A 115,343-nucleotide genomic window follows, 5' to 3' on the forward strand; every position below is an offset into this window, starting at 1 on the left:
CAGTGGTAATGGGCGCCAACGGAGCGCAGCGTAGTTGGCGTCCCGTTGACCACATTGTTATGTGTTTTTAACCCATCCAATGCTGAGCACATAACGACTCCCCTGCTTGACTGGCGTCACTGAGTGCTCAGAAATATCAGACCGGAAAAGTTTGATCCTTGAGCTCTCAAAAATCGGGTTGCTGCACCGAAAGTGGCCACCAGACTTTGGCTGCTTGAGCACCAGGTTAAACCGGTAATGCTCTCCGCTATTAACTTGATCGACATGGGGCGGTATACCCTGACCCTCTCGGAATCGGAGCAGGTACACGTCAAAAGGATTTGGCCAAAAACCGGCCCCGACGAGCATCTTATCGTATCCTGTGTTTTGCCGGCCTTTCTCCCAGCGGAAAAGACGGGAAAGAAATCTCTTGATACTCAACTCCATGATTCCTAATTACACATAACGCCCGCCATAAGCGGCGCCCTGACAAGGGCGTCCGGTGGAGGGCCATCGGCCCGGAACAGACTTAATGGCATTGTTATACATTTTCACCAGATTGCCCCATGACGCCTTACAGCTGGTCTTTATGCTGAGACTCTGAGTTCGAAAGCACGCAGTACTCACTGCCATCATCAAAACCTTTCTCTACAAGGCTTATACAGTGATGGGTATCTCCATCATCAAGTGACAACCTGACCTCTAGGTCCTGATTCTCAAAGCTCTCCAACTCACTGATTAATTGCCGTATTGTTTTTCCTCGAGTTACCCACTCTGGAACTGGATGCTTCAATTTCTTCACCATGTATAACGCTGATGGTAACCGGCACCGTAGCGCAGCGAAGGGAACCAAAGCCCGCCAGGGGTTTGGTGTCCGGTTGACCGTATGGTTAGCTGCTGATGCCGTTCACTCTCTGACAATTTTGATATCCCCAATCTCTGTAGCTCGCAGAGGCCTTGTTGCACCTTTGATAAGGACAGACTTAGGCCCAAGCCACTCAACCTCAATACCGGAGTTTTTAGGATGGCCTGTTTCGATGTAGAAGTTCCCGGCATCATCCGAGTGAAGCTCCTCCCCAGAAGCCAAGATCGATAGCTGAGTTGAGAAACCAGTGGTTGCGCCGCAGTCCCGCTGAAAGACGACAACTTTGTGCGCGCGATCCGGTGCCCATATTTCTGACTCAACTTGATTCCCGCACATATCATCAAGCGAAAGCCAAACAGCTGCCATGCCGCCAACTGCAATTACCACCAGTACTAGCAAGACCCCGAAAACAGCTTTGATAACTCTGCTCATCCTTTACAGCTAACGCCCTGGGTAAGCCGCCGGGACGGAGCGCAGCGTAGTACCGGTCGGCTTCACCCACTGGTTAAACATGACGGCCTTCGAAAAGGGGCTTTAGATGGAACTGGACGAGCGCTTCTAACAAGTTCAAGGCGAATCCGTCGCCCTGGTCTTCTATCAAAAATTCCATCCTAGACATGTTCTCTTTTATCCATTGTTGGATATTTTCTTTGTTTAACTCATCTATCTCGCGGTGTTTGCCCTCGGGGAAGCACCGCTTAAACCGCCCCTTGTACTTAAAGATCGACTTGGGCAGTGTGCTGGGCGTCGTTTCATCCAAGTTGTAGTGATGTGAATTCCAGCGTGCTTTGCTTTTCGGCCCAGCCTTTCCCACCTTGAAACAATGCTCGCCAGCCACGAAAGCATAGACACCACACATGCCGGTTTGCAGAGAAGTGGGGTTATGGGTAGGACCGCTGTCCATGAATTCTTGGAACACCTCTATCCCAGTGATTCCTTTGAATTCCTCAGCGATTCTATCTGCAAGTGCCTGATTCATTGTTCGTACTTCATAATGTTTAACGCCAGCAGCAGGGGCGCGACTTCAGGAGCGTCCCTTGCCTGCGTTTGTTAACTGTTTTTGAGTGGGTTAAAGCTTTCGAAATACCGTTGAATCTCATCCCTAATCTCATGAGCTGCCTCTTCAATTTGAGAGACACCGAGTCCTTGCTCATACATTCGGTCGTTAATTTTATTGTGGAACCAGTGATGATTAGTCTCAAGTGTATCCCAGTACTTACCTTCTTTAAGGCCACTCTTGTACTCTTCTAGCTCTTCGATAAATGCTTTGAACATTTCATCGGACCTTTTCTGAAGTAGATCGACCACCTTACTCCTAATAGGTTTTGGAACGAATGGGTCAGATTTTATTCTATCCAGAAAAACTCTCAGCTCTTCGAATTTTGAAGGAAGTCTGACACCAGGTGGCATTTCTTTGCTGGTAATAATTTCATGTTTGTATGGAATTATCTTATCATGAAGGTCATCCAATACCTCTTTAGCTTGATCCTCTCTAGCCCAATATTTTTCCGAAGTTGGATCAAACTCTTCGTATATCTCATTAGAAAGTTGGGCCAACCGTTCCATAACCTTTTTTTGATATTCGGTGTTTACAGAATTCAATAGCCCATTCTTGGCTTTTATGTAAGTCAGCACTGCAACTATTGAGGCTGTTAAATAAAATATAATTTGAAATACCTTTAGCGCTATATCCAAAATTTCTCCTCGACAGTTAACGCCGCTCAGCACGCGCGGTTACGGAATGGAGGCGCAGCCGCAATGCAGTAACCGTCGCCGTGACTGGCCTTGTATGGATAATTTCTGCCGTGTTTGGGTAAATTGAGGCCCACCCCCAGTGGCCGCTGGGGGCCTTCATGCAGCAGCTCGATGTTGGCAGGCTCCTCATTCGAGAGACCGGTAACAAGTGCGTAGCGCTGCATGACTCTCAAGCGATAACTCGTACAGTCATCGGGGCCTCGAGCCCGTATAGCAAGGCAGAGTCAGCTTATTATGAACACCACAGAAATCCAAACTTCACTGAATATCGGTGTCGACGTTGGTAAAGCCAACCTTGATATCGCTCTCCATCCTTCCGGACAGTTTTATTCAATTCCCAATAGCGAAGCCCACATTCGTCGGTTCGTGAAGATCCTCAAGGACTACGATATTGAACGAATCGTGGTGGAGGCCACAGGGCGCCATGAGCATGCCCTGGTTCAGGCCTGCAATCAGGCAGGCTTACCGATCATAGTCGTCAATCCCACCAGTGTCAGACGTTACGCTCAGGCCATCGGCGTGCTCGCCAAAACTGACCGTATTGATGCCCAGGTGATTGCCAAATATGCTGCCACACTCAAGCCGGAATTCAGACCTATCCCGGACAAAACATCACAAAAGATCAGAGACTTATTGGCCAGGCGGGCTCAGCTTATGGAGATGTCCACCATGGAGAAAAGCCGTCTCCAGATCATGCCAAAACCCCTTCACCGATCCATTAAAAGCTTACTCAGGATGCTGCAGAGCCAGATTGAAACGATCACCCGACAAATCGAGCAGGAAGTGGCCAAAGTGGATCACTGGCGTACCAAAATGGACATCATGACCAGTGTGCCCGGTGTCGGAAAAGTGCTCGCCTACACCTTCCTGAGTGAGCTGCCGGAACTCGGCTCTCTGAACCGAAAGGAGATCGCCGCACTGGTCGGTGTCGCACCCATCAATCGAGACAGCGGCAAGCTCAATGGCAAACGGAGGATACGAGGTGGGCGCCCCAGAGTCCGAACCGTGATGTTCATGGCCATGCTCTCATCCATTCAGTGCAATCCCGTTTTCAAACGCTTTTACGAACGCTTGAAGGCCCAGGGGAAGATTCCAAAAGTGGCCGTCGTTGCCTGCATGCGAAAGATGATTGTGGTGCTCAATACCATGGTCAAAAATCAGGAACCGTGGCGTGAAAAAGTGGCTTAATATATGCGATTGACACCACAGTCACTTGTTAGGAAGGCCTCTTCCAATGTAGCTCCAGTGCCTTTTGGATGGCTCCGTAATCATAACTGTACTCATCTCGTGTAAGGCACCAAGTGAGATATTCTGAAACAGCTCTTTTCTGGCCTTCACTCAGCGTAGCGAACTTGCTGTGAAAATGACGCCCTAAATCAAAAGTGAGGTGAAATAGTGGGTCACCAACTTCGCCCGTGATGCTGGCGACAATGAATGCAGGCAAATGAAATTTCATCCCCTCAGCATCGAAAAATGAAAGACTGCTGTGGCAGCCTTCGAGCAGTTCATGAGATATCGATTCCCAGTGAAACTTCTCGTCTTTCTTTCGCCACTTTGTCTGCACCTCGTCAGGTTCTCGGTTATCGATAGCCTGCGCTTGCAAAAGTCCAATGCCGTTTCCAAGTTCCACCCCGCAGAATGCATCTTTGACCATCTCAATAATCTGATCTTGGGTACGGGCGTGATAGTTCGCCACTTCTTGAAGGTCGCCACAATTCATACACACGAAGTACGCTGTGCCATCGACCATATCTGGCTTTGGGTATTCGTCACTGCAGGCTTTGCACTTCATCTGATATTCACAGCCGTCCTAACGCTTGCATAAGCGGCGCCCGAATAGGGCGTCCGGTGGAGGCCCGTCGGGCCGGAACAGACTTAATGCACTTGTTACAAGCTTACTCAAAAACCGGCCTCATAAAACTGCGTTCACAGCTTAGTACACAACGAGTTTCTTCAGCGTATTTGAAGGCGGCTTGGCAATCCGAGTCTTTGAACGAGGCCTCACGGTACTTTTCATAGGCTGCCAGAGATTCGAACGTGAATAGTGCGATGGCGATATTGTTGGCACCCTCGGAAGGCAAGAAATACCCATGGTGCTGACCGCCGAACCTCTGAACCAAAGGTATCCACATCTTGGAATAGCGCTCGAACTCGGCGGCTTTGTAGGGATCTATAACGTACTTTAGGTAGCAGGTAACCACTTGAACTCCCTTTCAGTTGGCCTTGTAACGCCGCTCAGCACGCGCGGCTTTGTAGTGAAGGCGAAGCCGTAACGGAAAAGCCGTCGCCGTGCCTGCTATTGTTATGTGCTGCAACATATTCTCCGGTGCTGAGTTTATTCTTGTTTTAGCGCATATTCTTGGAGAAGCTCCGGAAACTTTTCCTCCGGTGGAAACTTACAGAAACTACGCATTGCGCCGGTAAAAGCCCACTCCAGCTTTTCATCTGTGTAAGTTTCAATGAATGGTTTATAGGTTCGAGAGCCCTCTAGCATCGTTGAGCGTACATTTACAAAATCATCCATACCTTCGGGCCGTGTGAATAGCCAGCTCATACAATGCCCGCAGAAAAAGTGGCGCGTGCTCCCATGCAGTCCACCGATAACAGGTTCCCCTGATGTAATTGAGAATGCAGCGCTCGGGAATAGCGAGCTCAAGCTAAATGCGCTAGACGTCATTTGCTGACACCCTGTGCAGTGACAAGCCATTGTGATCATTGGCTTTGCGCTAACTTCAAATTCCACCTGCCCGCAACGGCAATGACCTTTTACCTTATGTAATGGACTGTTCACTATACTCTACCTCCAAGTTCAATATGGTTAGCGCTTCCCACTCATTCCGAGTTCAGGACTTGCCAGCAGGCCACTGTAGGACACATAACGCATAGCTTTGCGGCAATTTTGGAACCGCGAAGCGGTGGAAAAATTGTCCGGCAACAGCGTATTGTTATGCATTGCCGACTTTAAAAATTGTTGCATGAAAACCCATGTGGGCGTGATTACCCAATAGCCAATTTTTTTGATCTTCACTCAGTTTGTCGTTCTTTGACTTAACTTCGACGAATCGAATCTCATCGTCATTGTGAACCAACAAATCTGGCCATCCGCAAAAATTGCCCCAATAATCCATAGACAAGTAATGAAGCACCTTCTTTAAGCGTTTCAACCCAAGCACACACATTACTTCTTTCGCTTTCAAAACGTCGCTGTCACGGTGCGCCCAAAGATATTGTCTAAAGTCAGAACTATGACCAAGCCAATAATCGAAAAGCCATTCAAGATCGTCTAATTCACCTATGTGCCAATTTATCAATTCTTTTTGTCTTTCGTAGTACGACTTGCTTCCAAAATCCTCTGGAAGGATGGTAGATATAGGACCTTCGTCTGACCTACCGTTGTCAAAATCCTTTCTACTTCCAAACTGGACGAGGCGACCTTTATCATCCCCAAAATCTTGGATTACGAGAAACATGAATACACCGAACAAAACGTGAAATGGCACGCTCTCGACATGCATCACTCTGTATCCGAGACGCTTAAAATAACGAGAGGCAAATTCCTCTACAGAGACAATTTCTTTATCGTCTCGAATACCGACTTTTCTCCCTTCAGTTTTAACGTGCTCGGCATTGACGAGAACAACTTCGGTGTTCGTTTGAGATATAACTTCAGACTGAGATAGCTCGTTGTATTGATACTTAGGTGAAGTTTCATGAAGCCGTTTTATCTCTTCAATAACCTGCTTCTCAATAATCTTCCGTTCATCCGGAAAACTAAACTCATATAAGCTAGAGTCGTTCGGGTCAATCTCTGGATGTGAATCGTAGAATCTTTTAGTGGTCTCAAAAAAAATCTCACGCCAGTAGTACCTGGCTATCTTTGATGTTGCACCATGCATTGGAGCTTTTGGAGCAGCTTCGGGCTTTTCTCCTCTGCACTCCGGACAAGTGTTCTCTTGGAATCCAAGTGTGACGGGCACCCTCTCTCTAGAACCATACCAAGAGCCAAATTTAAGCTGGTGAGGCAAGAACCGCTCGCCGTGCTCCCTATCACAGGTGCACATCATTATCTCTTTACAAAACTCGCACTGGTATTTGCGAATCAAGTCGTATTGATTTAGGCATTTCAGCGATCGATGCGTGCAATTCGTATTCATAATTTATGCATAACATTTGTATATGAGTCTGAATGATCACTTTTCCACTGACTCATATCTCAATTCAACAATCCCTCAAAACTAGGCAGAAAATCCAGTCCCGTCAATCAGTTCCGTGCATTAAGCCCTTAAAACCACAATGCAAAAACGATCATTACGCCTACTATCCCAAATTTCGGAACCATCTGTAAGCACATGAATTCATGAGTTAATTTACTCATAAACAAAGTTGTGCCCAGTTCATGGTCGCAATGACCGTTTTTCCATTCAATTTCCCGCGCGATCTACCACTCCAACTGCGCCCCGGTCTGGTACTCAATCACCCGCGTTTCAAAGAAGTTCTTCTCCTTGCGCATGGTGGCCTGCTCATCGAGCCAGGGCGAGACGTTCTTCGCCCCCGGGAACGGTTCTTCCAGGCCCACGGTTCTGGCCCTGCGGTTAGCCACGAAGCGGAACTGTTCGCTGTGGTACTCGGCGGAGTAGCCCAGAATCGGGTCCCGCAGAATGTAGTCGGCGTAGGCGGTTTCTGCGGCTTCGGATTCGTCCCACATGTCTCTGACGGCTTTCGGGTCCAGGGTGATGTTTTCTTCTTCCAGGATCTGGTTGACCACTTTCAGGCCGAAGGAGAAATGCATGGCTTCGTCCCGAAGGATGTATTGCAGCTGTTCGCCGGTGCCGCGCATCAGGCCGCGGCGCTGCAGGGCGAAGATGGGGCTGAAGCCGTTGTAGAACCAGGCGCCTTCGAACACCGCTGCGAAGAACAGGTAAGACATGATGAACTCCTGCAGGTCGTCCTTGTTGCGCAGGTTCATGTCGGAGCGCATGGCAGCGTCCAGGCGACGGTTGGCCATCTGGATCTTGCCGTTGATGGCGGGGACCACGCGGTAGCGGTTGTAGATTTCACTCTGGTCCAGGTTGAGTGTTTCGATGCAGTGCTGGTAGGCCCAGGTGTGCATGGCCTCTTCGTACACCTGGCGGGCCTGGTAGATCTGCAGTTCCGGGGCGCTCATTTTCTCCATCACCGCCAGGCCGATGTTGCGCATGGCGAGGATGTCGGAGGTGGTGAGGTAAGCCAGCACGTTTTCGTACACGTGCTTCTCCGGTGCAGTCAGGCGGTGGTGGTAGTCGTGGACGTCCTGGGCCATGTTGACGTCCAGCGGGGTCCAGTGGTTTTTGTTGGCGTTCATGAAGTACTCCCAGGCCCAGGGGTACTTGAACGGCGCCAGCTGGTTGATGTCGGTTTCGCCGTTGATGACGCGTTTGTCGTCGACGTTGACGGGGGCCGGGCCTTCGGGGGTTGCCGGTTTGGTTTGGTTATTTGGTTCGTCGTCCCAGTTGAGCATGGTTATGCCTCGTACAAATTCATTGGGAAGTCGGATTACGCTTTGCTAATCCGACCTACGGTTTATTGGCAGGCTTCGCAGTCGGGCTCGTCGATGCTGCATACCTGGGGTTGCGGCGCGGCGACCGGGGCGGATTTCTCGGCGCCGGTAGCGCCCAGCGAGCGCAGGTAGTAGGTGGTTTTCAGACCGCGTTCCCAGGCCAGTTGGTACAGGGCGTCCAGTTTCTTGCCGCTGGGTTCGGCCATGTAGAGATTCAGGCTCTGGGCCTGGTCGAGCCATTTCTGGCGGCGCGAGGCGGCTTCCACCAGCCATCGGGGGTCGATCTCGAACGCGGTGGCGTAGCGGGCCTTGAGTTCATTCGGAATGCGGTCAATCTGTTGCACGCTGCCGTCGAAGTATTTCAGGTCGTTGACCATCACGTTGTCCCACAGGCCTTCGGCCTTGAGGTCCCGCACCAATGACGGGTTGACCACGGTAAACTCGCCGGAGAGGTTCGATTTCACGAACAGGTTCTGATACGCCGGTTCGATGGACTGGGACACACCCACGATGTTGGAAATGGTCGCTGTGGGGGCAATCGCCATGACGTTGCTGTTGCGCATGCCGTTCTTCGCGATCAGCTCCCGCACCGGGGTCCAGTCCAGCCGGACGTTGGTGTTCACAGACAGGTCGCCTTCGCGCCGGGCTTCCTTCAGCAGCTTGATGGAGTCGATGGGCAGGGTGCCCTGATGCCACAGGGAGCCTTCGTAGGTTTCATAGGCACCCCGTTCGCCGGCCAGGGTGGCCGAGGCGCGGATGGCGAAGTAGCTGAGCTGTTCCATGGCGACATCGGCAAATTCCACCGCCTCCGGGCTGGTGTACGGCAGACCGAGTTGATACAGCGCGTCCTGAAAGCCCATCAGGCCCAGGCCGACCGGGCGATGCTTCAGATTGGAGTTTCTGGCCTGGGGTACAGCGTAGTAGTTGATGTCGATGACGTTATCGAGCATGCGCACGGCGGTGGCTACGGTACGCTCCAAACGTTGTACGTCCAGCTCACCATCGCGGATATGGGCCGCCAGGTTCACCGAGCCCAGGTTGCACACGGCGATTTCGTCGGCGCTGGTGTTGAGGGTGATTTCAGTGCACAGATTGGAGCTGTGCACCACGCCCTGGTGCTGTTGCGGAGAACGCAGGTTGCACGGGTCCTTGAAAGTGATCCACGGGTGGCCGGTCTCGAACAGCACGGTGAGCATCTTGCGCCAGAGCTGTTTGGCAGGGATTTTCTTGGACAGTTTGATCTTGCCCTGCTCCGCCAGCGCCTCGTAATGCTCGTAGCGTTCACGGAAGGCGTTGCCATACAGGTCGTGCAGGTCCGGCACGTCGCTGGGGGAGAACAGGGTCCAGTCGCGGTCTTCGCGCATGCGTTCGATCAGCAGGTCCGGCACCCAGTTGGCGGTGTTCATGTCGTGGGTGCGGCGGCGTTCATCGCCGGTGTTCTTGCGCAGCTCCAGGAATTCCTCGATGTCCAGGTGCCAGCTTTCCAGGTAGGCGCACACCGCGCCCTTGCGCTTGCCGCCCTGGTTCACCGCCACGGCGGTGTCATTCACCACTTTCAGAAACGGCACCACGCCCTGGCTCTGGCCGTTGGTGCCCTTGATGTGGGAGCCCAGCGCGCGCACCGGCGTCCAGTCGTTGCCCAGACCGCCGGCCCATTTGGACAGCATGGCGTTGTCGCGGATGGCGCCGTAGATGCCTTCCAGGTCGTCACCTACGGTGGTGAGGTAGCAGGAGGACAGCTGGGAATGGCGGGTACCGCTGTTGAACAGCGTCGGTGTGGACGCCATGTAGTCGAAGGACGACAACAGGTTATAGAACTCGATGGCCCGTTCGTTGGGGTTGTCTTCCCGCAGCGCCAGGCCCATGGCCACGCGCATGAAGAACACCTGGGGCAGCTCCAGGCGGGCACCGTTCCAGTGCAGGAAGTAGCGATCGTACAGGGTCTGCAGGCCGAGGAAACCGAATTGCAGGTCCTGTTCCGGCTTGATGGCCGCGCCCAGGCGCTCCAGGTCGAACGTGGCCAGGGCCTCGTCCAGCAATTCGTACTGAATGCCGGCTTCGATAAAAGCACTCAGGGCCTGGGGATAAATCTCCGCCAGCGGCAGGCTGCGGGGCAGGTCCAACGCCGTGGCGGTTTCCATGCGTAGTTGTTCCAGCAGGAGGCGGGCGGTGACCGCGCTGTAGTCCGGCTCCTGTTCGATGCGACCACGGGCGGTCATCACCAGTGCCGACAGCACGTCTTCCTCGCCGATGCCGTCATAGAGATTGCGCAGGGCGTCTTCCACCAGGGATTCGCCATCAATGCCTTCCAGCCCGGCTGCGGCCTGCTCTACCTGAAGCTTCATCAGGCCCAGGTCCAGCGGCACGGTGTCGCCATTGGCCTGTTTGACGGTCAGGTGCGGGTGGGCTTCCATCGGTGAATGAAGAGCCCGTTCGCGGGCGTGTTCTTCCCGGTACAGCACGTAGGCGCGGGCAACCTTTTGCTCTTCGGCCCGCATCAACGCCAGTTCCACCTGGTCCTGGATGTCTTCGATATGCACCTTGCCACCGGCTTTCAGGCGCCGGCTGATGGCGTGTATGACCTGCTCGGTGACCCGCTGGACGGCATCATGGATGTGGGCGGAGCCGGCGGCTTTATCGCCTTCCACCGCCAGGAATGCCTTGGTGACGGCCACGCTGATTTTCGCTGGATTGAATCCAACGAGGGTGCCGTTGCGTTTAATTACCTGAAGGGAAGCGGTATCGTCTGGTTGGGAAGCATCGGCCGGGGGGTGGGCCGCAGTGGCGGTGGACATGTCGGTTCTCCTGAGTACGCGTTGGTTTGCTTGTCCTTCGCGTAGGCAGAGAATCGGGGAGGCGGCAGCCAATGATGTCGGATTACGCTGTGCTAATCCGACCTAAGGGGCCACGGGTATGTACCTGATCCGGTCCTGCTCACCTTGAACGCGAAGGTGCAGTTGTTTTCCCTGGCAGGTCTTCGGACTCAGGGGCGTGAACCGTGTGGTTCGGCCTTGCGTGGCGACTTCCCGGCGGTTGCCAGTGTCATGGTGCCACGCTTGTTCCCCAATACCGCTGCGCGTCAGTTCCGGAGTCTCACCGGATTCCCGATACCGTCGAAGTGTTTAGAAAATAAACACTATATCTGGTATATGACCAAGGATAGGGACACTATATACACGAAATGCCACGGCAACAAGGCACTTTTTATGACGGTCGCGGTCAACCACACAGTCATCGGATTCATCAATGGACGCTACTATGAAAAAACCGGATTCACTGAAGTCGCTGTTTCTGGGCACGGCACTACTGGTCGCCAGCGGGGTCGTGGTTGCGGGCACCACCATCAAGCCGTTTTCGCAAATGGATCAGCTGGACGATGGCTGGGAGCCACTGGAATTCCCGAAAATCGATCGCCACACCACCTACCGACTGATTGAGGAAGACGGCACCCAGGTGATCGAGGCCCAAACCCGTAACAGTGCCTCAGGCCTGATTGCCCGCCTGGATGTCGACCCCGGGGATTCGCTGGTTCTGCGTTGGCGGTGGAAGGTATCCAACACCTTTGAAAAAGGGGATGCCCGCAAGAAGTCCGGGGACGACTACCCTGCCCGCATCTATGTGGCGTTCGAGTTCGAACCGGACAAGGCCGGCTGGTTCGAGCGTGCCAAACGCAAGACCGTGGAAGCCCTGTTTGGCGAAGAGCTACCGGGCAATGCCATCAACTACATCTGGGCCAACCAGCTTGCAAAGGGGGAAACCGTAGCCAACCCTTACGCCGAGGAAACCATGATGATTGCGGTCACCTCCGGTGAGGAGAAGGCCGGCGAATGGGTAACCGTGGAGCGGGATATCGTGGCGGATTACCGGGCAGCGTTCGGTGACGAGCCCCCGCGTCTGAGGGGCGTGGCCATCATGTCGGATTCCGACAACACCGGGGAATCGGCTACCGCCTGGTATGGCGACCTGAAATTAAGTCAGTGAGTTACTGCAGCAGATCTTCCGGGTAACCGGGTATGAAAAAGCCCTTGTTCAGCTCTCGCGCCGGTGGAACTTCACCCCGCTCCACCAGCCGCAGGTAGGCATCGTCGAATTCCTCACGCAGGATGGCAGCCCTCGGGTTGGCCAGGGAGAAGATCCAGGCGCCGTTGCGGGTTCTGACTTCGGAATCCCTGAGCATCCGATCCGAAGGATGCGTGAGAATTTCCCGCACGGGCTGCCGGTAGTCGAGCAGATAGTCGCCGCGGTTACGCTTTAACATATCGATACCTGAGCGGTGGTTGGGCGCTTCGGTTATCTCTATGTTATCGAAGGCTTCCAGCCTGCCCAGCAGGCCGCCATAGGTGTAGCCGCCAATCACAATCAGTGTCTTGCCGTTAAGGTCGTCCAGGTGGGTCAGCGGTGGCGTGCCCTCCACGTACCAGGCGCTGAGTTGCACCGGAATCGGACTGACCCAGGTTTCCAGCACCGCATCCTTGAGGGACGGAATACCGGTCATGCCGGGCCAGACATCGATGTTTCCGTTTTGCATGTAAAGATAGATCCGGCTCACCGGCAGATAGATAAAATCCGGCGTGTAACCGGCTTCCTCCGCCACTTTGCGGGTCAGATCAATGAACAGGCCATCCGCTTCGCCATCGGCATTACGGTATTCAATGGGCGGGAATTCAGCGTAGGCAATTCTCAGCACCGGGCGGTCGCCATCGGCCTGGGCAGGCCCCACTACCATCAGCCCTGCAGCGGCCAGCATGGTAGCCAGTGCCCACGCCCTGTAAAACCGAAAACACCGTCTGCCCATAGCCTTCATCGTTTTGTTGCGGTCTCATTAAAGACTAACAGAGCGCAGCGATTATGCACGTCGCTCTCACCCACCCCTAGCGCAGGATAACCAGGGGCTTCTCGGCGGTCTTGAGCATGTTGGTGGTGGTACTGCCCACCAGGAACTGACGAATGCGGGAATGGCCATAGGCGCCCATGACCAGCAGGTCGATATCGTGCTCATCCTGATAGGCGTGCAGGGTTTTCTCCACATCGCCGGCACGAATGGCCAGATGCACTTCACACCCCAGGTCCGCCAGCATACGCTCGGCTTTCTTGAGCTGTTCCCAGCGATCGTTGGTGTCCGGGCCGATCATCACCAGGTGCAGGGGAAAGCCCCTGAACACCGGGCTGTTGGCCAGCAGTTCGATACCCTTGAACGCGGTCGCGGAACCGTCGAACGCCAGCATCGCGCTGCGCGGCTCGGAGAAATTATCGGGCACCAGCATAATCGGACGGTGTACGCTGCGGATCACGGTTTCCAGCTGGCTGCCGATGTGTACATCACGTTCGGTACTGGTTTCGCCGTGCAGGCCCATCACCAGCAGGCGGGTCTCGTTTTCAATCGCCAGCAGGGAGTCCGTCAGGTCACCGTGGCGCTGGCGCTTGATCACATCCTGGACGCCGCGGGATTTCACCCGTTCTTCGGCAGCATTAAGCATGTGATGGCCCTGCTCCAGTGCCAGCTTGCTGCGCTTCTCGTCCAGTTCCGCCAGTTCCTCCATCAGGTGTTCCCGGCTACCCAGGCCAATGCTGCCCGCCAGGTCAGTCTCTGCCGGGTAGCGCTCCTCATCCAACACGTGAAACAGCGTCAGCGGTGTTTCCATACGCTGGCTGGCCCACGCCGCATAATCACACACGGCCAGTGCCGCCCTGGAACCATCAATACAACCTACGATCCGGGTCATCGTTACCTCGCTACCTTGGTTCGACTCTTTATTGTCATTATGCGGATTTGCATCAGCGCGGCCTTGAGTATGATCAGTAGTCATATCAGTGCCCCATCAGCTGGTCAACCGCATCCGGTTTGTCGTGCACGCCGAAACGATCAACGATGGTGGCGCTGGCTTCGTTGAGGCCGATAATCTCAACATCCGCACCTTCACGCCGGAACTTGATCACCACCTTGTCGAGGGCGCCTACAGCGGTAATATCCCAGAAGTGGGCACGGCTGAGGTCGATCACCACCTTATCCACCGCTTCCTTGAAGTCGAATGAGGCGGTGAATTTCTCGGAGGAGCTGAAGAACACCTGGCCAACGACACGGTAGGTGCGGGTTTCACTGGCTTCGTCCAGATCGGAACTGACAATCATGAAGTGGCCAATCTTGTTGGCGAAGAACAGCGCCGCAAGCAAGACACCAGCCAGCACACCGAACGCCAGGTTGTGGGTGGCGACCACGACAATCACCGTCACCACCATGACGATGTTGGTGGACAGCGGGTGCTCTTTGAGGTTGCGAATCGAATCCCAGGAGAAGGTACCGATAGACACCATGATCATCACGGCCACCAGCGCGGCCATGGGGATCTGGACCAGCCAGACGTCAAGCACCAGCACCATTACCAGCAGGAAAACACCGGCGGTCAGCGTGGACAGGCGGGTACGGCCACCGGACTTGATGTTGATGATGGACTGACCAATCATCGCGCAGCCCGCCATACCGCCGAGCAGGCCGGAACCGATGTTGGCGATGCCCTGGCCCTTGCACTCGCGGTTGCGATCGCTGCTGGTATCGGTGAGATCGTCCACGATGGTGGCGGTCATCATTGATTCCAGCAGACCGACCACGGCCAGCGCCACGGAATACGGCAGAATAATCATCAGGGTTTCCAGGTTCAGTGGCACATCCGGCCACAGGAAGATCGGCAGGGTGTCCGGCAGCTCGCCCATATCGCCGACGGTGCGGATATCCAGGTCAAGGACCATCGCTACGGCGGTCAGGCCGACAATACAGATCAGCGGAGACGGCAGGATTCTGCCAACCTTCGGAATCAACGGGAACAGGTAGATAATGCCCAGGCCAGCGGCGGTCATGGCGTACACGTGCCAGGTCACGTTGGTCAGCTCCGGCAACTGGGCCATGAAGATCAGGATCGCCAGAGCGTTGACGAAACCGGTCACCACCGAGCGGGACACAAACCGCATCAGTCCACCCAGTTTGAGGTAACCAGCGCCGATCTGAAACACACCGGTCAGCAGGGTGGCGGCCAACAGGTATTCCAGGCCGTGTTCTTTCACCAGGGTGACCATCAGCAGCGCCATGGCGCCGGTAGCGGCGGAGATCATGCCCGGGCGGCCGCCCACGAAGGCGATGATGACCGCAATACAGAAGGAGGCGTATAGCCCGACCTTGGGGTCCACCTCCGCAATGATGGAGAAGGCGATGGCCTCGGGAATCAGCGCCAGCGCCACCACGATGCCTGCCAGCAGGTCACCGCGAACGTTAGAGAGCCAATTGTCTTTTAACGATTTGATCATAAACGTTTCCGGTTAATTCAAGACTGCAGAACGACAGCATCCCCGCCCGGCCAAAAGCCCGACGGGGAGTGTAAAGCCGCAATGTTCAGATGTGATTAATGACCATGTACAGGCCGACGGTGCCCATCACAATCATGTAGGGGAACGCCATCACCACCATGCGACCGTAGGAAAGCCGCACCAATGGTGAAATGGCGGAAGTCAGCAGGAACAGGAACGCGGCCTGTCCATTGGGGGTTGCCACACTCGGCAGGTTGGTACCGGTGTTGATGGCAATGGCCAGGGTCTGGAAGTGGTCGTAGCTGATGCTACCCGCATCCAGTGCCTGCTTGATCTCGCTGATGTACACGGTGGCAACGAAGACGTTGTCACTGATCATTGAGAGCAGGCCGTTGGCGATAAAGAACATGCCCGGCTGCTGCTCTATCGGCAGTGACAGGACATACTCGATAATGGGTTTGAACAGGTGCTGTTCGTGGATCACCGCGACGATGGCAAAGAACACCACCAGCAGCGAGGTGAACGGCAGGGACTCCTGGAATGCCTTGCCGATCTGGTGTTCATCGGTAATGCCGGTGAACGAGGTGATCAGGATGATCACCAGCAGGCCGATCAGCCCCACTTCCGCCAGATGGAACGCCAGCCCTACCACCAGAACCAGCGCCGCGAAAGCCTGAATCCACAGGGCGGCCTGATCGGCCTTGGTGCGCTTGTTGCGCTCGTTATCGGCAAACTCTTCCAGTACACGGCGCACCGGCTTCGGCAGGCGACCGCCGTAACCGAACCAGCGCAGTTTCTCCAGCAGCCAACAGGTGGTCAGGCCAGCAAACAGCACCGGGATACTGACCGGCGCCATGTGCAGGAAAAAGCTGGCAAAATCCCAGCCCACCACCTTGGCGATCAGCAGGTTCTGGGGCTCACCCACCATGGTGGCCACGCCACCCAGCGCGGTACCGATGGCACCGTGCATCAACAGGCTACGCAGGAACGCCCGGAAATTCTCCAGGTCTTCCCTGTGCAGTTCGATGACGTCGTCATCGCTGTTGGCGTTGTGATCCTTGTGCTGGTAGCCCTTGCCCGACGCCACCTTGTGGTACACCGAGAAAAAACCCACCGCCACGCTGATAATCACCGCCGTCACGGTCAGCGCATCCAGGAAGGCCGACAGCAGCGCGGCGGCGGCACAGAACAGCAGCGACAGCGCCGATTTGGAACGCACACCCACCAGGATCTGGGTGAAGGTCACCAGCAGCAACTCCTTCATGAAGTAGATGCCGGCCACCATGAACATCAGCAGCAGGATGACGGGGAAGTTAGTGAGTACTTCCATATACACTGCATCAGGCGTGGTAAGGCCGATCAGCAGAGCTTCCACCGCCAGCAGGCCACCGGGCAGCAGCGGGTAACACTTCAGCGCCATGGCCAGGGTAAAGATGAACTCACCGATCAGCAGCCAGCCTGTGACGCCGGGACCAAACACATACAACACGATGGGGTTGATGATCAGGAACAGCAGAATGACCTGCTTGTACCAGACAGGCGCCTTGCCGAGAAAGTTGTGGGTAAAACCTGAGATGACCGAGTTGGGCATTACAAAATCTTCTGAGTGATCGGGCGATAACAATAATGCGACAGGCAAGTCGCATCTTCCTTGATATTTGTGTACCGGTCAGTCAGCCACAGGTGGTAAAAATCCCCACCATTGGTCGTAGTTAACCAGCAGCACAGGTCAGCCGAATGCTAGGGCGGAGTGATCATCAGAAAGCGTTTGTCGGGGGCGGGCATGGAACAGGTTTCCGGGTGCGCGTGTTTTAGGGGCGCGAATGGTACCAGAAAAATGAACAGATGGTAAGAAAATGAGCCACCATTGTCGCTTACCCCATGCCGCTCCTCGGTCAGGATCAGGCTGAAGACGCCGCCTCAACGGAATCCGCCAGCATCTCGGCGGTAATCGCCGACAGGGTCCAGCCCAGATGGCCATGGCCGGTGTTGTAGAACACCGTGGGAAGGCGCCCCGCCCCGACTCGCGGCATCATGTTGGGCAGCATGGGACGCAGCCCCGCCCACGGCACCACACGTCGGGTACAGACCCCCGGGAAACACTGCTCCACCCAGCGGGTAAGCGGCTGAATCCGGTCATCGCGGATATCGCGATTGTAGCCACTGAATTCCGCGGTACCCGCAACACGAAAGCGGCCGTCGCCGAGCCGGCTGGTGACGATCTTGGTGGCATCGTCCAGCAGGCTGACGGTCGGCGCTGATTTCCGGGAGTCCTCGTCATCGAGCTCAACGGTGATGGAGTAGCCTTTGACCGGATAGATGTTGACCCGGTCGCCCAGCTTTGCCGCCAGCGCCCGGCTGCCAACGCCGGCACAAATCACCACGCCATCAAAGGTGTCACGGTGTTGCTGTTCGCCATCGTAGGCCGTCACCCAGGCGTGGTTCTGGTCCGCGCTGAGCTCGGTAACGGTGTGTTCGTAGCAGGTCCTGACCCCAAGGCGCAGGATCGCTTCGGCCAGGCCGTTGGTGAACTTGTGGATATCACCGGTGGAGTCGCTTTCGGTATAGAAACCGCCGTAGTAGCTTCCCGCCAGCGTCGGCTCAATCGCACGCATTTCGTCCGGCGTCACCGCCCGACGCTCCAGACCACCGGCGGCCAGCAGTTTCGAGACATTCGCCGCGTGATCGAAGCCGGCCTTGTCCCGATAGATGTGTAGGATGCCCTGTTTCTTCAGGTCGAAATCGATGCCTTCTTCCTGAGCCCAGTTAAACAGATGCTCACGGGCGGCGATCGCCAGACGGGCGGTTTCGGTGGTGTTCTTTTCGTACTGGGGAATCGCCGCGATGAACTCGGCAAACCAGCTCAGCTTGTGCCAGGACGGTTTGGGATTAACCAGCAGCGGCGCATCCCGGCGGGACATCCACTTGATGCCCTTGATCACCGTCTGCCAGTTATTCCAGACCTCCGCATTGGAGGCTGACAGCTGGCCACCGTTGGCAAAGGAGGTTTCCATCGCCGCGTAACGGTGCTTTTCGTAAACGGTCACATCCAGGCCGCGCTTGGCCAGCGTGTAAGCCGTGGTAATACCGGTGATACCACCGCCAATAACCGCAATTCTCTTCATGGCATTCTTCATGGAGCTCTCCAGGGCATTTTCCACGAGGCGTCAAGGGATTCCTTCCTACCCAGAGGGTAGCAAGCACCCCTTCCGTCTCGGAACCTGAGAGATTCACACGCCGTTTCAGCGAAACCGGCGGCTTGCTCCTTCGGTGTGCCGACTGACGCGGTCGTCGACAGCTCTTCGGAAAGTCATCATGTCAGCGGTCCTTTTGCCTGAGAGTTTCCGGGGCAGTTGCTCCTTCGGCGCCGGGCGCATCGGTTGTGCGATTCGGTCTCTCCCGCTGACATGTCTGGTCTACTGTTTACACCAGTCTGCCTCGCACCATAGCAAATAACTCCTTTTCGTGACACTGACCCCGGTCACAACCGTTTGGCTTCGCCACCCGCCGCTGCCTGGCATTACCGCGGAAACGATGAAATGACGTCAGAAAGTGTAGCGGGCGGAAAGGGTAACCTTCAGCGGATTGCCGGGGTATACGCGGCCAGGGTAGTACCCACCCGTCCAGTGCTCTTCGTCTGTCAGGTTTTTGCCCAGCAGGGAAACGTCCAGATCGCCCGCCCGGTAGAAGGCGCCAGCGTTAAAAAGCGTGTAGTCGGGCAGAGTAAAGCCGTCCTCGAATGTTTTCCGTTCACCAACGTACTCCGCGCCGGCGCCAACGGCAAAGCCGCTACCCAACCGGTACTTGCCCCACAGGGTGGCTGCGTGACGTGGCGCCCCTTCCTTGGTCTTGCCGACATTTTCGGAGACCTCGTCTTCGGTGATTTCAGCGTCGTTATAGGCATAGTTGGCAATGACAGACAGGCGCTCGCTGACGTTGCCTACCACTTCCAGCTCCAGGCCACTGGCCTGCTCCTGGCCGCGCTGGCGCATCAGTTCGATATTGCCGGTTATGTCAGCCGGGGTCACGATGTCGTCGTTGATGATGTGATACAGCGCTGCGGTGAACAGCAGATCACCACCGAATGCCAGCTGCTTGGCGCCAATCTCGTACAAGCGGCTGGTGGTCGGATCGAAAGGACCGCCCTCCTGTTTGGTATAGCCGAAATTAGGCTCGAAGCCCTCAGCGTAGGTGCCGTAGAAGCTCAGACTTTCAGTATGGCGGTATACCACCCCGAGCCGGGGGGCCAGATCACTGTCTGAATTCCTGTCACCACCCACGGGCTCGGTGCTGAAACTGGAATAGCGAAGGCCGGCCAGCAAGTCCCAGTCGCCCAGGGTAATCTGATCCTGCAGGAAAATGCCGGTACGCCAGTTGTCTGCCCCCCAGGGACTTCCCGAAGACTCGGTCAGGGTGTAGCTGTCCACCGGCCGGCGGATATTCCTGGGATTGAGAACGTCGAAAACGAATACGTCGCTGGCACTCCGGTGCCGGGACTCATCCTCCTGACTCAGCGCGTCGGCGCCAACCACGAGCCTGTGGGATACGTTGCCCGTGTTGAACCTGCCAGTGGCATAGACAGTACCGCTGAGGGTCTCTGCTTCGGTGTCACGATCACCGTACTTGACGTTGTATTCGCTGCCGGACGGCAAACTGTTGCCCGTGCGGTGCTCGCTGAGATCCTCATCATAATGATGGTATTGGAACGCCGCCGCCAGGCGCCAATTGTCCGACAGCGCCTGGTCCAGTGACACCGCAGCCGTATAGTCCCGGAAGTCGAGCCCGTCCCCGGGCTGGGTCACCGACACGTCAATCGGCACCGCGCCCAGGGAGTCAGAGTCGGCGAGATTCGGCTGGCCGCGGTCCAGCACTGTCTCGCGGTTGGTGTAACTCAGTTCCAGGTTTACCCGGGTGTCTTCGCTGGGAACCCATGACAGCGAGGGCGAGACGCTGTAACCCTTGTCAAAGACAGCCGTTCTGAATGAATCGTTGTCCCATGTCGACGTATTGAAGCGGTACAGGAAGGAGCCACTTTCGTTAACGGGGCCTGTCGTGTCGAAGGCAACAAGGCCTTGGTTGTCACCCGATCCGAACGTTCCCAGGTCTGCCCGCAGTTCATGACGGCTCTCTGCCAGCGGCTTCTTGGTGACAATGTTGATCACACCGCCAGGGCTGGCCTGGCCGTAGAGCACGGCCGACGGCCCCTTGATCACCTCCACCCGCTCGACATTGGCAATGTAGGGCTGAGACCAGAAATTATTGTAGACCCGAAGACCGTTAACCCGCCGGTCGTCCTGGTTACGAAACCCCCGAATGGTTATATCGTCGTAGACCGAGAACTCATTAACCCCGGCCACATAGGGCGCCACGTCGTTGAGCTGCACCAGGTTCTGTTCCTCGATGACTTCCTTGGTCGTTATGCCGACCGACTGTGGAATGTCCAGGACATGGGTTTCCGTCTTGGTGGCAGAAAAGGTGGTTTCCGCAAAGTCGGTCCTGCCCTCTCTGCCAGTGACCTCAATCGCCTGGAGCATGACCGGGTCATCGAAAGCGTCGGGCTGCCCGGGGTCCGCCTGCGCAGTTACCGGCAGTGTTGGCATCAGTGCCAGGGCAGCGAGAGCGACGGTCCGGGGCGTGAACAGGGCGTGAGGGTTATGTTTCTGAGGCATCATATCAACCAGTCCTTTTGGTAAATGATAATCTTTTATATTCGCATTTACGCCTAAAACATAAAAGCCCTGTTTTTTCAGGTGATACCCCGTTGCGTCGATAATTCTCGTGTGGTGAGGAAGGAAGGGGCGCTCATCCATGAACGCCCTGGACATCTCAGCGATTTCGCTGACGTCCGTTCGGTGTGATCAGAACCGGTAGGAGACGGACGCCGTTACATTACGCTCGGCGCCGAAGTAGCAGAACTCCAAGCTGTTGTAACAGGAGGCCACGTATTCCTTGTCCAGCAGGTTGTGCACATTGAGCTGGGTACTGACACCTTCCAGGCCCAGCTTGCCGAGGTCATACCCCAACGCCAGGTCCACCAGGGTGTAGTCCGGCACTTTTTCGGTGTTGGCGTCGTCGGCGTAGATATCCGCTGCATAACGAATACCCAGCCCCGCATTGGCGCCATCAAGCACACCGTCGTTAAAGCGATAGCCAGTCCACAGGGTCAGCTGGTGCTCAGGTACCTGGCTGGCGGTGTTGCCCTGGCGATAGGCTTCCGATTTCTCAAAGGTGACATCGGTGTAGGCATAGCCCGCCTGTACGTTCAGGTTGTTGGTGATCTGGGCCTTGGCTTCCAGTTCCACACCCTGGGACTGGATTTCACCTATACCGCGATAGAAAGTGTCCTGGGGCAGCTTGGTGGCCAGGTTTTCCTGTTTGATGCGGAACAGAGACAGGGTGTACTGGTCTAGCGTGCCCGCAGGCTGGTACTTCAGCCCGGTCTCGATCTGCTTGCCTTCGCTGGGATCCAGCAGATCACCGTTTTCATCCGTGAAGGCACTGGGTGAGAACGACGTCGAGTAGGACACGTAGGGAGCAATGCCATTATCGAACAGGTAGAGCAGTCCCGCACGACCGCTGAACTGGGTGTCATCCAGTGTGGCAACAACGCCGGAATCCCGGTTGGTGTTGTCTATTTCCACCCAGTCGTGGCGACCGCCCAGGGTCAGGCGCCAGCCGCCCATGGCCAGTTGATCCTGCAGATACACGCCGGTCTGTTTCTGTTCCCGGAGGTTACGTACCGGCGGGTACATGGCAGTCGGTTCGGCACCGTATTCAGGGTTGAATGCATCAATGTTCGGGAACGCGCCTGACGGCCAGACCACGTCATTTTCACGCTGCTGGTAGTCAACGCCAATCAGCACGGTGTGGTCAACCGGCCCGCTGATCAGCTCGGCCTGCAGCTGGTTATCCACCGTGAGCGCTTCCAGGTCCTCGTCACCGCCCGAGTAAAAGCGGGCCAGCTCGGTATCGTTGGCCCAGCCAAAGGCATACACCTGTTGCAGCTCCACGTCGGATTCCAGATAGCGAACGTTCTGCCGACCGGTCCAGGCGTTGTTGAATTGGTGCTCCAGCTCGTAACCGAGCATGTACATGTCACGGCGGAAACGGTCGTAATCGGGTTCACCCTCGAAGAAGGTATTATCGATTTTCTGGCCGTTGCGGGATTCGACCGTGCCCTCATACGGCAGGCCGCTGTGGTATCCGCCCTCGGGATCTTTCTGGAGATAGGCCAGCAGGGTCAGGCTGGTGTCGTCGGTCATGTCCCAGGTCAGCGACGGGGCGATGGCGCGACGCTCCTCTTCCACATGATCGAACTGAGTATCGGATGCGGACATAATGCCTGTCAGGCGGTAGGCCACCCGCTTTTCTTCATCCATGGGGCCGGTGACATCAAAAGCGATGCTGCGCTGGGCGTTATTGCCAACACTGGCCCGTACTTCTCCACCCTGCTGAAATTCGGGCCGCTTGCTGGTCATGGCGACCAGACCACCCGGTGAGCCCTGACCATAGAGCACCGACGTTGGTCCCTTGACGATTTCGATGCGCTCCAGGAACCAGGGATCAATGGCGAACGAGCTATAGGCGCCGGCATCACTCATAACCTTGAGGCCATCAAGGTAGGTGTTATTGATGCTGCCGTCAGAAAAACCGCGAAGAATCAGGTAGTCATAGCGATTGGAGGCGCCCACCTGGTTCGTGGACACGCCCGGGGTATAATCTGCCGCCCGCTGGACCGTCTTTGCGCCTTTGCGCTCCCATTCCTCGCGATCGATCACGGAAATGGCCTGGGGCGTTTCAACATAGGGTGTTTCGGTTTTGGTTGCACCGCGAGTCGCAATAACGTCCAGCCCTTCCAGTACCGTCGTGTCATTCTGTTGGTCGGTTTCCGAGGCGGATACGGGTGATGTCAGGCCAGCAATAGTCAGGGCCACCGCCAATGGCAGCCTGGAGCGTTGGAACATGGATGAAACCTCAATCGTACATCTGAATTTGGGAATGAGAATTATTCTACTTTAACCTGCACTACAGGTATGGGAAGTGCCGGAACCTGTATGCGGAATGCCAAACAGGTGATTCAGGAGGAACTTAAATCGCTGGGTGAAACACCGAACTGTTTACGGAAGGCTGTCGCAAAGTTGGTGGCATGGCGGTAACCGGCCCGGTGCGCCGACTGCTGTACGGTGTACCCCTCTTCCAGGCAACGCTTGGCGAGTTCCAGGCGACAGCTCCGGAGGTGCTCAAACACCGTCTGGCCATAAACCCGCCGGAACTTATAACGCAGGCTACTGGTGCTCATGGCGGCCCGGTGAGCAAGATCGCCCAGGGAATAGTCCTCGGCTGGCGCATATTCAAGCAGGCTACGTATCGATTCCAGGCGCCGGATATCCTGTCGGGATACCCCGGCGTGCCTCGGCTCCCGGATATCATGACCAGGCAAACCCAGCGCCATCAGCTGCAGGGCAATGCCCTCCAGCAGAAGTTTTCTCTGCAAGTCAGGCAATGAGGTTTCAATATGTTGTTTCAGCACATTGAGCAGGCTTGACGGTACCCGCCAGGAGTAAACCGGTTGCTGCGAGGTGTCCAGCAGCTCGGTCAGGAGCGCATTGTGGGGGCTGGGGCCCGCAAGATGGCGCGAGTCCAGTGCCAGGGTGACGGTTTTCAGGCGCTGGCCCGGCAACTGCACGGCATGGAGCGGGTGGTTCGGACCAAGCTGAAGGCTCAGCGCCATGCCGGGATGCAACTCACTTTGCCAGCCCCCCGCTTCGAGACTGATACGCCCCTGTAATACCACGACGATCAACAGCGGCGAATGCCCCAGCGACAGCGACTCGTAAGGCTGTAACACGTCCAGATCGGAATTGGTCAGCCGGAACCCGGATGGCAGCACGATTTCGTTAACCAGCCCTTTGGCGACTGGCTGGTTAAGCGACCGAGCGCCCAGACCCAACAAGTTGGGAAACTGGTAATCAATGCCGTAATCCCGGCCAAAACTCAGGAAATCATGGGCGGAAAACGGACGATGTGGGGAAGAGCCGTGAAGTTCCGGCAAGGAAATCTGGCCTCCGTTATTAGCGGGTCTTAACGAAGGCCAGAATATCAGGCGCTTTGGACAGCCTCAACAATAATGAGAGCTATTATCATTGTGGGATCATAAAAAGTTGGTAACTATACTTCTCTTCAGCCCCTGTTTTTGAGGACTTGGGTAACCACAAAATGGACTTACCCCGGTCCACAACACGACAGATACTATTTTTGTGCGTCATTCGACCTGCATCACGTCCATAAACGAGAGCCTTTGCATTACGAGATCAAGGTAGTCCGCTTTCATGCCCTCTGGCATGTATGAGGCGTTAATTATCCCGCTCGCCTCTTTACGAACCTTATTTGTCAGCGCGTGAAGTCGTTTCTTAACCGCTTTTTCAGGCATGCCGGCTTTGATTCCGAGCTCCAGGAAATCCGAACCAGCGTAAAAGCCGTTGCCCATGGTTCGGTAATACTTCCGCTCTCCCTCATCAAGCATAGGAAGCGCTAACGGGCTCTCTATGCTTGAGGCCCCGTATAGCGTAGAGGCCAACACATCATAGCAAGGTGTCATTTTGAAGACTGGATCAAACAGGAAGCTGATATTTTTCAGATGATGGTCGTCGTTGCCTACTAAATAGCTGAAGGCAATGCGTTCGAGCAGTTCCGCTGCCACAGCCACACCCGCATGCTCAACGACCAGTTCTACTACCCTCTGATAGCTAGCGGCAGTGTATTTCTGCGACGAATCGGAATTTGTTATGCCCAACGCCTGCATCGCATCTTCCTGATGGATTTTCTCGCCAGTCTCGAAGTCCCGGTCATAGCGCCGGATGACAAAGACCAGGTGCTCGTCTTTTAGTTTCAGCAGGCCGCAAGGAGGTACTGGGAAGCCGACTTTTCTCATCAGGATGAGCGTGGCGTGCTCATTCTCGGCAACGTTCGGGTATTCTTCCGGCGCGGGCTTCATGATGAACTGCCCTTCATGGTCGACAAGCTTCAACTCGCCCTTCTCAATTTTCAGTTGCGCTTTCATCTGCACGCCACTGATGGAGAAACCATGTGTTTTCTTCGGCATTGAGGTCACCAGGTCGCTACGGCTTTCCGCCAGCTCAAGACTCAGCTTATGGCTTCCGAACATTCGATCCAAGCAGTAACCATGGTATGACGATGTAGCTGTCTCTGGCAGAGTTTTAAGGCATATCAAGCAGTTCAATGGTCACGGCTCCAGGGAGATCTTCGCCGTTGTGTACCAGCAGCGAAAAGTTGTCTTCAGGGTCTATGCGTTGTTCTCTGGCCTGTACCCGCTTCAACCAGCCTTCACTTACCAGTCCGCTGAAGAAGGCTGGAAGTCCCTCAGATACAAAAGGTTCTTTTCGCAATGGTAGGCTTAGACTCAACGGAGGCTGACGGAGTTGCAGGTAGCGTTTGTCATACTGGAAAGTAACGGTGCTTCCGCTGCGTTCCAGTATGCCTGCCAGTACTCCATACATCTTCACTTGTGCTCGCATCACACTTCAATCCAAAGCTTGAAATTAAGTACCTTCCCAACGGCCTGAAGGCTCTTAATTGTTGGGTTTCCACCTTTCTCCATAGCTCTAACTGTTGTGCCCGAAACACCAGAGAGGTCGCCCACTTCTCCTGAGCTTAACGTAAGCGAATCCCTGCGAGACTTCATGATGTCTGCCAGTTCAGATACTGGCCTTAAATCCGGTTCATCAGAAGACTCAATTTGTTTCGCCAATGCCTGCAATCGCTGGATTTCTTCATTCAAGGCTTCCAGAAGACCCTGCTTTGATTTCATAACCGGCCCTACTCACTTTACTGATTAAAAACCAATTAATTAACACATTAAAAACAGTATAGTGCTCAGATCCGCCACTGTCATTGTTAAAGTGGTTTTTAGTGGTTAAAAGTGGCTTTTTTTGCACTTTAGTGTGCAGGCGTGTGAAAGTTCGCCGCACTCGACATTCTAGAAGCTCTCCGGGGTTCTACCCTCTTAGTCTGGCTCTTTGTGACCCGGAAACTCGCTTGATCCCCATACGGCCCCGGGTTGATGTGAGGTTCTTTTTCTCCTGAGTTCAAACAGCTGACCGAGGAGCGTGAGGGTGTCACCCCGAAGGGTAAGGCTTTAACCCCGGAGCAGCGCCGGATTCAGGAGTTGGAAGCCCGCTGCAAGGTTCGACGCTTAATGAGCGAGCTTGGGCTGATCTGCAAGCAGCCAGGCCCTCACGCTTACAAGCAGGCCAGCGGTGGAGTTATCTGGCTGTCGTGCTGGATCTGTATGCTTGCCGCGTTGCTGGTTGGGCGATGTCATCCAGTCCGGATGCAGATCTGGTGGTCAAGGCTCTGGCGCTATCGAATGACACAAAGCATGAGCCGGCGAGGGAACTGCTGGGACAACGCACCGATGGAGAGACTGTTCCGGAGTCTGAAATCTGAGTGGATACCGGCCTTGGGATATCGGAACCTGCCCGAGGCCAAGAAAGATGTGGGTGGTTATCTAATGGACTACTACGACCGGCAACGACCTCATGCATGCAATGGCGGTATTTCGCCCGTTGCGGCTGAGGAAAACCTTCAAATACTGTCCGGGATTAGTTGACCACTACCCCCTTCGAGGATAGATCTCGTACCGTGAGCCAAGGACGGTAATCTTCACCGCTACCTTTGCCGCGCCCTTCTTTGATCCATTTTTCGGTTTTCTTGTCGAGCTTGTAGCTGGCCATTCCCTATTAATCCCGAGGAAATAGCCTGACTCTGACACATCGGTCATCAGTTACCAGCTTTATTATGAACCCACAATCATCCTTTGGCGGTTACGGTTGTCATTCCACCGTCACACTCTTCGCCAGGTTCCGTGGTTGATCCACATCGGTGCCCTTCAGTACCGCCACATGATAGGACAGCAACTGGAGCGGAATGGTGTAGACGATCGGGGCGGTGATCGGGTGAACCGAGGGCAACTCCATTACATGGATGCCGTCCTGGGGCTTCACGTCGGCGGCCCTGTCAGCGAATACAAACAGTTCACCACCGCGGGCGCGGACTTCTTCCAGGTTGGACTTCAGTTTCTCAACCAGGTCGTTGTTGGGCGCCACTGTAACCACCGGCATTTCACTGTCCACCAACGCCAGCGGGCCGTGCTTGAGCTCACCGGCCGGGTAGGCTTCGGCGTGGATATAGGAGATTTCCTTCAGCTTCAGCGCACCCTCCAGGGCCACCGGGAACTGTGAGCCACGGCCGAGGAACAGGCTGTGGTTCTTGTCCATGAACGCCCGCGACATCTCCGCAATTTCGGCATCCAGCGCCAGTACCTGATCAGCCTGGCCCGGCAACAGGTGAATGGCTTCCACGATCTCTGCTTCGGCGTCTTCAGACAAGCCATTGTGACGCGCCAGTGCCAGGGTAAAGATCAGCAATGCCGTCAACTGGGTGGTGAACGCCTTGGTGGAGGCGACACCAATCTCCGGGCCCGCCTGGGTCATGATCACCAGGTCGGATTCCCGTACCAGGGAACTGCCCGGCACGTTGCAAATGGCCAGCGCGGCGCGGAATCCCGCTTGCTTGGCCTGGCGCAGGGCGGCCAGGGTATCCGCGGTTTCACCGGACTGGGATATGCACAGGAACAGGGTGTCGGGCTGAATCACGTGTTTGCGGTAACGGAACTCGGACGCCACCTCAACGGAACAGGGTACGCCGGCCAGTTCCTCGATCCAGTACCGCGCCACCATACCGGCGTGGTAGCTGGTGCCACAGGCAATGATCTGGACATGGCCCACGTTTTCAAGCAGCTTGCCTGCGGAGGTACCCAGGGCCTGCTCGAGAACGTTCGTATTGGTCAGACGGCCTTCCATGGTGGCCTTGATCACCCGCGGCTGCTCATGGATTTCCTTGAGCATGAAGTGGCGGTATTCGCCCTTGTCGGCGGAATCCGCACCATGCTCGAAGCGGGTAACCGGGCGCTCAACGAGGCTGCCGTCGCGGTCATGAATCTCGACCCGGTCACGGCGGATGTCGGCGATATCGCCCTCTTCCAGGAACATGAAACGGTCGGTGACCGGTAGCAACGCGAGCTGGTCGGAGGCAATGAAGTTCTCGCCAATACCCACACCAATGACCAACGGGCTGCCTTCACGACAGACCACCAGGTGGTCGGGCTCATCGGCATGGACCACGGCCAGGGCATAGGCGCCACGAAGGCGACCAATGGCAGATTTAACCGCGTCCTGCAAATTACGCTGCTCACGGTAGTGCTTTTCGATCAGGTGGGCGACCACTTCGGTATCGGTCTGGGAGGTGAACTCGAAACCCTCGGCCCTGAGCTCATCCCGCAGGTCCTGATAGTTCTCGATAATGCCATTATGGACTATGGCCAGCCGGTCACCGGACATGTGGGGGTGGGCATTGAGGCGGGACGGTTCACCGTGGGTTGCCCAACGGGTATGGGCAATACCAACGGTGCCTTCCAGGGCATTTGTACCAATGGCGTCCGCCAAAGCAGCGACCTTGCCCACTTCCCGGGCACGCTGCACGGTATTGCCACCATCCATGACCGCCATGCCGGCGGAGTCATATCCCCGGTACTCGAGCCGGCGCAGGCCTTCCAGAAGAATGCCCTGAACCTCACGTTCCGATACCGCACCTACAATGCCACACATGTGTTACTCACCTGTCAGAAAATTCGCTGTGTTACCGGACCGGTCAGGACTTTTTGACCGGCCGGTCCCAGTCTGCAATGTTGCGCTGACGACCACGGGCCACCGCCAGTTCGCGATCAGACACATCACGGGTAATGGTGGAGCCCGCGCCGATGGTGGCGCCTTCGGCAACCGTTACCGGCGCCACCAGGGAGGTATTGGAGCCCACAAAGACACCGTCCCCGATCACCGTCTGATGTTTATTCACACCATCATAATTGCAGGTGATGGTTCCTGCACCCACATTCACATTACGACCCAGTGAGGCATCGCCCACATAACTGAGGTGGTTGATCTTGCTGCCCTCGCCGACAACCGCCTTCTTGGTCTCAACGAAGTTGCCCACCTTGGTGTCGTCGGCCAGGCGGGTGCCTGGGCGCAGGCGGGCAAACGGACCAATCTGCGCATTGGCGCCAATCTCGGCGCCTTCAATCACCGAATGGGCGTTGATCTGTGCGCCGGCGGCAATTTTCGCATCGCGGATAACGCAGCCCGGACCAATGGAGACACCGTCCGCCAGTTCGACATCACCTTCAAACACCACGTTGACGTCGATCAGGATGTCGTTGCCAATCGTCAGATTGCCACGAACGTCTACCCGGGCGGGATCGGCGAGCGTGGCGCCTTCTGTCATCAGACGCTCAGCTTCCCGACGCTGAAACCAGCGTTCCAGTTCCGCCAGTTGCAGGCGGTTATTCACCCCCTGCACTTCGAAGGCGTCCTCAGGCTGTGAAACCGTGACCTGCATGCCGTGCTCCACCGCCATGGCGATGATATCGGTCAGGTAGTACTCGCCCTGGGCGTTGCGGTTGGAGAGCTGGGGCAGCCAGTCCTTCAGGCGCCGGGCCGATACCGCCAGGATGCCGGTGTTAACTTCACGGATCTGCTGCTGGGCGTCACTGGCGTCTTTTTGTTCGACGATGGACGTCACCTTGCCCTCGTCGTCGCGGATAATCCGGCCATACCCCTGGGGATTCTCCAGAGTCACCGTCAGCAGGCCCAGGGTGTCGTTATCGATCTGCGACACCAGTGCCTCCAGCGTACCGGCGCCGGTCAACGGTACATCACCGTAGAGCACCAGTACCCTGGCATCATCCGGCAGGTCCGGTAATGCCTGGGCCACCGCGTGGCCGGTTCCCAGCTGTTCCTGCTGCAGCACCCAGTTCACCGGTTGTTCCGTGGTGGCCGCCCTGACCTGATCCGCACCATGGCCGATCACCGCATGAATCTGCTCGGCCTCAAGCTGACGCGCGGTCGCGATGACATGATGGAGCATGGGGCGACCCGCCACGGCGTGAAGGACCTTGGGCAGTGCGGATTTCATTCTCGAACCCTGGCCGGCAGCCAGGATAACGACGTGTAGCGGACTCATAACAACGGAACCCCCGGTCAATGGTCGGGTTGTTTATATAAACGAAAAAACCGCATCCCTGACAGATGGCGGATTTCCCTCCGAATCGGACGATTCGGAAAGAAACCGGCTATCCGCTTCGGGATGCGGCTTCAGATCAGGCGATACCAGACTGACAATCGCTATTAACGAATGTGATTGCGCAGTTTCTGGATGGTGCGCAGCTGGGCGGCGGCTTCCGCCAACTCTGCTGCGGCACGGGAATACTCGAACTCGCCTGTTTTGTTTGCCAGTGCCTTCTCGGCTTCGCGCTGGGCTTCCAGTGCCGCTGCCTCGTCCACATCCTTCGCGCGAACGGCGGTATCGGCCATCAGGGTCACCAGGTTGGGCTGTACTTCCAGGTAACCCCCGGAAACGTACAGCACTTCCTCGGCGCCACCCTGCTTGACGATCCTGACTGCACCGGGCTTCAGGGCCGTTAGCAGCGGAGCGTGGCCGTACTGGATACCCAGTTCACCTTCGGTACCAGTAGCGGTCAGCATCTCCACCAGGCCGGAGAAGATTTTCTCCTCGGCACTAACGACGTCACAATGTACGGTCATAGCCATTTCTTACGCCTCTTGGGTCAGAAAGTGAAGAAAGGAATTACTTACCTTCCTTCGCCTTCATTGCCTTAGCCTTCTCAATCGCTTCTTCGATACCGCCGCACATGTAAAACGCCTGCTCCGGCATATCGTCGTATTCACCATTGAGGATACCCTCGAAGCTGGCGATAGTCTCTTTCAGAGATACGTACTTACCGGGAGAACCGGTGAATACTTCAGCAACGTGGAACGGCTGGGACAGGAAACGCTCGATTTTACGGGCGCGGGATACGATCAGCTTGTCGTCTTCAGACAGCTCGTCCATACCCAGAATCGCAATGATGTCCTTCAGTTCCTTGTAGCGCTGCAGAACGTTCTGCACGCCGCGGGCAACATCGTAGTGCTGATCGCCGATCACCAGCGGATCCAGCTGACGGGAGGTGGAGTCGAGCGGATCGATCGCCGGGTAGATACCCTTTGAGGCGATGTCACGGCTCAGTACCACGGTCGCGTCCAAGTGCGAGAAGGTGGTTGCCGGAGACGGGTCAGTCAGGTCATCCGCCGGTACGTAGACCGCCTGGATGGACGTGATGGAACCGGCCTTGGTGGAGGTGATACGCTCCTGCAGCTCACCCATTTCCTGGGCCAGCGTCGGCTGGTAACCTACCGCGGACGGCATACGGCCCAGCAGTGCGGATACCTCGGTACCGGCCAGGGTGTAACGGTAGATGTTGTCCACGAACAACAGTACGTCACGACCTTCGTCCCGGAACTTCTCGGCCATGGTCAGGCCGGTCAGGGCAACACGCAGACGGTTTCCGGGAGGCTCGTTCATCTGCCCGTAAACCATGGCTACCTTGTCCAGTACGTTGGAGTCCTTCATTTCGTAGTAGAAGTCGTTACCTTCACGGGTACGCTCACCTACGCCGGCGAATACGGACAGACCGGAGTGCTCTTTGGCGATGTTGTTGATAAGTTCCATCATGTTAACGGTCTTACCAACACCGGCGCCGCCGAACAGGCCAACTTTACCACCCTTGGCGAACGGGCAGATCAGGTCGATAACCTTGATGCCGGTTTCCAGCAGGTCGGCAGACGCTGCCTGGTCGGCATAGCCCGGGGCCTTGCGGTGAATCGCCCAACGCTCTTCTTCGCCGATCTCGCCCTGTTCGTCGATGGGACGACCCAGAACGTCCATGATACGGCCGAGAGTCTTGGTACCAACAGGCACGGAAATCGGCTTGCCGGTGTTTTCTGCTTTCAGGCCACGCTTGAGGCCTTCGGTGCTGCCCATCGCGATGGTACGTACAATGCCGTCACCCAGCTGCTGCTGGACTTCCAGAGTTGTCTCACCACCTTCAAGCAGCAGTGCGTCATAAACGCCTGGCACGGAGTCACGTGGGAATTCCACGTCGATAACCGCGCCAATGATCTGAACGATGTGTCCGCTACTCATGCTCGGTTCCTCGTTATCTTGATAGTCATTAAAACCAGTAGGATTGTGGGCCGGGTCAGACCGAAGCCGCGCCGCTCACAATCTCCGATATCTCTTGCGTAATGGCTGCCTGACGGGCCTTGTTATAAGCCAGTTGAAGCTCGTCAATGATGCTGCCAGCGTTATCAGTCGCGCTCTTCATGGCAATCATCCGAGCAGCCTGCTCGCAAGCCAGATTCTCTACCACTCCCTGATACACCTGGGATTCGATATAACGTGGTAGCAGCCCATCCAGGATGGGGCGTGCATCGGGCTCGTAGATGTAATCCCACTGGTGACCGACTTCTTCATCTTCGCCTTCAGGCAACGGCAGAAGCTGTTCCGCTTTCGGCTGTTGCGTCATGGTGTTCACGAACTCGTTGCTCACCAGGTACAGGCGGTCAATCTTGCCTGATTCGAATGAGTCGAGCATAACCTTGACGTTACCGATCAGCTGTTCTGCACTGGGGTTGTCGCCCAGATGGGTCAGAGCGGCAACCACGTTTCCGCCATAATTGCGGAAGAATGATGCACCTTTCTGCCCGATGGCACAGAGGTCGGTCTCAACACCTTTGCCTTTCCATTCACGCATTTCACGAACGAGAAGCTTGAACGTGTTGCCGTTCAGGCCACCACAGAGTCCCCGATCGGAGGAAACCACGATGTAACCCACGCGTTTGACGTCACGATCCTGCATGAACGGGTGTCGGTAATCCTGGTTTGCCTTGGCAATGTGCCCGATTACCTGACGCATCTTTTGCGCATACGGGCGAGTCGCCTGCATGCGTTCCTGAGCTTTACGCATTTTACTTGCCGCCACCATTTCCATGGCGGAAGTGATCTTCTGCGTGCTCTTGATGCTTCCGATCTGGTTACGTATTTCTTTTCCGACGGCCATAAGTCACTGCCTTTTCAAGTTAGACACTCATGTAGACCAACGGGCCCGCCGCAGCGGGCCTCGGGCTTACCAGCTTTGAGTGGTCTTGAATTTTTCCAGAGCAGCTTTCAGGCCGGCAGTAATTTCGTCATTGAAATTACCGTCTTCACCGATCTTGTCGAGCAGTTCTTTCTGTTCGGAACGCATCCAGTCCAGCAGTTGCGCTTCGAACTTAACCACACTGTTAACCTCGACATCGTCCAGGAAACCTTCGTTAGCTGCGAACAGTACGGTACCCATTTCCGCGACGGACATCGGGCTGTACTGGTTCTGCTTCATCAGCTCGGTAACGCGCTGACCGTGCTCAAGCTGCTTCCGGGTGGCTTCGTCCAGGTCAGAGGCGAACTGGGCGAACGCCGCCAGTTCACGGTACTGGGCGAGGGCCAGACGGATGTTACCGCCAAGCTTCTTCATGATCTTGGTCTGGGCTGAACCACCTACCCGGGATACGGAGATACCGGCGTTCATCGCCGGACGGATACCGGAGTTGAACAGGTTGGTTTCCAGGAAGATCTGACCGTCAGTAATGGAGATCACGTTGGTCGGTACGAACGCGGATACGTCACCGGCCTGGGTCTCGATGATTGGCAGGGCGGTCAGGGAACCGGTCTTGCCTTTCACTTCACCATTGGTCAGCTGCTCTACGTAGTCAGCGTTCACGCGGGATGCGCGCTCCAGCAGACGTGAGTGCAGGTAGAATACGTCACCCGGGAAGGCTTCACGGCCCGGCGGACGACGCAGCAGCAGGGAGATCTGACGGTAAGCGACGGCCTGCTTGGACAGGTCATCGTAAATGATCAGGGCGTCTTCACCACGGTCACGGAAGTACTCACCCATGGAGGTACCGGAGTACGGGGCGAGGAACTGCATAGAGGCCGGGTCAGCGGCACCGGCAGCAACCACGATGGTGTGGTCCATGGCGCCGTGCTCTTCCAGCTTGCGGACAACCGCGGCGATGGAAGACTGCTTCTGGCCAACGGCAACGTAGATACACTTGATGCCGGTGTTCTTCTGGTTGATGATCGCATCGATCGCAACCGCGGTCTTACCGATCTGACGGTCACCGATGATCAGCTCACGCTGACCACGACCGATCGGAACCATGGTATCGATCGCTTTCAGACCGGTCTGTACCGGCTCATCAACGGATTGACGGGCGATAACGCCCGGTGCAACCTTCTCGACCGGAGAGGTCTGGGAAGTGCCCAGCTCGCCCTTGCCGTCAATCGGGTTACCCAGACCGTCGACTACACGACCCATCAGCTCCGGACCAACCGGAACTTCCAGGATACGACCGGTACAACGAACTTTCTGGCCTTCAGCCAGATCTTCGTAGTCACCCAGTACAACCGCACCAACAGAATCGCGCTCCAGGTTCAGCGCCATGCCGTAAGTGCCGTTGGCAAATTCAATCATCTCACCGTACATAACGTCGGCAAGACCGTGGATCAGTACGATACCGTCGGAAACGGAAAGAATCGTACCTTCGTTCTTAGCATCGGAAGAGATATCGAGCTTTTCGATTCTCTTCTTGATGATGTCACTGATCTCGGATGGATTCAGTTGCTGCATGCCTTTGTCCTCAAACCTTGTGCTGAAATCAGGAGCCCAGAGACTTGGCCATCTTGGCCAGCTTGCCTCGGACTGAAGCGTCGATAACCAGGTCACCCGTGTTTACTACTGCACCGCCGATCAGGGACTGATCCACTGCGGTTTCCAGGGTCACCTTGCGCTCCAGCTTTTTGGACAGCGCGTCGATTAGCTGCTGCTGTTGTTCCGCGGTCATTTCAAACGCCGTGCTCACCTGAAGGTTTACAGTGCGTTCAAGATCCGCACGGTACAGGTTGAACAGGGCTGAAACTTCCGGCAGCAGGACCAGACGCTTGCTTTCAGCAAGAATCAACAGGAAGTTTCTGAGTGCTTCAGGCAGCGGCTCTTCAAAACAGTCAGCGAAGAGTTCCGCCTTGCGTTGCTCAGACAGGCCGGGATTGGCCAGGATGTTCTTTACCTCTTGGTCAGCCGCAACCTGAGCGGCGAAAGCCAGAGCCTGATCCCAGAGATCAACGGCGTTCTGGTCTTGCGCGGCACCAAAAACGGCTTTCGCGTAGGGTCGGGCTAACGTTGTCAGTTCTGCCATGATGACCCTCTTTTAGAGTTCTGCGGCCAGCTTTTCCAGCATCTCGCTGTGAGCTTTGGCGTCTACAGAGGTTTCCAGAATCTTCTCGGCACCGGCAACGGCAAGTGCTGCCACTTCTGCTCTCAGTGCGTCGCGAGCCTGAATACGCTCCTGTTGAATTTCCGCCCTGGCCTGCTCAATAAGCCGATCGCCTTCCTTGCGGGCATCGTCTTTGGACGCCTCGACAATCTGGGCGGCACGCTTGTTGGCCTGGTCAATCAGGGCTGCAGCTTCTTCTTTCGCCTTGTGCAGTTCCTTGGAGGCTTTCTCCTGCGCAAGTTCCAGATCGAGGGATGCCCGATCTGCGGCAGAAAGGCCGTCGGCAATTTTCTTCTGGCGCGCTTCCATGGCCGCGGTAATCGGCGGCCATACATATTTGACGCAGAACCAGACGAAAATAGCGAAGGCAATCGATTGCCCTATCAACGTAAGGTTTATATTCACGGCAATATACCTCTTGCTATTCGTTGCGTCCTGGTGTCCGGAAAACCGGGCGCGACCTCAATTCAATGAAGCGGCGCCCGCATCTTACGGCTGATTAACCAGCAACAACGAAGATCAGGTACATCGCGATACCAACGCCGATCATCGGAACCGCGTCAAGCAGACCAGCCATGATGAATGTCTTGGTTTGCAGCTGGTTAGCCATTTCCGGCTGACGAGCAGTGGACTCGAGCAGTTTGCCGCCCAGCAGGCCGAAGCCGATACCGGTGGCCAGAGCGCCCAGACCGATGATGATCGCAGCTGCAATAAATACCATTTCCATTGAAGACTCCTCAGTTTTCTCAGATAGTTAAGGGTTTGTGTTTTAAAGCGTTTTAATCAGTGATCTTCGTGCGCCGCGCTGAGGTATACCACAGTCAGCGTTGTAAAGATAAAGGCCTGCAATACCACCACCAGGATGTGGAAGATGGCCCAGGGCACGTTCAGTGTCCATTGGGCCCACAGCGGCAGCAGGGCAATCAGGATGAACACCACTTCACCGGCGTACATGTTACCGAACAGACGCAATGCCAGACTGATCGGTTTAACGATAAGTACCAATATTTCCAGGAACAGGTTGAACGGTATCAGCAGCCAGTGGTTAAAGGGCTGCATGGACAGTTCCTTGGCGAAGCCGCCGATGCCTTTCACTTTCAGGCTGTAGAAGATAATCAGCAGGAATACGCCGATGGAAATACCGAAGGTACCGTTGGGATCGGTGGTTGGTACGATCTTGAAGTATTCCAGCCCCATCGCGTGGGCGATTGAGGGGATGTAGTCAACCGGGATCAGCTTCAGGGTGTTCATCAGCAGAATCCAGACAAAAACCGTCAGCGCCAGCGGCGCGATCAACGGATTGCGCGAGTGGAAACTGTCTCTGACCAGGTTCTGTATAAATTCAACGGTCATCTCCACCACGTTCTGCAGGCCACTCGGTACGCCGGTGGTTGCACGCTTGGCCGCAAAGCGGAACAAGCCGAGGAAGAGAATCCCCATGAACAGGGACCAGCCCAGGGTGTCTACGTGAAACGCCATGAAGCCCATGTCTGAAGCTTCCTGGGCCGTTCGTGCGAACGTCCAGGTGGCTTCATCGACAAGGGTACCGTCCGCGCGCTCGTAGCCTTCCGGGAGTTTGCCGTAGGTGAGGTTCGTTAGGTGGTGCTTTATATACTCTACTGGGGTATCAGCTGCCATACTGCTCTCGTCCAGTCATCGCTGTGGTTGCGGCCGGATGAGGAAGCGCAACACTGCACTCATCACAACCATCACAGCAAAAGTGAATAACAGAGCCGGTACATGTACTGGCTCCATTAAGATGAAAACGGCCGCAAAAAAAACTGCGGTAAGGGCGATCTTGATGCTTTCCGCCCGGAACATGTTTCCCACCATCAGGTGCGCCTGTCGGGCGCCTTCAAACCGGTACATCCGGTGGGCAAAATACGCGTTTGGTATGACAAATATAAGACCGCCTACGAAAGCGGAATACCCGGCCAAACGACTTTCTATAGTCCACAACAGGCTCAGAATGACGATAACGGTAAACTCAATGGCCAACCATCGGGCCAGAGGTAAGCGGGTGATTCGTGATCGGTTATTGCTCATACCACCTGCTGTCATTCCAAGCGCGCGAAATTATATGTGTTAACCGAGAGGTGTTCAACAGAACCGATGGGAAAATTTGGTGGAAAAATAACCAGAACTCTCGCCAGATCACAGCAACTTCACACAAGTTGTGCTTTCTAACCATCACAATCACGACATGTGGTGGTTTAAGGCTCAGACGGTACTTTGGGATGAAATGTCACAAACCTTAACGGATGTGGCCCAAAATCCCATCCAGTTCGTCCAGGGAGCTGTATTCGATCACCAGTTTGCCCTTGCCTCTCTGGCCATGATCAATAGATACCCGGGCACCCAGGCGCTCGGCAAGATCGTCCTGCAGCGCGCGGATGTTCGGATCCACTTCGCCCCGGGGCTTCTTGCGATCCGGCGTTTCCTGCTGCACGCGGCGAACCAGCGCCTCAGTCTGACGAACCGACAGCGATTTGGCCACCACCTGTTTCGCCACCTGCATCTGCTGTTCCGGCTGCAGTGTCAGCATGGCGCGGCCATGGCCCATCTCCAGATCACCGTGCTCCAGCATCAGGCGGACGTCTTCGGTCAGACCGATCAGGCGCAACAGGTTGGTGATGGTGGTGCGGCTTTTACCCACCGCTTCCGCCACCTGGGCCTGGGTCAGGCCGAATTCGTCCTGCAGCCGCTGCAGGGCAAACGCTTCTTCAACGGGGTTGAGGTTTTCGCGCTGGATGTTCTCGATCAGCGCCATGGCAATGGCGGCTTCGTCCGGCACATCACGGATGATGGCGGGAATGCTGTCCAACTCGGCCATCTGGGTGGCCCGCCAGCGACGCTCACCAGCGATCAGCTCGTAGCGGCCCTCGGCAATCGGGCGGATAACGACCGGCTGCATGACACCCTGCTGACGTATGGAATCGGCCAGTTCCTGCAGGGCGGCCGGATCCATATCACGGCGGGGCTGGAAACGGCCACGCTGAATCAGGTCGATCGGCACTTCACGGAGTTCACCGTCGTGGTCATGGAGCTCCTGATCCAGATTGACCCTGGAACCCTGTAGCAGGGCGCCCAGCCCGCGCTCACCCAGTCCTCGTTTCTTCGCCGCCATGGTGTCTGTCATTCTTCCCGGTGAAAATCAGTGTGCAAAGGAGAGGTAGTCTACACGGCAACGGCCGTGGATGTCTTTTGCGCTTTGTGGCGACGGACCATTTCTCCGGCCAATGCCAGATACGCCACAGCCCCTTTGGAGGCACGATCATATTTCAGCGCCGGCACGCCATAACTGGGCGCTTCCGCCAGCCGCACATTGCGGGGAATCACCGCCCGGTAGACCTTGTCACCGAAATACTCGCTGAGCTGACCAGACACATCCAGGGTCAGGCTGTTGCGGGGATCGTACATGGTACGCAGGATACCCTCGATCTGCAGATTGGGATTCACTGTTTCCTGAATCTGCTCGACGGTGTTCATCAATGCCGCCAGGCCCTCCAGGGCGTAGTACTCACACTGCATGGGAATCAACACGGTGTCCGCAGCGGACAGGGCGTTGACGGTCAGCAGACTGAGGGACGGCGGGCAGTCGATCAGGATGTAATCGTAGTTGTCACGAACGGTATTGAGGGCCAGGCGCAGGCGGTGTTCGCGACCGATCTCGTTCATCAGTTCCACTTCCGCGGCGGTCAGGTCGCCATTGGCGGGCAACAGATCAAAACCGGAGGCTTCGGCCAGGAAGGTCACTTCGGCGGCAGTGGCACGCTTGGTCAGCATGTCATAGCCCGACAGTTCGAGGGCATTTTTATCCACACCACTGCCCATGGTGGCGTTGCCCTGGGGATCCATATCCACCAGCAATACCCGGCGCTTGGTCGCAGCCAGGGAGGCGGCAAGGTTCACGCAGGTGGTGGTTTTACCCACACCGCCCTTCTGATTGGTCACTGCAATCACGCGCGCCATGTCTTGCCTCCTTGATACTGGATTACTGGGGTTGCCCCGCCCGGTCGATCACCAGCAGGTGCCGTTCGCCGTCTGAGGCGGGTACGTGCAACGGATGGCGGGATTTTACCTGCCATCCTGCCGGAAGCGCAGCTACTTCATCATCCGGAAACTGGCCTTTCATGGCAAGGAACTCACCATCATCTGCCAATAAATCCCCGCACCAGGTCACCAGGTTCTCCAGCGCGGTAAAGGCCCGGCTGCTGACCTGGCTGAACCGGAGGTCGGGATCGCAGCTTTCGGCGCGACCGTGAATGATCTCGACATTCTCCAGACCCAGTTCCAGCACGCACTGGGTCAGGAACCGGGTTTTCTTGCTGTTGCTGTCAAGCAGGGTAAACCGCTTGTCCGGCAGGGCAATGGCCAGGGGAATACCAGGCAGGCCACCGCCGGCGCCCACGTCCAGCAGATGCTCCGCGGTCACAAATGACAGGATGCTGAGGCTGTCCAGCAGCTGGCGTGACACCATGTCCCGGGGATCACGCACCGCCGTGAGATTGTAGGCGCGGTTCCACTTGTTCAACAACGCCAGAAAGGCCAGCAGTTGTTGTTGCTGGTGTGCGTTGAGGGCAAGCCCCATGTCCGCCAGCCCGTCCTCGAGCTGGCGCTGCCAGAGTGCGTCACTCATAAGCGCGGATCAGGCCGTCTGCTTGCGCAACAGGTCGCGCTTTTTCAGGTGCACCAGCAACTGGGATACCGCCGCCGGCGTCACGCCCTGGATGCGCGAGGCCTGGGCCACGGTTTCCGGCCGTACGGTCTTGAGCTTCTGCTTGATCTCGTTGGACAGGCCGCCAATAGCATCGTAGTCCAGATCCACCGGCAACGCAGTGTTCTCGTTGCGGCGCAGGCGCTCGATCTCGTCGGTCTGACGGGAAATATACCCTTCGTACTTGATCTCGATTTCCACCTGATCGGCCACCACTGGATCGTCCGCCTGCGCCGCGCCAATCTCGGCCACGTGCTTGTAGGCAATCTCGGGACGACGCAGCAGTTCCGCCAGCGACTGGTCGCGGCTCATCGGCTGTTTAAGGAACCCGTTGGCGCGTTCGCCGGCGTCCGTATTCGGGTGAATGCGGGTGGATTCCAGGCGGCTGCGCTCGGTGGCAATGGCTTCACGCTTGTCGTTGAACTTCTGCCAGCGGTCGTCATCCACCAGACCCAGCTTGCGGCCGGTTTCGGTCAGGCGCAGGTCGGCGTTATCTTCCCGCAGGATCAGCCGGTATTCGGCACGGCTGGTGAACATGCGGTAGGGCTCGGAGGTACCCATGGTAATCAGGTCGTCCACCAGTACACCCAGATAGGCCTCATCGCGGCGCGGATACCATTCGTCCTTGTCCTGGGCTTTCAGCGCGGCGTTGATGCCCGCCAGCAGGCCCTGGGCGCCGGCCTCTTCATAGCCGGTGGTGCCATTGATCTGGCCGGCAAAATACAGGCCCTGGATAAACTTGGTTTCCAGGGTATGACGCAAATCCTGGGGGTTCAGGAAGTCATACTCGATGGCGTAACCGGGCCGGGTAATATGGGCATTCTCGAACCCCGGGATGGAACGCACCGCCGCCAGCTGGATATCAAACGGCAGGCTGGTGGAAATACCATTGGGGTAGAGCTCGTTGGTGGTCAGCCCTTCCGGCTCCACAAAGATCTGGTGGGAGTCCTTGTCGGCAAAACGGTTGACCTTGTCCTCGATGGACGGGCAGTAACGTGGACCAATACCCTCGATATTGCCGGCAAACATCGGCGAACGGTCAAAGCCGCTGCGGATGATGTCGTGAGTCTGTTCGGTGGTACGGGTGACGTAACAGCACACCTGCTCGGGATGCTGGGCACGGCTGCCGATGAACGACATGACCGGGGTGGGATCATCACCCCACTGTTCCTGCATCACCGAGAAATCCACAGAGCGGGCGTCGATCCGTGGCGGGGTGCCGGTCTTCAGGCGACCAACGTTGAACGGCAGCTCCCGCAGGCGCTTGGCCAGGGCGTTGGCCGGTGCATCGCCGGCACGACCACCGGAATGCTGCTGCATGCCGATGTGGATAACCCCACCCAGGAACGTGCCAGTGGTCAGCACCACTGTCCGGGCATTAAAGCGGATACCGGTCTGGGTGACCACTCCGGTGACCTGATCGTTTTCCACAATCAGGTCGTCCGCCGCCTGCTGAAACAGCGTCAGGTTGGGCTGGTTTTCCAAGGTATGACGGATGGCCGCCTTGTACAGCACCCGATCCGCCTGGGCACGGGTCGCACGAACCGCAGGCCCTTTGCGGCTGTTCAGCACGCGGAACTGGATACCGGCCTGATCCGTGGCCTCGGCCATGGCGCCGCCCAGGGCGTCGATTTCCTTGACCAGATGACTCTTGCCAATGCCACCAATGGCCGGATTGCAGGACATCTGCCCCAGGGTCTCAATGTTGTGAGTCAGCAGCAGGGTTTGCGAACCCATGCGTGCGGCCGCCAGCGCGGCCTCGGTACCGGCATGGCCACCACCAATGACAATGACATCGAAACGGCTCGGAAAATCCACAGTTCACCTCGGAAATCGGGGGATAAAAACAGGGCGGGGAGTATAACGCCTTGCCCCGGAAAATGCAGTCAGAATGTGCAAATTTTAACCAGAGCGGCTAACAATGAAAACCAACGCCCCGGGGCAACCATGCCGAAGAGGCCACGCGGCATGCCCTGTGGGACAACAACGAGACAGAAATCGTTATATTTTCAGTGGCTTGGAAAACTGTTCTCAGAAAAGTTTTCAAGAAAGTTATCCACATGCAAGAACACTTATTATACAGCCAAAAATGCACAATAACTTATTGTTTTTATTGAATTCAATTATATTCATCCAACGCTTGTCCGTAGCTTATTCAAACCTTTATCCACAGCTGACAGACAGGGAACGGGCAAAAGCCGGTCAGAAATCATCTGCCCGCTTTTGTGGCGCAGTTGCCAGCCCCTGGCCGCCACCGGACTGGCTGGCCTGCTTCTCCAACTCCACCGCCACCGCGTTGGTGGACTTGGCAAAGCGTGCCAGCAGGTTGTACAGCACCGGGATGATGAACAGGGTCAGGGTGGTGGCGAATACCAGCCCGCCCAGGATCACCACACCGATGGAAGCGCGGCTTTCAGCTCCGGCACCGGTAGCGATCACCAGCGGTATGGCGCCAAACACCGTCGAAATGGTGGTCATCAGTACCGGCCGGAAGCGCAGGATAGCCCCTTCAAGGATGGCATCCCGGACTTCATAGCCCTTGTCCCGGAGCTGATTGGCGAACTCCACGATCAGGATGCCGTTCTTGGCCATCAGCCCCAGCAGCATGACGATACCGATCTGGCTGTATATGTTCAGGCTGATGCCAGCCCAATACAGCGCAAACAGCGCCCCGGTCACCGCCAGCGGGACCGACAGCATGATGATCAGTGGGTGTATCCAGCTTTCGAACTGCGCCGCCAGCACCAGGAAGACGATGACGAAGGCCAGCCCGAATGTCAGGTAAATGGCCGCCGAGGAGTCCTGAAATTCACGGCTGAGCCCCTTGTAGCTGATGCGGGCCTCCGGGGGAAGATTATCCACCGCCAGGTTATTCAGGTACGTCAGGGCCGAGCCCAGATCGTAACCGTCGGCGAGCGAGCCGCTGATAACCACTGCCGGCAAGCGATCAATGCGCCGCAGGTCGGGATTGGCGCCGATTTCACGCACCGACACCAGGGCTTCCATGGGAATCAGCGCACCGCCCTCACGGGGGCGGAGGAAGACCTGGCCAAGGTCCTCAGGCGTGGCGCGATCGGCATCCGCCGCCTGCACAATAACGTCGTATTCCCGACCGCGATCGACATAGGTGGTCACCTGGCGGGACGCCAGCATGGTCTGCAGGGTCAGCCCCACATCCTCCACCGTGATGTCCAGGTCCGCCGCCCGTTCGCGGTCGATATTCACCCGCAACTCCGGCCGGGTCAGCTCGAAATCGGTCTCAAGATTCAGCAGGTCCGGATTCTCCTTGGCCCGTTCCAGCAGTTCCTCACTCCAGGCCTGGACCGATTCATAGTCCGGACCACCAACCACGATTTCCACCGGCTGGTTGAACCCCCGCTGCCCCAGCCCCGGCGGATTCACCGCCACGGCGCGGATGCCGGGAATACCGGCAAGCTGGCCCCGGAGTTCGCTGGTGACCTGTTGTTGCTTGATATCCCGCTGTTCCCAAGGGGTGAGCCCCATGATCAAGAAGGCATTGTCGGCCTCATTACGGAACCCGACGATAGAGAGCAGACGATCGGCAATTCCCTCCTCCAGGTAGGGTAGCAACTGTTCTTCGGCCTTTTTCACGTGATGATCGGTGTATTCCACCGTCGATCCCCGGGGTGCGCTGACCGGCATGATTATCACGCCACGGTCTTCAATCGGCGCCAGTTCCTGGGGCAACTTGGGAAACACCACCGCGATCAGCACCATACCCACCAGCCCGAGACCAAGCAGCAAACCCGGCTGGCGCAGGGAGAACCGCAACATGCGCTCATAGCCCCGGGTGAGGCCATTCAACACTTTCTCAATGGCGCTCCAGAGCCGGTGACCCTCCTCGGTTTCCGGGCTGTGTTTCAGCCATTTCGAGCACAGCATCGGGGCCAGGGTCAGCGCCACCAGACTGGACACCACCACAGCGGCCGCCAGGGTAAAGCCGAATTCCGCAAACAGCCGGCCAATGTTCCCGCCCATAAACGAGATGGGAACAAACACCGCGACAAGCGTGAGAGTGGTGGCTATAACCGCAAACGCCACCTGCTTGGCGCCACGGTAGGAAGCCAGCAACGGCGGCTCGCCGTCATCAATACGGCGCTGGATGTTCTCTAGCATGACGATGGCATCGTCCACCACCAGACCGATGGCGAGGATCACCGCCAGCAATGTCAGCACGTTGATGGAAAAGCCCAGGGCGCCCAGACCGATGAAGGCGCCGATCACTGCCACCGGGATGGTTACGGCGGGGATCAGTGTTGCCCGCCAGGATCGCAGGAACACGAAAATTACCAGGATCACCAGCGACACCGCGATGGCCAGGGTGATCATCACTTCCTTGATGGAGGCACGGATGAAAATGGATTCGTCGTAGCTTTCGGCAATGGTGATTTCCGGCGGCAGGGTCTCGCGGATCTTCTCCAGTTCCTGCTGCACCAGGTCCGACACCGCCACGGTGTTGGCCTTGGACTGCCGGATCACCCCCATGCCAATGGCGGTCTGGCCATTGGCCCGCAGGCGGCTGGTGTCCGATTCCACCCCCATCTGGACGTTCGCCACTTCACCAAGACGCAGGAGGTCATTGCCATCGCGGCGGATCACCAGTTCGCGAAACTCTTCCACTGTGGATAACCGGCCTTCGGCGCGCACGGTGAAGTCGCGGGTGGCGGACTCCACCGAGCCCGCCGGCAGTTCCACATTGTTCGCCCGCAACGCGCGCTCCACTTCCGCCACGGTAATATCGCGGGCCGCCAGCCGCTCCCGGTCCAGCCAGACACGAATGGCGTAGCGGCGTTCGCCGCCAATACGCACATCCGCCACACCGTCCAGTACCGAGAGCCGGTCCGCCAGCACACGATCGGCAAAATCGCTCAGTTCGGCGCTGTCCCAGATGTCACTGCGAAGCGTTATCCACATCATCGGGCGGGCATCGGAATCGGCCTTGCTCACCACAGGGGGATCGGCTTCTTCCGGGAGCTCGTTACTGACCCGGGAGACGGCATCACGGACATCATTGGCGGCAATATCGACGTTGCGGGAGGTGTTGAATTCAATGCTGGTGCGGGATTCACCCTGCTCGGTGCTGGACTCAATGGAACGGATGCCCTCGATACCACTGATTGCGCCTTCGATAACCTGGGTAATCTGGGTATCCACCACTTCGGCGGCCGCGCCGATATAGTCAGTGGATATCGACACCACCGGCGGATCGATATCGGGATACTCCCGCACCGGCAGACCCAGCAGGGCGGCCAGGCCGAAAACCAGAATCAACAGGCTCAGGACGGTGGCAAAGACCGGGCGTTTGATCGATACATCGGACAGGATCATGGATTACGACTCCAGCGATGTGGCAAAGCGGTTGTCCGGAATCGCCTTGTCGTCTTCCACCACCTCGATGCGATCGCCGCTGCTGAGCCGGTCCTGGCCGGTGATGATGACCGGATCATCCGCCGCCAGCCCGTCCGACACTTCCACCCATCCCGGCTGACGTGAACCGAGGGTCACGGATACCCGGCGCGCCTTGCCATCTTCGGCAATGAACACATACTTGTCGGCGCCGCGCATCAGCACCGCCTGTTCCGGAATCACCAGGGCCTGGCGCTCACGCAGGGTCAGGCTGGCTGACATGAACTGGCCGGGACGGAGTTTGCCGTCAGGGTTATCGATCAACGCCCTCACCGGCAGGGTGCGGCTCAATTCGCTGATGCGGGTACCCAGCTCCACCAGTTCACCACCGAAGTTTTCATCCGGGAAGGCAGGGGAACCGCCCACTACCGCCTGACCGAGGTTGATCTGCCCCAGAAACCGTTCGGGAATGGCAAAACCCAGCTCCATACGATCAGTGGAGTCCAGGGTCGCAACGGCAGTGCCGGATTCCAGGTAAGCCCCCAGGCTGATATCACTCAGCCCCACGACACCGCTGAACGGAGCCGTGATGCGATGGTTATCCAGACGGGTTCGCGCCGCTTCCAGTTGGGCCTGCGCCACGTCCAGGGTGGTTCGCAGTTCATCCACCTGGGACTGGGAAATGCTGTTGTTTGAACGCAGGCTGCGGGCCCGGTCATATTGGCGCCGCGCATCCGCCACCTGGGCTTCGGACACCCGCACGTCCGCCCGCGCCTGGCGATCGTCCAGGCGAAGTAACAGATCGCCCCGGTCTACCCGCTGGCCGCTGCGCAGGTTCAGCTCCACCACGCGGCCACTGACCTCGGTGGTCAGTTCAACGGCTTCCAGCGCTTTCAGGCTGCCCACTGCATTAACCCGGTCCCGAACGGTTTCCAGACTCGGTGTGGCGATATTGACCACGCTTGCCGGGCGGACCCGTTGATCGCCGCTGTCCGGGCCCTGATCCATATAACGGTAGGCAAAGACCCCACCGACTGCTACAGCCACCAGAACCAGCGCGATCAGCCATTGCTTCAGCATAAGTGTCTCAATCAGTCTTTATCGTTTTTGGTGATCACCAACACCACTTCCCCTACATCCATCCCCCACTTACTCATGGTGGTCTGGTTGATGAGCGTGTCCGGTGTCACCAGGTACATCCAGTCGTCCATGCGGACGTCGATGGTGCCATCGCCGTAGGACACCCGTAATACATAGTTCATGTGAATGGCGTTACCCCGCCACCGCATAGTGCCAGGCTCCACCACGTCACCGGCATCGGCATGGTAGCCGTCGTTGGACGGCGTCAGTATCCAGGTCCGGGTCTGTACCTCGCCATCGTCAAAGCGGAATACTTCATCCAGCGTGCCAACGCCCTCGGCATCCCAGTTGGCATCAATATCCGCGTCAAAGGTACGGATGACGGCGCCCGACCAATCCTTGACCACACCCCGTGCAGAAAGTTCGCCATTGAAAAAGGCCTCGGGGACCAGTTGAGGTTCGCGACCGCTGTATTCGTCCAGCGATGGTCCGGCACAGCCGGCCAGAACCAGTACCGACAACAATAACCACAAGGACACCCGCGGGCCAGCCTGTTCAGCCGAAGGTCTGGGTATTTGCATGACTTTTACACTCCCGAAACAGAATTCATTCGCACGTTATCTTCCTGAAAATACGCCCATAGCCAGGTTTTCGATCAACCCTTCATGAAGCCCGGCACCGGCATCGTCATTTCAGCCAATTGTCCTTTCTGACAGTCGGGCAGGCGGTTTTCGTCAATGGAACACCCGTTTGAATGCCGTAAAACATTTCCTATCGGAGAGCCTGTTGCCCTCCACCCGATTCCCTTACAGGACAGAGGTATTGTTATGCCGGTTTACAAGGCGCCCCTGCGCGACATGAAATTTCTGCTCAACGACGTGTTTGACTACCCGGGCCATTACGCCTCACTGAAGAGCGGTGAAAACGCCACCCCGGACATTGTTGAGGCGATTCTCAGCGAGTGCGGCAAGTTCTGCGAGGAAGTCCTCAGCCCACTGTACCAGCCCGGCGACGAAGAGGGCTGCAAGCTGGAAGACGGTGTGGTCACCACGCCAAAAGGCTACAAGGAAGCCTACGAACAGTACGCCATGGGCGGCTGGCAGGGCCTCTCCGCGCCGGAAGAGTACGGCGGTCAGGGCCTGCCGGCTTCCATGGGTCTGCTGAAGCAGGAAATGATGGGCACCGCCAACTGGCCGTTCTCAATGTATCCGGGCCTGTCCCTGGGCGCCATGAACACCATTTACCTGCATGGCTCCGAGGACCAGAAACAGACCTACCTGACGCCGCTGACGGAAGGCCGCTGGGGTGGCACCATGTGCCTGACCGAACCCCAGTGCGGTACCGACCTGGGCCAGGTGAAAACCAAGGCCGAACCCCAGGCCGATGGCAGCTACAAACTCACCGGCACCAAGATCTTCATTTCCTCCGGTGACCATGACCTGACCGAAAACATTGTCCACATCGTGCTGGCCCGGCTGCCGGATGCGCCCAAGGGCACCAAGGGCATCAGCCTGTTCATCGTTCCCAAGTTCCTGCCGGACGGCAACGGTGGTGTCGGCGAGCGCAACGGCGTGACCTGTGGCAGCCTGGAAAAGAAAATGGGCATCAAGGCGTCCGCGACCTGCGTGATGAACTTTGATGACGCCTCCGCTTTCCTGATCGGGCCCGAGAACGAAGGCCTGAACTGTATGTTCACCTTCATGAACTCCGCCCGTATTGGTACCGCCATCCAGGGCGTTGGCCCAGCGGAATTGTCGTACCAGTGGGCACTGGACTATGCCAAGGAGCGTCGCTCGATGCGTGCGCTGTCCGGCAAGAAAGATCCTGAACATGTCGCTGATGCGCTGATTCACCACGCCGATGTGCGCCGCATGCTGCTGACCCAGAAAGCCATCGCCGAAGGCGGACGCGGGATGCTGTACTACGCGGCCCGGGTGGCGGATCACATGGTGGAAGGTTATGCGGAAGGCGATGAGAAAAAAGCCGACAAATACGACGACAAGCTCGGCTTCCTGACCCCGATCCTCAAGGGCTTCCTCACCGAACTGGGTAACGAGGCAGCGAATATTGGCATGCAGGTCTTCGGCGGCCACGGCTACATCCGTGAACACGGTATGGAACAGATTGCCCGCGATACCCGGATTGCCACGCTGTACGAAGGCACCACCGGCATCCAGGCACTGGACCTGCTGGGCCGTAAGGTGTTGCTGATGACCCAGGGCGGGGCGGTACGCGAGTTCACCCTGATCATCGCCAACTTCGCCCGCAAGCACCTAACCGACAAACGCCTGCGGCCGTTCGCGGTGGAACTGCTGAAGCTCACCGCGCAATGGAACCTGCTGACCGTTCGCCTGATGCTGGCGGCACGCAAGGACCGGGATGTGGTCAGCTCCGCCGCCCACGATTTCCTGATGTACAGCGGTTATGTGTCCATGGCCTACATCTGGGCGCGTCAGGCGGCAGTCGCAGCCGACAAACTGGACAACGGCGGTGACGAGTCCGAGGAATTCTACAAGGCCAAACTGGCCACCGCGGAGTTCTATTACGAACGCCTGTTGCCCCGCGCACAGGCCCACGCTACCAGCATGCTCAGCCCCAGTAAGAACCTGATGCAGCTGGATGCCGAGCATATGGCATTCAACGGCTAGCGTTGATTACCATTCCCGCTACTAACCATTCCCGCGACTAGGGGGCCAGGGCTCGCCGCCCATCAGCCCCCACGGCGGGAGCCTTGGAGTAACTGCTCAAGTGGACGCGGGCAGCGCCTTTTCCAAGGTTTCCCGTCAGTTCACCAGTACCCAAGTACTCCGAATCTGAACGAACACCATCCGACGCATCGGGACGATCCGCGGTGGGCGATTGAACCAAAGCGTGACTTATATGAGAACTATTATCATTGATATTAAAGAGTGACACTTATAAACTCAGCCGCCTTCCCCACCCGTATTCAAGGTTACCCACATGCTGGATTTGAGTCGCGGTACCCCATCGCCTTTTGCCCATACGGCCACTCGATACCTAGCCTGATGATACGACAGCCCCATGACACCATTCATTACCCCCTGTGCCTATCCACTGACCCTGCCATCTGGATTTGACCAGTACTGGTGTAAGTACAACCGGGATGACTACAGGGACAGCCTGTACCCTACCCTGGGCATTCCTTTTCCAGCCTCGTTGAATCGCGCTGTCGCCAAACGCAGGGCGGAGTTTCTCGCAGGTCGATATTGCGCCCACAAGGCACTGTCGGCACTGGGCCTTGGTAGAGAGCCGGTGGAGATCGGGCCACACGGATGTCCGTTATGGCCCCGCGGCGTCAAGGGATCGATCAGTCACAGCCGGGCCTGGGCATGCGCGCTTGTCAGCAACGATCCCAAAACCCGGAGCATCGGAGTCGACATTGAAAACATCGTCAGCGAGGAGACGCTGGAACAGTCCCGTGACCTGGTTCTGGTCAGAGAGGAACACCGCTTGCTGGGCTGTGACAACCTGAATCCCAGAACGGTCTTCACTCTGCTCTTCTCGTTAAAAGAGAGCTTCTTCAAGTCCGCCTACCCACTGGTCGGCCACTATTTTGACTTTGATGCGGTTACCGTCGTCCACATTGATACTCACAGGCAAATCATTTCCTTCCAACTCAACGAACAGTTGCACGCCCAACTCCCGAAGTACACCGACTTCCAGGCTCATTACCGCTTTCTGGATGAAGACACCCTGGCCACGTTGACCCTGTTACCTGGCCGCTCCTCCTAACTCAAACCAGCGTCCGGGGCCGGGGTTACTTTCGGTTTGGCATTACGGCAAGTCCACGGCACGCCAGGGCCGCAGATCGCCACCGGCATGCCACTCCCAGGTGAAGTCAGTAAACGAACGCCGCTTGCGGGGACGGTTCTTGCGCGGGTCCGGGGTGCCCACGGAGAGCACCCCCACGATGCTGTCCTTCTCCGCCAGCCCCAGCCGCTCCCAGATTGCCGGATGGCGCTCCACCGAATGCCAGATCGCGCCGTAGCCAAGGGCGTGGATTGCCACCAGCATCTGCTGGCAGGCGGCCGCGGCGGACATCTGCTGCTCCTGGTCCGGCACCCGGTGGCGGGCCACCACCTCGGCGCAGACGAAGAGCATCATCGGCGTAGCGGCGATCTCGTCAACGAAGGCCTGCAGGTCGTCGGCGCTCATGTCCCGGCCGGCGTACAACTCCCGCACCAGCCCGGCAAGGTCAGTCATGGCCTCGCCCCGCACCACCACGAAACGCCAGGGCCTCAGGTTGCCGTGATCCGGCGCCGAGATTGCCGCCTGCAGGATGGTTTCCAGTTCCCCGGTGGTCGGTGCCGGGTGACGCAGCAGGCTGCGCACGTAGGAACGGCGGGTCAGCAGCGCCTCTATGGCGCCCATGTCGGCCTGCCCGGAATCCGGGCAGTGATCGTTGTCGCGGGTCAATGGCATGGCAATCCAGTCAGGTTCCCGGTTGTTCCGTTACGCGTTCGCGCAACTCTTGTGGTGATAGCTCCGGCGGATGCGGTGACGAGTCCGGTGGGGCGTTATAGGGCACCAGCTGGCCACTGTCCAGTTTGTAGACCCGGTCGGCCAGTGCAAAATAGCGGTCATCGTGGGTGATGGCGACCACCGTCTTGCCCGCCGCCTGCAGCTCCGGCAGGATCTCCCGGTAGAACACCTCCCGGAACGTCGGGTCCTGGTCGGCGGCCCACTCGTCCAACAGCAATACCGGCCGGTCCTCCATGTACAGCAGCAGCAACGCCAGGCGCTTGCGTTGCCCCTGGGACAGGGCGGTGGTGGACAGGCGACCGTCCCGCACCTCAACCTTGTGGTCCAGCGCCAGGCGCCGGAGGTAGTGCTGCACCCGCTCGTCCACCCCGGCATCCCGACCCTCGGCGTCCAGCACATCGGCGAACAGATAGAAATCGGGGAAGATGGTGGCGAAATAGCCCCGGTGCCGCGCCGCAGTCGTCTCATCCAGGGTTTCACCGTTAAGGGTCAGCCGGCCTTCGGTGGGCAGGTAGAGGCCGGTCATCAGCTTGCCCAGGGTGGACTTGCCGCTGCCGTTGCCCCCCACCAGAAAGATCAACTCGCCCCGCCGGATATGCAGGTCCAGCGGTCCCAGGTGGAACCCTGCTTCGTCCCCCTGACCCGGGTAGCGGTAGCCTGCTCCCTCCAGGCAGAGTTCCTGGAACGGCGGCAGTGGTTCGCGCTCATCGGCCTCTGAGAAATCCTCGGCGGGCCCCAGGCCCAGCCGGTCGATGGCCCGCAGCGCCACATTGCCACGAATAATGGCGGGTACCGCGTCCAGGATCATGGCGATGGGGGTGCGCAGGAACATGATGGCAAGTACGTAACCCACCAGAACGTCCCGGCTCACCAGCCCCCAGCCCATACCGGCAAAGAACACCGCGCCCAGCAACAGGAACACCAGCACCGTGGTCCAGTTGAGGTTGATGGCCCACAGCGCATCGGCACGGCTGGCGGCCTGCATGGACTCCCGCGCCGTGGGTTCAAGCCGGCGCTGGAACAGGTAACGCCGGCGTGACCGGCTCAGGCCCAGCTCGTTGCGCCCCTCGATGGTGGCCTCGAAGTGCTCGAACAGGGTGTCGTCCAGGTCCCGTACCCGGCCCATCAGGCGCTTGACCAGCCGCCCCAGCAGGATATCCCCCCAGACACCGAGGGCGATGACCACCTGGGTAACCAGAAACAGGGGCAGGTTCAGCCAGGCCAGGTAGGCCATGCCGGCCACCAGCAACAGCCCGTTGTACAGGGAAATCGGCAGCTGCTTGAAGGCCGCCGCCACCATGGTGACGTCGCGGGTCAGCACGTTGTACACCAGCGGCCCACCCAGGGCCTCCAGCCGCGCCAGGGAGGTTCCCAGCACCTGGGCCACCAGCTTGAGACGGAGCTGGTACACCAGGCTGTGCCCCAGCCGCACCAGCAGCACCTGGGAACTGACGCCGCTGACGAAAACCAGCACCACCAGGCCGGCAAACAGGGCCAGCGACTGGCCGGTGTCGGCCATGCCGGTATCCAGGGTCTGGTTGATATAGGCGATCAGCCCGATGCCCGCCGCGGCGCTGATGCTGCTGGCCAGCACCGCCAGCGCGATTCGCCAGCGCACCTGGCGCAGGAATGTCATCATCAATGTCATGAAACCACTTCCGTATTAACCGGTATCGAGAGCAACTGGTCCAGCAGCTGCCCGTGCATGTCCGACGAGGCCAGGATGGACACATGGTCCGCCTCAACCGTGGCGCTCCGCACCTCGCGGGTACTATACGCCTGCCAGGCCCGGGGATCACACCGCCCGTCGCGGCAGGTCCACACCCAAAGCGGCAGGTCTACCCTGGGGAGAGCCACGCCGTACATCAGTTCCTTGAACCGCCAGCGAACCATCACCCGCTGGCGAATCCAGTCTTCCGGTATGCCATCACCCAGCGCCTGCCGCAGCTCGGCGGACACCAACGCCCGTTCCACCGCCGTGGCATAGTCGCAGCCGGCTACTTCCCGGGCCAGGGCCTGGCGGGAGCCATCCGGCAGGGCGATCTGGTGACTCTGGCAATAGTAGTCCAGATCCGCCAGCAATTGCCCCGACTCGTCTTCGGCCCCCTGCAGGGTATGGCTGGGGTCGTAGTCCAGCAGGGTGAGGCTGTGTACCCGGAAACCCCTGGCCTGCAACCGCTCGGCCAGCAAAAGCGCCAGCCGCGACGCCAGGCTCCAGCCCACCAGCACCAGCGGGGTGTCCCGCAGGCTCTCCGGTATCGCCGCTACATAGCCGTCCAGCACCTCGCCCAGGCGCTCGGGACAGCTGTCTTCCAGCGCAGCGCCATCGGCGGCCAGCCCGTGGAGCCGGACCTTGCCCTGGAGAGCGTCGATCAACGGGCGCAGGGTGAGCAGATGGCCGGAAACCGCGTGCAGTAGCACCACCGCCAGGTCGCCCTGCGCCTCGCCGTAGGTCAGCCAGCGCTGGTTTCCATTGCCCTGCTCCACCCGACCGGCCAAAGCGCGGACGGTCTGGGCCTCGAACAACAGGGTGGTGGGCAGCAGCCGCTCCAGCCGGTCCCGCAGGCGGGCCACCACCTTGATGGCCGCCAGCGAATGGCCTCCGATGTCGAAGAAATTGTCGGTCACGCCAATATCGTCCTGTCCCAGCACGTCCTGCCAGACCGCCAGCACCAGGCGTTCCAGCTCGTTCTGCGGCGCCACCCGGACCCGTTGTGCGGCACGGTGTGCCAGCTCCGGCAGGGCCTTGCGGTCCACCTTGCCGTTGTCGTTCAACGGCAGTGCCGTCACCACCAGGATGCGGGCCGGCACCATGTAGTCCGGCAGCCGTTGCGCCAGGTCTTCCCGCACTTTTGCGGGATCTGGCACGGGTTCCGGGGCAGAGCCCGGCGAAACCTGGCCGCCGGTGACCAGGCCCAGCAAGCAGGCCTGCTCGCCCTCCCCGTCCAGCACCGCCGCAGCCTGTTCCACGCCCGCCGTGGCCTGCAGGGCGCGTTCCACTTCTTCCAGTTCGAAGCGGAATCCCCTGAGCTTCACCTGATGATCCCGCCGGCCCAGGATACGGATGACGCCGTCGGCCTGCTGCAACGCCAGGTCACCGGTGCGGTACAGGCGGCCATCCCCCGCAGGGTTGGCCGTGTAAGCCTGGGCGGTGGCCTCCGGGTTGCCCAGGTAACCCCGGGTCACGCCCGGGCCGCTGACACAGAGCTCCCCCACCTGGCCCCGGGGCACGGAACGCCCCGCCGGGTCCAGCAGGTAAATCCGGTTGTCGCCGATCGGATCGGTCAGGGCCGTGTCCTGGCGTGCCAGGTCAACCTCCGACCACAACACCCCGACGGTGGTTTCGGTGGGCCCGTAATGGTTGTACACGGTGCAGCCCGGCGCGGCGGCGGACAACTCCCGCAACAGGGCGGTGCCGACAGGCTCACCCCCCAGCACCAGCCGCTGCCTGGGCAGCAGCGCCGAGACGGACTGCCCGGTGAGCAGCGCCTCCAGGTGGGACGGCACGATCTTCAGCACATCCAGCGGCCAGTTCGCCTGGTAATCGGCAAACGCCTGGCCGTCGGTGACCGTGGCCCGGTCCAGCAGGTGCAGGCAGCCGCCCCGGAGCCAGGCGGGAAACAGTACCGTGTTGCCCAGGTCCGCCACCAGTGAGGACACCAAGCCATAGTGGCCGCCCTCGGGCAACGCCAGGGCCGCGATGGCGTGGGCACAATAATGGTTCAACTGGGCGTTTTCCACCTGCACACCCTTGGGCTGCCCGGTGGAGCCGGAGGTATAGAGTACGTAGACCTGGTGCGAAGGCTCGCGGGTTACCGGCGCCAGTGCCCCGGTGCATGATCGGGCCCGCGACCAGCTCAGGATCTGCCAGGGCCCTTCCAGCCCATGCGTGAGGGCGGCAGCGTCGGTGTCGTCATCCGCCACCAGCAACACCGCTGGCCGGGCGTCCCGCAGTATGGTCTCCAGTCGCCGGGCGGGCTGCTGCGGGTCCAGGGGCAGGTAGGCCGACCCGGTTTTCAGCACCGCGAGCATGGCCACCACGGCCTCGGGCCCCCGGGGCAGGCAGAGGGCAACCAGCCGCTCGGGGCCGGCGCCAACAGCCTGGAGGGCCGCGGCCACCCGCTCACTCTCGTTGTCCAGCTCGCAATAGCTGTACTCGCGCTGACCAGCACGCAACGCGACGCGTCCGGGGTGGGCTGCCGCCTGTTCGCGGAACCCGCCAACCACATCCGCCACCGCATCAGCCCTGGCGGTCGACGGCGGTAATGCCCCACTGGCCATATCTTCGTCGTCCAGCAACAGATCCAGTTCCGCCAGGGCTGTCTCCGGGTACTCCAGTACCTGCTCCACCAGCCGTAGCAGTCGTGCCAGCAGGCGTTCCATCTGGGCCTGGCGGTACAGGCCGCTGTCGAAATCCAGGATCAACTGGCCGTCGCCCTGCTCGGTGTGGACGGCCTGCAACAGCAGTTCACAGGGACTGGTGGGGGTATCGGTCTGCAACGTCTGGCGGTCCGCCTGCGTCCGCCACAGCATGCCGGCCTGGCGGCTGGGCTGCGACAGGGGCTGCACCTCCCCCAGGCTGGCGTATTCCTGCCACTCCGGCAACGCCTCCAGGCCCGTTTTCAGCTCCCGCGCCAGGCCTCGCAGGGATTGCCCTGCGCTGCCGTGGCAGGCCAGAGGCAGGATCTGGCCGAACAGGCCGATGCTGGGGGCGAGTTCGTCATAGTCGTCGCGGCAGTCATGCTGCCAGCCCAGTTGCAGGGCGTGACTGCCCCTGAGCCGGCCCAGGAGCGCTGCCCAGGCCGCCAGCAGGGGCGTCGGCTGCGGGCAGTCCCAGGCCTGCGCCAGGGTCGCCAGCCGTTGCTGCAAGTCGGCAGGCCAGGAGCACCGCGCCCGCCCGAAGATACCGGCGGGCTCACCGTAGATTTCCGGCAGACGCCCGCCGGGCAGGCGCTCCAGGCCCTGGTTGCGCCAGAACTGGGCGCCTTCGCCGGCGTCCTCGTCGTCCGCCTGCAACTCACGAATCCAGGCAACGTATTCCCGATACTGCATGGGGGGCTCATCCGCCGGCACGGCATCGCCGGCACGCAGGGCGTCGCGCAGCCGCAACAGGCTGGCATCGTCCACCGCCAGGGGCGAAACTCCCAGCAACAGGCGGCTGCCGCCCCGGGCATCCTGGTACAGCCAGGCCAACAGGTCCGGCTGGTGTTGCGCCGCCGCGTCCTCCGCGCGGGCTCGCCAGAGCTGGGGTTCGGTGCCCTCTCCGGCACCGCCGACCCGCCAGTCCAGCCGCAGGTCTTCCGGCGCTACTACCTCCTGGCGCAGCCCGGTCCAGCCCCGGGCCTGGCGGTAGCGGGTACGCAGGGCTTCGTGGCGTGTAATAAACCACCCCAGGGCCTGTTCCACGTCCCTGGCTTGCAAGCCCTCGCCCAGGCCCAGCCACACCCACCGCAATGGCGGGGCGGTCTCGGCCAGCATTTTCTGTTGCGGTGACAGCGATTCACCGGTGGCAACGGAATTCATGTCTGTGGCTCCTCAATGACGTGAGTTGCGGATGGCTCGTCGGTGGCCCTGGGTGCCGCCACCTGGTCACGGCGGTAGATGTCCCCCATGGCCACCGCGATCCGGCGTTCCCCTTCGAACGGGTCGCGGGCATGGGCCGCCAGCATGTTGTCCAGCATCACCACATCGCCCGCCTGCCAGTCAAAGCGCACCGCGTGATCTTCGTAGGCCGCGCTGATCAGTTGGATGGCCTCATCTTCCAATGGCTCGCCGTCGCCGTAACAGACATGGCGCGGCAGGCGTTCCTCGCCTCCCCCGTCCAGCAACTGCGCGCGCACGTCCTCCTCAAGGAAGGCCATGTGGTAGAGCTGGATCTGGTTGAAAAAGCTCAGTTCCCCGGTGGCCGGGTGACGAATGACCGCTGGCCCCCGCTGGCGGGTGTGCAGGGTGTCGCCCTCGCCCCATTCGAACTGGATACCCCCCTCGCGGCAGATGGCCTCTACCTCGTCCCGCCGCTCGGTCCTGAAGAAATGCTGCCAAGTGACGTCGATCTGACCAGTAAAGTTGCGGATATAGAGCAACTGCTTGTCCTGCAGCTTGTCCCGCAGCCAGCCCGGCAGCGCCCGGTACACCTGGCGGCAATCGACAATCGGGGTGGCGCCGCCCACCGGCGCCGGCACCTCGCAGTAGAACCACTGTCGCCGGGGCCAGCGGTGCTGGTGGGCGCTCTCGTTATGGAACAGGATCATGCGGTCATTGGGATAGGGCGTGGACCGGTAGATCTTCTGCCCCACGTCCTTCTTGGGCAGGTCGCCGTACTGGCCATACAGCTCGGGATGGAGCGCCTGGCAGAATCCCTCGAAGTCTACCGGTGTCGGCAGTTGGAACCCCCGGAACAGAATACCGCCGTGCTCTCCCAGCCACTGCTCCACCTGTGCCCGGTTGGCGCTGGCCCAGGCGTGGGGGTCCAGGTCGGCCTCGCGGCTTTCCACCAGCAGGGGAAAGGGCTGACCGCTGTTCAGGGGACGGCAGTCCACCGGCGCGCGGTCGGCGGCCGGGGGCTGGCGCTTGAGCTTGCCAAGCTTGGACAGCTTACGCTGTTTTTGCGTGGATGAAGTCATGGATGCCTTACCTCTGGCGTGCAGGTCAAAGTCGGTTAAAGAGGTGTCCGGTGCGGCCAGGGCCTGGGCCAGGATATCGCACAGGCCATCCCGCAGCCGCTCGATGGTGGCGCGGCGGAACAGGCTCGGGCGGTAGACCCAGCGCAATTGCAGGCCGGCCTCTTCCTCGCTGGCGAACAGCGCCATATCGAACTTGGAATGGTGCTGAGGGTTGGCCCGTGGCGTCACCTCGATGTCCGGCAATCGCTGTTGCTGGCCGGGCGTGTTCTGCATTACCAGCAGCGCCTGCAGCAGCGGATGGACATTGCCCTGGCGGGGCTGGCCCATGGTCTCCACCACCCGGTCGAAGGGCACGTCCTGGTGGGAAAACGCCTCCAGGCACACCTGTCGCACCTGTTGCAGGTAACCGGCAAAGGAAGTGTCCGGTTGCGGTTTCAGCCGCAGCGCCACCAGATTGACGAAGAAGCCGATCAGCGCCTCGGTGTCGGGGGTATCCCGGTTGGCGACGTCAGTGCCGATGACCAGGTCTTCGCTGCGGGTTTCGCGGTGCAGCACCAGGCCAAAAGCCGCCAACAGCACCATGAACAGGGACGCGCCCTGATCTTTTGCGAAGGCCTGCAATGCCTGCCACTGCTCCCCCTGCCACTGGAAGTCCACGGCGTCGCCCCGGCCATCGTCCCGCTCCGGCCGCGGGAAATCGAACGGCAGCGCCAGTTGTGGCGGCATGCCGGCCAGTGTCCGGCGCCAGAACTCCAGGCCCTGACGATGCTGCTCCCGGCGCTCGTCCGACACCTGCCAGGCGGCATAGTCGGCGTACTGGATCGTCAGGGGCGGCATTTCACCGGCTGGTCCACCACCCGCCTCGCCATAGCAGGCAATGACCTCGTCCAGCAGCACCGTGGTGGACCAGGCGTCGGAGGCGATGTGGTGCTGGATGAACTGGCAGACGAAGTCCCGCTCGCCACGCCGGTACAGCCGCACCCGCAGGGGCGCCTCCCGCTCCAGGTCGAAGGGATGGCAGGACGCCGCCGCCAACAGGCGCTCCAGATCGGCATCCACCGCCCCGGGCGGCAGGTCGGTGGTGGCAAAGTCCGGCGGCAACTGCGGGTGGATACGCTGCACCGGCTCGTCACCCACCTGGTGGTAGGTGGTGCGCAGTATCTCGTGGCGCTCGCTGACCCGCTGCAATGCCTCCCGCAATGCCGCCGGGTCCAGGGCGCCGCGCAGCTCCACCGCAAACGCCATGTTGAAGCTGGCATCCCGGGGGTTGAGGTGCTGCATGAACCAGACCCGGCGTTGGGCATCGGACAGCGGCAGATCGCCATCACGCGGTGCCCGGGGAATGGCGGCCCGCTGTCCGGCGGCGGATTGAACCCGGGACAGCGCCCGCGCCTGCGCCGCCAGTACCGGCTCCTCGAAAAACAGTTTCAGCGGCAGCTCCACGCCCTCGGCCCGCAGACGTGAGCGGACCTGGGTCGCCTTCAGGGAATGACCGCCCAGGTGGAAGAAATTGTCGTCCGCCCGCACCTCATCGATGCCCAGCACCTCGCACCAGATGGCCGCCAGGTATTGCTCGGCTCCGTTCAGCGCGGCGGCGGGGGCAGTGTCCTGGCGGCTGCCGCCGTCTGGCTGCGGCAGCGCCTTGCGGTCCACCTTGCCGTTGCTGTTCAGGGGCAGCTCGGTCATCGGCTGGTACCAGGTCGGCACCATGTACTCCGGCAATCGTTCCGCCAGATGGGCGCGCAGTCCGGCGGCATCCACCTGGCAACCGTCCCGGGTCACCCAATAGGCGGCCAGTGCCGCCTGGTGGACCACCACTGCCGCCTGGCGCACCGACGGGTGCTGCTGCAGGGCGGCCTCGATCTCCCCCAGTTCCACCCGGAAACCGCGAACCTTGACCTGGCCGTCGGTACGGCCCAGGTACTGCAGTTCGCCGCTGGCCAGCCAGCGGGCACGGTCGCCGGTGCGGTAAAGCCGCCCCCCGGCCGGACCGAAGGGATCGGGCAAAAAGCGCTCAGCGGTGAGTGCCGGCTGGTCGGCGTAGCCACGGGCCAGTCCCTCCCCAGCGATGTACAGCTCTCCGGCGACACCCACCGGCACCGGGTTGAGTCGGTCGTCCAGCACGTGGCAGCGGTTGTTGAGCAGCGGCCGGCCGATGGACAGCACGCCGTCCGCCACCGCCCCGGTCACCGGGCTGGAGGAGGACCACACGGTGGTCTCGGTGGGGCCATAGACGTTGATCACCTGCCGCGCCGCGCTGGCCAGGCGTTTGCCCAGTTCCGCCGGCAGCGCCTCGCCACCAGTCAGGGCCACCACCTCCGCCAGGTCGCCACCGTCGTCCTCCAGCAGCAGGCTCCAGGTGGCCGGCGTGGCCTGCACCAACTGGACCTGCCGCGCGCGGATCAGCGCCAGCAACGCTTGCGGATCGTGACGCTGGTCGTCGTCCGCCATCACCACGGTGCCACCCCGCACTAGCGGCAGGCACAGCTCCAGCCCGGCGATGTCGAAGGTGATGGTGGTGAGGGCCAAGTAACGGGTCACTTCCTCCAGGGGCAGGATGCGTTCCATGGCCACCAGGAAGTTGGCGAAACTACCACGGCTGATCTGCACTCCCTTGGGCCTTCCGGTGGAGCCGGAGGTGTACAGGGTGTACGCCAGCTGCTGCGGCCTCGCCGGTGGACAGTCCGGCGCCCCGGCCGGCTGCAGTGCCAGTTGCAGTTCCAGCTCGGACCAGACCAGGGTACGGCCGGCGGTGCCCGCGACACCCTGGCGGGTCTCATCGGCACACAAACACAAGGCCGGTGTGGCCTGTTGCAGGATATAGCCGTTGCGCTCGGCGGGATGGGTCGGATCAATGGGCACATAGGTCAGGCCCGCTTTCTGGATGCCCAGCAGGCATATCAGCAGGCGCTCATCCCGGGGTAGACAGAAGGCCACCGGGGTTTCCGGCGCGACGTCCTGGGCCAGCAGCCAGTGCGCCAGGCGGTTGGCGGTGTGGGCCAGCTCGCCGTAGCGCAGCTGGCGGTCGCCGCTGATCACCGCGATCCGGTCCGGGTGGCGCCGGGCACGCTCGTCGAAACGGGCTACGAAGTCTTCCAGCTCCGCGGCCGGCAGGACCTCGCCGGCTTCCGGCAGCGACCCGGTGGACGCCAGCGGCAGGGCTTCCAGGCGGTGTTGCGCGCCTTCACCAAAACTCCGCAACAGCTCGACGTAATCCGCCACCAGGGTGGCCACGGTCGCCTCCTCAAACAGCACCGGCGGATATTCCACCAGCAGCGTGGTGCTGTCATCGCCGCCGGAATCCTGCTGTTCGAACAGGTTGAAGGTCAGGTCGAACTTGGCGCTGACCCGCTCCAGCGCCAGCGGCTCCACGGCCAGGCCAGGCAGTTCGATGCGCCGCTCGCCGCGGTGGTCCTTCTGGTAGTTGAACATGACCTGGAACAGGGGGGAGCGGGACAGGTCCCGTTCCACCGCCAGGGCATCCACCAACTGTTCGAAAGGCAGTTCCTGGTGCGCCAGGTCCTCCTGGTGCTGGCGTCCCAGTTGTTGCAGGTAGTCCGACAGGGCTTGCTCCGGCCGCAGCCGGCTGCGGTGGACCAGGGTGTTGACGAACAGGCCGACCAGCTCCTGGCTGTGGGGATCGTCCCGCCCGGCCACCGGTACCCCGACGGTGAAGTCTGACTGGCCGCTGTAGCGCCACAACAGTACTTGGTAGGCGGCCAGGTAGACGGTAAACGGCGATACCCCGAGACCGCGAGCCAGCCCGTTCACCTCGCGGGTCACCGCATCCGGCACGGAGTGCTCCAGCCGCCGGCCCTCGCTGGTCTGGTGGGCAGGTCTGGGGTGGTCCAGTGGCAACAGCAGGTCGAAGTCGGCGCCCGCCAGCCGCTCACGCCAATACGCCAGTTGGGCATCGGTGCGCCCGTCCGCCACCGCCTGATGTTGCCAGACCGCCAGGTCGAGAAAGTCCACGGTACGCTCGGCATCGTCCAGCGGGCGGTTCTCCACCGAGGCCTGGTAGGCCGCCACGAAATCCCGCACCAGCAGCGCCATGGACCAGCCATCCACCGCGATGTGGTGCACATTGATCAGCAGCCGGTACTCCTCCGGCCCGACGGGAAACAGGTCCACCGCCAGCAGCGGACCCTGTTCCAGGTCGAAGGCCCGGCTCGCAGCCCGGGTGGCCGCCGCCTGCCAGTCAGCGCCCCGGTCGGGATGGACCTGGAACAACGGCGATACCTCGTCCGCCACCTGTTGCCAGACCTGGTCGTCCCGCTCGAAGAAGCGACAGCGCAGGGACTCGTGACGGCGCACCAGAGCCTCGCAGCTTTGCCGCAGCGCCGCCACGTCCAGCCGTCCGGTCACCGCCAACAATTGTGGGACATTGTAGGCGACGCTCTGCGGGTCGAGCTGCTGCAGGAACCACAGGCGGCGCTGGGCCGGGGACAGTGGCTGTGGCCGCGACCGCTCGACGCGGGGCGGAAGCCCGGCGTCAGGCGTGTTCGTCGGATCGGCTTCCCCGGCCATCGCCCGCAGGCGGCCGTCCGCCATGACCTGGCGCGGGGTCAGCGGCAGCCCGGCCTGGGCCGCCAGCGCGATCAGTTGCAGGCTGAGGATCGAATCACCGCCCAACTGGAAGAAATCGTCGTCCGGCGTTACCTGCTCCACGCCCAGCAACTGGCGCCAGAAGTCGGCCAGGCGGGCTTCGGTAGCGGTCAGTTCACGGGTGGCTTCCGCCGGTTCGGCGGACTGCTCACCCGTCTGGGGATCGGGCAGTGCCTGACGGTCCACCTTGCCATTGGTGTTAAGGGGCAGGTGCTCCATCAACTGCCAGTGGGCAGGCACCAGGTAGTCGGGCAGCTGCTCGCGCATCCGTGCCTGTAATCGGGCCAGGTCCGGGGCGGTGTCGGCGGCCTGTACATAGGCCACCAGTTGCTGGCCCCGGCCCAGGTCGCGGGCAAGCACCGCCGCCAGCGACACCTCCGGTTGCAGGTTAAGCCATTGCGCGGCCTCGCCGGGCTCCACCCGGTAGCCACGGATCTTCACCTGATCGTCCACCCGTCCCAGGAATTCCAGTTCACCCCGGGTGTTGATGCGCACCCGGTCACCGGTGCGATACCCGCGGCCGCTGCCGTCCGCCGCCGGCAGGAAGACGCCTGCGGTCAGGTGGGGCCGGCGCCAGTAGCCCAGGGCCAGTTGCGGTCCTTCGATGTAAAGTTCCCCGCTGGCGCCCCGGGGAACCGGGTTCAGGTCTTCATCCAGTACCCGCAGCCGGCAGCCCGGTAACGGCGTGCCCAGTGGCAGGTAGGGGGTGGCCGTGTCCGCCACGGGTGTCTCGACGGTCTCGACGGCATGGCTGCAGACCCCCACGGTGGCCTCCGAGGGGCCATAGTGGTTGACGATACGCAGCTCCGGCGCCAGTTCGCGTACCCGCACCACCAGACCAGCATCCAAACCCTCGCCCCCCAGCACCAGGGTGTGCCGGGGCAGCAACCGCCGGGGATTCTCCACCGCCAGCAGCCCCTTGAGGTGGGACGGCACGATCTTGAGGCAATCCACCGGCTCGCTGTCGAGGTAATCCGCCAGGGCCGGCGGGTCGAACGCCCAGGCCGGGTCCGGCAGTACCAGGGTACCGCCCTGGTGAAGGGCGCCGGCCACCGAGGTCAGCCCCAGGTCCGCCGCCACTGTCGCCGGGGTGCCATGGCGGGCGCCCACCGGCAGTTGCAGGCGTTCGGTCACGGCCGCGGCGTAATGGCTCAGGCTGTGGTGGCTGACCACCACCCCCTTGGGCCGTCCGGTGGAGCCGGAGGTGTAGATCAGGTAGGCCGCCTGCCCCGGTTGGCTGCGGCTTTCTTCCCCCACACCCTGTTCGGGGGCGGCGTTATCTGCCGACCCCGGCCACTGGTCCACCCGCAGCGCCGGCCGACCACCGGCCACATCCAGGGGTGCGGCCAGTAGCACCAGGGCGCAGTCGCTGTCCTCGATCAGGTCCGCCAGGCGCTGGGCGGGCAAGGCCGGGTCGAGGAACACCACCACTGCCCCCAGGCGCCAGCACGCCAGCATAGCGGCAACCTGCACCGGCGTGCGAGGCAGGCACAGCGCCACCCGGTCGCCCTCGCTCATGCCCGTCAGGGCCATGCGCTGCGCCAGGTTGTCCACAGCGCCGATCAGCTCGCGGTAGCTGTAACGGCCCTCGGGGGCCACCAGGGCACAGGCGTCCGGCTGTTGCCGGGCCAGGCTCGCCACCCGCCGATCCAGCGGGCACGGGGCCTGGGCCAGCGGAGCCGTCGCCAGCTCGCTGACACCATGACGCCAGTGCAACTGGGACAGGCGTACCCCGGGCTGTTCCAGAGTCTGTTGGAAAATGTCCTGCAGGTGCGCCAGCATTTGCTCGACAGTAGCCCGCTCGAACAGTTCGTCGCTGTATTCCAGGTCCAGTCGCAGGCGGCCATCCCCCTGCTCCACCAGGCGCAGGGTCAGGTCGAAGCGGGCCTGGTGCTGTTCCGGCTCCACCATCTCCACCGCCACGCCCGGCAATTCGAACTGGCGGCTTTTCGGCAGGCTGAGCTGGACGTACATCACCCGGAACAGGCCCTCGCCCCGGTCGCGGTCCAGCAGCGCCGGCAGCTCCTCGAAGGGCACGTCCGGGTTGTCGAAGGCCGCCGCGGTCACTTCCCGGCTACGGACCAGGGCGTCGCGGAACGACGGATCACCGGTGAGGTCGTGGCGCATGACCAGGGTGTTGAGCAGGGGGCCGATCAGCGGCGCCAGTTCCTCCCGCTGGCGGTTGGCGATGGAGGTGCCCAGGCAGATATCCCGGTCGTGGGAGTATTTCGCCAGCAGCCAGGTAAAGACTGTCTGGCCGTATATATAGAGGGTGGTGCCCAGCTCCCTGACCGCCCGCTGGATGCCGGCACTGAGTTCCGCCGGCAGTGGCCGGCTCAGGTTGCCGCCGCTGAACCGGCGCTCGGCGCTGGCCGGACGGGGCCGGTCGGTGGGCAGGTTCAGCGCCTGCGGTGCATCCCCGAGTACCTCGCGCCAGTGTTCGCACTGGTCCCGGTAGTGCTGGCTGGTCATCCACTCCCGTTGCCAGAGGACGTAATCGCGGTACTGGATGGGCAGTTCCGGCAGTTCGACGCGACCGCCCTCCACGGCCGCCTGGTAACAGGCGGCCACTTCCTGGTTGAGCTGCTGCGCCGACCAGGCATCGAAGGCGATGTGGTGGATGGTGAAGAACAGCCAGTACTCACCATGACCGGTATCGAAGAAGCGCACCCGCAGCGGCGGCTCTTCGCGGAGGTTGAACCTCTGGTCGAGCTGGCGGTGGTACTCGGCCTGGCTCCAGGCCCCGGTATCGCCATCGGCCACCCGGACGGGCTCCACCTCCAGCGGTGGCAACAGGTCGTCTTCCACCCGTTGGCAGGGCTCGCCATTGGCATCGCCGGCAAAGCGGGTGCGCAGGATCTCATGGCGATCGACCACCTGGCGCACCGCCTGGTTTAACGCCTCCAGGTCAACCTTGCCGTGAAAACGCAGCACCGAACACAGGTTGTACAGGGCACGGCCACCCAGCTCCTCGGCCGCCAGGAACCGCCGCTGGGCCAGGGACAATGGGTAATGTGCCGCCGCCTCGCGGGGCCGGGCCACGATGGGCAGGCGCCAGGGATCGATCCCCTGCTCCGCCAGGCGTTCCCGGAACAGCCGGCGCTTCTCCTCGGGGAGCGCCGCCAGCCGCCGCGTAATCTCCGTAGCGTTGGATTGGTTCATTGTCGCTCCCTCCGTCCTGTCATGCATGCTGTCATCAGTCCTCGAATTCCGTCAGTAACTGGTCCATGGCGTCGAGCTCGTTGCGGTTCCGGGCGCCTTGCGTGTCCACCTGCCGCGCCAGTGCCGCCACCGTGGGTTCGGCGAACAGTTCCCGCAGGTGCAGCCTGACGCCGAACCGCTCCTCGACCCGGCTGATCAGCCGCATTGCCAGCAACGAGTGCCCCCCCAGTTCGAAGAAGCTGTCTTCAACGCCGACACGGGGCAGCGCCAGCAGCTCGCTCCAGATATCCGCCAGTTGCGTCTCCAGTTCGGTGGTGGGCGCCACATAGTCGTGACGGACCAGATCCGACTCCGCCGGCCGAGGCAGGGCGCGCCGGTCGATCTTGCCGTTGGTGTTGAGGGCAAAGCGCGAAACCGGCACGAAGGTGAAAGGCACCATGTAAGCGGGCACCCGCTCCTCCAGATAGGTGCGCAGCGCCGCCGTGTCGGGCCGGGCTTCGGGAGTGTCCGCCTGTACCCAGGCAACGATGCGCTGGTGTTCGTCGGCCATCACCACTGCCTCCCGGATTCCGGGGTAGGCGCGCAACAGCGACTCGATTTCCCCGGGTTCGATGCGGAAGCCGCGTACCTTGATCTGGAAATCACTGCGACCGACATAGGCCAGGTTGCCATCGGCACCCTGGCGCACCAGGTCACCGGTGCGGTACATGCGGCGCCCCGGAGTGGTTCCGAAAGGGTCCGGCAGGAAGGCGGCGGCGGTCAGCTCCGGCGCAGCCTGATAGCCCTGGGCCACGCCGGCGCCGGCGATGTAGAGCTCGCCCACCGCACCGGCCGGTACCGGTTGCAGGCAGTCATCCAGCACATAACATTGGGTGTTGAGCAGCGGCAGGCCAATCGGCGCAATCCCCTCGACCGGTTCCTTCAGGGCCTGGCAGGTGGACCACACGGTGGTCTCGGTGGGGCCGTACACCACCGTTAACGCCACCCCCAGCGTCCGCAGCCGGTTGGCCAGCTCCGCCGGCACTGCCTCTCCCCCGACCAGCCCGCGAATGGCGGGCCAGTTATCGGGCCGGTGTTGCAACAACAACTGCCAGCTGGCGGGGGTGCCCTGGAACACCGTGGCGTTCTCAAGGTGCGCGAACAATGCTTCGCCGTCCGCCGCCTCTCCAGTCTCCACCAGACGAATACGGGCACCCTTGATCAGCGGCAGGAACAGCTCCAGTTTGGAGATGTCGAAGGCGCAGGTGGTCGCCGCCAGCCAGCGGTCCGCGTCGGTCAGCGGCAGTTGCTGGTCCATTGCCAGCAGGAAGTTGAGCAGGTTGGCGCGGCTGATCTGTACCCCCTTGGGCCGCCCGGTGGAGCCGGAGGTATAGATGACGTAGGCCAACTGCCCCGGCTGCGCTGTCAGCCTGGGGTCATTATCCGGGTAGTCCGCCAGGGGCAGTCGGTCCACCGCAACCGTCCTGGCCCCGCTGTCACCCTCCAGGGCGGGCAGGGCAGATTCAGTCAGGCACAGCGCCGGGCGGGCATGCCGCAGAATCGTCGTCAGTCGCTCGGCGGGGTGGCCGGGATCCAGGGGCAGGTAGGCCGCCCCCGCCTTCTGCACCGCCAGCAGGGTCGGCACCAACAGCGGACCACGGCTCAGCCGCACTGCCACCAATTGGTTGGCCGTGACCCCCTGCTCGCGCAGGTAATGGGCCAGTTGGTTGGCCTGCCGGTTCAGGTCGCCGTAGCTGAGCGCCTGGTCGCCGCATTCCACGGCGATGGCCCCGGGAGTGGCCGCGGCCTGGCGCTCGAAGCGGGCGATCAGATCCTGTTGCCAGTCGATGGCCGCCTCGGTCCGGTTCCACGGTGCCTGTGCCGGGGACGGTTCATCCAGGGTCAGCTGACACAACCGCGACTCCGGCTGCACCAGCATCGCCACCAGCAACTGCTGGAAATGTTCGGCATAGCGGGCCATGGTGGCGGGCAGGAACAGATCGGTGTTGTACTCCAGGGTGCAGTGCCAGTGCTCGCCGGCCTGTTCGATCTGCAGGGCGATATCCGCCAGCACCTGGTTATTCTCCACCGGCAGCCGCCGGGCACCGATACCGGCGAATTCGCTGGCGTCGGCCGAGGGTAGCTGGATCAGGTTGAACAGGGCCTGGAACAGGGGGGCATGGCTGGTGTCCCGGTCCACCGCCAGGGCCTCCACCAGCTTCTCGAAGGGCACGTCCTGGTACTGCTGGGCCTCCAGCGTCACTTGCCGGGCCTGCTGCCAGAGTTCCGCCACCCGCTGTTGTGGCGCCAGGGAGCAGCGCAGTACCTGGGTGGTGGCGAAATAGCCGATCAGTTGTTCGGTGTGGCCATGGTGGCGTTGTGCTACCGGCACCCCGAGCCACAGGTCACGCTGGCCGCTGTAGCGGGACAGCAGCAACTGCCAGGCGGTCAGCAACGGGGTGAACACCGTCAGTCCCTGCTCGCGGCAGACGTTACCGAGCCGGTCAACCAGTTCGGCAGGCAGGGAGAAGCGGTAGCGCTCACCGTTGTAAGTCTGCTGGCTCGGCCGGGGCAAGTCGGTGGGTAGATCCAGCAGGGGCACCTCGCCGGCCAGCTTGTCACGCCAGTAGTCCAGCTGTTCCTCGATCCGTGCCCGGCCCTCCGGCCCCTGCCACCAGGTGGCCACATCGGCGAACTGCAGGGGCAACGCCGGTAGCGGGCCCGCCCCGGTTGCAGGCTGGCCCGGGTTTGCCTGGTAATGGCGATAGAGCGTGTCCAGTTCCCGCACCAGGATTTCCAGGGACCAGGCATCGGCGATCATGTGGTGGATGGTCAATTGCAGCACGCTGCCCTGTGCGGGCAGGCGGTACAGCTTTACCCGCCACAAGGGGGCGGAGGCCAGATCAAACCGGTGGACCGCCTCAGCCTGAAGCCGGTCGGGCAACTGCTCCGCTTCGCAGTGCTGCACCGGCGCCAGCACCTCGGCCACTGTCGCCGGGTCCATCAGGATTTGCAGCAGCTGGCCGTCATCCTCGGCAAAGCCAGTGCGCAGGCTGTGCTGGCGCCGGGCCAGGGCGGTCAGCGCCTTCTGCAACACCCCGGGCTCGATGTCGCCATCCACTTGCAGTGCCACGGACAGATTGTAGGCGCGACTGCCGTCCTCGAAGCGGTCGATGAACCACAGCCGCTGCTGGGTGAAATGCATGGGCGCGGGGCCGTCGTCGCTCCGCGGCGGGATGGTGACCACCTCTCCGCCGGCGTCGCAGTCCAGCTCCGCCGCCAGGTCAGCCAGCACCGGCCTCTCGAACAGCCGCCGTAGGGGCAGTTGCACGCCATGGCGTTCAGCAAGACGGGCCACCACCCGTGCCGCCAGCAGCGAGTGCCCGCCCAGGTTGAAGAAGTTGTCTTCCGGCCCAACCCTGTCCAGTTGCAGGATCTCCTGCCAGATGTCCGCCAGGCGCTGTTCCGCCCCGGTCATCGGGCGATTGCTGGTCGTGGTCGGGGCCTCGGGTTGCGGCAGCGCCTTGCGGTCCACCTTGCCGTTGGCGTTCAGGGGCATGGCCGACAGCCGAACGAACTGCCCGGGCACCATGTAGTCCGGCAGATGGGCCGCCAGGTGGGTTTTCAGTTGGTCGTCGTCCGCCGCACCGGTCATGTAGCCCACCATGCGGGCCTGCTCACCCTCGCCCCAGAGTCTGACGGCGGCGGCCTCCACCTGCGGGTGGCGCTCCAGCACCGCCTCGATCTCTCCGAGTTCGATGCGGAAGCCCCGCAGCTTGACCTGGAAATCCCGCCGGCCCAGGTATTCCAGCCCGCCCTGCGCCGTCCGCCGCACCTGGTCACCGGTGCGGTACATGCGGCCACCGGAGCTGGTGCCGAAGGGGTCCGGGAGGAAGGCGGCGGCGGTCAGTTCCGGCGCGGCGAAATAGCCGCGACCGACGCCGGCACCGGCCAGGTACAGCTCGCCGGCCACACCCGGCGGTACCGGGCGCAACTGGTCGTCCAGCACGTAACAGGCGGTATTGGCGATGGGCGCGCCAATCGGGACCTGCACCGATGCAGTGGCGGAATCCACCGGCTGGAAGGTGGCATAGACGGTGGCCTCGGTGGGGCCATAGCCGTTGATCAGCTCGGCGCCCCGACCGGTAATGGCCTCGGCCAGTGCCCCGGACAGGGCCTCGCCACCAGCCACGGCGCGCAGTCCCTGCCATGACTGTTGACTGTGTTGCACCAGCAAACGCCAGGTGGCGGGGGTGGCCTGCAGTACGGTGATGTCATGCTGCTCCAGCAGCTGGTCGATCTCGCGGGCATCGCGGGCCTGCTGGCTGTCCGCCATCACGGTGGTGGCACCCGCGGCCAGCGGCACCAGCAACTCCAGCACGGCAATGTCGAAGGTGGCGGTGGTCAGCGCCAGCACCTGGTCCCCATGGCCCAAGGGCAGGCGGTGATCCAGCTCGCCCAGCAAATTGGCCAGGTTGCCGCGGTTGATGGCCACCCCCTTGGGACACCCGGTGGAACCGGAGGTGTACAGTACATAGGCCAGTTGGTCGGGCGTGGCCGCTGTGGGCTCTGAGGAACAGTCCGACTCCAGCTCCGCCAGTTCGACCAGGGACACCCCGGCATTCCAGCGGGACACCCGCTGCCGCAGATCCGACTGGGTCAGGCACAGGCCGGGACCCACGTGGTCGAGTATGTACGCCGCCCGCTCATCGGGATAGCCCGGGTCCAGGGGGACATAGGCAGCGCCTGCCTTGAGGATGGCCACCATCGCCATGGGCAGCGCCTGACTGCGCTCCAGGCACAGGGCAACGCGGTCGTCCGGACCGATTCCCCGTTGCCGCAGCGACGCCGCCCAGCGATCGGTGATGCTGTCCAGTTCGCCATAGCTGAGGCTGGCCTGCCCCGTTACCAGGGCCGGTTGTTGGGGCGCCAGTTCCACCTGTTGGCGGAAACGCTGGAGCCAGTCCGCTGGCTCAGGCTGCTCCGCTCCCGTCAGCAGGCTGTGCTGGTCGGCGGGCAGCGACACGCTGCCACAGGGCAGTTCGGGGCGGCGCACCAGTTGCGCCAGCACGCCCTGGTAGTAATCGGCCATGGCGGCGATACCGGTCTCGGCAAACAGGTCGCGGCTGTATTCGAAGCTCAGCTCGAAACCGTCCGCCAGTTCCTGGACGTCGAGCTTGAGGTCGCACATGGCGGTGTCGGGCCGGTTGTCCACCAGCTCGGCCACCACGTCCCCCAGGTCAAAGCGGTCAGTGGCCAGTCCTGGCAGGTAGTTGAACATGGCCTGGAACAGGGGGTTATGACTGAGCTGGCGCTCCACGCCCAACTGCTCGATCAGGTAGTCGAAGGGCAGGTCCTGATGGGCCTGGGCCTCCACCGACTGTTGGTGGGCGCGGGCCACCAGGGCCTGCAGGGTCTCCGCCGGGTCCAGGCGGAGACGGTACACCAGGGTGTTGACGAAGCAGCCGATCAGCGACTGGACAACGCCATGATGGCGGTTGGCCACCGGTACCCCCACCAGGATGTCGTCCTGGCCGCTGAAGCGGTGCAGGACCAGCTGGTAGGCAGTGAGCAGGGTGATGAAATTGCCCCGGCCCTGGCGCTGGCCAAAGGCCTTGACGTCGTCCGCCAGCGCCTTGGGCAGGGTGACCTTGTAGCGGCCGCCCTGCTGGCTTGGTTGCTCCGGCCGTGGATAATCGCTGGCCAGGGTAAGCAGCGGCCGCTCCCCGTCCAAGCGCTGCCGCCAGTAGTCCAGCTGCCGCTGGCAGTCTTCGCCTTCCATCCACTGCCGCTGCCACAGGGCGTAGTCGACGTATTGCAGGGCCAGGGGTTCCGCCGCCGGGGTTCCACCGGCCTGCAATGTGCGGTAGTGGTGGCAGAAGGCCTCCACGATGAGCCGCAGGGACCAGCCGTCGGCAATGATGTGGTGGCAGTTGATGGTCAGTACCTGCTCATGGTCGTCCACCCGGTACAGGTGAGCCCGCAACAGCGGCCCATGCTCGAGGTCGAAGGACGCCATGGCATCCCGGCGCAGGGCCTGGTGCAGCGCCTGTCCGGCCTCCTCCTGACTGCGCAGGTCGGTCACCGGCAACTCCACCGGCTGGTTGGCCTCAATGATCTGGACCGGCGCGCCGTCCCGGTTGACGAAGCGGGTACGCAGCACCTCGTGCTGGTCCACCAGCACCTGCAGCGCCTGGCGCAGGTGCTCGTGGTTAACATCACCCAGCAGCCGCACCGCTCCGGGCAGGTTGTAGGCGGGGCTGTCCGGCTCCAGCTGCTGCAGGAACCACATGCGTTGCTGTGTGAAGGACAGCGGCAGCACCTCTGGTCGTGATTGCGGCCGTGGCCCCGTTTCGTCCTGGCTGACCTGTTGCGATTCCAAGTCCTCCGCCAGTTCCGCAACAGTGGGCTTCTCGAACACCCTGCGCAGGGGCACCTCGCGATCCAGTTGCCGACTCAGCTGGCCGATCAGCTGGGTGGCCAGCAGCGAATGCCCCCCCAGCTCGAAGAAGTTGTCGTGGATGCCGATGCGTTCAAGCCCCAACACCTCCTGCCACACCGACACCAGTTGCTGCTGCAGCGGGGTGGTCGGCGCCACGTAGCTGGCCGCGCTCTGGGCGGCGAAATCCGGCGCCGGCAGGGCCTTGCGGTCGACCTTGCCGTTGGCGTTCAGCGGCAGCCGGGGCAGCGGCACGAAGGCCGCCGGTACCATGTAGTCCGGCAGGGTGTCGGCGATAAACTTGCGCAACGCCTCCACCGCCGGCATGGAGTCGGCCACCACGTAGGCCACCAGCACCTTGGCACGGCGTACGTCGTCACAGGCCAGCACCACCGCCTCGCGCACCTGGTCGTGCTGGCGCAGGCGGGATTCAATCTCCCCCAGCTCGATACGGTAGCCGCGCACCTTCACCTGATGATCCGATCGCCCCACGTACTCCAGGTCACCGTTGGGCAGGAAGCGGGCCAGGTCGCCGGTGCGGTAGAGGCGCGAGCCGTCGTTGGCAAAGGGGTCCGGCAGGAAGACCGCGGCGGTGCGTTCCGGCTCGTTCAGGTAGCCGCGGCCAACGCCGACACCGGCCACGTAGATTTCTCCCACCGCGCCCTCGGGCAACAGCTCCATCTGGTTGTTCAGCAGGTACAGACGGTTGTTGGCCGTGGCCCTGCCAATGGGGACGTTACTGGCACTGTCGGGCAGCCGCTCAACCAGGGGATGGAAGGCCACGTCGTCGGAACATTCTGCCGGGCCATAGGCGTTCATCATTGGTATCTCGGGCAGACACTCACTCCAGCGCCGCGCCAGTACCGGAGGCAGGGCTTCGCCGGTGGGTAGCAGCCAGCGCAGGCTGGCCAGGCCGGCGGCCGCCTCCCGCTGATCCAGCAGTCCCTGCATCAGCGACGGCACGATCTCCAGGATGGTGATGCCGTGCCCGGCCACCGCCCGCACCAGGGCCTCCGGGTCCTGGGCCACGCAATCCGGCAGGATCACCGTACGGGCGCCGAGGATGACGCCGGTCAGGCACTGCCAGACCGAGATGTCGAAACACTGGGACGCGGTCTGGGCGATCACGTCGGAGTCTGTCAGCGCCAGGCTGGGGAACTTGCCCAGCATGTTGTTGAGCATGCCTTCCTGGGTCACCATGGCGCCCTTCGGCGTTCCGGTGGAACCGGAAGTAAAGATCACATAGGCCAGGTGGTCGGGACCAACGGTTATCCCCGGGTTGTCGCAGGGTTCCAGGGCCTGACCGGACAGATCAAAAGTCAGGTGCGGGGTGGCCGCGCCCTCTACCAGCCCGGCCGCCTCTCCGGCCAGGGTTGCCAGTTCGGGCGAGGACACCAGCAGTACGGGCCGGCCCTGGGTCAGCACCGTGGCAATGCGCCGCGACGGGTGTTTGGGATCCAGCGGCAACCAGGCGGCGCCCGCCTTCAGCACCGCCAGTATCATCACCAGCAGCGCCGGGCCGCGCTCATCCAGCAGCGCCACCAGGGTGTCCGGCCCCACCCCGCGATCGATCAGTTGCTGCGCCAGCAGGTTGGCGCGGGTATTGAGTTCGCTATAACTCATCCCCTGGTCGCGGTAGCGAAGGGCCTCCCGCCCGGGGTGGCGCACCGCCATTGCCTCCATGCGCTCGATGTACAGCGGCTCCACAGGCTGCCGCGGCCCCTCGGCCCACTGCCGCAATTGCCGGTGGCATTCGGTATCCGACAGCATGGCAATGTCCCGGAGCCGGCGCTCGCTGTCTTCCCCGGTTACCAGGCACTCGCCCATACTGGTCAGCAGGGTGGTGAAATGGGCCAGCATCCGCTCCACTACCGGATGGCTGAAGCGGTCGGTCTGGTAGGTCAATTGCAGGTGCAGTTGCTCGCCGGGAATCACCACCACGGTGATCGGGTAGTTGGTGTGGGTACGATTGGCGGCGTCCTTGATGATGAATTCCAGGTTTTCCTGGCGCAGCCCGGCATCCATGGGGGCGTTCTCGAACACGAACAGGCTGTGGAAAAGATCCTGTTTGTCCACCTCGCTCCAGCCCTGGATCTGGGCCAGGGATACCGTTTCATGCTCACGCAGTGTCAGGTTTTCCCTTTGCAGGGCCTGTAGCCACGACCGCAGGGACTGGTCCCCCTGCACCTGCCAGCGCAGCGGCAGGGAGTTGATGAACAGGCCGACGATGGCCTCCATGCCCTCCAGCTCAGCGGGGCGTCCCGACACGGTAACGCCGAACAGCACGTCGCTCTCGCCGCTGTAGTGGGACAGCAACAGGGCCCAGGCTCCCTGCACCAGGGTGTTGAGAGTGATATTGAGACCGCTGGCCGCCGCCTGCAGGCGGCGGGTCTGTTCCGGACTCAGGCGGTGGACACAGTCCACCACCGGCTCCCCGGCGTCGCGGCCGAGCCCCGGACGGTCGACACCCAGAGGGGTTGGCGCGGTGAAGCCCGCCAGCCGCTGTTGCCAGAATGGCCGGTGCTGTTCCGGGTCCTGCTGTTCGAGCCAGCGGATAAAGTCCCGGTAGGGCCGGGGTTTGGGCAATTGCAGTTCCTGACCCCGGCACAGCGCGCGATAACAGTTGAGGAAGTCCATCATGATGATGGAGAAGCACCAGGCGTCCATCAGGATGTGGTGGTAGCTGCGTACGAACTGGTAGGTATCCGGCGCCAGCTTGAACAACCGGACCCGCATCAGCGGCGCCCGGGTGAAGTCAAATTCCTCGGCACGCTCGTTACGCAACAAGGTGTCCAGCTTCTGCTCCTGGGTCTGGGAGTCCAGGTGCGACCAGTCCTCGTAACTCACTGGCAGCTCCACCTGTCGATGCACCACCTGCAACGGACGCTTCTGCTTCTGCCAGACGAAGGAGGTACGCAACGCCTCGTGGCGGGACACCACCTGCTGCCAGGCCTGACGGAACAGGGTCAGGTCAAGGTCCGGCATTTCCATCACATGCCGGTACTGCAACAGATACATGCCCTTGCCCGGATGCATCAGGCTGTGGAATAACAGTCCCTGCTGCATGGGCGCCAGGGGGTAGATTGCCTCGATGTTCTTGGAAACGGACTTTGCCTTGTCAGTCATGACGCCACTCAACACTCTGAAATTGAAAACCTTGGAAAAACGCCGGACCGGGCCGCGCGCCTGCCAGCCGTTATTGATCCAATACGTCCAGCAGGCCCTGCAGCTCGTCGTCCGACAGCCCGGCATCGGGAAAGTCGGACGCGGTGGCCCGTCCGGCGCCGGGATTACCGCAATGCTCTACCAGGGCCGCCACCTCACGGATAAACGCCTCGGCGAGCTCGCGCACCATGGGCTCTCCGTGCACCGCCGGCGCATAGCGCCACTCCGCCTTCAGACAGCCACCCAGCACCAGGGCATTGACGTCCAGCCAGTGGGTGCGGTGGTTTTCCGGCGCCCGGGCGCCGGGACAAGCCCATTCCTCCACCCGGAACAGGCGGGACTCCGCGTCCCAGTGGTCGAACTGGCCCAGGTAGTTGAAGGTGATCAGCTCCGCCCGGGGCAAGTCCCGGGCCTGGCGATAGCGCAGCAGGCCGTAGCCAACGCCCAGCTCCGGCACCGACCGCAATGCCTCCTTGGCAGACACCACGGCCGCCTCGTCCGCATTGGACACCGGCACGGCCAGGGGGTAGCGACTGGTGAACCAGCCCGGGGTCCGGCTGATGTCCGGCGCCCAGGATTCGGCGGAGCGCCCGTGGCTCTCCAGTTCGATGGTGACCCGACCCTGGCCGAGCCAGTGGCCGATCACCCGCGCCAGTGCCGCCAGCAGCAGGTCCTGGGCCTGAGTGTTGTAGGCCTCGTGGCATCCTCCCAGCAGCCGCGTGGTGGTCTCGGCATCGAGGGTGACGCTGAGGGTACGGCTGTCGGCATAGCGGTTGGCCTGCGCCGGTAATTCCGGCAGTTCCTCGAGCTGTTGCCGCCAATAGTCCAGCTGCCCGCTCAGGTCCGGCTGCTCCGCCCGCTGCTGCAGCGCCCGGGACCAGGCCTGGAAACTGGCGCCGGCGGGCGGCTGCGGTGGCTGGCTTTCGGGGCCGGCCAGATACAGGCCTTCGAGGTCGCGGGTAAGGGTCTGCCAGGACACCGCGTCCACCACCAGGTGGTGGGCGGTGCACAGCAGATGGCCGCTGGCGGGGAAGTACACCAGCCGGAACAGCGGCGCCTGGTCCAGGGCCATCGCCCCCTGCCAGGCTTGCAGGTTCGCCATGTCGGGCGTGCCCTGATCCACCGCGAAGGCCTGCCCGGCCATGGCTGGCTGGTAGGGGGCGTAGCGCTGCTGCCACTGATCCCCCTCCCGCTCGAAATACAGTCTCAGGCTGGCGTGGCGCTGCAGCAGCCGGGCCACCGCCTCCCGCAGCCAGTCTTCCCGCAGTGGCTCGTGCTGGCGCAGCAGCAGGGACTGGTTCCAGTGGTGGGCCCGGGGCTGATCCTGCTCGAAGAACCACTGCTGGATGGGCGTTAGCGCGAAAGGCCCGTCCTGGGGCACGTCCGGTTCGGCGCTGGCGACGGGGCTTTCCACCGGGCTTTCCCCGGTGCGTTCCACCACCTGGGCCAGGGCCGCCATGGTCTGGTGTTCGAAGATCTGTTTGGGGGTCAGTTGCAGGCCCTGCTGCTTGGCACGGGCAATGATCTGCAGGCTGAGAATGGAATCGCCGCCCACGGCGAAGAAGTTGTCGGTGGCGCTGATGCTGTCGTTGCCCAGCAACTCCCGGGTGATGGCGAGCAAGGTACCCACCACGCCGTCCTCGCTGGCATCCCCGGCATCGTCCGTGGCCTCCGCCGGTTCCTGCTGGTCCGGGTCCGGCAGCGCGCTGCTGTCCACCTTGCCATTGTCCTTGAGGGGCAGGCCCGGCAGCGGGATCCAGACGGCGGGCACCATGTAGTCGGGCAGGATTGCCGCCAGCGCCTCACGCACCGGCGCCAGTGCCGCCTCGTCGCACACCAGGTAGGCCACCAGGCGGTTCTGGCCGCGGCTGTCGGGGCGGTTCACCACCACCGCGTCCCGCACCCCTGGATGGGCTTTGACGGTGTTGGCCACCTCGCCGGGTTCAACCCGGTAACCCCGTATCTTCACCTGGTGATCGACGCGGCCGATAAACCGCAGCTGGCCGTTGCGATCGATACTGACCCGGTCCCCGGTACGGTAGAGGACTTCGCCGCGCTCCGACCGGACAAAAGCCTTCGCCGTCATCTGCGACCGGTTCAGGTAACCCTCGGCCAGGGTGGCCCCCGCCAGGTAGAGTTCCCCGGATATGCCCCGGGGCAGCAGTTCACCCCGGGGGTTGCGTACGCTGGCGGTTACGTTTGCCAGAGGCTGTCCGATGGGCAGGGTTTCCGGCGCGGGGTTGGGTACCTCGTAGGTGATGGCCCCCACCGTCGCTTCTGTGGGGCCATAGTGGTTAACAATACGCAGCTCCGCCACCAGACTCCTGGCCTGGTCCACCAGCTCCCGGGTCAGGGCCTCGCCGCCGCACACCAGGCAGCGACGTGGCAGCAGTCGCGCCGGCCGCGAGGCAATCAGCAGGGCCTTGAGGTGGGAGGGCACCAGTTTCAGGCAATCCACCGGCGCCTGCTCCAACTGGTCCGCCAGACCCTCGGCATCAAACGCCAGGTCTTCGTCCAGCAGGCGCAGGGTACGTCCGGTCAGCAACGCCCCGAACAGGGCGGTGTAACCAAGGTCGGTGGCAACGCCGGCCAGGCTGGCCAGGCTGGCGTCGCCGGGCAGTTGCAGGCGTTCCATCACCGCCTGGCTGTATTGCAGGAGGCTGCCCTGACTGACCACCACCCCCTTGGGACGCCCAGTGGAGCCAGAGGTATAGATAACATACGCCGGTGCCGAGGGATCGGTGCGCGCAACCAGTTCGCCCGGTTGCGCGCGCCATCCGGCTGTCGCGTCCAGCCACTGGACCGACGGGGGGAGCCAGTCCGGCCGCTCCCCCAGCCCCACCACCAGTCGCGGCGAGGCGTCCTCGCAGGTCCCGGCCAGCCGCGCCGCCGGCCATTTCGGGTCCAGCGCGACGTAGCTCGCGCCCTGCTGCCAGGTGGCCAACAGGGCCGTGACCCATGGCAGCCCCCGGGGCAGGCACAGGGCGACCCGGTCACCGACCGCAAGCCCACGGTCCTGCAGGGCCCGGCCACAGCCATTGACCCGGGCGGCCAGTTCGCCGTAACTCAGCTGCTGCTCTCCCTCCCCGCTCGGCGGGAGTTCGTGGATCGCGAGGGCATCAGGGCGGGTTCGTACCTGGTGGACGAAGGCCTCCCAGGCACCGGGCTGGGGCCATTGCGTTCGTGGCCCCGTCAACTGGCCCGCCAGGGCTTCGGGTAGCCATTGCAGGTCGGCCAACGGCTGGTCCAGGTTATTCACGGAGCGGCGCACCAGGTCCAGGAACAGTTCCCGCAACTGGGCTACGGTGGTGCGCCGGTAAAGCGCCCGGTTGTAGCGCCATTTGCCCAGGAAGCCGTCGTCCCGGTCCACTACCACCAGGTTCAGTTCGTGGGCGGCGCCCCGCTGCTCCGCCATCAGTTCGCGGGCAATCACCCGCTCCCGCCCCGGCAACGACCGTTCGCGGTTGAGGGTAAACATGTGCTGGAACACCGGCGCCCGCCCGGTTTCGCGGCCCAATTGCAACTGCTCCACCAGAGTGGCGAAGGGATAGGCCTGGTAGCCCAGGGCCTCCGTGGCCTGCCTCTGGACCCGGCGTACCCAGTCGGCCAGGGTCAGGTCGTCGTCCAGGCGGCAACGCAAGGGCACCGGGTTGACCAGGTAGCCCACCAGGGCGTGCAGTTCCGGAGTGAGCCGGCCGCTGCTGGGGGTACCGATTACAAAGTCCCGCTGGCCAGACAGCCGGCCGAGGAACCACTGGAACAGGGCCAGCCAGTAGATGTAAGGGGTGACTCCCAGGCTGCGGGCCGCTTCCCGCAAGCGCCGGCTGTCCGACGACGGCAGGGTAAAGCTGAGTTCTTCCCCCTCGAAGGTCTGCTGCGCCGGATGGGGAAAGTCCGTGGGCAGTTCCAGGCCGGGGGCGTCCTCGAGCTGCTGGCGCCAGTAGTCACTATGCTCCTCGCCCTCATCACGGATCACCCGGGATTGTTCCGCCACCCAGGCGCGATAACCGGAGGTGTCCGGATTGCCCGGCTCGGCGGCAGACTCCCCGCCCGCCAGGTCGACAAACTCTGCCAGTAACTGCTCGAAAGAGGCAAAGTCCGCCGCGATGTGATGCACCACCAGCAGCAGGTAGTGTTGGTCCCCGTCCTCCCGGGCATTGCTCGCCAGCAGTGCCCGGCATACTTCGCCCGATTCCAGGGCCAGCGGCCGGTCCGCCTCCCGCGCCAGGTACACCCGGATGTCCTGTTCGGACTCGCCGCTGAACGAACGCCGATCCAGTGGCCGCGGGGGATGCCCGGTGTCCAGCCACTGCATCGCATCACCGTCCCGCTCGCCATAGGGACTGCAGAGGATGGGGTGACGTTGCTGCAGGGCGGTGAAGGCCCGCTCCACCGTCGCGGCGGTAACACCCGGTTGCAGGCGGGCGGCATAGGCCAGGTTGTAGGCGCAACTGGTGGGGGCCATGCGATAGAGGAACCACAGGGAGCGTTCGTTGGCCCCCAGGGGGCGTGGCGCAAAATAGTCCGTCTGACCGGTCTCCGCCTGTCCGGCCAGTTCGGCCAGTATCGCAGTCTTGTGTTCCCGCAGGCGGTCCTTGAGGGCATCGTCGAGGGCGCCAGGCGGGGCCCGGAACGCCAGCTGGTCACCGTTGGCGGACAGGGTAATTCCCCGGGTCCAGCATTCGTGCAACAGGGTCGGGATACTCATAGTGCGCCCTCCTGCCAGGCCGGGGCCGGCGCCTCGGTGGTCGTGGCCGTTGCCAGGTAGTCCGCAAGCTCCGTAATGGTGGCATGACGTGAAAGCGTGTCCGACGGCAACCGGATTCCAAGGCGCGTGGCCAGTTCGTTGGTGAGGGTCAGGGCGCCCATGGAATCCAGTCCGGTGTCCACCAGGGCCATATCGGGGATCATCTGGGCCGGCGCCACCCGGGTTTCCGCGGCGATCCAGCGGCAGAGCCAGTCGGCGATGCCTGCGGCATCCCCTTCTGGCAGGGGCAAAGCTGCCTGCGATTTCCCGTCCTCTTCAGCGCACCACTGGGTCACCACCGTCAGTTCACCCAGCATATAGGCCTGGCATGCCGCGCCTCGCTGGATCTTGCCGCTGGTGGTGCGCATCAGGGAGGCAGGCGAAATCAGTACCACGGCGTGCAGGGGGATATCATGGTCCCGCGCCACGGCGGAGCGGATATCACGGACCAGACCGTCCAGGTTGCCGCCGGACCTGATCTCGCTCACCGCCGACCGGGTGATTTCCTGTACCAGTACCGCGACCTCCCCCGCCGCTGTCTCCAGCGCGAAGGCGGCGCCGCCATGACGGGTCAGCAGGGGACTGATTTCCTGGACCGTAGCCTCGATGTCCTGTGGGTAGAGGTTGCGACCACGGATCACGATCAGTTCCTTGGCCCGGCCACAGACAAACAGTTGGCCGTCATGCACAAAGCCCAGATCACCGGTGCGCAGATACGGGCCCTGGCCGTCCAGCTCCGCCGCCAACATGTCGGTGCTGAGCTTGTCCCGCCCCCAGTAACGGCCGGCCACGCTGGCGCCCCTGACCCAGATTTCCCCCACCTCATTGTCTGCCAGGGGGCGATGGTGGTGCTGGTCGACGATACGTACCGTCATCTGTGGGTTAATCGGTCCGGAACTGACCAGGGTGCGACCCCGATCGACAGGACGGACCCGGCCAAGAGCCAGCTCGGCGTCCTCCACGGTCAGCGTGGCGTAAGGTTCCCCCGGGGGCGTACCGGTCACGAACAGGGTGGCTTCCGCCAGGCCGTAACAGGGCGCCAGTGCATTGACCGTCAGACCGGCGCCGGCAAAGTGCCTGACGAATTGTTCGAGAGTGACCGCGCGGATGGGTTCCGCGCCGTTGAAGGCAACTCGCCAGTGTGACAGGTCCAGAGCCCGTACCTGCTCCGGCGTTACCCGATCCACACAGTGGTCATAAATGAAATTGGGGCCACCGCTGATGGTGGCGCGGCTGCTGGCGATGAGCTCCAGCCAGCGCAGCGGCTGCTGCATGACCAACGGCGGCGGGATCATCTGGACGCGACTGCCGCAATACAGCGGCGTCAGCATCAGACCGATCAGCCCCATGTCGTGGAACAGGGGAAGCCAGGAGACCCAGACATCGCTGGCGTCGATCCTCATCTCCCGCTGGATCATCGCCACGTTGTGTAACAGGTTGCCATGGCTGACCGCCACCCCCTTGGGTGTGCCAGTGGAGCCGGAGCTGTACTGCAGCAGGGCGATATCGTCGGAGGACAGCCGGGGTTCCCGCCAGGCTTCGGCCTCGACCGCGGGTGCCGCCGCTACTGCAACCACGGGGGCGGACAGCTTCTGTGAACTGGCCCAGTCCGTCACCGAACCCAGGCAATCTTCATCGGTCAACAGCACGCCGGCACTGCAGTCCTCCACGATGGCCGTCAGGCGGCGCCAGTCCCGGCGTTTGTGCTGGGGCGGATAGGCGGTAACGGCAATCATGCCGGCGTACAGGCTGGCAAAGAAGCCAACGATATAGTCGATGCCGTTGGGCATCAGGATCAGCACCCGACTGCCCTCAGGCGCCAGCGACTGCAGGTTCGCGGCGACCAGGCGGGCCCGACGGTCCAGTTCGGCGTAGCTCAGCCAGTCGGCCACTTCACGGCCATCCGGCAGGAACTCAAAGACCCGCCGGTCCGGCTGCTGCTCCGCCTGCTGGCGCAACCAGGCCACCCAATGGTCGGCCGATGTCTCTGCGGGGAAGGAGTTATTCTGCTGCATCCTTTGGCATCCTTGTAAATTGCAGTTTGTTCTCAGCTGAGTCCTGGCTTTGGCCAGCGGATCGGGCGGCTCAGGCAGGCCGTGAATAGGGTTCGGCCATGGCCACGACTACCTTGCGCTCTCCCTGGTAGGTACCGCGCCCGTGGGCCACCAGCATGTTGTCGAGCATCATCACGTCGCCGGCCTGCCACGGAAACGACACCTGGACGTCATCCAGTACGCCGCGAATCTCATCCAGGGCGGCGGTCTCAATGGGTGTGCCGTCGCCGTAATAGACGTGGCGCGGGATTTCGGACTCACCCACCACCGACAGCAAGGTGTCACGGACCTGGGGCGCCAGGTTGGAGATATGGAACAGGTGGGCCTGGTTGAACCAGACCCACTCACCGGTGACCGGGTGCTGGGCCACGGCCTGGCAGCGCTGCCGGGTTTTCAGCTCGCCGTTGTCTTTCCATTCGAAATCGATCTGATTGGCTTTGCAGAAGCGCTCCACATCGGCACGCTCGTCGGTGTTGAAGGCCTGCTGCCAGGGCAGGTCCAGGCCGTTGCCGTAGTTGCGCACGTACATCAGACCCTTGTCGGCGAAACGCTGACGCAGGCCGCTGTCGATGCGGCGATAGACCTCGCGGCTGTCGGCAATGGGCGTCTCGCCACCGGACTCGGCCACCGTGACGCTGTGGAACCAGATCTTCATCGGCCATTGCAGGGTATAGGACTGCTCGTTATGCAGCGGGATCACCTGGTGGGCGGGGTACTCGGTGGAGGTATACACCCCCTTGTTAAGCCGGGTGCGGGGCGTGGAGGCGTAGTCGTAGGTCAACAGGTCGTGGCCGAAGTCGCGGGCGAAGGCTTCGAATCCGTCCTCGCCGTTGAACCGGAAACCGCGTAGCAACAGCCCCCCCACCTGATGCAGATGCCGGTCCACCAGGCCCTTGATGCCTGCCATGCAGTCTTGCCATGGCGTTCCCTGCTGCTGTGGACTCACCATCAGGGGAAGTGTGTTCCCGCTGATTTCCAGACCATTCGTGGTTGCTTGGGCAAGCTCCCCCGTTGTCACACTTGTCATGGGTTTCCTCAATCCTGTGTATGCGTTCAAACCAGTCGCTGGATGTAGAATTTACACAAGGAAACACATTAATACAATTGATAATTATTATCGTTTAGTTTCTAATAGGTATTCAATTTAGCGCAGAAATAGCCGGGAACCTGTCAGACCCGGGCCGACCATCCACCCCAACCACTTCAATGGAGGTATTCAACGATGAGTTTGGATAGTCCCGAAACCGTGTTCAGCGTTGTTGTCAACGACGAGGAGCAATACGCGATCTGGCCGGAATACAAGCCGGTACCGGGAGGCTGGCGCGAGGCAGGCAAGACCGGCAGCAAGGACGAATGCCTGGCCTTCATCAGGGACACCTGGACTGATATGCGTCCCAAGAGCCTGCGAGAGGCAATGACGGATATGTCATGACGGGGCTGGTGCCCCGCCCGCGCCGGCTATTGCTGGTCGGCGCGCGACACCCAGTCCCGCTCGGCAATGTGGGACAACAGCAGTGAGGCAGTCCCCAGTAGCCCCCCCATGGAATCGCCATAGCGGCTGCGGTTGAAGTACAGGAACTGGCCGTGGCGAACGGCGAACAGGTTCTGCCACTGGGCGGACTCGCGAAAGCTGGCGGTCTGCTCGCGACTGCTGAGCATCGGTTCGTAGGTATCGATGATGAAATCGGCATCGAAATCGCCCACCCGCTCCAGGCTATAGGGCACATGGAAACGGGCGTCCTCGTAGGCGTCCGGGTGCCCCAGCCCCAGGTCACCGATCACCTCATCCATGCCGCCACGGCCAATCAGCTGAAAATTGTCCTCGTAGATCTCCAGGGTAGTGATGGTGATGTCCTGCGGCCGTTCCACCAGGCGTCTGAACTCGTCGACCAGCCACTGGTAGTGCTTGAGCATATCCTGGTAGCGGTCCTCGCGGCCGACCAGCTCGGCCAGTTGACCGGCGTAATCCTTGATACCCGTCTCCTGTACCGGCAGCAGGACAACCGGCGCGATCACCGACAGCATGGGTTTGAGATCCTCATGATAGGACAGGCCGAGAATCAGGTCGGGCTTGAGGGCGGCAATGGCCTCCACGTCGGGTGCCTTGTGACTGCCGACATACTGGATACCGGCCACGTCGAACCGGTGCTGAACACCGCGGAACAAAGGCTCTGAAGCCAGTTTCTTACGACCTGTGGAGCCACAGGGCCTGATCCCCAACTCCATGAGCTGCACGGTCAGGCTGAAATCGTGAAGCGAGACCACGCAACGGGGCTCGGCGGGTACTTCCACCTCCCCGAAACGATTCTTGAACACACGGGTATCTTCCGCCATGGCGGTACTTGTCGTCAGTATGACCAGTAACAAGGTCGAAAATACCTTCGGGAACATGGTTACGGTTCTCCTTCCCTTAGTTTGAGAAATCACGGCGGCGGGCCATCAGGATGATGAAATAGGGCGCGCCCACCAGTGCGATGACCAGGCCGGCGGGCAGTTGCAGGGGCGCAAACAGGGTGCGCCCCAGGGTATCACCCACCAGCACGAGGAGTGCGCCGCTCAGGGCAGCCAAAGGCAGCAGGATACCGTGCCGGTCGCCACAGCATTGCTTGGCCAGGTGGGGACCGATCAGGCCGACGAATACCATGGTGCCTGCGGTGGCCACTGCGTTGGCGGTCAGCATCACACTGGCCAGCAGCAAACCGATCAGAGCCCGCCGCTGGGCCAGGCCCCGGCTGGTGGCCACCAGCGAACCCAACTGCAACACATTGAGTTGACGGAACGCCAACATCACCGGCAGGCCAGCCACCATGAACCAGAGCGCGAGGCTGCTGACATCCGCCCAACCGACATTGTGCAGGCTACCCCCCAGCCACATCAGCGCGGATTCCACCCGGTCGATATCGCCGTAGGTGATCAGCAGCTCCGCCACCGCCCCCAGCACCGAGGTCATACCGATGCCCACCAGGATCAATCGCAATGGGGAGAAATCGTTTTTCCAGGACAACAGGACAATCATCGTGGCTACTGCCAGCCCGCCCGCCATGGCGGTTAACGGCAGCAGGTATCCCGGCAGCAGGCCAGGAAACAGCACCAGGAACAGCAACAGGGTTACGCTGGCTCCGGATTCCACACCAATCAGGCCGGGCGACGCCAGCGCGTTGCGGGTCAGCGACTGCAGGATAACCCCCGCCACCGACAGGGACGCCCCCACCAGCATGGCGGCAAAAATGCGCGGCAGGCGGAACTGCCACAGCACCTGCTGCGCCATGGCATCCTCGCCCAGTCCCCAGAAGCCGAGCCAGACCTGTTGCCAGGACAGCGGAAAGCTGCCCAGGCCCGCGGCAATCATGCCGCCAGCGGTAAGCCCGGCCAACAGTACCGTGACCCAGGCCAGGTCGACAGGACGAAAGCGAAAGGAGAGGTTGCCCAGCCGCACCATGGCAGGCGTGGTCCACTTCATTATTTCACCCTCCGGATGACCAGGGCGATAAACACCGGTCCACCGATCAGGGCGGTGACAATGCCGGTATTGATTTCATAGGGGCGGACCGCCACCCGGGCCAGCAAGTCCGCGGCCACCACCAACACGGCCCCGGTGACCACGGCATACCCCATCATCCAGCGGTAATCGGCACGAATCATCAGCCGCACCGCATGGGGTACCACCAGACCGACGAAACCGATAGGGCCGGCCAGGGCCACCACCGCGCCGGAAAGCAACACCACGGCCAGCAGCCCCACCACCTTGAGCCGCAGGATGTTGACGCCAAGCCCGGCGGCGGCCCTTGACCCCAGGCGATGGGCGTCAAGAGAGCGCACCAGGGACAGCGCCAGTACCAGGCCAATCACCAGGTAGGGCCAAACCTGCCACAGCTTTTCACCATCGCTGGCGCCGATGGCGCCGGTGAGCCAGTGGCGCAGCTTTTCCAGCCCCTGCTGATCCAGCAACAGCAGGGTGGCGGTCATCGCGCCAAATAATGCGGTTACCGCCGCTCCGGCCAGGGTGAGTCGCACCGGGTTATGGCCACGCCCCCCCAGTAAAACCACGATCACCGCCGCCACCACGGCGCCAAGGAACGCGTACCAGGGCACGTACATAAATGCCGTACCCGGCACCATCAGCAGGCCCGCCACCACGAAAAAGGCGGCGCCGGCATTGATGCCGAGGATACCGGGGTCGGCCAGGGGATTATCGGCCACCGACTGGATGATGACCCCGGCCACCGCCAGGGCGGCCCCCACCACCGCAGCCACCAATAGCCGTGGCAGACGACTGTCCCGTACCACCGCGTGATCCAGGTTGGCGGGATCGTAATGGAACAACGCCTGCCAGGTGGTACTCCAGGACAGCGCCTTGGCGCCCATGCCCAGGTGCAGGAACATCAGCACAACCAGCGCCAGCATCAGGAGCCCCAGTCCGGCCAGCAGACGAGCGCTGGCGGGGCTGTGCAGGTCCCGCCATGTCTCCTGCGCGGTCACTGACAGACCTCCGGCTGCGGGGCCTCGCGCCGGGCGGCGCCGGAGCGGGGCACGCACAGGGGGTTACCGGAATGCGGATCGCGGATGATGTGGGCGTCGAAACCAAAGACCGCATCCAGGTTGGCGGAGGTAAACACCGCCTCCGGCTCGCCCTCGGCATGGATGACACCGTCCCGCAGCATCACCAGGTGATCGGCATAACAGGCGGCCTGGTTCAGATCGTGCAATACCGCCACCACGGTCTTGCCCCGGGCGGCCAGATCCACGGCCAGTTCCAGCAGCTCCACCTGATGGGCGATATCAAGGTAGGTGGTGGGTTCGTCCAGCAGCAGTACCGGCGTGTCCTGGGCCAAGGTCATGGCGATCCAGCAACGCTGACGCTGGCCGCCGGACAGTTCGTTCAGCGGTCGGTCCAGCAGCGGTTCGATATGGGTCAGTGCCACGGCGTTATCGATGGCAATCTGGTCTTCGGGAGACCACTGCCGCCACCAGTTCTGCCAGGGGTAACGGCCCTGCATCACCAGTTCCCTGACCGACAGGCCCACCGGGGATCCGGTCATCTGTGGCAGCAGGGCGATACGACGGGCGATGTCCTGGCGGGACAGCCCGGCCAGCGGTTCATCCCCCAGGGAGACGGTGCCGTTCCCGGGCCTGATCAACTGCGCCAGTACATTCAGCAGGGTGGTCTTGCCACATCCGTTGGCCCCCACCAGGGCGGTGAAGCGGCCAGCGGGTATCGAGAGATCAATGTCGTCAAGTACGCGCTGGGGCCCGAAGCGGACACTTATATTCTTCGCGTAAAGCAACGGAACCTCTCCATACGATTGATCCTTTTATAAAACACAGCGCCACCCGGAGGTGGCGCTGTTGGACACACTGGCCCGGCGGGATCAGAACTCCACGCGGGCACTGGCGTAGAAGGTTCTGGGCTCGCCAACGGTAACGCGGAAAGCGTTCTGGCTAGCCGGGTAGTATGTCTCGTCCGTCAGGTTCTTGAAACCGGCCTGCAGTTTGATCTGCGAACGGCCGGAAACCGGCACATAGTACCATGCCGCCGCGTCGAAAACCGTATAGGACGGAACCTTCCAGGTGTTGGCGTCGTCGCCCTCGCGGCTGCTGGTGTAAACCGCGCCAGCGCCCAGACCCAGGCCATGCAGTGGCCCGCCAACGAATTCATAGGTACCCCACACACGTGCCGAATCGGAGGGTACGCCATAGGGCGTGTTACCTTCGTTATCCAGCGATTCCTGGCCATCGTCGACGATCTCGGCATCGACGTGAGCGTAGCTGAAGATCACGTTCATGCCATCGGTCACCTGCACCGAACCTTCAAGCTCGATACCCTGACTTTGCTCTTCACCGTTCAACCGCAGTTGCAGATTGTCCGCCTTGGCGACATTACGACGCTCCAGGTCGTACCAGGCCAGCGACAGCCGCAGGCGATCGTCGAAGAACTGGCTCTTTACGCCCACTTCGACCTGCTTGGCCAGCTCCGGATCCAGGGTTTCCGGGGACTCCACACCGGCGGTGATATCAGTATAGTTGGGCTGAAAGGATTCACTGTAGGAGCTGTACAGGGACAGATCAGGCATGACCTTGTACAGCAGGCCCACCTGGCCGCTGATGTTGTCGTTGTTGTCCGACACCCGGCGCTGCTCGGGGGTTGCGTTCTGTTGGTAGGCGAGGGGGCTCAACGCCGTCAGGAAAGCAGTCTGGTCGGCTTCGCGCTCGAAGTAGTCATAACGGAGACCGGTCAGCAGATTCAACTGATCCGTCAGCTCCGCCAGATTCTGGATGGACAGGCCGGTTTCCTTGGTGACCTCGTCGTTACGACTGACCGCCGTCTGTGCCTTGGGCTCGGCAAGCGCCGGCTGCTGGTCGGCAAAGACATCGATGGTATCGAAATCGAGGGCAAGGATCCCGGGCGTACCGGATTCGGTCAGGGCGAAGCCATCGGTGTGATCCACGCCACGACGGTAGAAGTTGGCGCCGACATAGAGGTGGTTATCGATGCCGGCCAGCTTGTAGGTACCGTCAAGACTGTTGGATACGAAGAAATCCCGCTCGGTGACGTCCATGTTGGAATCGTGGGGGCGCACCAGCAGGCCATTGGCTTCCTGTACCGCAACCAGAGTAAGGTTGGGATCAAGCCCTGCCGCAGGCCGCGCCTGGTAGTCATCGAATTCCTTGTGGAAGGTGCCAATCTTGAAACGATTGGTCCAGCCGTTACTGAAGAAGTGGTTGTAGTCCACTTGCGCCAGAAGGTCCTGACTGTCCCGGACGTCAAATCGGGTACCCAAACGACGATCCCGGGGAATATCGGCAATCTCGATGTCGCCGTTCGCGTCCTGGACGGCAACGGTGCCCCGGTCAATTGACTGCTCCTGATCGTTCAAGCTGAGCCGGAAGGTCACTTCGTCCTGATCTGTCGGCAGCCAGGTCAGCGAAGGCGAAACACTCAACCGATCAACGGAATCGTCGTACGTGCCTTCAGTGGTGGATACTTCGCGGAAACTGCTGGAATTTTCAACGGCAACAACGGTACGGTACAGCAGGTTGTCCGAGTTCAGCTTGCCGGTGCTGTCAAAAGTGACCTCCCGCTCGCCATGCTGGCCCACGTCCAGCTGCAGCGAAGTGGCCTGTTGCGCCTGGGGCTTCTTGGTGACTACGTTAATGACCCCCCCGGGGCTGACCTGGCCGTGAAGTATGGACGCCGGTCCCTTGACTACCTCAACCTGCTCAATGTTGGAGACATCCACCCGATAGCGGGGACTAACCGGATTGCCATCGACAAACAGGTGGTTATTGCGGATACCACGAATCCGGAACTGGTCCTCGGTGCCGCCAAAACCGGGCTCCTGGCTGATACCCGCGACATTGCGCAACACCTCGGTCAGGGTCTTGGCGTTCTGGTCGAGTATCACCTGCTCCGGAATAATCTGTACCGATCGGGGCAGTTCATCGGTATCGGCCTTGAAACCGGTCACGGATGCGGTCTCGTCAAAAACATACTTGTTCATGTCGGTACCACGCACAACCAGCTCGTCAAGTTGCTGGTGCTCTTCGTTTTCCGTCTCTTCTTCGGCGAAGGCCAGGGAGGGAGCAGTCAACGCAAGACCGACACACAGTATCGCGCTGCTTGACCGCAAATACGGTCGAAGGCCGTCTTTATCATGGTACATTCCGCCTGACTCCTTAACATTTGGTTAACTTAGGCGCGAGATACTATCATTTGCCATATCTAATGAGAATACTTATCATTAATATATGCATCAGCCAGACGCCCCAGCCCTCCCGGTTGCCTCACCAATAACCCTGTATTGCCTGCCCTGCGCCGGAGCTTCGTCCGCCATGTACCAACCGTGGCGACACAACCTGGCAGATGGGATTGAGCTGGTACCCCTGGAATTGCCAGGCCGGGGCGCCCGCTTCAATGAGCCCTTTGCGGAGACCCTGGTGGACCTGGCGGCAGCCCTCGCCGATCAGATCCGTCGCCGGGACCGCGGTCGTTTCATGCTGCTGGGGCATAGCCTGGGGGCGCTGGTGGCATTTGAGATGGCACGGCACCTGGCAAGATGGGGCCAGCCATCGCCCCAGGCGTTGATCGTCTCGGCGCGGTGCGCGCCCTGCCAGCCGATTCCCCAGCGACAACTACACCTTGCCCCAACCTCACAGTTACACGAGTTCCTGCGGGAGCTGGGTGGCACGCCGGAGTCGGTCCTGCACTCACGGGAACTGATGGAGCTACTGCTGCCGATAGTCCGTGCCGATTTCCGGCTGTACGAAACTTACCGGTTCCTGCCCGGTACACCACTAACCTGCCCCATCCATGCCCTGGCCGGCGATCAGGATACCAGCACGACCTTGAGCGGTATGCGTGCCTGGCAACAGCACACGCTCAGCTCATTCGGTTTGCAGTTTTTCCCCGGCGGACACTTCTATCTGAACAACCAGCAGGCCCCGGTTGTCGACCATATCAACGGTCTTATGGGCGAGCTGTTGCCTACGGATGAAGGCTCTCGGTCCTGATCCGGTCCCGATCTTCGCCGCAAGGATGTGACGATGGTTTCCGGTATTGAAATCCTTGCTATCGACCTTATCTAACAGACGTCCGTCATTCGCGCGGAATTCCTCAACGAATCAACACATTATTTTATGGCACGGGCCCCCGATGCAGGGGGCCCGTGCGGTAGAACGATAGGGAGGTTCGACTATGGAAACTCGTACTGACGACTTTTATCCAACCCGCCTGGAGCGTCCGACACCAAGCTTTGAGCGGCTGGACCCGGTTATCCACAGCAGCGGTAACCAACGGCACGATGGCCCATTGACTGAAACCGACCTGGCCCGGTACGAGCGGGACGGTTTCCTGGTGTTCAATAATTTCCTCGATCCCGCCACGGTGGAAAAATTCCGTGAGGACCTGCGGGCCTATGAGGACGATGAAGCGGTGCTGCAGTCAGAAGGCACCATCACCGAACCGGGCAAGCAGGAGATCCGCTCCATCTTCGGTATTCATGAGCTTTCGGACCGGTTCGACAAGTTAACCCGGGATCCCAGGATTCTCGATATGGTGCACCAGCTGCTGGGCAGCGATGCCTACATTCACCAGTCGCGCATCAACTTCAAACCCGGGTTTCATGGTAAGGGGTTCGACTGGCATTCGGATTTCGAAACCTGGCACGCCGAGGATGGCATGCCCCGTATGCGGTCGGTCAGTTTCTCCATTGCCCTGACTGACAACACACCCTTCAACGGCCCGCTGATGCTGGTACCGGGTTCCCACAAGACCTTTATCCCCTGCGTCGGGCGGACGCCCGAAGACAATTACCAGTCTTCCCTGAAAAAGCAGGAACTTGGCGTTCCCAGTGATCAGGATCTGGACCGCATGATCGACCAACATGGTATCAAGGCACCCACAGGCCCGGCTGGCTCATTGATCATTTTCGAGTGCAACACACTGCACGCCTCTAATGCCAACATGTCGCCCTGGCCCAGAAGCAACCTGTTCTTCGTTTACAACAGTGTGGAAAACCAGTTGGTGAACCCGTTTTGCGGCAACAAGCCCCGGCCGGATTTCCTCGGCAACCGGAGCCGTACCGAAGCACTGCAGCCGACAGGGGTTCCGGCTCTCGACCGCACCGGCTGAGCGCCCCGGACTGACGGGGACGCTCATTCCCCCGTCAGCGCCTGATCATACCGGTCGACATCAAAGGCCGTACTTGGTCTCGATGGCTTCGTACATACCGGTTTCATGAACCTTCTTCAGGGCCGCGTTCAATTCCTCAACCACACTGTCCGGGGTAGCCGGGTTGATCGCCAGGTACAACTCCGTGTCATTGAAGGAGTAAACCGGCTCAAGCCCCTCAACATCCTGCTGGGACGCAAAGTAGGGCCCTGCCAGCCGGTCGGCAATCCACAGGTCGACCTGACCCAGTTCCAGACGTTTGGGATTGAGGTCATCGCTGTCCAGCGCAGAGACCTTATAGCCACGCTCCAGCAGGTACTCGGTCATCACATCGTTACGATAACCGCCAAACAGAAGCCCCCGGGCATCTTCCAGCTTGTCGATCTGCAGGTCGGTGTTGGCTGGGGCGAAAACCGTCCACAAGTTCTTGGTCAGCGGTCCTACCCACTTGAACATGGGGGCACGGCTCTCGGTGTAGGTGGTGCAGAAGATACCGTGGTTCTTCTTGTCTTTCGCACGATTATAGCCGTAGTCCCAGTTACGGAGCTTGATGACGTAATCCAGGCTGGTATGGCTAAGGATGGCCTTGACCATTTCAGTGCACAGGCCGTCGATGCTGTCACCGTTGTGCTCGAACGCCCGACCGGTGGCACTCATGTTGTAAGGCGGGAAATTCTCAGTGTAAAAATAGAGCTTTTCGGATGCACTGACCTGGGGAGCTGCAGCCAGCGCCAGAATCAGGGATAGGAATAAAGACAGTTTCCGCACAGCGTTCCTCCTTGCAATGATGTACGCACCACAAGGTCTGTGATGCGCTCGTTATGCGGCGGAGGAGTTTACCTGATGATTTAACGGTGTTTTATACAATTACTGTTTGTTTTCGTAAGGGCGACATTTCTGTGGTTGCTATAGTTACTTCCCGATACAGAAACTGCTGAAGATTTTCCCCAGCAGATCATCGGGGGTCATCACCCCGGTAATTTCTCCCAGGGCATCCTGGGCGGCACGTAAATCTTCCGCCAATAGCTCACCGGCGCCAAAGCCGTCCAACTGACCCTGGCCCTGAAGCATGGACGTGCGGGCACGCTCCAGCGCATCCAGGTGCCGGCGACGGGCCAGGAACCCGCCCTCGGTGGTGGCGGCAAACCCCATGCACTCCTTCAGGTGATCCCGCAGAATCTCCAATCCCTCCGCAGACTTGGCGGCCAGACGAATGACCGGGGCGTCCGGGTTATCCACAAGCCCGACGGTTTCCCCCGACAGGTCCACCTTGTTGCGGATCACCGTCACCGGCGCCGATGCCGGCAACTGATCGATAAAATCCGGCCAGATCTCATGAGGAGTGGTTTCCGGCGTGGTGGTGGCATCCACCATCAACAGGATCCGGTCCGCCTGGCGGATTTCATCCCAGGCCCGGGCAATGCCGATCTGTTCGACTTCATCGGGGCTGTCCCGCAACCCGGCGGTATCGATGATGTGCAACGGCATGCCATCAATGTGGATATGTTCCCGCAACACGTCCCGGGTAGTACCTTCAATGGCGGTCACAATGGCTGCCTCACGGCCAGCAAGCGCGTTGAGCAGGCTCGATTTACCGGCGTTGGGTCTGCCAGCAATCACTACTTTCATGCCGTCACGGAGGATCGTGCCCTGTTCCGCTTCTGCCAGAATGCCATCCAGGTCGGTAATCAGGTCTTGCAGATCAGCGGCCACCTTGCCATCGGCAAGAAAGTCTATTTCTTCTTCCGGAAAATCGATGGCGGCTTCCACATAAATGCGTAAGTGCGTGACCGCATCCACCAGGCTCTCGATACGACGGGAAAACACCCCCTGCATGGAGCGGACAGCACATCGTGCAGCCTGCTCCGAACTGCTTTCAATCAGATCGGCAATGGCTTCCGCCTGGGTGAGGTCCAGTTTGTCGTTGAGAAATGCCCGTTCGGAAAACTCCCCGGGGCGTGCAAGCCGTGCGCCCAGTTCGCAGACCTGGCGCAATAACAGGTCCAGAATCACCGTGCCGCCGTGGCCCTGAAGCTCAAAGACATCCTCGCCGGTAAAGGAGTTGGGATTGGGGAAGAACAGGCCGATGCCTTCATCGATCAACTGATCGCCCTGGTCGTAAAACGGTCCGTAATGGGCGTAGCGAGGCCGCGGTTCATACCCCAGCATGCGGCAGGCAATGTCCCGCGCGGCCGGGCCGGACACCCGGACAATACCGACACCGGCCTGACCGGGCGCGGTGGCAATGGCGGCGATGGTATCGGTGACGTATTGCATAATGCTTTCTATGGTCCTTTCCTGTGGTCCTGAACCAGAAGAGGCTCCACGAAGGAGCCTCTGTCAGGTTACGGTGTCAGACACGAAATCCGCAGATCAGTGTTTTCTTCCCGCAACTTCCGCTTCAATCTTCCGCGTAATGTACCACTGCTGGGAGATGGACAGAATATTGTTCACCAACCAGTACAGTACCAGACCTGCCGGGAACCACAGGAAGAACACGGTGAAGATCAGAGGCATCATCTTCATGATCTTGGCCTGCATGGGATCCGGCGGCGTTGGGTTAAGGCTCATCTGCAGGAACATGCTGGCGCCCATCAGGATCGGCAGGATGAAGTAAGGGTCCATCACCGACAGGTCGTTTATCCACAGCATGAACGGTGCATGGCGCAGCTGTACGCTCTCGAACAGGACCCAGTACAGGGAAATAAAGACCGGCATCTGCACCAGGATTGGCAGACAGCCACCCAGCGGATTGATCTTTTCCCGCTTGTACAGCGCCATCATTTCCTGGGACATGCGTTGACGATCATCCCCGTACAGCTCTTTCAGACGGGTCAGCTGGGGCGCCACCGCCCGCATCCGCGCCATGGAACGGTAACTGGTCGCAGACAGGTGGAAAAACACTGCCTTGACCAGCACTGTCAGCAGAATGATGGCCACACCCCAGTTGCCAACCAGGCCGTAGAACCATTCCAGCACGATAAACAGCGGCAATGCGATGAAGAACAGGAAACCGAAATCGACGGTGCGATCCATGTTCGGCGCAACGGCTTCCAGCCGGTCAATGATCTTCGGGCCAATGTAGGCGCGAGCGCCGATTTCAGCGGTTTCGCCCGGCGCTACCGTCGTGGCGGGGTAAACAAAGCCCATGACATGAAGCTGGCCACGCTGGGTGGTCTGGAACTGGGCCGGCTGATCCCGCTCCGGGACCCAGGCGGTCAGGAAGTAATGTTGCAGGAAAGCCAGCCAGCCGTTGGTCACCGACTGATTGATCGGGTTTTCCGTCAGGTCACCGAAATCATACTTCTCATAGGGATCTTCCGGCGTGCTCACCACCATCCCAAGGAAAGCCTTGATACCGAGGCTGTTCTGAGCAGTGGGATCCGGAGTCTGGTCACGGACAATCTTGCCGGTCAGATTGGCTTTCCAGTCCTGGTTGGACTGGTTGTTGACTAGGTAGCGCATGCCTATTTCGTAGCTGTCACGGGCAAACTGGTATTGCTTGGTGATTTCAACGCCGGATTCTGTGGTAAGGGTGAGATCAACAACCAGTTCACTGGCGTCTTCCGATAGCTCATAACTGGAGGTAGCGGATTCATAGACCGGAGGATTGCCGTTACGGCTGCTGTCGATACCGTCGCGACCAATCAGGCCGCTCTCAAGCACATAAGTGCGGTTGCCCGAGTTGGTGAGAATCTTGAGGGATGCCTTGCTATCGAGGGATTTGTCGTAATCCAGCAGGGAACTTTCCACCAGGTTGCCGCCCACGCGATCTATCTTGAGCTCCAGCACATCGGTGCGAACGGTAATCAATTGGTCGCTGACTTCGCCGCTTCCTGCGCCGTTGGTGCTGCTGACACTCTGGCTGTCATCCTCGGGAGTGGCGAATTCACCATCACTCACGTTGCCAGACTCTTCCGGGAGCTTCAGGTTATCGGCGCTGCCGGTCTGTGCTGAAGAGGCGGTCTGCTCGGCAACCTGTTGTTGCTGCGGCTGGTGATAATCTTCATTCCAGGCAAGTACCATCAGGTAACTGACAATAGCGAGGCCGGCAAATAATACGATGCGTTGAATATCCATAAACTTACTGTTTGGTCTGGTTCGTGTTATGGGAATGGGTAGCCTGCCCACAGGACGTTAATCCCGGGGTTTCCCCGCAATGGTCGGTACCCGGTACCGGATCATACCCGCCTTCGGCCCATGGATGACACCTCAACAATCGTCCTACGGCAAAAAAAAGTCCTTTGAAAGCACCATGATGGGTGATGGCTTCAACGGCGTATTGCGAGCAGGTTGGATAATGCCGGCAGTGGCTGGCCATCAGGGGACTGATTGCATACTGGTAGAGGCGGATTGGCAGGAGCAGCAATTTGCGCATTAATCCGTTCCTTTACCGGTGGGAGAGGGATCCGGTGTCGACGATTGAATATGTCGATGTTTTCGTATCAGCCGTGACCAGAGGTCATTCAGCGTCGCAGTGACGGTCTGGTTATCAAGCTGAGCCAGACCCTGCCTGCCAAGAACGATAATATCCAGGCCCGGTAGATCAGGCTGGAGCCTGAAGGTTTCCCGCACACGTCGTTTAATACGATTGCGCTGAACGGCAAGCTTCAGGTTTTTCTTGGAAAACACCAGACCGACCCTGGCGTGTCCCAACGAATTGGGAGTCGCCAGGATCAGAAAATTCCGGTGCGGAACTCTGATTCTTACGTCGTTGAAGACTTTGCCGTAATCGCCTGGTTTCAGTAACCGGTGGGATTTCGGGAAACTCAAAGCCTTCATGAGGCGGACGATGTCTTACGCAGACAGACGTGCGCGACCCTTCGCACGACGACGGGAAATCACTTTACGACCGTTGGCAGTGGCCATACGAGCACGGAAACCGTGAACGCGCTTACGCTTCAGTACGCTTGGTTGAAACGTTCTTTTCATGGTGATGATCTCACATTTCAGGTATTTGGAAATTCAATGGTTGGCTGGAAAATGAACAGCCAAAACAGGAGCGGCATTCTATGCAAACTGACGGACGAATTCAATGGCTAATGCAGGGGGAGGTGTGGAAAGTGCGGAGGAAGGGGTCACCTGGCCAATCACTAATAATATTAGTAGGTCTTTTTTAATCTTCTTAAGGATTAATTATTACTGTTATTACTGAGCGCCTTTTCTGTGGATAAGCGTATTTAGACCTTGAAATTCATGTCTTTAGGAGGTTTACAAAGAGGTTGACAAGGCGGCGTGAGATCTGTGCATAAGCGATGCAGGGATTGTGAGTAACTCCGGGGGGTGGTTAAAACCCGACTTATCCCTGCATTGGTCAAGAGGCTACGCACAGGGTTAAACGCAAGGTATACACACAGGGCTGTGGGTAACCGGCAGGTGTATTATTTTTCTGTACACAACCCTGTAGGTAAGTTTGTAAAAACTTGAAAATAAATAAAATAAATTTCCACAGGCTGTTCATGAACCGGTTTTTCCTCTTTTACTTGAGGGGCCCGCGGGGTAGAATTCCGGGTCATCTCTGGCATCGGGTTGAAGCAATCCGGTTTGAGAAAATTCTGAGGCATCGGAGGCAGGCTGTTGTGCCGAATACCATCTGGCATCAGTGTCTAGAAGTACTCCGGGACGAGTTTCCCGCCCAACAGTTCAATACCTGGCTGAGGCCCTTACAGTCTGACCACCGTGAAGGTCAGTTGATGCTGTTTGCGCCCAACCGGTTTGTTATGGACTGGGTGAACGAAAAATACCTCAGGCGTATAGAAGAAGTACTGAAGGATTTGAACGGGGGGCAGGCGCCCCGTGTGAACATGAAAGTCGGATCGGCGCCCAAGGCCGGAGATCTGGTGACACGTTCAGAGCCCAACAATCAGGCAGGTGGGGCTGCGCAGGAAGAAGCCGGCAGTTCGGTGACTGAAGAAGAGAAAGGCGTGGCGGCGACGGTCTCGTCTCCTTCCGTGAAACCCACCCATGACAGAGGGCGGCGTTCGGTTCAGGTAGAAGGCGATATCAAGCATCAGAGCTTCCTGAATGAGGGCTTTACCTTCGATACCTTTGTTGAGGGTAAATCCAACCAGTTGGCCAGGGCTGCGTCCATGCAGGTGGCTGAAAACCCTGGCGGCGCCTATAACCCATTGTTCCTGTATGGCGGCGTCGGTCTGGGTAAGACCCACCTGATGCACGCCATCGGCAATGACATCGTACGGCGCAATCCCCGCGCCAAGGTAGCCTACCTGCGTTCCGAACGGTTCGTTGCGGATATGGTCAAAGCGCTGCAGCTGAACGCCATCAATGAGTTCAAACGGTACTATCGCTCGGTGGATGCGTTGTTGATTGATGACATTCAGTTCTTCGCCCGCAAAGAGCGGTCCCAGGAAGAGTTTTTCCACACCTTCAATGCGTTGCTTGAGGGTGGGCAACAGGTCATCGTGACGTGCGACCGCTTCCCGAAAGAAATTGTGGATATGGAAGAGCGGCTCAAGTCGCGGTTCGGTTGGGGGCTGACGGTGATGGTGGAACCACCGGAGCTGGAAACCCGGGTTGCGATCCTGATGAAAAAAGCCGAGCAGGCCAACGTCAAGCTGAGCAGCGAAGCGGCTTTTTTTATTGCCCAGAAAATCCGATCGAATGTTCGGGAGCTAGAAGGGGCGCTTCGTTTGGTGATAGCGAATGCTCACTTCACCGGATCGGAAATTACCCCGCCGTTCATTCGTGAAAGCCTGAAAGATCTGTTGGCTCTGCATGAAAAGCAGGTCAGCATTGATAATATTCAGCGCACCGTAGCGGAGTATTACAAAATCAAGGTGGCGGATTTGCTGTCAAAACGGCGAACCCGGACGGTAACCCGTCCGCGGCAGGTGGCCATGTCATTGTCCAAGGAATTGACCAACCACAGTCTGCCGGAGATCGGCGATGCCTTTGGGGGCCGTGATCACACCACCGTCCTGCACGCCTGCAAGAAAATCGTGGAACTGCAGGAGACGGATCCCAGTATCCGTGAGGATTATCAGAACTTTATGAGGCTGCTGACCACCTGATCACCGGGATGGTTGCGGACAAACATTCACCTTCCAATAAAAGACTGCTGAGTGCCATGAAACTGACGATCAGCCGAGAATCACTGCTTACCCCGCTGCAATCCATTGCCGGGGTGGTAGAGCGCAAACAGACCATGCCGGTGCTGTCCAATGTGTTGCTGGTGGCCGAGGACAACACCCTCACCATGACCGGCACCAACATGGAAGTGGAGTTGGTGGGCCGGATCACGCCGGTGCATGTGGATCAGCCCGGGAAGATCACGGTGCCGGCCCGCAAACTGGCGGATATCTGCCGGGCACTGGGTGATGAAGCGCCCATCGAACTGGCCCTGGAGGGCGACCGGTTGCACCTGCGTTGCGGGGCAAGTCATTTCACCTTGTCGACGTTGCCGGCCGAGCATTTCCCGAATGTTGAGGATGATGCCGAGAGCTTTCGTCTGGAGCTGCCCCAGAAGGAGTTGGGACGTATGTTCGATGCCACGGCGTTTGCCATGGCCCAGCAGGACGTTCGCTACTACCTTAACGGGCTGCTGCTGGAAGTGGATCAGGGGCACGTGCGGACCGTGGCGACGGATGGCCACCGACTGGCAATGGCACACTTCGATCTGCCCACCGGCAGCGAACTCCGTCAGGTGATTGTGCCGCGTAAAGGTGTGCTGGAGTTGGCGCGTCTGCTGGATGACGTGGAGACGCCCGTTACCCTGGTGATCGGTGACAATCACCTGCGGGCGACCGTCGGAAGCTACACCTTTACGTCGAAACTGATCGAAGGCAAGTTCCCGGACTACAATCGCGTTGTTCCTCGCGGTGGCGATAAGATCGTCCTGGCCGATCGGTCGACACTGAAGAATACCCTGCAACGGGCGGGGATCCTGTCCCATGAGAATATTCGCGGTGTACGATTGAACCTGGCGCCTAATGAGCTTCAGGTATTCGCCAACAACCCGGACCAGGAACAGGCCGAAGACGCGCTGCCGGTGGAGTATCAGGGCGAATCACTGCAGATCGGCTTTAATGTAGGCTATCTGGTGGATGTGATGAACGCGCTGGATGAGGATCAGGTGAAGATTACCCTGTCCAACCCCAACAGCAGTGCGTTGATCGAAGCGCAGAACGATAATCGCTGCCTGTACGTGGTCATGCCCATGCGCCTGTGATGGTTGTTGAGCCGGGCCACAGGCAGGTGGCCCCGCGGCGGATGTCGGGGAACAGTTATACATCGGGTTCAGCTTAAGTCGAGGTGAAATAATGAAGGCAACGGTGACCAACAGTATCAAAGGCGCATTCCGGATCGGCCAGACGGTATCCGTGCTTGGCCGCACCGGTGTTAACTGGTTGCGGGGGGATCGGCCACCCACGCCACGGTTGTTGCGCCAGACCTTCGAATCCCTGGGTGCCACGTACATCAAGCTCGGGCAGTTCATAGCCAGTTCCCCCACGTTTTTCCCCAAGGAATATGTCGAGGAGTTCCAATACTGCCTCGATAAAACGCCGAACCTGCCTTTCAGTGTAATCCGGAAGATCATCCGGGAGGAGCTGGGGCGTCCCATCGATCAGGTGTTTGCCGAGATTGATCCGGTAGCCCTGGCGTCGGCGTCCATTGCCCAGGTTCATTCCGCCAGGCTGTTGACCGGTGAAGAGGTGGTTATCAAGGTGCAGAAGCCCGGGGTGGAAAACATTCTGCTGACGGATCTGAACTTCCTGTACCTGTCAGCGAAAATTCTGGAAACCCTGGCGCCGAAGCTGTCATGGACTTCGCTCTCGGGGATTGTGGAAGAAATCCAGCGCACCATGATGGAAGAGTGCGACTTCATCAAGGAAGCAAACAACCTGAAGGTGTTCCGCGATTTCCTCCACACCACCCACAATGAAGACGCGGCAGTGCCATTGGTGTATGAACATTGCAGCACCCGCCGCATTCTTACCATGGAACGATTCCATGGCGTTCCGCTGACGGATCTCGAGAGCATCCGTGGTTATGCCCGTGATCCGGAGCGAACGCTGATCACCGCGATGAACACCTGGTTTTCCAGTCTGACCCAGTGCGAGTTTTTCCACGCCGATGTCCATGCGGGCAACCTGATGGTGTTGAAGGACGGCCGGGTCGGATTTATCGATTTTGGTATTGTTGGTCGTATTCGTCCCGATACCTGGCAAGCAGTGAGTGATTTCATCTCCGCTGTTATGGTCGGTAATTTTGACGGTATGGCTGATGCCATGATCCGGATCGGAATTACTCACGAGCGGGTGGAAGCCTCGGCCCTGGCCGGCGACCTGCGCAAACTGTACCAGCAGATGGACACCATGGTGCCGGACCATGTGCCCTACGAAGCGGATCAGGCCGAGGATGATGTAAACAACATCCTTATGGATATGGTGAAAATTGGTGAAAGCCACGGTCTGCATTTCCCCAGGGAATTTGCCCTGCTGCTGAAGCAGTTCCTCTATTTTGATCGTTATGTGCATATCCTGGCGCCGGAAATGGATGTGTTCATGGATGAGCGACTGAACATGCTCCACTGAGCGTATCTACAGCCCTGGCGGGAGGACGTGGTGTGCTGGCGAATGTGCCTTAATCCGTCGCCTTCCTGCCGAGGGTTTTGTACACTAAGGCAGCACTCGCAAAGCGCGGGCGCTGCCTTTTTTGTTTCTGATTCACTCTCCGGAAAATCCCTGACTTTATGGCGCTGGTCAAACTGCAAACGGAACACTTCCGGAACCTTTCCTCCGCGCCTGTGAATTTCTCTCCGTCTTTCAACCTGCTGTCTGGCGAGAATGGCAGTGGCAAAACCAGTGTACTGGAAGCCATTGGATATCTGGGACTGGGGCGTTCCTTTCGAGTCAGTCGACACCAGGCCGTTGTACAACACGGGCAACAACGCCTGACGGTATTTGGCGGTCTCGACCAGGGGCTGGATGAAGTAACACGTCAGAGTGCGGAACCCGGAGCGCTGATACATCGATTGGGGTTCGCCCGGGACATCAGTCAAAAGGAAACCACGTTACGGGTGGACGGCGAAGCGGTAAAAAACCTGTCTTCGCTGGCACGTCACCTTCCGGTATCGGTGATTGATCCAGGTGTATTCGACATTGTCGCGGGTGGTCCGGGAAAGCGTCGGCAATTTCTGGACTGGGCAGTGTTCCACGTGGAACCTTCTTTTGCTTCTGTGTGGCAACAGTGTCAAAGAGTGACGTCACAGCGGAATCAAACGCTGAGAAATGGTAGACTAGACGAAGCCTTGATCCGGGTCTGGGACAGTCAGTATACGCAGTTGGCCAATCGACTGACGGAAGCCAGACGCGCTGCTTTTGCCTTGTTTGAATCGGCATTTGAGCGCTTGTTGGCAGAGGTTGATGCGCCCTGGGTCGAAGGCATGAAAATGGACTTTTACCCTGGCTGGGATATCAGCCAGTCCCTGTCCGATGTGCTTGCTGCTCATCGGGAGCAGGAGTTGCGGATGGGGCACACGTTGTATGGTCCCAATCGCGCAGATGTGAAGTTGCGGTTTCAGGGCCGGCCGGTTGCAGAGACCTTCTCCAGGGGGCAGCAGAAAACCCTTGTGATTCTGATGAAGATTGCTCAAGGCATGGTGCTGAGCAATCTTGGCAAGCAGGTTACGTTCTTGTTGGATGACATCAACGCCGAACTGGATGTCAGCCACCGGGCGATGCTTGCTCAAAAACTGTATGAATTGCGATGTCAGGTATTTATTACCTCCATCGAACCGCCCCGCCCTGATGAACTCTGGGGGGACGCAAAACCGGAATATCGGATGTTCCACGTGGAACATGGCAAATTGACGGAAGAATAAGATCTGGGTGGCGCAGCGTGGCGCTGGTAGGAATTGGAACCAGCCATACGGCAGACCCGGTAATCACCCATCAGGAGTACCTAATGAGCGAATCGAACTACAATTCCTCCAGTATCAAAGTCTTGAAAGGACTGGATGCGGTTCGGAAACGGCCCGGGATGTACATTGGCGACACCGACGATGGCACGGGTCTCCACCACATGGTGTTTGAGCTGGTGGATAACTCCATTGATGAGGCCCTGGCCGGCCATTGCTCCGAGATTGGCGTTATTATCCACCCGGACGAGTCCGTTACGGTCAAGGACAATGGCCGGGGGATTCCAACCGACCTGCACGAAGAGGAAGGGGTATCCGCAGCGGAAGTTATCATGACCGTGCTTCACGCCGGCGGTAAGTTTGATGATAACTCCTACAAGGTTTCCGGTGGTCTGCATGGCGTGGGCGTCTCTGTTGTAAACGCCCTCTCCTCTACCCTTACGCTGACCATCCGCAGGGAAGGCAAGGTATACGAACAGTCCTACAGCCATGGCGTACCGAATGCACCTCTGGGTGTGGTGGGCGACACCGATGCCAGTGGCACCAAGGTTCACTTCATTCCGTCTCCGGACACCTTTACCCATATTGAATTCCACTACGATATTCTGGCCAAACGGCTCCGTGAGCTGGCATTCCTTAACAGTGGGGTCCGTATTCGCCTTACTGACGAGCGTAGTGGCAAGGAAGAGGTCTTTGAATACGAAGGCGGGCTGCGGGCATTCGTAGAGCACCTGAATAGCACCAAGACGCCCATTAACCGGGTTTTCCACTTCAATAACGAGCGGGAAGACGGTATCGCGGTGGAAGTGGCCATGCAGTGGAACGATGCCTTCCAGGAAAACATCTACTGCTTCACCAACAACATCCCGCAGCGTGACGGTGGTACCCACCTGGCCGGCTTCCGCGCGGCCCTGACTCGTTCTCTCAATAACTACATTGAACATGAAGGCCTGGGCAAGAAAGCCAAAGTCAGTACTTCCGGTGACGACGCCCGTGAAGGTCTGACGGCAATCATCAGTGTGAAAGTGCCCGATCCGAAGTTCTCCTCCCAGACCAAGGACAAGCTGGTGTCGTCGGAAGTGAAAACGGCGGTGGAGCAGGAGTTGTATCAGTCTTTTGCCGACTTTCTGCAGGAGCAGCCCAACGAAGCCAAGCTCATCGTGAACAAGATGATCGAGGCCGCGCGGGCCCGTGAAGCGGCGCGTAAGGCCCGGGACATGACCCGGCGCAAAGGCGCCCTGGATATTGCCGGACTGCCAGGAAAACTGGCGGACTGCCAGGAAAAAGACCCTGCCCTGTCTGAACTGTTCATTGTGGAGGGTGACTCGGCCGGTGGTAGTGCCAAGCAGGGCCGCGCCCGCAAGACCCAGGCCATTCTTCCGCTGAAAGGTAAGATCCTCAACGTGGAAAAAGCCCGTTTCGACAAGATGCTGTCATCCGCGGAAGTGGGCACGCTGATCACGGCGCTGGGTTGTGGTATTGGTCGCGAGGAGTTCAATCCGGAGAAACTCCGTTATCACTCCATCATCATCATGACCGATGCGGACGTGGACGGTTCCCACATCCGAACCCTGCTGCTGACGTTCCTGTTCCGTCAGATGCGCGAAATCATCGAGCGTGGGCACGTGTTTATCGCGATGCCGCCGCTGTACAAGGTCAAGCGCGGCAAGCAGGAGCAATACCTGAAAGACGAGAAGGCCAAGGTCTCCTACCTGACCCAGACGGCCCTGGAAGGCGCTCAGCTGTTCGTGAACCCGGAGGCACCGGCAATCAAGGATTCGGCACTGGAAACCATGGTGAAGGATTACCAGGCAGTGATGGCGATGATCGATCGACTGTCCCGCGCCTATCCAGCCAAAGTACTGGAGCAGATGCTGCAGAACGTGACCCTGAAGCCGGAAGACCTGAAAGAGGAAGAAGCGGTTGCACGTTGGGTCGCACGTCTGGGCGAGGGCCTGGATCTGGATACCCGTACCGGCACCAAGTACACGTTCTCGGTGGAAAAGGATTCCGAGCGCAACCTCTACCTGCCCAAGGTAGTGATCTACGTGCACGGGATTCCCTACACCCACGTGTTCAACCATGAGTTCTTCGAATCCTCCTCCTACGCCGCCATTGCGCGAATGGGTGAAACCCTGGATGGAATGATTGAGGAAGGCGCCTACATTCAGCGCGGTGAGCGTAAGCAGACCGTGTTGTCCTTCGAAGGCGCCCTGGCCTGGTTGATGAAGGAAGCCCAGCGCGGCCTCAACATCCAGCGCTATAAGGGGTTGGGTGAAATGAATCCGGAGCAGCTGTGGGAAACCACCATGGATCCGGAAACCCGTCGCATGATGAAGGTCACCATCGAGGATGCCATTGCTGCAGACCAGATCTTCACCACGCTTATGGGGGATGACGTTGAACCGCGTCGTGCCTTTATCCAGACTAACGCTCTGGAAGTGACCAATCTGGACGTGTGATCACACCTGCGCCAGTGAAGTAATAAAAAAGGCGACCAAATGGTCGCCTTTTTTATTGAAAATCAAAGAGTTGTTTTCTTCCTATCCGGCAGCCTACTTTCCCGACCCGGAATCCGAGGATCCGCTGTTCTCATGTTGGTCTGCGAGATGCGGCGCCATCACCTCTTCCAGGGTATAACCGGTGAGCCGGCGAATGGCGCGCCACAGATAATAGAAAATGGCGATCATCATGATCATCGATGGAATGGCGATCATCGGGTAACTCACCAACGTCATCTGGCCCAGCTCCTCATTGAAGGCCTGGGTACCGGAGGGACTGACGACAATCCACCTCGCCAGAACATAGTTCATGATGGAAGAAAACAGGAACGTCAGACTGAAGAAATAGGTCGCCTTCAACAGTCTTGCCTCAAACTCGTCTTCGCTACCCTGCTCTTTCAGCGCTGCCTGGATCTTGTCGACGTTCAGAACCGACGGGTTGTACAGCAAGGTGCGCACCAGGGGATATTTGGTGCGTGTGGATATCAGCACGGCCAAACCAATGATGGCGGGAATGGCCGCTTCCTTGATCGCCAGCCACCCGGCGTCCAGTTCCAGCAGCCCAATACCACCGGTCAGCCCCACGCTGATCAGACCCAGCACCGCAATAAAGTTCTTCTTGTGGTACTTGATGAGTTCGAAAAGCCCCCATCCCAGAGGAAAGGCCAGGCCAATGAGCAGGGCATTCACGCTGCCCAGATACTCATCACCGCTCAGCTTCATCAGAATCACGGAGGGAATAATAATACTGACCAGTAAATCAACCCAGGGCCTTGGCTTGTGGTCCGGAACGTTGGAGGAATTCGGAGATGTCATGGTTTAGCCTGGTTGGTGAAACAACAGCAGGCCGAAAGGCACTGCCGGAGAACTCCCCGGCAGTATACGATGAATCGAACGGGTTACGTAAGCGGGGTCAGAAGCTTCCCGACGTACTCGCCGCAGAGCCGGAGTCCCCGGTTTGCAGGAGATTGTTGGCCCCGGGTTGCCAGACTAACTGGCTATCCGGGGCGGTCTCACTGCGTTTGATACACTTCCATTCAATGCTGGCATTAGCGGGCATAGTGAAGACGCCGTTCCAGGTCGGGTAACTATCCGAATCCAGTTTGAGTGCGTCTGCAGGCGACCAGTTGCCAAGTTCGCTGTTGTTGCCGGTCACATACACACTTTGGCCCCAGTCGGTGGAACCGTTGGCGCACTCAAAGGCCACCGTAACGCCCTCATTGTCCGTTGGCTCGTCGTTATCACCACCGCCACAGGGCGCGCCTGTGTGTAGTGCCGCTGCCTCCATCGGAGGGATATCCAGCGTCACCTGTCCGTTCTGGACACCGACACAGCTACCGTCTCCGGCGATGTTGCGATACTGACCGTCCGGAAGCGAGGTATTGAAGGTTCGTGAAAGAGTCCCGCCTTCCCGGTTGATCGCCACAAAGCCCTTGCTGCCGCGATTGAATGCAATCTGGTTGTTGCCGTTGTCCCACCAGCCGGATACCCCGGTACCATCAGTCACGTTGCGGAATTCCACCATACCGGCAATGGCGTCCCAGCGATGTTCACAGACCCAGCCGTCACCACATTGCGCGCTACCATTCTGATAAACGGCCTGGGCGGGCGGTCCCTGATCACCGTCGGAGAAGCTGTAGCTGGACATCACCTTCGGGTAGCCATAAGGCCAGGCCAACATGAACACGTTGGCGAGGTTGTACACGCTGCCGTCCTTGTAGGTCACAACGTTACTGCCGCCGGCACCATGGCCACGCTGATTGTCATGGTTATCGGTGAACACCACAGCATCACCACCGGCCAGGAACCCCCAGCTCTCACCAAAACTGTTCAGATTGGCCAGTTGCTGGTTCTTGAACACATCGCCAATGGCGGCGCTGTAGCGAAACTCCGTGACATCGGAAATACCGGTGTACTCCCCGGCACTCACCGCCTCGCCCCCCAGGTCGATCACTTCCTGGAACACATAGAGCGGATCGTTCAACCCCGACAGGATACCGCTGATGTCGGACGGCGACATATGCTTGGCCGCATCAATGCGAATGCCCTTCACACCCAGGGATGTCAGCTGATTCAGATAGCCGGCAATGGTGTTCTGCACGTAGCCATCTGCAGTATCCAGATCCGGCAACCCCACCAGCTGACAGTTCCGCACCCGCCAGGCATCGGTGCCGTAGTCTTCAGGATGGATGGTGCAGGGAGTGTGAAAATCGTTGCTGCTGTAAATGGGGTAACTGAGGGAACTGGAGTCATAGCCCGAGCCGGCAGTGCCTGTTCCGGAACCGTTGGCCATATGATTGATCACCGCGTCGGCGTAGACATCGACACCGGCGGCGTTGCAGCGCTGAACCATATCCGCAAAGGCGCTGGCATCGCCACCACGGCCCTGCAGCTGATAACTGACCGGCTGATACCGGGTCCACCAGGCACTGCCCTGGATATGCTCCTGAGGCGGCGACACCTGCACAGCACTAAAGCCCTTCGGCCCCAGAAAGTTTTCACACTCCTGAGCGACGTCGCTCCATTTCCATTCAAACAGATGAACAAACGCGCCCGCCTGGGCCTGTTGAGTGGGTAACACCATGGCCACGCCCAGGGCGGCCCCGGCGACAAACCGATGTAGTGGGATCATTGCATGCTCCTGTATTGTCTTTGTTGTGGTGCATTCTGTTGTCAGCCAACGGTTGGTTGTTTTCTATTCAGATTGGCTGACAAGTAGCAACATGCATTGCGCAATCTTTAGGCAGAACATCCTTGAGTCATAAAAAAGGGGCGTAGTACCAGGGAGGATCTATTTTTTGGTCACACCAGAAGTACGAAGCGTCGGTGAGGGCAGGCGTTCGGAAACTGTGCGGAGCCATGGATGGCGGAGCCCAAGCGTCCCATGGATGGGCTTGAAGCGTGTTTCCGAACGCCTGCCCTCACCGATGCCTGCACCCATTCCGGAGACCAAAAAAAAGCCGGGCGTATAGCCCGGCTCCGGTCTTCAGAAAAGTTTGAAGGGAATTAAGCCCCAACTTCCTTCAGGCTTTCTTCCACAATTGCCAAGCCTTCTTCCAGCACAGCATCCTCGATGGTCACCGGCATCAGGAACCGCAACGTATTGCCGTACATACCGCAGCTCAGCAGAATCAGCCCCTTCTCCTTGGCCTTCTTGGTCACCGCTGCCGCAAGATCCGGCCTGGGCGTACGGCTGTCCTTGCTTTCCACCAGCTCGAAAGCCGCCATGGGACCAAGGTTACGCACATTATCCACATGCTCGAACTGGTCCTGCCACTGACTGAAACGCTGGTTCAGCTTGTCGCCGAGTGCCTGGGCCTTACCCAGAATATCCTCTTCCTGGAACACCTCGAACACCGCCAACGCCGCCGCACAGGCCGTCGGACTGCCGGTGTAGGTGCCGCCAAGCGAGTTCGGGCCGGACGCATCCATGTAATTGTCGGTACCGACGATGGCGGAAATCGGCATACCGTCAGCCATGCTCTTGGCCATGGTAATCATATCCGGCTCAACGCCGCTGTGTTCAATGGCGAACATCTTGCCGGTTCTGCCAAAGCCACTCTGCACCTCATCCACAATCATCAGGATATCGTTCTCGTCGCAGATCTTGCGGATCTCCTTGAGAAAGCTCGTCGGTGCAGCATAGAAACCGCCCTCACCCAATACTGGCTCAATGACGATTGCTGCAGTATGGCTTGCCGGGGAATCGGCCTTCATCGCCATCTTCAGGCCGCGCAGCGCCTCGTCTTCGCTGACGCCGTGATAGGGCACCGGGAAAGGCGCGCGGTACACCGTGCCGGGCATCGGACCGAAGTCGGTCTGGTAGGGCGCGGCCTTGCCGTTCATCGCCATGGTGTAGAAGGTACGTCCGTGGTAGCCGCCGTCAAAACAGATCACGTTGGTGCGGCCAGTGGCAGCACGGGCAATCTTGATGGCGTTTTCCAGGGCTTCGGCACCGGAGTTGGCCAGCATGACCTTGGCGTGGCCGCGTACCGGGCTCACACTGCTGAGTTTCTCTGCCAGCTTAACGTAGCCCTCATAGGGCATGACCGTCTGGCAGGTGTGCATCAGCTTGTCGAGCTGGGCCTTCACGGCTTCCACCACCTTCGGGTGGCGGTGGCCGATGTTGAGGACACCGATGCCGCCGGCAAAATCGATCATCCGGTTGCCATCGGCATCCCACAGTTCCGCGTTGGTTGCGTGATCGGCAAACTGTTCATTGGGACTTGCCGCGCCCGCTGCAACGTAGCGTTCTTTGAGTGCCTGCAATTCTTTATTGCTCACTTTGCCATTCTCCCTGGTATCAGGTTCGAATATTCGGCGGCGACCGGGCTATGCCGGGTCGCCGCCCTGGAATCTCTCTATCAGTGTAAGGAGTACGGTGACGGTTCACAAACCGACTAATTGATAGCAGTGGCCGTTTCCTCCCCGGAATCGCGGAACTGCAGCCGTGCCAGACGCTGGTAGAGCGGGTTGCGCTGCATCAGCTCGTCATGGCGACCGATATCCTGAAGTTTACCCTGATCCATCACCGCAATCCGGTCGGCATCGCGAACCGTGGCCAGACGGTGGGCAATGACCAGCGTGGTTCTTTGTTCGGTCAGCGCCGGCATCGCCTGCTGAATCAGGTGTTCGCTTTCTGCATCCAGCGCGCTGGTGGCTTCATCCAGTAGCAGAATGGGGGCATCCGCCAGTAACGCACGGGCAATGGCCAGTCGTTGTTGTTGACCGCCCGATAGCCCGAGACCGCTGTCTCCCAACCGGGTGTCATACCCTTGTGGCAGCGCCTGGATGAATTCATCGGCGTGGGCAATAACGGCGGCTGCCCTCACCTCCTCCAGACTGGCTGTTGGCCGGGCATAGCGAATGTTGTCCAGCACGGAACCATGAAACAGCGCCGGATCCTGGGGCACGAGGGCAAAACACCGTCGCAGGTCCGCCAGGGTGAGCTTGCAGGCAGGAATGCCGTCGATGTTGATGGTGCCGGCTTCCGGTTCGTAGAAGCGCAGCAGCAGATCTAACAGGGTGGATTTGCCGGCACCGGAAGGGCCCACCAGCGCCAGCGTCTCACCGGCACGGATGTGGAGGTCCAGGTGGTTGATGGCGGCTACCTCCTGCCGCGACGGATAGCGAAAAGTCAGCCCCTGAATGTCGATCCGGCCGCTGACGTTGGCTGGCAGCGGTACCGCGTTCTCCGGTTCGCTGGTCAGTTCCGATGGCGTCTGCAACAGTTCAAACAATCGGGCCGCGGAACCGGCGGCGCGCTGGAGCTCTCCGATCACTTCGCTGAGTGCGCCGGCGGCCACCCCGACCAGCAGACTGTAGAACACGAAAGCGGCCAGTTCACCGGGGCTGATCCGGCCATGGATGACATCCAGCCCACCGATCCACAGCACCACCCCAACGGCCCCCATGACCAGCGCGATCGCCAACGCTGTCAGCCAGGACCGTTGCTGAATGCGGGCACGGGCTATGTCGAACGCCCGCTCCGACACTTCAGCGAAAAAGCGGCGGTCGTGGGGCTGATGATTGAACGCCTGAACGGTTTTTATCTGGGCCAGATTTTCACCCACGTAACTGCCGACATCGGCCACCCGGTCCTGGCTGAGACGGGATAACTGACGGACCCGGCGACCGAAAAACAGAATCGGTACGATCACCAGCGGGAAGCCCAGAAAAATCACACTGGCCAGCTTGGCGTTGGTGACAAACAACAACATCAGGCCACCCACCAGCATCAGCGCATTGCGCAGGGCAATAGAGATCGTGGAGCCGATCACCGACTGCAACACCGTGGTATCGGCGGTAAACCGGGACTGGATCTCCAGCGCCCGGTTCTTTTCAAAGAAGCCGGGATGCAGGTCAATCAGGTGGTTAAAGACCTGCTTGCGGATATCCGCCACCACCCGCTCCCCGATCCAGGACACCAGGTAAAACCGCGAAAACGACCCGACCGCCAGGCCCAGCACCAGCACAAAAAACAGACCGATGGCCCTCGCCAGGTTCTCGGGCGATTGGGTAGCCAATCCCTGGTCCACCAGAATTCGTAAACCCTGACCAAGGCCAAGGGTAATGCCAGCAGTGATGATTAGCGCCACCACGGCGCCAACCACCGCCCGACGGTAGGGGCTGATAAATCCAATAACCAGCTTCAAGGCCTTGCGGTGACGGGTGTTAATGATATGCCTCCTGGATGCGCCGTGCTGTAAACTCTGGCGACTATACGGTTTGTACTCGTAACAAGACCTATCATACAGCTATGTAAGAGCGTGCGGGGTGGAACGGCCTGCCAGGACCGTCAAAAGCCAGGGATGGCTTTTGCCGAGCGTACAGGGACGTATTTACAGCGTGTCCTGGCAGGCCGTTCCACCCCGTGCGCTCGACTACTCCGAAGCCGAAGGAAGACCTAGTGCGCGCTTACGCCGATAACGACTACCCCGCTGACCACAAACCGGATTGGAAGGTCATAGCCGGCCTCTGGCCCTATCTGGCGGAATTCCGCGGCCGTGTATTCCTGGCCCTGGGCTTCCTGGTGATCTCCAAGCTGGCCACCGTGGCGACACCGGTAGCACTGAAATACATTGTGGATTACCTGGACCAGAACCGGGGCGGTGAGCTTTTATTGTGGATTCCGGTCCTGCTGGTGGTGGCTTACGGCCTGCTCCGCTTTGGCAGCACCCTGTTCAGTGAGCTTCGGGACGCCGTCTTCGCGCGAGTGGCGGAGCGGGCCATGCGGCGGGTGTCCTTGCGGGTGTTTGAACATCTGCACAATCGGGAACTGGCCTTTCATCTGGACCGCAAGACCGGTGGCCTGGCCCGGGATATCGAGCGCGGTACCAACGGTATCAGCTTTTTGCTGCGTTTCACTCTGTTCAACATAGTGCCCACCCTTCTCGAAATCCTGATGGTCGCTGGCATCCTGTTTGTGGTGTTCAACGTGGGCTATGTGCTGGCGATTCTGGTGGCGGTGGTGGTCTACGTGGTGTTTTCCATCAAGGTCACCGAGTGGCGGACAAAGTTTGTACGGGAAGCCAATGCCCGGGACAACCAGTCCAACTCGCGGGCGGTGGACAGCCTGCTCAATTACGAGACGGTGAAGTATTTCAATAACGAGAACTTTGAGGCACAGCTCTATGACCGGGACCTGGAGGACTGGGAACAGGCCCGCCTGAAAAACCGGTTGTCACTGGCGGCCCTGAATTCGGGGCAAGCCCTGATTATCGGCCTGGCGATGATTGCCATTATGGCCATGGCCGTGCGGGAAGTGGCCAGCGGCGAGATCACCCTGGGTGACTTCACCATGATCAACGCCTACCTGTTGCAACTGTTTATCCCGCTGAATGCCCTGGGGTTTGTCTACCGCGAAATCCGTCAGGCGCTGGTGAATGTGGAGCGTCTGTTCGGGCTGCTGGGTGACCAGCCGGGCATTGAGGACGCTCCTGATGCCAGGGCTCTGGCTGTGGATAACGGAGAGGTTCGCTTTCGCCACGTCCATTTTGCCTACCGCCCGGACCGCCCGATTCTGCAGGACGTGGATTTTTCGATTCCGGCGGGCCATACCGTGGCCGTGGTCGGCGCCAGCGGTGCCGGCAAGTCTACCCTCGCCCGGCTGCTGTTCCGTTTCTTTGATGTGGATAAGGGCGCTATTACCATCGATGGTCAGGATATCCGCAACGTCACCCAGGACAGCCTGCGCGCCGCCATCGGCGTGGTGCCCCAGGATACGGTGCTGTTCAACGATACGCTTTATCGCAACCTGGCCTATGGCCGACCGGAGGCCAGCGAGGAAGAGGTGTACCAAGCGGCGCGTATGGCGCATCTGGAAGACTTTATCCACAGCCTGCCCGATGGCTACGAGACCCGGGTCGGTGAACGCGGGCTGAAACTGTCCGGTGGCGAAAAGCAGCGGGTGGCCATTGCCCGGGTGATTCTGAAGAACCCGCCGCTGCTGATTCTGGACGAGGCCACGTCGTCACTGGATTCGCTGTCCGAGCAGGCCATTCTGGGGGCGTTGAAGGAAGTCAGCCAGCAGCGGACGACGCTGGTCATCGCCCACCGCCTTTCCACGGTGCGGGATGCCGACGCCATTCTGGTAATGGATGGCGGCCGGATTGTGGAAAGCGGCCACCACAACGACCTGTTGGCCCGGGGTGGCCGCTATGCACATCTGTGGGAGCAGCAGCATCGGAGCGATGATAACTCCCAGTTGAGCCAGTAAGCGGAGGGCCCTGCCAAAACCGTGCGGAGCCAGGGATGGCGGAGCCCGAGCGTCACATGGATGTGCCGAAGGAGCGTGTTTTGGCAGGGCCCTCCGCTTACTGGCGTCCCGGGGGCTCGTTATCAGCAAGCCTCAGCGCCAGCCCGGAGGCCCGGACCACCTGCTGCCCCACACTGTCCTTCAGCACCTGGGCATCGCCGGTAATCAGGCTGAACCAGTTTCTGGCGCGGGTAATACCAGTGTAGATCAGCTCCTTGGTCATTACCGGGCTGAGCCGGTCCGGCAGTACCAGGCAGGTATGGTTGAACTCCGAGCCCTGGGACTTGTGCACGGTCATGGCGTACACGGTTTCCAGTTGCTGCAGCCGGCTGGGAGAGATCCAGCGAATGCCGCCGCTGCTGTCTCCACTGGGGAAGGCGACCCGCAGGGTGTATTTGGGCTCACCGGATTCGGTTCGGTCCCAGGGCACGTTGAAGGCGATGCCGATATCCCCGTTCATCAGGCCCAGGTTGTAGTCGTTACCGGTGATGAGCACCGGCCGGCCGGCGTACCAGCCTTCGGCCCTGGGAATCAGTTTCTCGGCCAGCAGGTGCCGGGCGATCCGGTCGTTGAGCCCTTCCACACCCCAGGGGCCCTTGCGCAGGGCGCAGAGTACCTGGAAATCATTGAAGGCCTCCAGAACCTCAACCGCCAGGGCGTCCCAGTCTTCGCGAGAGCTGCTGTCGGTCAGGTCGTGATGGTTCATCCTTTCCAGATAGCACCGGTAACCGACCGGGGGTGGCAGCGGCTGATCCTTCACTACCCGACCCTGACCGGCATTGCGGAACGCCTTCGGAGTGCCGGATACGGCATGGCGGCAGATCAGCGCCAGGGACTCTTCCAGTTCCGGTTTCGGTTGGTGACCGTTGAGCCAGATAACGTCGTCGAACACGCCATCGCGGCTCTGCTGTAACATGCTGGCATCCAGGGTGCTGGTGTTCACCGCTTCGGCAAGCCGGCGAATGCCGCTGTCTTCCTGGAACCGGTAACTCTTGCGCAGCATGGCCACGGCCTGGTCCAGGGCCTGGCCGTCCGGGTCGATCAGCGCGTGCGGGACCGGATCTGCGGTTATCGCCTGCAACCACTGGCCGGTTTCCTCGGTGTAGTGGGCGTCCAGAGCCCGCTGGCACAACTCCCCGAGCACCGCACCGGCATCCACCGAGGCCAGTTGGTCCTTGTCCCCCAGCAGGATCAGCTGGGCGTTGGCGGGCAGGGCGTCAATCACCGAGGCCATCAGGTCCACGTCCACCATGGAGGCTTCGTCGATCACCAGGATATCCACCAGCAGCGGATTGTCCCGATTGTGGCGGAACTTGCGGGTATCGGGCCGGCTACCAAGCAAGCGGTGCAGGGTCGTGACTTTAGTAGGAATATCATCCAGCTGCACTTTGCCCGGTAGTTGATCCAAGGGCAGACGGCTGACCGCGCCGCCAATGGATTCATTCAGGCGCGCAGCAGCCTTGCCGGTGGGCGCCGCCAGACGGATACGGTATTTGCGGCCGCCCCGCTCCGGAGATTCTCCCGCTACGGCCTGCAACGCTGCCAGCAGGTTGACCACGGTGGTGGTCTTGCCGGTACCGGGGCCGCCGGTAATCACCGCAAAGCGGTTACGGGCCGCCAGCGCGCAGGCGAGTTTCTGGTAATCCACCGGTTCCGCTGACCGGAACAGTTGGCCAAGGGCGGTGGACAGGGTTCTGGCCGGGGCGGAATCCGGGTCGGCGAGCGGCGAGCGCAGGGACAGCCGCTGCTGGATTCCTTCAGCAATGCGTTGTTCATATCGCCAGAATCGGCGCAGGTAAAGCCGGGCTCCATCCAATACCAATGGCGAAGTAAGTGAGCCATTACTAACTGCGATAGAGTTGTCCAGAGCTGACTGACAGTC

Annotated in this window: 77 protein-coding genes, 1 pseudogene and 2 riboswitches (1 of these 80 running past the window's edge); of the genes and pseudogenes, 14 read left to right on the plus strand and 64 right to left on the minus strand. The window is 60.2% G+C overall.

Going from position 1 to position 115,343, the window contains the following annotated elements:
- Positions 1–57: 57 nt before the first annotated feature.
- The 4 genes from ACQUWM_RS12360 to ACQUWM_RS12375 all read right to left on the minus strand — a co-directional run bounded on the left by ACQUWM_RS12360 (position 58) and on the right by ACQUWM_RS12375 (position 2,539).
- Positions 58–426: a 2OG-Fe(II) oxygenase gene (locus tag ACQUWM_RS12360; protein ID WP_131484147.1), complete on the minus strand. Its 369-nt coding sequence runs from the start codon at positions 424–426 to the stop codon at positions 58–60.
- Positions 427–886: 460 nt separating this feature from the next.
- Positions 887–1,276 (minus strand): hypothetical protein, encoded by a 390-nt coding sequence (locus ACQUWM_RS12365; RefSeq protein ID WP_428922362.1) that lies wholly within the window; start codon positions 1,274–1,276, stop codon positions 887–889.
- 73 nt (positions 1,277–1,349) lie between these two features.
- A complete protein-coding gene (locus ACQUWM_RS12370) occupies positions 1,350–1,823 on the minus strand; it encodes a hypothetical protein (RefSeq protein ID WP_428922363.1) in 474 nt (157 codons plus the stop codon).
- A 71-nt stretch (positions 1,824–1,894) separates the two neighbouring features.
- The gene (locus ACQUWM_RS12375) at positions 1,895–2,539 is read right to left on the minus strand and encodes a hypothetical protein (protein ID WP_428922364.1); all 645 of its coding nucleotides are present in this window, start codon (positions 2,537–2,539) and stop codon (positions 1,895–1,897) included.
- Positions 2,540–2,833: 294 nt separating this feature from the next.
- Between ACQUWM_RS12375 and ACQUWM_RS12380 the strand changes: the two genes are divergently transcribed.
- Entirely contained in the window at positions 2,834–3,787 is a 954-nt protein-coding gene (locus tag ACQUWM_RS12380; RefSeq protein ID WP_428922365.1) for an IS110 family transposase, read from the plus strand.
- Positions 3,788–3,815: 28 nt separating this feature from the next.
- On the opposite strand, the gene ACQUWM_RS12385 is transcribed toward ACQUWM_RS12380, so the two are convergent.
- The 6 genes from ACQUWM_RS12385 to ACQUWM_RS12410 form a co-directional block, all read right to left on the minus strand.
- The gene (locus ACQUWM_RS12385) at positions 3,816–4,391 is read right to left on the minus strand and encodes a DUF6714 family protein (protein WP_428922366.1); all 576 of its coding nucleotides are present in this window, start codon (positions 4,389–4,391) and stop codon (positions 3,816–3,818) included.
- A 103-nt stretch (positions 4,392–4,494) separates the two neighbouring features.
- A complete protein-coding gene (locus ACQUWM_RS12390; protein ID WP_091984497.1) occupies positions 4,495–4,800 on the minus strand; it encodes an NIPSNAP family protein in 306 nt (101 codons plus the stop codon).
- A gap of 134 nt (positions 4,801–4,934) precedes the next feature.
- The gene (locus tag ACQUWM_RS12395) at positions 4,935–5,315 is read right to left on the minus strand and encodes a GFA family protein (protein ID WP_428922482.1); all 381 of its coding nucleotides are present in this window, start codon (positions 5,313–5,315) and stop codon (positions 4,935–4,937) included.
- Between the two features lie 229 nt (positions 5,316–5,544).
- Positions 5,545–6,624 (minus strand): VRR-NUC domain-containing protein, encoded by a 1,080-nt coding sequence (locus ACQUWM_RS12400; protein WP_428922367.1) that lies wholly within the window; start codon positions 6,622–6,624, stop codon positions 5,545–5,547.
- Positions 6,625–7,037: 413 nt separating this feature from the next.
- On the minus strand, positions 7,038–8,096 hold the full coding sequence (locus ACQUWM_RS12405; RefSeq protein WP_428922368.1) for a ribonucleotide-diphosphate reductase subunit beta: 1,059 nt from the start codon (positions 8,094–8,096) through the stop codon (positions 7,038–7,040).
- Positions 8,097–8,158: 62 nt separating this feature from the next.
- Entirely contained in the window at positions 8,159–10,930 is a 2,772-nt protein-coding gene (locus ACQUWM_RS12410) for a ribonucleoside-diphosphate reductase subunit alpha (protein ID WP_428922369.1), read from the minus strand.
- Positions 10,931–11,086: 156 nt separating this feature from the next.
- A riboswitch (cobalamin riboswitch) is annotated at positions 11,087–11,303 on the minus strand.
- Positions 11,304–11,393: 90 nt separating this feature from the next.
- Here ACQUWM_RS12410 and ACQUWM_RS12415 point away from each other — a divergent pair.
- Positions 11,394–12,116, plus strand: coding sequence for a DUF3047 domain-containing protein (locus tag ACQUWM_RS12415; RefSeq protein WP_428922370.1), 723 nt, complete (start codon positions 11,394–11,396; stop codon positions 12,114–12,116).
- Between the two features lies 1 nt (position 12,117).
- Here the strand turns inward: ACQUWM_RS12415 and ACQUWM_RS12420 are convergent, their stop codons facing one another.
- The 11 genes from ACQUWM_RS12420 to ACQUWM_RS12470 all read right to left on the minus strand — a co-directional run bounded on the left by ACQUWM_RS12420 (position 12,118) and on the right by ACQUWM_RS12470 (position 26,259).
- Entirely contained in the window at positions 12,118–12,882 is a 765-nt protein-coding gene (locus tag ACQUWM_RS12420) for a substrate-binding periplasmic protein (RefSeq protein WP_428922371.1), read from the minus strand.
- Between the two features lie 124 nt (positions 12,883–13,006).
- Positions 13,007–13,858 (minus strand): universal stress protein, encoded by an 852-nt coding sequence (locus ACQUWM_RS12425; RefSeq protein ID WP_428922372.1) that lies wholly within the window; start codon positions 13,856–13,858, stop codon positions 13,007–13,009.
- 85 nt (positions 13,859–13,943) lie between these two features.
- Positions 13,944–15,431, minus strand: a complete 1,488-nt coding sequence (locus ACQUWM_RS12430; RefSeq protein ID WP_428922373.1) for a SulP family inorganic anion transporter — start codon at positions 15,429–15,431, stop codon at positions 13,944–13,946.
- Positions 15,432–15,516: 85 nt separating this feature from the next.
- A complete protein-coding gene (gene nhaB / locus ACQUWM_RS12435; RefSeq protein ID WP_428922374.1) occupies positions 15,517–17,022 on the minus strand; it encodes a sodium/proton antiporter NhaB in 1,506 nt (501 codons plus the stop codon).
- 310 nt (positions 17,023–17,332) lie between these two features.
- Positions 17,333–18,556, minus strand: coding sequence for a D-amino acid dehydrogenase (locus ACQUWM_RS12440; RefSeq protein WP_407001716.1), 1,224 nt, complete (start codon positions 18,554–18,556; stop codon positions 17,333–17,335).
- 187 nt (positions 18,557–18,743) lie between these two features.
- Positions 18,744–18,843, minus strand: a riboswitch (glycine riboswitch).
- 133 nt (positions 18,844–18,976) lie between these two features.
- Positions 18,977–21,103, minus strand: a complete 2,127-nt coding sequence (locus ACQUWM_RS12445; RefSeq protein WP_428922375.1) for a TonB-dependent siderophore receptor — start codon at positions 21,101–21,103, stop codon at positions 18,977–18,979.
- Between the two features lie 186 nt (positions 21,104–21,289).
- Complete coding sequence (locus tag ACQUWM_RS12450; protein ID WP_407001596.1) at positions 21,290–23,395, minus strand: TonB-dependent siderophore receptor; 2,106 nt, start codon at positions 23,393–23,395, stop codon at positions 21,290–21,292.
- 113 nt (positions 23,396–23,508) lie between these two features.
- The gene (locus ACQUWM_RS12455) at positions 23,509–24,483 is read right to left on the minus strand and encodes a helix-turn-helix transcriptional regulator (protein ID WP_407001597.1); all 975 of its coding nucleotides are present in this window, start codon (positions 24,481–24,483) and stop codon (positions 23,509–23,511) included.
- A 210-nt stretch (positions 24,484–24,693) separates the two neighbouring features.
- Positions 24,694–25,533, minus strand: coding sequence for a type II toxin-antitoxin system HipA family toxin (locus ACQUWM_RS12460; RefSeq protein WP_428922376.1), 840 nt, complete (start codon positions 25,531–25,533; stop codon positions 24,694–24,696).
- 115 nt (positions 25,534–25,648) lie between these two features.
- Positions 25,649–25,966, minus strand: a complete 318-nt coding sequence (locus tag ACQUWM_RS12465; protein ID WP_407001717.1) for a HipA N-terminal domain-containing protein — start codon at positions 25,964–25,966, stop codon at positions 25,649–25,651.
- On the minus strand, positions 25,966–26,259 hold the full coding sequence (locus tag ACQUWM_RS12470; protein WP_407001599.1) for a helix-turn-helix domain-containing protein: 294 nt from the start codon (positions 26,257–26,259) through the stop codon (positions 25,966–25,968). Before ACQUWM_RS12470 ends, ACQUWM_RS12465 begins: the two co-directional genes overlap by 1 nt.
- A gap of 440 nt (positions 26,260–26,699) precedes the next feature.
- On the opposite strand from ACQUWM_RS12470, the pseudogene ACQUWM_RS12475 reads away from it, so the two are divergent.
- Positions 26,700–27,060, plus strand: a pseudogene (locus tag ACQUWM_RS12475) (integrase core domain-containing protein); the annotation flags it as partial.
- Here ACQUWM_RS12475 and ACQUWM_RS12480 read toward each other — a convergent pair.
- The 19 genes from ACQUWM_RS12480 to ACQUWM_RS12570 form a co-directional block, all read right to left on the minus strand.
- Positions 27,053–27,184, minus strand: a complete 132-nt coding sequence (locus tag ACQUWM_RS12480; protein ID WP_407001600.1) for a hypothetical protein — start codon at positions 27,182–27,184, stop codon at positions 27,053–27,055. The pseudogene ACQUWM_RS12475 and the gene ACQUWM_RS12480 sit on opposite strands and share 8 nt — an antisense overlap.
- A 99-nt stretch (positions 27,185–27,283) precedes the next feature.
- Entirely contained in the window at positions 27,284–29,116 is a 1,833-nt protein-coding gene (gene glmS / locus ACQUWM_RS12485; protein ID WP_428922377.1) for a glutamine--fructose-6-phosphate transaminase (isomerizing), read from the minus strand.
- A 43-nt stretch (positions 29,117–29,159) separates the two neighbouring features.
- A complete protein-coding gene (gene glmU / locus ACQUWM_RS12490) occupies positions 29,160–30,527 on the minus strand; it encodes a bifunctional UDP-N-acetylglucosamine diphosphorylase/glucosamine-1-phosphate N-acetyltransferase GlmU (protein ID WP_407001602.1) in 1,368 nt (455 codons plus the stop codon).
- Between the two features lie 164 nt (positions 30,528–30,691).
- Positions 30,692–31,114: a F0F1 ATP synthase subunit epsilon gene (locus tag ACQUWM_RS12495; RefSeq protein WP_406988743.1), complete on the minus strand. Its 423-nt coding sequence runs from the start codon at positions 31,112–31,114 to the stop codon at positions 30,692–30,694.
- 37 nt (positions 31,115–31,151) lie between these two features.
- Positions 31,152–32,546 (minus strand): F0F1 ATP synthase subunit beta, encoded by a 1,395-nt coding sequence (gene atpD / locus ACQUWM_RS12500; RefSeq protein WP_407001603.1) that lies wholly within the window; start codon positions 32,544–32,546, stop codon positions 31,152–31,154.
- Between the two features lie 55 nt (positions 32,547–32,601).
- Positions 32,602–33,462, minus strand: a complete 861-nt coding sequence (atpG, locus tag ACQUWM_RS12505) for a F0F1 ATP synthase subunit gamma (protein ID WP_407001604.1) — start codon at positions 33,460–33,462, stop codon at positions 32,602–32,604.
- Positions 33,463–33,528: 66 nt separating this feature from the next.
- Positions 33,529–35,073: a F0F1 ATP synthase subunit alpha gene (gene atpA / locus ACQUWM_RS12510; RefSeq protein WP_407001605.1), complete on the minus strand. Its 1,545-nt coding sequence runs from the start codon at positions 35,071–35,073 to the stop codon at positions 33,529–33,531.
- 28 nt (positions 35,074–35,101) lie between these two features.
- Positions 35,102–35,638, minus strand: coding sequence for a F0F1 ATP synthase subunit delta (locus ACQUWM_RS12515; RefSeq protein WP_407001606.1), 537 nt, complete (start codon positions 35,636–35,638; stop codon positions 35,102–35,104).
- A gap of 12 nt (positions 35,639–35,650) precedes the next feature.
- Positions 35,651–36,121 carry a F0F1 ATP synthase subunit B gene (locus ACQUWM_RS12520; RefSeq protein ID WP_406988749.1) on the minus strand — a complete coding sequence of 157 codons (471 nt, stop codon included), beginning with the start codon at positions 36,119–36,121 and terminating at the stop codon, positions 35,651–35,653.
- Between the two features lie 94 nt (positions 36,122–36,215).
- Positions 36,216–36,443: a F0F1 ATP synthase subunit C gene (gene atpE, locus ACQUWM_RS12525; protein ID WP_203299202.1), complete on the minus strand. Its 228-nt coding sequence runs from the start codon at positions 36,441–36,443 to the stop codon at positions 36,216–36,218.
- Positions 36,444–36,499: 56 nt separating this feature from the next.
- A complete protein-coding gene (gene atpB, locus ACQUWM_RS12530) occupies positions 36,500–37,354 on the minus strand; it encodes a F0F1 ATP synthase subunit A (RefSeq protein ID WP_428922378.1) in 855 nt (284 codons plus the stop codon).
- A 15-nt stretch (positions 37,355–37,369) separates the two neighbouring features.
- Complete coding sequence (locus tag ACQUWM_RS12535) at positions 37,370–37,762, minus strand: ATP synthase subunit I (RefSeq protein ID WP_407001607.1); 393 nt, start codon at positions 37,760–37,762, stop codon at positions 37,370–37,372.
- Positions 37,763–37,970: 208 nt separating this feature from the next.
- A complete protein-coding gene (locus ACQUWM_RS12540) occupies positions 37,971–38,843 on the minus strand; it encodes a ParB/RepB/Spo0J family partition protein (RefSeq protein ID WP_407001718.1) in 873 nt (290 codons plus the stop codon).
- 50 nt (positions 38,844–38,893) lie between these two features.
- Positions 38,894–39,688, minus strand: coding sequence for a ParA family protein (locus tag ACQUWM_RS12545; RefSeq protein WP_406988756.1), 795 nt, complete (start codon positions 39,686–39,688; stop codon positions 38,894–38,896).
- 22 nt (positions 39,689–39,710) lie between these two features.
- On the minus strand, positions 39,711–40,355 hold the full coding sequence (gene rsmG, locus ACQUWM_RS12550; protein ID WP_428922379.1) for a 16S rRNA (guanine(527)-N(7))-methyltransferase RsmG: 645 nt from the start codon (positions 40,353–40,355) through the stop codon (positions 39,711–39,713).
- A 9-nt stretch (positions 40,356–40,364) separates the two neighbouring features.
- Positions 40,365–42,251: a tRNA uridine-5-carboxymethylaminomethyl(34) synthesis enzyme MnmG gene (gene mnmG / locus ACQUWM_RS12555; RefSeq protein ID WP_428922380.1), complete on the minus strand. Its 1,887-nt coding sequence runs from the start codon at positions 42,249–42,251 to the stop codon at positions 40,365–40,367.
- 384 nt (positions 42,252–42,635) lie between these two features.
- Positions 42,636–45,782, minus strand: a complete 3,147-nt coding sequence (locus tag ACQUWM_RS12560) for an efflux RND transporter permease subunit (protein WP_407001610.1) — start codon at positions 45,780–45,782, stop codon at positions 42,636–42,638.
- Between the two features lie 3 nt (positions 45,783–45,785).
- On the minus strand, positions 45,786–46,880 hold the full coding sequence (locus ACQUWM_RS12565) for an efflux RND transporter periplasmic adaptor subunit (RefSeq protein WP_428922381.1): 1,095 nt from the start codon (positions 46,878–46,880) through the stop codon (positions 45,786–45,788).
- An 11-nt stretch (positions 46,881–46,891) separates the two neighbouring features.
- Positions 46,892–47,461 carry a DUF3833 domain-containing protein gene (locus ACQUWM_RS12570; protein WP_407001612.1) on the minus strand — a complete coding sequence of 190 codons (570 nt, stop codon included), beginning with the start codon at positions 47,459–47,461 and terminating at the stop codon, positions 46,892–46,894.
- Positions 47,462–47,707: 246 nt separating this feature from the next.
- Here ACQUWM_RS12570 and ACQUWM_RS12575 point away from each other — a divergent pair, with 246 nt between their 5' ends.
- Both ACQUWM_RS12575 and ACQUWM_RS12580 read left to right on the plus strand, forming a co-directional pair.
- Positions 47,708–49,528 carry an acyl-CoA dehydrogenase C-terminal domain-containing protein gene (locus tag ACQUWM_RS12575; protein WP_428922382.1) on the plus strand — a complete coding sequence of 607 codons (1,821 nt, stop codon included), beginning with the start codon at positions 47,708–47,710 and terminating at the stop codon, positions 49,526–49,528.
- Positions 49,529–49,922: 394 nt separating this feature from the next.
- Positions 49,923–50,633 carry a 4'-phosphopantetheinyl transferase family protein gene (locus ACQUWM_RS12580; RefSeq protein WP_428922383.1) on the plus strand — a complete coding sequence of 237 codons (711 nt, stop codon included), beginning with the start codon at positions 49,923–49,925 and terminating at the stop codon, positions 50,631–50,633.
- Positions 50,634–50,675: 42 nt separating this feature from the next.
- Here the strand turns inward: ACQUWM_RS12580 and ACQUWM_RS12585 are convergent, their stop codons facing one another.
- The 8 genes from ACQUWM_RS12585 to ACQUWM_RS12620 form a co-directional block, all read right to left on the minus strand.
- Complete coding sequence (locus tag ACQUWM_RS12585) at positions 50,676–51,323, minus strand: nitroreductase family protein (protein WP_428922384.1); 648 nt, start codon at positions 51,321–51,323, stop codon at positions 50,676–50,678.
- A gap of 10 nt (positions 51,324–51,333) precedes the next feature.
- Positions 51,334–53,031: a cyclic peptide export ABC transporter gene (locus ACQUWM_RS12590; RefSeq protein WP_407001616.1), complete on the minus strand. Its 1,698-nt coding sequence runs from the start codon at positions 53,029–53,031 to the stop codon at positions 51,334–51,336.
- Positions 53,028–56,906 (minus strand): non-ribosomal peptide synthetase, encoded by a 3,879-nt coding sequence (locus ACQUWM_RS12595; RefSeq protein WP_428922385.1) that lies wholly within the window; start codon positions 56,904–56,906, stop codon positions 53,028–53,030. Before ACQUWM_RS12595 ends, ACQUWM_RS12590 begins: the two co-directional genes overlap by 4 nt.
- Positions 56,903–65,773: an amino acid adenylation domain-containing protein gene (locus tag ACQUWM_RS12600; protein WP_428922386.1), complete on the minus strand. Its 8,871-nt coding sequence runs from the start codon at positions 65,771–65,773 to the stop codon at positions 56,903–56,905. The genes ACQUWM_RS12595 and ACQUWM_RS12600 overlap by 4 nt, the downstream gene beginning before the upstream one ends.
- Positions 65,774–65,807: 34 nt before the next feature.
- The gene (locus ACQUWM_RS12605; protein WP_428922387.1) at positions 65,808–75,317 is read right to left on the minus strand and encodes an amino acid adenylation domain-containing protein; all 9,510 of its coding nucleotides are present in this window, start codon (positions 75,315–75,317) and stop codon (positions 65,808–65,810) included.
- A 70-nt stretch (positions 75,318–75,387) separates the two neighbouring features.
- A complete protein-coding gene (locus tag ACQUWM_RS12610) occupies positions 75,388–80,064 on the minus strand; it encodes an amino acid adenylation domain-containing protein (protein ID WP_428922388.1) in 4,677 nt (1,558 codons plus the stop codon).
- Positions 80,061–82,118 carry an AMP-binding protein gene (locus ACQUWM_RS12615; protein WP_428922389.1) on the minus strand — a complete coding sequence of 686 codons (2,058 nt, stop codon included), beginning with the start codon at positions 82,116–82,118 and terminating at the stop codon, positions 80,061–80,063. The genes ACQUWM_RS12610 and ACQUWM_RS12615 overlap by 4 nt, the downstream gene beginning before the upstream one ends.
- Before the next feature lie 70 nt (positions 82,119–82,188).
- A complete protein-coding gene (locus ACQUWM_RS12620) occupies positions 82,189–83,184 on the minus strand; it encodes a TauD/TfdA family dioxygenase (RefSeq protein WP_407001622.1) in 996 nt (331 codons plus the stop codon).
- Between the two features lie 195 nt (positions 83,185–83,379).
- Here ACQUWM_RS12620 and ACQUWM_RS12625 point away from each other — a divergent pair, with 195 nt between their 5' ends.
- Entirely contained in the window at positions 83,380–83,589 is a 210-nt protein-coding gene (locus ACQUWM_RS12625) for an MbtH family protein (protein ID WP_407001623.1), read from the plus strand.
- A 26-nt stretch (positions 83,590–83,615) separates the two neighbouring features.
- On the opposite strand, the gene ACQUWM_RS12630 is transcribed toward ACQUWM_RS12625, so the two are convergent.
- From ACQUWM_RS12630 to ACQUWM_RS12650, 5 genes are all read right to left on the minus strand, one after another.
- Positions 83,616–84,548, minus strand: a complete 933-nt coding sequence (locus ACQUWM_RS12630; protein ID WP_407001624.1) for an ABC transporter substrate-binding protein — start codon at positions 84,546–84,548, stop codon at positions 83,616–83,618.
- 19 nt (positions 84,549–84,567) lie between these two features.
- Entirely contained in the window at positions 84,568–85,617 is a 1,050-nt protein-coding gene (locus ACQUWM_RS12635) for a FecCD family ABC transporter permease (protein ID WP_428922390.1), read from the minus strand.
- Positions 85,617–86,636, minus strand: coding sequence for a FecCD family ABC transporter permease (locus ACQUWM_RS12640; protein ID WP_407001626.1), 1,020 nt, complete (start codon positions 86,634–86,636; stop codon positions 85,617–85,619). The genes ACQUWM_RS12635 and ACQUWM_RS12640 overlap by 1 nt, the downstream gene beginning before the upstream one ends.
- A complete protein-coding gene (locus ACQUWM_RS12645; RefSeq protein WP_428922391.1) occupies positions 86,633–87,442 on the minus strand; it encodes an ABC transporter ATP-binding protein in 810 nt (269 codons plus the stop codon). Before ACQUWM_RS12645 ends, ACQUWM_RS12640 begins: the two co-directional genes overlap by 4 nt.
- A gap of 84 nt (positions 87,443–87,526) precedes the next feature.
- A complete protein-coding gene (locus ACQUWM_RS12650) occupies positions 87,527–89,818 on the minus strand; it encodes a TonB-dependent siderophore receptor (protein ID WP_428922392.1) in 2,292 nt (763 codons plus the stop codon).
- A gap of 85 nt (positions 89,819–89,903) precedes the next feature.
- Between ACQUWM_RS12650 and ACQUWM_RS12655 the strand changes: the two genes are divergently transcribed.
- Both ACQUWM_RS12655 and thpD read left to right on the plus strand, forming a co-directional pair.
- Complete coding sequence (locus ACQUWM_RS12655; RefSeq protein ID WP_428922393.1) at positions 89,904–90,665, plus strand: thioesterase II family protein; 762 nt, start codon at positions 89,904–89,906, stop codon at positions 90,663–90,665.
- A 184-nt stretch (positions 90,666–90,849) separates the two neighbouring features.
- Positions 90,850–91,785, plus strand: coding sequence for an ectoine hydroxylase (thpD, locus tag ACQUWM_RS12660; RefSeq protein ID WP_428922394.1), 936 nt, complete (start codon positions 90,850–90,852; stop codon positions 91,783–91,785).
- 60 nt (positions 91,786–91,845) lie between these two features.
- Here thpD and ACQUWM_RS12665 read toward each other — a convergent pair whose 3' ends face one another.
- From ACQUWM_RS12665 to rpmH, 6 genes are all read right to left on the minus strand, one after another.
- Positions 91,846–92,592 carry a substrate-binding periplasmic protein gene (locus ACQUWM_RS12665; RefSeq protein WP_428922395.1) on the minus strand — a complete coding sequence of 249 codons (747 nt, stop codon included), beginning with the start codon at positions 92,590–92,592 and terminating at the stop codon, positions 91,846–91,848.
- 144 nt (positions 92,593–92,736) lie between these two features.
- On the minus strand, positions 92,737–94,101 hold the full coding sequence (mnmE, locus tag ACQUWM_RS12670) for a tRNA uridine-5-carboxymethylaminomethyl(34) synthesis GTPase MnmE (protein WP_428922396.1): 1,365 nt from the start codon (positions 94,099–94,101) through the stop codon (positions 92,737–92,739).
- A gap of 96 nt (positions 94,102–94,197) precedes the next feature.
- Positions 94,198–95,904 carry a membrane protein insertase YidC gene (gene yidC / locus ACQUWM_RS12675; RefSeq protein ID WP_428922397.1) on the minus strand — a complete coding sequence of 569 codons (1,707 nt, stop codon included), beginning with the start codon at positions 95,902–95,904 and terminating at the stop codon, positions 94,198–94,200.
- A 4-nt stretch (positions 95,905–95,908) separates the two neighbouring features.
- Positions 95,909–96,202: a membrane protein insertion efficiency factor YidD gene (yidD, locus tag ACQUWM_RS12680; protein ID WP_406988777.1), complete on the minus strand. Its 294-nt coding sequence runs from the start codon at positions 96,200–96,202 to the stop codon at positions 95,909–95,911.
- Positions 96,202–96,606: a ribonuclease P protein component gene (gene rnpA, locus ACQUWM_RS12685; protein ID WP_428922398.1), complete on the minus strand. Its 405-nt coding sequence runs from the start codon at positions 96,604–96,606 to the stop codon at positions 96,202–96,204. The genes yidD and rnpA overlap by 1 nt, the downstream gene beginning before the upstream one ends.
- Positions 96,607–96,621: 15 nt before the next feature.
- Positions 96,622–96,756: a 50S ribosomal protein L34 gene (rpmH, locus tag ACQUWM_RS12690; RefSeq protein ID WP_008172542.1), complete on the minus strand. Its 135-nt coding sequence runs from the start codon at positions 96,754–96,756 to the stop codon at positions 96,622–96,624.
- Between the two features lie 647 nt (positions 96,757–97,403).
- Between rpmH and dnaA the strand changes: the two genes are divergently transcribed.
- The 5 genes from dnaA to gyrB all read left to right on the plus strand — a co-directional run bounded on the left by dnaA (position 97,404) and on the right by gyrB (position 105,165).
- On the plus strand, positions 97,404–98,855 hold the full coding sequence (gene dnaA, locus ACQUWM_RS12695) for a chromosomal replication initiator protein DnaA (RefSeq protein WP_428922399.1): 1,452 nt from the start codon (positions 97,404–97,406) through the stop codon (positions 98,853–98,855).
- A gap of 56 nt (positions 98,856–98,911) precedes the next feature.
- Positions 98,912–100,012, plus strand: coding sequence for a DNA polymerase III subunit beta (dnaN, locus tag ACQUWM_RS12700; RefSeq protein WP_407001636.1), 1,101 nt, complete (start codon positions 98,912–98,914; stop codon positions 100,010–100,012).
- Between the two features lie 91 nt (positions 100,013–100,103).
- The gene (locus tag ACQUWM_RS12705; RefSeq protein ID WP_407001637.1) at positions 100,104–101,378 is read left to right on the plus strand and encodes an ABC1 kinase family protein; all 1,275 of its coding nucleotides are present in this window, start codon (positions 100,104–100,106) and stop codon (positions 101,376–101,378) included.
- A 158-nt stretch (positions 101,379–101,536) separates the two neighbouring features.
- Positions 101,537–102,667: a DNA replication/repair protein RecF gene (recF, locus tag ACQUWM_RS12710; RefSeq protein WP_428922400.1), complete on the plus strand. Its 1,131-nt coding sequence runs from the start codon at positions 101,537–101,539 to the stop codon at positions 102,665–102,667.
- An 83-nt stretch (positions 102,668–102,750) separates the two neighbouring features.
- Positions 102,751–105,165: a DNA topoisomerase (ATP-hydrolyzing) subunit B gene (gene gyrB / locus ACQUWM_RS12715; RefSeq protein WP_406988786.1), complete on the plus strand. Its 2,415-nt coding sequence runs from the start codon at positions 102,751–102,753 to the stop codon at positions 105,163–105,165.
- Positions 105,166–105,258: 93 nt separating this feature from the next.
- On the opposite strand, the gene ACQUWM_RS12720 is transcribed toward gyrB, so the two are convergent.
- The 4 genes from ACQUWM_RS12720 to ACQUWM_RS12735 all read right to left on the minus strand — a co-directional run bounded on the left by ACQUWM_RS12720 (position 105,259) and on the right by ACQUWM_RS12735 (position 111,359).
- Entirely contained in the window at positions 105,259–106,020 is a 762-nt protein-coding gene (locus tag ACQUWM_RS12720; RefSeq protein ID WP_407001639.1) for a VC0807 family protein, read from the minus strand.
- Between the two features lie 97 nt (positions 106,021–106,117).
- A complete protein-coding gene (locus ACQUWM_RS12725; protein WP_428922401.1) occupies positions 106,118–107,836 on the minus strand; it encodes a carbohydrate-binding module family 20 domain-containing protein in 1,719 nt (572 codons plus the stop codon).
- Positions 107,837–108,210: 374 nt separating this feature from the next.
- Positions 108,211–109,488, minus strand: coding sequence for a 4-aminobutyrate--2-oxoglutarate transaminase (gene gabT, locus ACQUWM_RS12730; RefSeq protein WP_407001641.1), 1,278 nt, complete (start codon positions 109,486–109,488; stop codon positions 108,211–108,213).
- A gap of 116 nt (positions 109,489–109,604) precedes the next feature.
- Positions 109,605–111,359 carry an ABC transporter transmembrane domain-containing protein gene (locus ACQUWM_RS12735; RefSeq protein WP_428922402.1) on the minus strand — a complete coding sequence of 585 codons (1,755 nt, stop codon included), beginning with the start codon at positions 111,357–111,359 and terminating at the stop codon, positions 109,605–109,607.
- A 254-nt stretch (positions 111,360–111,613) separates the two neighbouring features.
- Here ACQUWM_RS12735 and ACQUWM_RS12740 point away from each other — a divergent pair, with 254 nt between their 5' ends.
- Positions 111,614–113,422, plus strand: coding sequence for an ABCB family ABC transporter ATP-binding protein/permease (locus ACQUWM_RS12740; protein WP_428922403.1), 1,809 nt, complete (start codon positions 111,614–111,616; stop codon positions 113,420–113,422).
- A 97-nt stretch (positions 113,423–113,519) separates the two neighbouring features.
- On the opposite strand, the gene recD is transcribed toward ACQUWM_RS12740, so the two are convergent.
- Positions 113,520–115,343 carry the 3' portion of an exodeoxyribonuclease V subunit alpha gene (gene recD / locus ACQUWM_RS12745; RefSeq protein ID WP_428922404.1) on the minus strand. Its footprint extends 450 nt past the window's final position, so only the last 1,824 of its 2,274 coding nucleotides appear in the window; its start codon lies beyond the right edge, outside the window; it ends in the stop codon at positions 113,520–113,522.

The sequence above is a fragment of the Marinobacter sp. DUT-3 genome (assembly GCF_050379435.1).
Taxonomy (GTDB): domain Bacteria; phylum Pseudomonadota; class Gammaproteobacteria; order Pseudomonadales; family Oleiphilaceae; genus Marinobacter.

Bases quoted from the DNA above. Each gene is read 5' to 3' on its own strand.
- ACQUWM_RS12360 (WP_131484147.1), bottom strand. From the start codon at position 426: ATGGAGTTGAGTATCAAGAGATTTCTTTCCCGTCTTTTCCGCTGGGAG.
- ACQUWM_RS12365 (WP_428922362.1), bottom strand. From the start codon at position 1,276: ATGAGCAGAGTTATCAAAGCTGTTTTCGGGGTCTTGCTAGTACTGGTG.
- ACQUWM_RS12370 (WP_428922363.1), bottom strand. From the start codon at position 1,823: ATGAATCAGGCACTTGCAGATAGAATCGCTGAGGAATTCAAAGGAATC.
- ACQUWM_RS12380 (WP_428922365.1), top strand. From the start codon at position 2,834: ATGAACACCACAGAAATCCAAACTTCACTGAATATCGGTGTCGACGTT.
- ACQUWM_RS12385 (WP_428922366.1), bottom strand. From the start codon at position 4,391: ATGAAGTGCAAAGCCTGCAGTGACGAATACCCAAAGCCAGATATGGTC.
- ACQUWM_RS12395 (WP_428922482.1), bottom strand. From the start codon at position 5,315: ATGATCACAATGGCTTGTCACTGCACAGGGTGTCAGCAAATGACGTCT.
- ACQUWM_RS12405 (WP_428922368.1), bottom strand. From the start codon at position 8,096: ATGCTCAACTGGGACGACGAACCAAATAACCAAACCAAACCGGCAACC.
- ACQUWM_RS12410 (WP_428922369.1), bottom strand. From the start codon at position 10,930: ATGTCCACCGCCACTGCGGCCCACCCCCCGGCCGATGCTTCCCAACCA.
- ACQUWM_RS12415 (WP_428922370.1), top strand. From the start codon at position 11,394: ATGAAAAAACCGGATTCACTGAAGTCGCTGTTTCTGGGCACGGCACTA.
- ACQUWM_RS12420 (WP_428922371.1), bottom strand. From the start codon at position 12,882: ATGCTGGCCGCTGCAGGGCTGATGGTAGTGGGGCCTGCCCAGGCCGAT.
- ACQUWM_RS12425 (WP_428922372.1), bottom strand. From the start codon at position 13,858: ATGACCCGGATCGTAGGTTGTATTGATGGTTCCAGGGCGGCACTGGCC.
- ACQUWM_RS12430 (WP_428922373.1), bottom strand. From the start codon at position 15,431: ATGATCAAATCGTTAAAAGACAATTGGCTCTCTAACGTTCGCGGTGAC.
- nhaB (WP_428922374.1), bottom strand. From the start codon at position 17,022: ATGCCCAACTCGGTCATCTCAGGTTTTACCCACAACTTTCTCGGCAAG.
- ACQUWM_RS12440 (WP_407001716.1), bottom strand. From the start codon at position 18,556: ATGAAGAGAATTGCGGTTATTGGCGGTGGTATCACCGGTATTACCACG.
- ACQUWM_RS12445 (WP_428922375.1), bottom strand. From the start codon at position 21,103: ATGATGCCTCAGAAACATAACCCTCACGCCCTGTTCACGCCCCGGACC.
- ACQUWM_RS12450 (WP_407001596.1), bottom strand. From the start codon at position 23,395: ATGTTCCAACGCTCCAGGCTGCCATTGGCGGTGGCCCTGACTATTGCT.
- ACQUWM_RS12460 (WP_428922376.1), bottom strand. From the start codon at position 25,533: ATGCCGAAGAAAACACATGGTTTCTCCATCAGTGGCGTGCAGATGAAA.
- ACQUWM_RS12465 (WP_407001717.1), bottom strand. From the start codon at position 25,966: ATGCGAGCACAAGTGAAGATGTATGGAGTACTGGCAGGCATACTGGAA.
- ACQUWM_RS12470 (WP_407001599.1), bottom strand. From the start codon at position 26,259: ATGAAATCAAAGCAGGGTCTTCTGGAAGCCTTGAATGAAGAAATCCAG.
- ACQUWM_RS12480 (WP_407001600.1), bottom strand. From the start codon at position 27,184: ATGGCCAGCTACAAGCTCGACAAGAAAACCGAAAAATGGATCAAAGAA.
- glmS (WP_428922377.1), bottom strand. From the start codon at position 29,116: ATGTGTGGCATTGTAGGTGCGGTATCGGAACGTGAGGTTCAGGGCATT.
- glmU (WP_407001602.1), bottom strand. From the start codon at position 30,527: ATGAGTCCGCTACACGTCGTTATCCTGGCTGCCGGCCAGGGTTCGAGA.
- ACQUWM_RS12495 (WP_406988743.1), bottom strand. From the start codon at position 31,114: ATGGCTATGACCGTACATTGTGACGTCGTTAGTGCCGAGGAGAAAATC.
- atpD (WP_407001603.1), bottom strand. From the start codon at position 32,546: ATGAGTAGCGGACACATCGTTCAGATCATTGGCGCGGTTATCGACGTG.
- atpG (WP_407001604.1), bottom strand. From the start codon at position 33,462: ATGGCCGTCGGAAAAGAAATACGTAACCAGATCGGAAGCATCAAGAGC.
- atpA (WP_407001605.1), bottom strand. From the start codon at position 35,073: ATGCAGCAACTGAATCCATCCGAGATCAGTGACATCATCAAGAAGAGA.
- ACQUWM_RS12515 (WP_407001606.1), bottom strand. From the start codon at position 35,638: ATGGCAGAACTGACAACGTTAGCCCGACCCTACGCGAAAGCCGTTTTT.
- atpE (WP_203299202.1), bottom strand. From the start codon at position 36,443: ATGGAAATGGTATTTATTGCAGCTGCGATCATCATCGGTCTGGGCGCT.
- atpB (WP_428922378.1), bottom strand. From the start codon at position 37,354: ATGGCAGCTGATACCCCAGTAGAGTATATAAAGCACCACCTAACGAAC.
- ACQUWM_RS12535 (WP_407001607.1), bottom strand. From the start codon at position 37,762: ATGAGCAATAACCGATCACGAATCACCCGCTTACCTCTGGCCCGATGG.
- ACQUWM_RS12540 (WP_407001718.1), bottom strand. From the start codon at position 38,843: ATGGCGGCGAAGAAACGAGGACTGGGTGAGCGCGGGCTGGGCGCCCTG.
- ACQUWM_RS12545 (WP_406988756.1), bottom strand. From the start codon at position 39,688: ATGGCGCGCGTGATTGCAGTGACCAATCAGAAGGGCGGTGTGGGTAAA.
- rsmG (WP_428922379.1), bottom strand. From the start codon at position 40,355: ATGAGTGACGCACTCTGGCAGCGCCAGCTCGAGGACGGGCTGGCGGAC.
- ACQUWM_RS12560 (WP_407001610.1), bottom strand. From the start codon at position 45,782: ATGATCCTGTCCGATGTATCGATCAAACGCCCGGTCTTTGCCACCGTC.
- ACQUWM_RS12565 (WP_428922381.1), bottom strand. From the start codon at position 46,880: ATGCTGAAGCAATGGCTGATCGCGCTGGTTCTGGTGGCTGTAGCAGTC.
- ACQUWM_RS12570 (WP_407001612.1), bottom strand. From the start codon at position 47,461: ATGCAAATACCCAGACCTTCGGCTGAACAGGCTGGCCCGCGGGTGTCC.
- ACQUWM_RS12575 (WP_428922382.1), top strand. From the start codon at position 47,708: ATGCCGGTTTACAAGGCGCCCCTGCGCGACATGAAATTTCTGCTCAAC.
- ACQUWM_RS12580 (WP_428922383.1), top strand. From the start codon at position 49,923: ATGACACCATTCATTACCCCCTGTGCCTATCCACTGACCCTGCCATCT.
- ACQUWM_RS12585 (WP_428922384.1), bottom strand. From the start codon at position 51,323: ATGCCATTGACCCGCGACAACGATCACTGCCCGGATTCCGGGCAGGCC.
- ACQUWM_RS12590 (WP_407001616.1), bottom strand. From the start codon at position 53,031: ATGACATTGATGATGACATTCCTGCGCCAGGTGCGCTGGCGAATCGCG.
- ACQUWM_RS12595 (WP_428922385.1), bottom strand. From the start codon at position 56,906: ATGAATTCCGTTGCCACCGGTGAATCGCTGTCACCGCAACAGAAAATG.
- ACQUWM_RS12600 (WP_428922386.1), bottom strand. From the start codon at position 65,773: ATGAACCAATCCAACGCTACGGAGATTACGCGGCGGCTGGCGGCGCTC.
- ACQUWM_RS12605 (WP_428922387.1), bottom strand. From the start codon at position 75,317: ATGACTGACAAGGCAAAGTCCGTTTCCAAGAACATCGAGGCAATCTAC.
- ACQUWM_RS12610 (WP_428922388.1), bottom strand. From the start codon at position 80,064: ATGAGTATCCCGACCCTGTTGCACGAATGCTGGACCCGGGGAATTACC.
- ACQUWM_RS12615 (WP_428922389.1), bottom strand. From the start codon at position 82,118: ATGCAGCAGAATAACTCCTTCCCCGCAGAGACATCGGCCGACCATTGG.
- ACQUWM_RS12620 (WP_407001622.1), bottom strand. From the start codon at position 83,184: ATGACAAGTGTGACAACGGGGGAGCTTGCCCAAGCAACCACGAATGGT.
- ACQUWM_RS12625 (WP_407001623.1), top strand. From the start codon at position 83,380: ATGAGTTTGGATAGTCCCGAAACCGTGTTCAGCGTTGTTGTCAACGAC.
- ACQUWM_RS12630 (WP_407001624.1), bottom strand. From the start codon at position 84,548: ATGTTCCCGAAGGTATTTTCGACCTTGTTACTGGTCATACTGACGACA.
- ACQUWM_RS12635 (WP_428922390.1), bottom strand. From the start codon at position 85,617: ATGAAGTGGACCACGCCTGCCATGGTGCGGCTGGGCAACCTCTCCTTT.
- ACQUWM_RS12650 (WP_428922392.1), bottom strand. From the start codon at position 89,818: ATGTACCATGATAAAGACGGCCTTCGACCGTATTTGCGGTCAAGCAGC.
- ACQUWM_RS12655 (WP_428922393.1), top strand. From the start codon at position 89,904: ATGCATCAGCCAGACGCCCCAGCCCTCCCGGTTGCCTCACCAATAACC.
- thpD (WP_428922394.1), top strand. From the start codon at position 90,850: ATGGAAACTCGTACTGACGACTTTTATCCAACCCGCCTGGAGCGTCCG.
- mnmE (WP_428922396.1), bottom strand. From the start codon at position 94,101: ATGCAATACGTCACCGATACCATCGCCGCCATTGCCACCGCGCCCGGT.
- yidC (WP_428922397.1), bottom strand. From the start codon at position 95,904: ATGGATATTCAACGCATCGTATTATTTGCCGGCCTCGCTATTGTCAGT.
- yidD (WP_406988777.1), bottom strand. From the start codon at position 96,202: ATGCGCAAATTGCTGCTCCTGCCAATCCGCCTCTACCAGTATGCAATC.
- rnpA (WP_428922398.1), bottom strand. From the start codon at position 96,606: ATGAAGGCTTTGAGTTTCCCGAAATCCCACCGGTTACTGAAACCAGGC.
- rpmH (WP_008172542.1), bottom strand. From the start codon at position 96,756: ATGAAAAGAACGTTTCAACCAAGCGTACTGAAGCGTAAGCGCGTTCAC.
- dnaN (WP_407001636.1), top strand. From the start codon at position 98,912: ATGAAACTGACGATCAGCCGAGAATCACTGCTTACCCCGCTGCAATCC.
- ACQUWM_RS12705 (WP_407001637.1), top strand. From the start codon at position 100,104: ATGAAGGCAACGGTGACCAACAGTATCAAAGGCGCATTCCGGATCGGC.
- recF (WP_428922400.1), top strand. From the start codon at position 101,537: ATGGCGCTGGTCAAACTGCAAACGGAACACTTCCGGAACCTTTCCTCC.
- gyrB (WP_406988786.1), top strand. From the start codon at position 102,751: ATGAGCGAATCGAACTACAATTCCTCCAGTATCAAAGTCTTGAAAGGA.
- ACQUWM_RS12720 (WP_407001639.1), bottom strand. From the start codon at position 106,020: ATGACATCTCCGAATTCCTCCAACGTTCCGGACCACAAGCCAAGGCCC.
- ACQUWM_RS12725 (WP_428922401.1), bottom strand. From the start codon at position 107,836: ATGATCCCACTACATCGGTTTGTCGCCGGGGCCGCCCTGGGCGTGGCC.